The following is a 111,329-nucleotide window of genomic DNA, read 5'->3' as shown; positions in this document are numbered from 1 at the left end:
GTTGGGGTATCGCCAAGCGGTAAGGCACCGGATTCTGATTCCGGCATTCCGAGGTTCGAATCCTCGTACCCCAGCCACATTAAAAAAGCTCGCTTCGGCGAGCTTTTTGCTTTTCTGCGTATATTCAATGTCGAATGCGATGTTGACACGTCTTATTCTTCAAAGTCGGATGCGACGCTGATGCGTCTTATCCGACCTACAGTTGGCATGCATCCGGCAATGTTGTAAGGCTACAACCCTAACGCATATTTCAGCGCCTGCCGTTTCAATACGCCAGCACGCTCCGCCGCCATTAACCCGAGATTACGCACAAAACGCAGCGGTGGTAGATTATTGCTGAATCCAGCATAAAACAGGTCCATACCGCTTTGCATAATGAAGTTATCCGCCATGCGCCGCATCTGGTAACGCTTGAGGACAGGATAACTGGCCCACGCTTCACCGTAGCTGCGGGCATTCACCAGAACGTCAATCAGCGCATCAACATCGCGATAACCGAGGTTAACCCCCTGCCCCGCCAGCGGATGAATGGTGTGCGCGGCATCGCCCACCAGCGCAAGCCCTGGTTGCACATACTGCAACGCATGGCGGCGCGTCAGCGGAAACGCACCAGCAGCAAGCGGCGTTACATAACCCAGACGTGACGGGAAATGCTTCGCGATTTCCGCCTGGAGCTGCGCCATATTCATATTCTGCAACTGGCGAATACGCGCTGGTGAGTCGTACCACACCAGCGATGCCCAGTTATCAAACAGCGGCAGAAACGCGCGCGGCCCGTCCGGAGTAAACTGCTGCCAGGTGCTGTCGCCGGGATCGTTCTCACACTGTACGCTAATCAACATACACGACTGTGCATACTGCCAGGCATGAACGCCAATTCCCGCCATTTGCCGCACCTGCGAATTTGCACCGTCAGCGCCAATCACCAGCTTCGCCTGGATCACTTCGCCCCCCTTCAGTTCCAGCTCCTGAAGATCATTATGGCGATGCAGAGCAATCAGTGAGCCTGGCACACGTAACGTTACTTTCGGATGCGCTTCCAGCGCCTGCCACAGCGCCTGTTGCAGGACAGTGTTTTCCACCATGTAGCCAAGCAACGGTAGCTTAAGTTCAGCGGCGTCAAACACCACATGCGCCGTTTCCCACTCCCACGTTTCCAGTCTGCGGTAAGGATGGCAACGCATAGCCTGTACCGCGTCCCAGACGCCTAAACCTTTAAGCAATGATACCGAAGCCGCACTAATCGCCGAGATCCGCACGTCAGGCTGGCTGTCAGCGACAAACGGCGCAGGTTCTGCGTGCTCGATTACCGTTACCGAAAATCCGTGCTGAGCCAGTCCCAGCGCCAGTGCGCCGCCGACCATTCCTCCGCCGACAATGGCAATTTCCGTTGGTTGATTTGTCATGGTCAATCATCCTGTTAGCAATATGCTTTAAGTTTACAGGATTTTTACCCCCAAGGGCTGATAACGCTCATACTGGTCACAACGGCAGCAAAGCATTACACTATGCGCCCTGCATTCCTGGCTACTATTTCGCAAGAGCAAGTCGATGACCAAAAAACTCCATATTAAAACCTGGGGCTGTCAGATGAACGAGTACGATTCATCGAAGATGGCCGATCTGCTGGATGCCACCCACGGCTATCAACTGACCGACGTGGCGGAAGAAGCGGATGTGCTGCTGCTGAATACCTGCTCAATCCGCGAGAAGGCTCAGGAAAAAGTCTTCCATCAGTTGGGTCGCTGGAAACTGTTAAAAGAGAAGAATCCAGACCTGATTATCGGCGTCGGCGGCTGCGTGGCATCGCAAGAAGGCGAGCACATTCGCCAGCGCGCCCACTATGTTGATATTATTTTTGGGCCGCAAACGCTGCACCGTCTACCAGAGATGATCAACTCCGTACGCGGCGACCGCAGCCCGGTTGTAGATATCAGCTTCCCGGAAATCGAGAAGTTTGACCGTCTGCCGGAACCGCGTGCCGAAGGACCAACCGCGTTTGTCTCCATCATGGAAGGCTGCAATAAATATTGCACCTACTGTGTGGTGCCTTACACCCGTGGTGAAGAGGTAAGCCGTCCTTCCGACGATATTCTGTTTGAGATTGCCCAGCTTGCGGCTCAGGGCGTGCGTGAAGTCAACCTGCTCGGTCAGAACGTGAACGCCTGGCGTGGTGAGAACTACGACGGCACCACCGGATCGTTTGCCGATCTGCTGCGTCTGGTTGCGGCGATCGACGGGATCGATCGTATTCGCTTTACCACCAGCCATCCGATCGAATTCACCGACGATATCATCGAAGTGTATCGCGACACGCCGGAGCTGGTGAGCTTCCTGCATCTGCCGGTTCAGAGCGGTTCCGATCGCATTCTAAACCTGATGGGACGTACCCACACGGCGCTGGAGTACAAAGCGATCATCCGTAAATTGCGTGCGGCGCGTCCTGATATTCAGATCAGTTCTGACTTCATTGTCGGCTTCCCGGGCGAAACCACCGAAGACTTCGAAAAAACGATGAAGCTGATTGCCGACGTCAATTTCGACATGAGCTACAGCTTTATCTTCTCCGCTCGTCCAGGAACGCCTGCCGCCGATATGGTTGATGATGTTCCGGAAGAAGAGAAGAAGCAGCGTCTGTATATTCTGCAAGAGCGCATTAATCAGCAAGCGATGGCATGGAGCCGCCGTATGCTCGGCACCACCCAGCGTATTCTGGTAGAAGGTACATCGCGTAAGAGCATCATGGAGCTTTCCGGTCGTACTGAAAATAACCGCGTGGTCAACTTCGAGGGCACACCGGATATGATCGGTAAATTCGTCGATGTAGAAATTACCGACGTCTACCCGAACTCTCTGCGCGGTAAAGTGGTGCGAACTGAAGATGAAATGGGTCTGCGCGTGGCAGAAACACCGGAATCGGTGATTGCCCGTACCCGCAAAGAAAATGACCTTGGCGTGGGTTATTATCAGCCGTAATTCTCAGGCCCGCCGTTCCGGTGGGCCTTGTTTTTTCTCTCTTTATCCCCATCTTTATCTCAATGCTTGCGCCTTTTTCCTGTGGCGTGAATAATTTCCTTATAGGCCGGTGAATGTTCAGCTTCCGGCGGCATACAGATAAGAGGAACGGTTTGAACATAGACACTCGCGAAATTACTCTGGAGCCAGCAGACAACGCACGTCTGTTGAGCCTGTGCGGCCCGTTTGATGACAACATCAAACAACTCGAACGCCGTCTCGGCATCGAAATCAATCGCCGTGATAACCACTTTAAACTGACCGGCCGTCCGATTTGCGTCACCGCTGCGGCAGACATTCTGCGTAGCCTGTATGTCGATACTGCCCCGATGCGCGGTCAGATTCAGGATATCGAGCCGGAACAGATCCACCTGGCGATTAAAGAAGCACGCGTGCTGGAACAAAGTGCGGAGAGCGTGCCGGAGTATGGCAAAGCGGTCAATATCAAGACCAAACGCGGCGTAATCAAGCCGCGCACGCCAAACCAGGCGCAGTACATCGCCAATATTCTCGACCATGACATTACCTTCGGCGTTGGCCCGGCGGGTACGGGTAAAACCTACCTGGCAGTGGCTGCGGCAGTTGATGCCCTGGAGCGTCAGGAAATTCGCCGTATTCTGCTGACTCGTCCGGCGGTAGAAGCCGGTGAGAAACTGGGCTTCCTGCCTGGCGATTTAAGCCAGAAAGTAGATCCGTATCTGCGCCCGCTGTACGACGCGCTGTTTGAAATGCTGGGCTTTGAGAAAGTCGAGAAACTGATTGAGCGCAACGTTATTGAAGTCGCGCCGCTGGCCTATATGCGTGGCCGTACGCTGAACGACGCGTTTATCATTCTCGATGAAAGCCAGAACACCACCATCGAACAGATGAAGATGTTCCTGACCCGTATCGGTTTTAACTCAAAAGCGGTTATTACCGGCGACGTCACGCAGATCGACTTGCCGCGTAATACTAAATCAGGTTTACGTCACGCTATCGAAGTGTTAGCCGATGTCGAAGAGATCAGCTTTAACTTCTTCCACAGCGAAGACGTGGTTCGTCACCCGGTAGTAGCGCGTATCGTTAACGCTTATGAAGCCTGGGAAGAAGCCGAACAAAAACGAAAAGCGGCGCTGGCAGCAGAACGCAAGCGCGAAGAACAGGAACAAAAATGAGTCAGGTGATCCTCGATTTACAACTGGCATGTGAAGATAATTCCGGGTTACCGGAAGAGAGCCAGTTTCAGACATGGCTGAATGCGGTGATCCCGCAGTTTCAGGAAGAATCGGAAGTGACTATTCGCGTGGTCGATACCGCCGAAAGCCACAGCCTCAATCTGACCTATCGCGGTAAGGATAAGCCGACCAACGTGCTCTCCTTCCCGTTTGAAGTACCGCCTGGCATGGAGATGTCGCTGCTGGGCGATCTGGTTATCTGCCGCCAGGTCGTTGAGAAGGAAGCACAGGAGCAAGGCAAACCACTGGAAGCGCACTGGGCGCATATGGTGGTGCACGGCAGTCTGCATTTGTTAGGTTACGATCACATCAAAGACGACGAAGCAGAAGAAATGGAAGCCCTCGAAACAGAGATTATGCTTGCTCTGGGCTATGAGGATCCGTACATTGCCGAGAAAGAATAATTTGCCAGGCATTTGACTGGCAGACGTCCCCGCCGTTGGTGATTAACGACGGCGTTTTGATTAACTAACATGAGAACCCATACGACGCCATGAGCGACGACAATTCACACAGTAGTGACACGATAAGCAACAAGAAGGGATTTTTCTCCCTGTTACTCAGCCAACTTTTCCACGGTGAACCGAAAAACCGTGACGAACTGCTGGCGCTGATCCGTGATTCCGGGCAGAACGACCTTATCGACGAAGATACGCGCGATATGCTCGAAGGGGTGATGGACATCGCAGACCAACGCGTTCGCGACATCATGATCCCCCGCTCCCAGATGATTACCCTGAAACGCAACCAGACGCTGGACGAATGCCTTGATGTCATCATCGAGTCCGCCCACTCACGTTTCCCGGTGATTAGCGAAGACAAAGATCACATTGAAGGGATTCTGATGGCGAAAGACTTGCTGCCGTTTATGCGCAGCGATGCAGAAGCCTTCAGCATGGACAAAGTGTTACGTCAGGCGGTTGTCGTTCCTGAAAGTAAGCGCGTAGACCGGATGCTGAAAGAGTTTCGCTCTCAGCGTTACCACATGGCGATCGTCATTGACGAATTCGGTGGGGTTTCCGGTCTGGTGACCATTGAAGATATCCTGGAACTGATTGTTGGTGAGATTGAAGACGAGTATGACGAAGAAGATGATATCGACTTCCGTCAGCTGAGTCGTCATACCTGGACCGTGCGCGCACTGGCTTCCATCGAAGATTTCAACGAAGCCTTCGGCACCCACTTTAGCGATGAAGAAGTCGACACCATCGGAGGTCTGGTGATGCAGGCATTTGGGCATCTCCCGGCGCGTGGCGAAACCATCGACATCGACGGTTACCAGTTCAAAGTGGCGATGGCTGACAGTCGGCGTATTATTCAGGTTCATGTCAAAATCCCGGATGACTCACCCCAGCCAAAGCTGGATGAATAAAACCGAAACTGGATAGATAACTACATGGCTTTTGCCTCATTAATTGAACGCCAGCGCATTCGCCTGCTGCTGGCGTTATTATTCGGTGCCTGCGGAACGCTGGCCTTCTCTCCTTACGACGTCTGGCCTGCGGCGATTATTTCGCTGATGGGGCTTCAGGCGTTGACCTTTAACCGTCGTCCACTCCAGTCTGCCGCTATTGGCTTTTGCTGGGGATTTGGTCTCTTTGGCAGCGGCATTAACTGGGTCTATGTCAGCATCGCGACCTTTGGCGGAATGCCTGGCCCGGTTAACATCTTCCTGGTGGTACTGCTGGCGGCGTATTTGTCGCTGTATACCGGACTGTTTGCTGGCGTGCTGTCGCGTCTGTGGCCGAAAACCACCTGGCTGCGCGTGGCGATTGCCGCCCCTGCTCTCTGGCAAGTGACCGAGTTTCTGCGCGGTTGGGTGCTGACTGGCTTCCCGTGGTTGCAGTTCGGCTATAGCCAGATTGACGGTCCGTTAAAAGGACTGGCACCGATAATGGGCGTGGAAGCCATTAACTTCCTGCTGATGATGGTAAGCGGCCTGCTGGCACTGGCGTTGGTCAAACGCAACTGGCGTCCGCTGGTGGTGGCCGTCGTGCTGTTTGCCCTTCCCTTCCCGCTACGTTACATCCAGTGGTTTACCCCGCAACCGGAGAAAACCATTCAGGTTTCGATGGTTCAGGGCGACATTCCGCAATCGCTGAAGTGGGATGAAGGCCAGCTTCTCAATACGCTGAAGATTTACTACAACGCAACGGCACCGCTGATGGGCAAATCATCGCTGATTATCTGGCCGGAGTCGGCGATAACCGACCTGGAAATTAATCAGCAGCCGTTCCTCAAAGCACTGGACGGTGAGTTGCGTGATAAAGGTAGCTCGCTGGTCACCGGGATTGTCGACGCGCGTCTCAATAAGCAGAATCGCTACGATACCTACAACACCATCATCACGCTGGGTAAAGGTGCACCGTATAGCTACGAATCAGCCGATCGCTATAACAAAAACCATCTGGTACCGTTTGGCGAGTTTGTCCCGCTGGAGTCGATTCTGCGTCCGTTAGCACCGTTCTTTGATCTGCCGATGTCGTCATTCAGCCGTGGACCATATATCCAACCACCGCTGTCGGTAAATGGTATTGAGCTTACTGCGGCTATTTGCTACGAGATCATTCTCGGCGAGCAAGTGCGCGATAACTTCCGCCCGGATACCGACTATCTGCTGACTATCTCCAACGATGCGTGGTTTGGTAAGTCTATTGGCCCATGGCAGCACTTTCAGATGGCGCGAATGCGTGCGCTGGAGCTGGCGCGCCCGCTGCTGCGTAGCACCAACAACGGCATTACGGCGGTGATTGGCCCGCAGGGTGAGATTCAGGCGATGATCCCGCAATTCACCCGCGAAGTGTTAACCACTAATGTGACGCCGACCACCGGACTCACACCGTACGCACGTACCGGCAACTGGCCGCTGTGGGTGCTGACGGCACTGTTTGGTTTTGCCGCTGTGTTGATGAGTCTGCGTCAACGACGTAAATAATCCCTTCTTATCGTGCCGGAATACATCCCGTATTTCGGCACGCTCGCCGGATGTGGTATCAGTGCGTTATCCGGATGACAAAATTCCCCTATCCAACTTTGGCACATCTATTGCTTTGTTATACAAGGCAAAGCTTGAACCCGCGTCAGTACAACCCGGTTGCACCACAGCAATCCACCGGTAGCACCAAAAGAGTGCTTTTTAAGAATTTTGCTTCGGAATGGTGCGGCGCATCTCGCAAAAACAAACAATAAAACATCAATATCTTTACATTTAGCCAAACTAAATGTTACCTAACAAACACAACACTGCACAATAAAGTTGCAGATGATAACAACACAAACACTCACAACGGGTATCCATGCGTTCTTAACGCAGAAGATAAAGGAGTTGGATATGCAATTACGTAAACCTGCCACAGCAATCCTGGCCCTGGCGCTTTCCGCAGGCCTGGCACAGGCAGATGACGCCGCCCCGGCAGCGGGCAGTACGCTGGACAAAATCGCCAAAAACGGTGTGATTGTCGTCGGTCACCGTGAATCTTCAGTACCTTTCTCTTATTACGATAATCAGCAAAAAGTGGTGGGTTACTCGCAGGATTACTCCAACGCCATTGTTGAAGCAGTGAAAAAGAAACTCAACAAACCGGACTTGCAGGTGAAACTGATTCCGATCACCTCACAAAACCGTATTCCGCTGCTGCAAAACGGCACTTTCGATTTTGAATGTGGTTCTACCACCAACAATGTCGAACGCCAAAAACAGGCGGCTTTCTCTGACACTATTTTCGTGGTCGGTACGCGCCTGCTGACCAAAAAAGGCGGCGATATCAAAGATTTTGCCGACCTGAAAGACAAAGCCGTAGTCGTTACTTCCGGCACTACCTCTGAAGTTTTGCTCAACAAACTGAATGAAGAGCAAAAAATGAATATGCGCATCATCAGCGCCAAAGATCACGGTGACTCTTTCCGCACCCTGGAAAGCGGTCGTGCCGTTGCCTTTATGATGGATGACGCTCTGTTAGCCGGTGAGCGAGCGAAAGCGAAGAAACCAGACAACTGGGAAATCGTCGGCAAGCCGCAGTCTCAGGAAGCCTACGGTTGCATGTTGCGTAAAGACGATCCGCAGTTCAAAAAGCTGATGGATGACACTATCGCTCAGGTGCAGACCTCCGGTGAAGCGGAAAAATGGTTTGATAAGTGGTTCAAAAATCCAATTCCGCCGAAAAACCTGAACATGAATTTCGAACTGTCGGACGAAATGAAAGCACTGTTCAAAGAACCGAATGACAAGGCACTGAACTAATTACAAGAACCAGGGGCGGAAATTCCAGCCCTCTCGATTGTTACGTAGCACGGACAGACTATACGCCTGATGGTCGTTCCCCATCGGGCCTGAAAACCGCAATACGCTGGGTAACAATCTTCGAGGGTAGCAGTTAACGCTGCTACCCTCTTTTTTCTGGAGTAGATTTATGTCTATAGACTGGAACTGGGGTATTTTTTTACAACAAGCCCCGTTCGGCAACACCACCTATCTTGGTTGGATCTGGAGTGGTTTTCAGGTGACGATCGCTTTGTCGATCTGCGCCTGGATTATCGCTTTCCTCGTCGGTTCATTTTTCGGCATTTTACGTACCGTTCCAAACCGTTTTCTCTCCGGTCTGGGTACGTTGTATGTCGAACTGTTCCGCAACGTGCCGTTGATTGTGCAATTCTTTACCTGGTATCTGGTTATCCCTGAATTGTTGCCGGAAAAAATCGGCATGTGGTTTAAGGCAGAACTAGACCCCAATATTCAGTTTTTCCTCTCCTCCATGCTCTGTCTGGGACTGTTTACTGCAGCTCGTGTTTGCGAACAAGTACGCGCCGCGATTCAGTCGCTGCCGCGTGGGCAAAAAAATGCCGCGCTGGCGATGGGTCTGACGCTACCGCAGGCTTACCGCTACGTACTGTTGCCTAACGCTTATCGCGTTATCGTCCCGCCAATGACCTCTGAGATGATGAACCTGGTGAAAAACTCCGCCATCGCCTCGACCATCGGTCTGGTGGATATGGCGGCGCAGGCCGGTAAATTGCTCGATTACTCGGCCCACGCCTGGGAGTCATTTACCGCCATTACGTTGGCGTATGTGTTGATTAACGCTTTTATCATGCTGGTGATGACGCTGGTTGAACGTAAAGTTCGCCTGCCCGGCAACATGGGGGGCAAATAATGTACGAGTTTGACTGGAGTTCCATTGTTCCTTCCCTGCCATATCTGCTCGACGGGCTGGTGATCACCCTGAAAATCACCATCACGGCGGTGGTCATTGGTATTTTGTGGGGTACGATGCTGGCAGTGATGCGCTTGTCCAGCTTTGCGCCGATTGCCTGGTTTGCCAAAGCCTACGTTAACGTGTTCCGTTCGATCCCGTTAGTCATGGTTTTGCTATGGTTTTACCTGATTGTGCCGGGTTTTCTGCAAAACGTGCTGGGATTATCGCCAAAAAATGATATCCGTTTAATTTCGGCGATGGTGGCGTTTTCGATGTTTGAAGCGGCCTATTATTCAGAGATTATCCGTGCCGGTATTCAAAGTATTTCCCGTGGGCAGTCGAGCGCCGCGCTGGCGTTGGGGATGACTCACTGGCAGTCGATGAAACTGATTATTCTGCCGCAGGCGTTCCGCGCGATGGTGCCGCTGCTGCTCACTCAGGGCATCGTACTTTTCCAGGATACCTCGCTGGTGTATGTGTTATCTCTGGCCGATTTCTTCCGTACCGCCTCAACCATTGGTGAGCGTGATGGTACACAGGTCGAAATGATTCTGTTTGCCGGGTTTGTTTATTTCGTTATTAGCCTTAGCGCATCGTTGTTGGTCAGCTACTTGAAAAGAAGGACAGCATAATGATTACCCTGAAAAATGTTTCAAAATGGTATGGTCACTTTCAGGTGCTGACCGACTGCTCAACCGAAGTGAAAAAAGGTGAAGTAGTGGTGGTTTGTGGGCCGTCAGGCTCCGGCAAATCAACGCTGATTAAAACCGTCAACGGCCTCGAACCGGTGCAGCAAGGTGAAATTACCGTCGATGGTATCGTGGTTAACGATAAGAAAACCGATCTGGCAAAGCTGCGTTCCCGCGTCGGGATGGTGTTCCAGCATTTCGAGCTGTTCCCTCATTTGTCGATTATTGAAAATCTGACCCTGGCGCAGGTGAAAGTGCTTAAACGCGATAAAGCGCCCGCTCGTGAAAAAGCCCTGAAATTACTGGAGCGCGTCGGGCTTTCCGCACATGCCAATAAGTTTCCGGCGCAGCTTTCTGGCGGTCAGCAGCAGCGTGTGGCGATCGCTCGCGCATTGTGCATGGATCCTATCGCGATGCTGTTCGACGAACCGACATCGGCGCTGGATCCGGAGATGATCAACGAAGTACTGGACGTGATGGTGGAACTGGCGAACGAAGGAATGACCATGATGGTGGTGACCCACGAAATGGGCTTTGCCCGTAAAGTGGCGAATCGGGTGATCTTTATGGACGAGGGTAAAATTGTCGAAGACTCGCCGAAAGATGCTTTCTTCGATGATCCGAAATCGGACCGCGCAAAAGACTTCCTCGCGAAAATCCTGCATTAATCACTCTGGCGCGCATACCCAAGTGCGCGCCATCTCACGCTTTATCGTTTCGCTCCTCGTATCTGTTACATCCTGGCGGTACCCTTGTCGCAAAGAAGCACACAACAAGGAGCAACAATGGCACTGCCAATTCTGTTAGATTGCGACCCAGGTCATGACGACGCTATCGCAATAGTTCTTGCCCTCGCCTCACCAGAGCTTGATGTCAAAGCAATTACGTCTTCCGCCGGAAACCAGACACCAGAAAAAACCTTACGCAATGTTCTGCGTATGCTGACCTTGCTTAATCGCACCGATATTCCGGTAGCAGGCGGCGCGGTAAAACCATTAATGCGTGATTTGATTATCGCGGACAATGTGCACGGCGAAAGCGGTCTCGACGGCCCGGCATTACCGGAACCAACGTTCGCACCGCAAAACTGCACGGCGGTGGAGCTGATGGCGAAAACGCTGCGTGAAAGTGATGAACCCGTCACGATTGTTTCTACCGGACCGCAAACTAACGTTGCCTTGCTGCTCAATAGCCATCCGGAATTGCATAGCAAAATCGCCCGAATCGTGATTATGGGCGGCGCAATGGGGCTTGGTAACTGGACGCCAGCGGCAGAATTTAATATTTACGTTGACCCAGAAGCGGCAGAAATTGTCTTCCAGTCAGGGATCTCGGTGGTGATGGCCGGTCTGGATGTTACTCACAAAGCACAAATTCACGTTGAGGACACCGAGCGTTTCCGCACCATTGGTAACCCGGTTTCTACCATTGTTGCCGAACTGCTGGATTTCTTCCTCGAATATCACAAAGACGAAAAATGGGGCTTTGTGGGCGCACCGCTGCATGACCCATGCACCATCGCCTGGCTGTTGAAACCAGAGTTGTTTACCACTGTTGAGCGCTGGGTTGGCGTGGAAACACAGGGGAAATATACTCAGGGCATGACGGTTGTTGATTATTATTATCTGACGGGCAATAAACCGAATGCCACTGTAATGGTCGACGTTGATCGTCAGGGCTTTGTTGATTTACTGGCTGAGCGTCTGAAATTTTACGCTTAACACACGTCATTGATTAAGATCACCACGCGTTACCTGGGTGGTCTTAATCTGTTTATCTCTTTTTCCTTTAAGATATAAATGCAATGGATAATGCAGAACTCGCCATTGGTATCGATCTCGGCACTACCAATAGTTTAATTGCCGTCTGGAAAGACGGTGCCGCGCAATTAATTCCAAATAAGTTCGGTGAATATTTAACACCATCCATCATTAGTATGGATGAAAATAATCATATTTTAGTCGGAAAACCCGCTGTATCACGGCGCACTTCGCATCCGGATAAAACGGCAGCGTTATTTAAACGTGCAATGGGCAGTAATACCAACTGGCGGTTAGGCAGCGACACATTTAACGCGCCAGAACTGTCCTCTTTGGTATTACGCTCATTAAAAGAAGATGCCGAAGAATTTCTGCAACGTCCGATTAAAGATGTGGTGATCTCCGTTCCGGCTTATTTCAGCGATGAACAACGCAAGCATACCCGTTTAGCAGCGGAGTTAGCCGGGTTAAATGCGGTACGCTTAATTAATGAACCCACAGCAGCTGCGATGGCATATGGCCTGCATACGCAACAAAATACCCGCTCTCTGGTGTTTGATCTCGGTGGCGGCACGTTTGACGTCACGGTGCTCGAATACGCCACGCCGGTGATTGAAGTTCACGCCTCCGCTGGCGACAACTTTCTTGGCGGCGAAGATTTTACTCATATGCTGGTGGATGAAGTTTTAAAACGCGCCGCAGTGGCTAAAAACATGCTCAACGAAAGTGAGCTGGCAGCCCTGTACACCAGCGTGGAAGCGGCAAAATGCAGCAATCAATTACCGCTGCAAATTAGCTGGCAGTATCAGGAAGAAACGCGTGAGTGCGAATTTTACGAGAACGAACTGGAAGATTTGTGGTTGCCGCTGCTCAATCGCTTGCGAGTGCCGATTGAACAGGCGTTGCGCGATGCACGTCTGAAGCCAAGTCAAATCGACAGTCTGGTGCTGGTTGGCGGCGCATCACAAATGCCGCTGGTGCAGCGAATCGCCGTGCGTCTGTTTGGCAAATTGCCATATCAAAGTTACGACCCGAGCACCATTGTCGCGCTGGGCGCAGCGATCCAGGCTGCCTGCCGCTTACGCAGCGAAGACATTGAAGAGGTAATCCTCACCGATATTTGCCCTTACTCGTTGGGTGTTGAAGTTAACCGCCAGGGTATTTCCGGCATTTTCTCGCCGATTATTGAACGAAACACCACTGTACCGGTGTCGCGTGTAGAAACTTACTCGACCATGCACCCGGAGCAGGATTCAATTACGGTTAACGTCTATCAGGGAGAAAACCACAAAGTTAAGAATAACATTCTGGTGGAATCCTTTGATGTGCCGCTGAAAAAAACCGGGGGTTATCAGTCTATCGATATTCGCTTTAGTTATGATATCAACGGATTGCTTGAAGTTGACGTACTTCTGGAAGACGGCAGCGTTAAGTCCAGAGTCATTAACCACAGTCCTGTAACATTGAGCGCACAGCAGATTGAAGAGAGTCGGACGCGGTTATCCGCATTGAAAATTTATCCGCGCGATATGCTCATCAACCGCACCTTTAAGGCCAAACTGGAAGAGTTGTGGGCGCGGGCGCTGGGTGACGAGCGAGAAGAGATCGGCCGGGTGATCACCGATTTTGATGCGGCGTTGCAGTCAAACGATATGGCCCGCGTCGATGAAGTTCGGCGACGGGCGAGCGATTATTTGGCTATTGAGATCCCTTAAACACGGCTGCCGGATGCGGCATAAACGCTGCATCCGGCATCGGCGCAAAAAACACATCCTCAGCTAAACAACATCGCGATTTTTCCGAGAGCATAACCTATCACCAGCACCGTTAAGCTGATTTTGATAATGCTGGTAATGCTCTGTGGTTTTTCATCCTCATCATTTTTTTCTTCGTGGTTTTCAGGTGTTGGCTCATCGACATCTTCATCCTCCGGCTCGAGTTTCACTTTCGTCAACAGCATCCGCGTGATAATGGCCTCTAATGGATGAGCATCTCCACCTTCCAGCCTTGTATTAAGACGGGCCAGCATCTCTTGTTTCGGGAACGCTTCCAGCACAACCTGTTCCGCTACCCGATACAAATCCAGTAACGGTGAATCTTGTTCTGTCTCGCTACCGACTCTCGATTTCCACCATGCCCATGCTTTGCGCTTGAAGAATAACGACTCAATAAACGATTGACCTAACGGCGATAATTTTCCGCTATGTAAAATTTCCGCCCATAACAGCCGCGTCCGGGCACTCTCGCCAGGAACATATTTCAACGGTTGACCTTGCGCATCTATCATGCTTCGCGCTTCGATAACCATCACTAATAACGCGAAATAATCCGGGCAATGACGCTTGCTCCACTGCAACAACAAATTATCAGCTTGTGTAGATGGGTAACTCTCCCGGTATGCGCAGAGATCGGCAAGCATGCTTTCACCCTCGCCGCAGTACAACCGTTGCGCACACTGGTAATATCGGGCATCTTCACTTTCTGGTTCTTCCGTTTGCCACTGTTGCGCTACAGAAATGAGTTCCGCCATACCTGTTTGCACCGAGCTATACCAGCGCAACAATTTGCGATGCAACTTCGCATCATCGGGAATGAACCACGGACCTTCCATCGCCAAAAACGCAGTGACATAGTCAGGGTGATAACGGCAGCAGCGTTCCAATGCGAAGTAATACTCAACAGTCTTGTTCTGCAACGCGACGGGATATTCCAGAAGGCTTAGAAAATCGAAACAATCCCCAGCCTGAATGGCCTCAAGAAAAGCCTCCCTTTCTTCCTCATCCATTCCTTCGCTGTCATTAAACGAATGCCAGTTCAAACGCTCTGCCAGCAAAGAAGCACAATTTAATGAAAGATATCGCGCTTCTATAGCGACTGCACACAGCGGCCAGCGTAATTGATCGACATCCTCCATGTTCCAGGTATTTAATTGCTGAATAAATTTCTGCCAGGCGGAGGGCTGAAAACGATCACTTTCAGAATCCAGTAATGCCCTGAATGCACGTAGTATTTCATGTTCAGCGGCGGCATCTTTTTCTTCATCATCTGCTTCCTCGACAGGATTTACCGCCAGTCGCAGCGCCTCTTCATAGGCCTGGCGTAATGCTTTAAACCCCTGCGGATCGGTTTCGGGATGACACAACGGTAAGCGAGCAAGATAAGCCTGGCGGATAATGTCTATTTGCGTCGTGCTTTCAATTTCGAGGATTTGCCAACATGTTTTCATAGGTCGCTCACATCCTTAAGCGTTACCGGGCATTCAGGCTGGACAGTTAATGGCTGCCAGGGAAGCGTGGCATAGAAACGGTCGCTTCCCGCTGCCAGCTCTTCGAACATCCGACTCCCGGCGCTATCGTATTTGTACAGGGTTAGCGCCTCGCGTAGCGAAGCGTTGTCTTCGCACTGAGAAGATTGCCAGTAGAGACGTCCTAACGAATAAGCGGAAAAATAGTGAATCCAGCTGTGATAGTAATGGTGAGCTCGTACATAAACGCGCGATTGCAGCCATAAACTCTCTTCTTCCGTCAGCCAATTGTTGAGCACACCGACCCGTGACAGAAACCCCATTCGAACATAATCCCAGGCTTTGATTCCCCCTTCCCCACAACACATAGCGGTTTGGGCAACGAATTGGGTATAAATCAACCCTCTCTCCGAGCCGCCAGCAATTAATGTTTTCCACTCTTCAGGGGAAGAGCGATGCCATGTCAGATATAAGCCAGCTAAATCATTGGCATGACCATCATCGGTCATCTGATAAATAGTCTGAATTAAATCATCACGATTATTTATTCCCCAGGATGATGAGAGATCGAATTCTTTTATCCCAGTATACATTTTTGGCGAGTCATGCGCTGGCTTGCAACCCTGATTAAGTATTTCCATGGGTGCAGAAAGCGCAAAAAGAAGATATTGTTCTTCCTTATTCATTTGTTAATAATCCCTTAAGTGCATTAACTGACTACTTTTTTATTATCGATGAGTATAAACTTGACGTTTTCAAAATAAAAGAAAATAGAAGTATTCATGCATGAATAAAAAATTAATATATATATTCGCAATATTTATAGTTGCGGCAATTACCTGTATTAGCCAACCCAACAAAACGACCCTGCGCGATAAAGCTATGGCGAATTATGTCTTTGATTATTTAAGCTCACCGGGCAGTCTTCCGTTTACCACGGCAGCAACAGAGCTTTCCGCCATTCATGGTCACTCAACGTCGCAATATAGACTTGGCGAATTTTATCTTCATGGTAGCGATGGTAAGCCTCTGGATTATACAAAGGCGAGATACTGGTATGAGCAATCAGCGGAACAGGAAAATCCACGCTCGCAAAGTCAACTGGGATGGATCTACCTGAAAGGTTTGGGAGTCAATCCCGATACCCGTAAAGCAATTCTCTGGTATAAGGAAGCAGCTGAACAAGGGCATGTTCATGCACAATACACGTTGGGTTTGATCTACAGAAACGGCACGGGCATTAGCACCAACAATTATGAAGCTCGCAAATGGTTAGAACTGGCGGCAGAGCAACATTATAAAAATGCGGAAAGATTACTTGCAGAGCTTCCCGCACATTAACGTCGACTGTCACCCGAACAGATGGAGTATTTTCCCTATCAAACCGGCAAAGATAAAAATATAGAAAATAATTTTAATGATGCCCAGACAGCCCGGCCCACCATCGTCAACGGGCATTGGCTGCGGTTGCGGCTCCGGCTCGACGGTTTGTTGCCCGGCAAAATTCGCCGACTGAATTAATAATCGTCGAATTATTAATGCGTCCAGAGGACAACGATCTTCTGCATCAAGGCGGGCGACGATCGGCATCAATGATTCTTCTGTAGGTTGGCTGGTCTGCACTAATTGTTTAGCAACTAAATATAATGTCCATAAGGGATGCTGTGTATCACGCGTGAGTGAGATTCGCGGCTTACGCCCTTTGTGCAAAACCATCTCAACCAGAGAACGCCCCAGCGCAGAGAGTTTCTCATCGCTGAGTATTTCGTATAATTGAAAGCGCGTACGCGCACTGTCGCCAGGAACATAAAGTAACGGTTTCCCCTGATCGTTAACCAGTTCACGTGCTTCAATCATCATCACGACTAACGGGTAATAATCGACCCGATGCTGACGGCACCATTGCAACATTAATACATCTGCCTGGGTCGAGGGAGACTCGCGCCAGAAGTCACAAAGTTCTGCCAGCAGGCTTTCGCCTTCTCCACAATAGACGCGTTGCGCGTATTCATAATAACGCGCATCTTCATTATCAGGTTCAGCTTCCCGCCACGACCGGGCGTAATCCAGAAGTTCGGGGATATCCAGACGGCTTGTGCTATACCAGCGGAGTAAATTTCTGTGCAAATTTGCATCATCGGGGATAATCACTGCGCGATGTTGCGCTAAATACAATGTCAGCCATTCTGGATGCGATGACCAAATCCGAGCGAACATTTGGTAAAAATCAATGGTGTCATTTTGTACGGCAACGGGCAGATGCAGAATGGTCTGGAAGTTAAAAACATTCCCCTTCGCAATGGCATATAAAAAGGATTCCAGTTCTTCTTCGTCTATTTCCCCGACGTTTTCCTCCTGCAACCACCGCAATCTTTCTGCTAATAACACCACGCACTCGAAGGATAAATGGGCAGTGTTCATGGCTATTGTGCACAGCGACCAGCGTAATTCATCAATATCTTCCATCGAGCAATAATTTAATTGCTGAATGAATCGCTGCCAGGCAGAGGGCAGAAAACGTTCGCTATCAGAGGCGAGTAACGCACGAAAGGCGAGCAGTATTTCATGCTCTGCAACTTCATGTTCTTCTGGTTGCCAAACAGATTTAGCAGGCGACTGCGCAATCCGTAGCGCCTCCTCATACGCCTGACGAAGTTGTTTAAAACCCTGCGGATCGGTTTCTGGATGAAAGGACGGTAACAGCGCCAGATAAGCGCGGCGGATAATATCGACGTCAGTTGTTTCCTCTATGTTGAGGATCTTCCAGCAATTTTTCATAGATCGCTCATATCCTTAAGCGTTTCCGGGCATGCAGAATAGTAAGCCAATGGTTGCCAGGACAAGGTAGGGTAATACGCATCATCACTGGCAAATAATTGATAAAACATATCATTGCCGGAATCGTCGTATTCTTTACGCGCTAAAAATTCACGTAATAACTGAAGATTATCATCTTCGGGAGACTGCCAATATTGCCGACCAAAGGTATAACCGGCAAAGTATTGCTGCCAGTTACTATAATAACGTAGCGCCCGTAGATGAATGCGCGACTGGATCCATAGACTTTCTTCTTCGCTCAACCAGTTATTAAGTACGCCCATTCGGCTTAAAAAACCCATCCGGACATAATCCCAGGCTTTGATTCCCCCTTCGCCACAGCATTCGGCGGTGCTGGCGACAAATTGCGCATAAGCCTGACCTTGCTCATTTAGTTCAGCAAGATAATCACGCCATTCACATGGAGAATAACGAAACCAGCGGTGATAAAACCCTGCCAACCGCGCGGCATGACCGTTATCGGTCATTCGGTGAATTGTACGCAGCAGGTCATCACGGTCATCAATTCCCCATGAGGAAGAAAGGTCAAAAAAGCATGTACCTAAATACATTTTGGGGGATGAATGCGAAGGTAAACAGCATTCATTGCGTATTTCCATCGGAGTGGAAAGTGCAAACAATATTTTTTGCGACTCCATGTCCATATAATTTATCCTTAAACATTCATTTAATGAATGTAAACTACATTGCGAGACTCAGTTATTTATACTTTTCTGACGCAACATAATACGCATAAAATAAGGCTTACGCAAAAATGGAATACATAAAAATATAATATGTTTTATCTACAACCATAAGGAAATGATAATGATTTTTACGTCAAGTTGCTGCGATAATTTATCAATAGATGAGATTATCGAACGTGCTGAAAAAGGCGATTGCGAGGCTCAATATATTGTTGGGTTTTATTATAATCGCGATAGCGCAATTGACTCTCCGGACGACGAAAAGGCCTTTTACTGGCTGAAGCTGGCCGCTGAGCAAGGTCATTGTGAAGCACAATATTCCTTAGGGCAAAAGTATACCGAGGATAAAAGCCGTCATAAAGATAATGGGCAAGCCATCTTTTGGCTGAAAAAAGCTGCCCTACAAGGCCATACTTTCGCTTCCAACTCCCTTGGCTGGATACTGGATCGTGGAGAAGACCCCAACTATAAAGAAGCGGTTGTCTGGTATCAGATAGCCGCGGAGAGCGGAATGTCTTATGCGCAAAATAATCTTGGGTGGATGTACAGAAATGGCAAAGGAGTCGCACAAGACTATGCGCTGGCATTTTTCTGGTACAAACAAGCTGCATTGCAAGGCCATAGTTACGCACAAGACAATCTGGCCGATCTTTATGAAGACGGTAAAGGTGTTGCCCAAAACAAAGCTCTTGCCGCATTCTGGTATTTGAAAAGCGCACAGCAAGGTAATCGGCACGCTCAATTTCAAATTGCGTGGGATTATAACTCTGGCGAAGGGGTTGACCAGGACTATAAGCAAGCAATGTACTGGTATCTGAAGGCTGCCGCTCAGGAAAGCGTCGGCGCTTACGTTAACATCGGCTATATGTATAAACACGGTCAAGGCGTTGAGAAGGATTATCAGGCCGCCTTTGAATGGTTTACGAAAGCCGCTGAATGCGATAATGCCACTGCCTGGTATAACCTTGCCATTATGTATCATTACGGAGAAGGAAGACCTGTCGATCTCCGACAGGCTCTCGATCTGTATCGTAAAGTTCAGTCATCCGGTACCAGGGATGTCAGTCAAAAAATCCGTGAGATTGAAGATTTACTGTAGAGATAAAAACAAGGGCCGGGGAATTTTATTCGGCCCATATTCTCTTTATTGCTGTTTGAAATCGGACCATTAAGGCTCGAACGGGCGTCTCTGGAACTGATCATGACCACATTTCGGGCATAGCGTCAGCACTTCCGGTGTGTAGATTGGGAGATGGAAGTGACATTTCTCGCAGACCAGATTCCCCAGACCTACGACTTCCCCGCTGTGATAAACCCCGTGATGATTGAGATCCTGGAAAACTTCGCGCCACTCAAGTTGCGTTTTATCGGTAATGTCCGCCAGTTCCTGCCAGAGGCTTTCTTTAATCACCCGCATAAAGACGCTGTCAGATTCTTCTTTCAGGCTCTCTTCATAGCTCATGGCGAACTCTTCCAGGTCACGTCTGATAGCTCGCGTCAGCTCATCAACCTCGGTTCGCGTTAACTCCCCTGTTTTTATTACGCGCTCGCGCGCCTGTTCCACCAGTGCGTCGATATCACGTTCGCCATTACGCAGGCGTTCGCTCAGTGACGCGACCAGTTCACGGTAATATTGAGCAACCTTGTTCATCGTTTCATCTCCCGGGTCGTTAACTGACTATAATAATAGACGTTCTTTGTTCCTTGCTTTGCTATTACGCCCACAAACTCTGTAAATTAATGTATGAATAATCCGGGCATCATTTCAACGTCGAGTGCGCGAAAGGCTGTTTTGACGCGGACGTTTGGGCTATGCTATGCGGATCTGAAAAACCACCTCTAACGCTACTTTTGTAGCCGTAATGAAAACAGGACCACTGGCTGCCATGCAAGAGCAATACCGCCCGGAAGAGATAGAATCCAAAGTACAGCTTCATTGGGATGAGAAGCGCACATTTGAAGTAACAGAAGACGAGAGCAAAGAGAAGTATTACTGCCTGTCTATGCTTCCCTATCCTTCTGGTCGACTACACATGGGCCACGTACGTAACTACACCATCGGTGACGTGATCGCCCGTTACCAGCGCATGCTGGGCAAAAACGTTCTGCAGCCGATCGGCTGGGACGCGTTTGGTCTGCCTGCGGAAGGCGCAGCGGTGAAAAATAACACCGCGCCAGCACCGTGGACGTACGACAACATCGCGTACATGAAAAACCAGCTCAAAATGCTGGGCTTTGGTTATGACTGGAGCCGCGAGCTGGCAACCTGTACACCGGAATACTACCGTTGGGAACAGAAATTCTTCACCGAGCTGTATAAAAAAGGCCTGGTATATAAGAAGACTTCTGCGGTCAACTGGTGCCCGAACGACCAGACCGTACTGGCGAACGAACAGGTTATCGACGGCTGCTGCTGGCGCTGCGATACCAAAGTTGAGCGTAAAGAGATCCCGCAGTGGTTTATCAAAATCACCGCTTACGCTGACGAGCTGCTCAACGATCTGGATAAACTGGATCACTGGCCAGACACCGTTAAAACCATGCAGCGTAACTGGATCGGTCGTTCTGAAGGCGTGGAAATCACCTTCAACGTTAACGACTATGACAACACGCTGACTGTTTACACTACCCGCCCGGACACCTTTATGGGTTGTACCTACCTGGCGGTAGCGGCAGGTCATCCGCTGGCACAGAAAGCGGCGGAAAATAATCCTGAACTGGCCGCCTTTATTGACGAATGCCGTAACACCAAAGTTGCCGAAGCTGAAATGGCGACGATGGAGAAAAAAGGCGTCGATACTGGCTTTAAAGCGGTTCACCCATTAACGGGCGAAGAAATTCCGGTTTGGGCAGCAAACTTCGTATTGATGGAATACGGCACCGGCGCAGTCATGGCGGTTCCGGGTCACGACCAGCGCGACTACGAGTTTGCCTCTAAATACGGCCTGAACATCAAACCGGTTATCCTGGCAGCTGACGGCTCTGAGCCAGATCTTTCTCAGCAAGCCCTGACCGAAAAAGGCGTGCTGTTCAACTCTGGCGAGTTCAACGGCCTTGATCATGAAGCAGCCTTCAACGCCATCGCCGATAAACTGACTGCGATGGGTGTTGGCGAGCGTAAAGTGAACTACCGCCTGCGCGACTGGGGTGTTTCCCGTCAACGTTACTGGGGCGCGCCAATTCCGATGGTGACGCTGGAAGACGGTACTGTAATGCCGACCCCGGACGACCAGCTGCCGGTGATCCTGCCGGAAGATGTGGTGATGGACGGCATTACCAGCCCAATCAAAGCTGATCCTGAGTGGGCGAAAACCACCGTTAACGGTATGCCTGCGCTGCGTGAAACGGACACTTTCGACACCTTTATGGAGTCCTCCTGGTACTATGCGCGCTACACTTGCCCTGAGTACAAAGAAGGTATGCTGGATTCCGAAGCGGCCAACTACTGGCTGCCGGTGGATATCTACATTGGTGGTATCGAACACGCCATTATGCACCTGCTCTACTTCCGCTTCTTCCATAAACTGATGCGTGATGCAGGCATGGTGAACTCTGACGAACCAGCAAAACAGTTGCTGTGTCAGGGTATGGTGCTGGCGGATGCCTTCTACTATGTTGGCGAAAACGGCGAGCGTAACTGGGTTTCCCCAGTTGATGCTATCGTTGAACGTGACGAGAAAGGCCGTATCGTGAAAGCGAAAGACGCGGCAGGCCATGAACTGGTTTATACCGGCATGAGCAAAATGTCCAAGTCGAAGAACAACGGTATCGACCCACAGGTGATGGTTGAACGTTACGGCGCGGACACCGTTCGTCTGTTTATGATGTTTGCTTCTCCGGCGGATATGACTCTCGAATGGCAGGAGTCTGGCGTGGAAGGGGCTAACCGCTTCCTGAAACGTGTCTGGAAACTGGTTTACGAGCACACTGCAAAAGGTGATGTTGCAGCACTGAATGTCGACGCGTTGACTGAAGATCAGAAAGCACTGCGTCGCGATGTTCATAAAACTATCGCTAAAGTGACCGATGATATCGGCCGTCGTCAGACCTTCAACACCGCGATTGCGGCAATTATGGAGCTGATGAACAAACTGGCGAAAGCACCGACCGATGGCGAGCAGGATCGCGCCCTGATGCAGGAAGCGCTGCTGGCGGTAGTCCGTATGCTTAACCCGTTCACCCCGCACATCTGCTTCACGCTGTGGCAGGAACTGAAAGGCGAAGGCGATATCGACAACGCGCCGTGGCCGGTTGCTGACGAAAAAGCGATGGTGGAAGACTCCACCCTGGTGGTGGTGCAGGTTAACGGTAAAGTCCGTGCCAAAATCACTGTTCCGGTGGACGCAACGGAAGAACAGGTTCGCGAACGTGCTGGCCAGGAACATCTGGTAGCAAAATATCTCGATGGCGTTACTGTGCGTAAAGTGATTTACGTACCAGGTAAACTCCTCAATCTGGTCGTTGGCTAAGCGCGGGAGGAAGCGTGCGATATCTGGCAACATTGTTGTTATCTCTGGCGGTGTTAATCACCGCCGGGTGTGGCTGGCATCTGCGTGACACCACGCAGGTTCCTTCCACTATGAAGGTCATGATCCTGGACTCAGGAGATCCGAACGGGCCATTAAGCCGTGCGGTGCGTAACCAGTTACGTCTGAACGGTGTCGAGTTGCTTGATAAAGAAACCACGCGTAAGGACGTTCCATCCCTGCGTTTGGGTAAAGTGAGCATCGCGAAAGATACCGCATCGGTATTCCGTAACGGTCAAACAGCAGAGTATCAGATGATCATGACGGTTAATGCGACCGTGTTGATCCCCGGCCGTGACATCTACCCGATTAGCGCCAAAGTCTTCCGTTCGTTCTTCGATAACCCGCAAATGGCGTTAGCGAAAGATAACGAACAAGACATGATCGTAAAAGAGATGTACGACCGTGCTGCCGAACAGCTGATTCGTAAGCTGCCAAGCATCCGTGCTGCGGATATTCGTTCCGACGAAGAACAGACGTCGACCACAACGGATACTCCGGCAACGCCTGCACGCGTCTCTACCACGCTGGGTAACTGATGATTCGGTTGTACCCGGAACAACTTCGCGCGCAGCTCAATGAAGGGCTGCGCGCGGCGTATCTTTTACTTGGTAACGATCCTCTGTTATTGCAGGAAAGCCAGGACGCTATTCGTCAGGTCGCTGCGGCACAAGGATTCGAAGAACACCACACTTTTTCCATTGATCCCAACACTGACTGGAATGCGGTCTTTTCGTTATGCCAGGCCATGAGTCTGTTTGCCAGTCGACAAACGCTATTGCTGTTGTTACCAGAAAACGGACCGAATGCGGCGATCAATGAACAACTTCTCACACTCACTGGACTTCTGCATGACGACCTGCTGTTGATCGTCCGCGGTAATAAATTAAGCAAAGCGCAAGAAAATGCTGCCTGGTTTACTGCTCTTGCGAATCGAAGCGTGCAGGTGACCTGTCAAACACCGGAGCAGGCTCAGCTTCCCCGCTGGGTTGCTGCGCGTGCAAAACAGCTCAACTTAGAACTGGATGACGCTGCAAATCAGGTGCTCTGCTACTGTTATGAAGGTAACCTGCTGGCGCTGGCCCAGGCTCTGGAGCGTTTATCGCTGCTCTGGCCGGACGGCAAACTGACCTTACCGCGCGTTGAACAGGCGGTGAATGATGCCGCGCATTTCACCCCTTTTCATTGGGTTGATGCTTTGTTGATGGGCAAAAGTAAGCGCGCATTGCATATTCTTCAGCAACTGCGTCTGGAAGGCAGCGAGCCGGTTATTTTGTTGCGCACATTACAACGAGAACTGTTGTTACTGGTTAACCTGAAACGCCAGTCTGCCCATACGCCACTGCGTGCGTTGTTTGATAAACATCGCGTTTGGCAGAACCGCCGGGGCATGATGGGCGAGGCGCTAAACCGCTTAAGCCAGCCGCAGTTACGTCAGGCCGTGCAACTCCTGACACGAACGGAACTCACCCTCAAACAAGATTACGGTCAGTCAGTATGGGCAAAGCTGGAAGGATTATCTCTTCTGTTGTGCCATAAACCGCTGGCGGACGTATTTATCGACGGTTGATATGAAATCTTTACAGGCTCTGTTTGGTGGCACCTTTGATCCGGTGCACTATGGTCATCTTAAGCCCGTGGAAACGCTGGCGAACTTGATTGGTCTGACGCGAGTCACCATCATCCCTAATAATGTTCCTCCGCATCGTCCCCAGCCGGAAGCAACCAGCGTGCAGCGTAAACACATGCTTGAACTGGCGATTGCCGACAAGCCACTGTTTACCCTTGATGAACGCGAGCTAAAGCGCAATTCTCCCTCTTACACTGCACAAACACTGAAAGAATGGCGGCAGGAACAAGGGCCAGATGTGCCGCTGGCATTTATTATTGGCCAGGATTCACTGCTGACCTTTCCAACCTGGTACGAATACGAAACGATACTCGACAATGCACATTTGATCGTCTGTCGGCGTCCCGGTTACCCACTAGAAATGGCGCAACCGCAATACCAGCAATGGCTGGAAGATCATTTGACACATAACCCGGAAGATCTCCATCTTCAGCCTGCCGGTAAAATTTATCTGGCTGAAACGCCGTGGTTTAACATCTCGGCGACCATCATCCGCGAACGTTTGCAAAACGGTGAATCGTGTGAGGATTTATTGCCGGAACCGGTACTGACTTACATTAACCAACAAGGCTTGTATCGCTGATACCTGTCGTTACGGAGGGCATGATGCGACTGTGGTTAATTCGTCATGGCGAAACGCAAGCGAATATCGATGGTCTGTACAGCGGTCATGCTCCCACACCCCTGACTGCGCGCGGTATTGAGCAAGCGCAAAATCTGCATACGCTGCTACATGGAGTTTCCTTTGACCTGGTTTTATGCAGTGAACTGGAACGGGCACAGCATACCGCGCGACTGGTTCTCAGTGATCGCCAGCTCCCCGTGCAAATCATCCCTGAACTCAACGAAATGTTTTTTGGCGACTGGGAGATGCGACATCATCGCGACCTCATGCAAGAAGATGCCGAAAACTATAGCGCGTGGTGCAATGACTGGCAGCATGCTATCCCCACGAACGGTGAAGGATTTCAGGCATTTTCACAACGAGTGGAACGGTTTATCGCAAGGCTTAGTGAATTTCAGCACTATCAGAATATTTTAGTCGTCAGCCATCAGGGTGTACTGAGTCTGTTAATCGCTCGTTTAATTGGCATGCCTGCCGAGGCTATGTGGCATTTTCGCGTTGACCAGGGGTGTTGGAGCGCCATTGATATCAACCAAAAATTCGCGACGCTACGCGTCCTCAATAGCCGTGCCATCGGGGTCGAGAATACATGACTTTTCTGTTTTTTTACGGGTAAGCCGCAACGACCATTGACAGCCCCGGGCAGGCTGATATTCTCCGCAGCCAGACTTTTTTCGCCAGACACGACTTTGTAGAAATTGTTTTACAAAAATGGCGATGCAATCTGCGGCGCGGGGTGGGATGATAGCCCACTTTCGAAAGCCGATTCGGCGACAATTGTCCCGAAATCGCCTCTGGTTCAGGTATACTGACAGACCATTTTTATCTATTTGATTCACCCAGGGGGAAAACTTGCAGGGTAAAGCACTCCAGGATTTTGTTATCGACAAAATTGATGACCTCAAAGGTCAGGACATCATCGCCTTAGACGTTCAGGGCAAATCCAGCATCACCGACTGCATGATCATCTGTACGGGTACGTCCAGCCGTCATGTTATGTCCATTGCTGACCACGTTGTGCAGGAGTCTCGCGCAGCGGGCCTGTTGCCGCTCGGCGTAGAAGGTGAAAACAGCGCCGACTGGATTGTCGTGGATTTGGGCGATGTGATTGTCCATGTCATGCAGGAAGAGAGCCGTCGCCTGTATGAACTGGAAAAACTCTGGAGTTAATGCGTGAAGCTGCAACTTGTCGCCGTGGGAACGAAAATGCCGGACTGGGTACAAACCGGTTTTACCGAGTACCTGCGCCGTTTTCCGAAAGATATGCCCTTCGAGCTGATTGAAATTCCGGCCGGAAAACGCGGCAAGAATGCGGACATCAAGCGCATACTCGACAAAGAGGGTGAGCAGATGCTGGCAGCCGCAGGCAAAAACCGCATTGTCACTCTCGATATTCCAGGCAAGCCCTGGGATACGCCGCAGTTAGCCGCTGAGCTGGAACGCTGGAAACTGGATGGTCGCGACGTCAGTCTACTGATTGGCGGGCCTGAAGGGTTGTCGCCTGCCTGTAAAGCGGCGGCGGAGCAGAGCTGGTCGCTGTCGGCGCTTACCCTTCCCCATCCGCTGGTTCGCGTGCTGGTCGCAGAGAGTCTGTACCGGGCGTGGAGCATCACCACCAACCATCCTTATCACCGTGAGTGATAAGGGAGCTTTGAGTAGAAAACGCAGCGGATGAAACTACAGAACTCTTTTCGCGACTATACGGCAGAGTCCGCGCTGTTTGTGCGCCGGGCGCTGGTCGCCTTTTTGGGGATTTTGCTGCTGACCGGCGTGCTTATCGCCAATCTGTATAATCTGCAAATTGTTCGCTTTACCGATTACCAGACCCGATCTAATGAAAACCGCATTAAGCTGGTGCCTATCGCGCCCAGCCGCGGCATTATCTACGACCGTAACGGTATCCCTCTGGCACTTAACCGCACTATCTACCAGATAGAGATGATGCCGGAGAAAGTCGATAACGTGCAGCAAACGCTGGACGCTTTGCGCAGCGTGGTTGATCTGACCGATGACGATATTGCTGCATTCCGAAAAGAGCGCGCACGTTCACACCGTTTCACCTCTATCCCGGTGAAAACTAACCTGACCGAAGTACAAGTGGCGCGCTTTGCCGTTAACCAGTACCGTTTTCCGGGTGTCGAAGTTAAAGGCTATAAGCGTCGTTACTATCCTTACGGTTCGGCGTTGACCCACGTCATCGGCTATGTGTCGAAAATCAACGATAAAGACGTCGAACGCCTGAATAATGACGGCAAACTGGCCAACTATGCGGCAACGCATGATATCGGTAAGCTGGGCATTGAGCGTTACTATGAAGACGTGCTGCACGGTCAGACCGGTTATGAAGAGGTTGAAGTTAACAACCGTGGGCGTGTTATCCGCCAGTTAAAAGAAGTGCCACCGCAAGCCGGACACGATATTTACCTGACGCTGGATCTCAAACTCCAGCAATATATTGAAACGCTGCTGGCGGGTAGCCGCGCAGCGGTGGTAGTCACCGATCCGCGTACAGGTGGGGTGCTGGCGCTGGTTTCCACGCCTAGTTATGACCCAAACCTGTTTGTTGACGGTATCTCCAGCAAAGATTATTCCGCCTTGCTGAACGACCCAAATACACCGCTGGTGAACCGCGCCACACAGGGGGTTTATCCTCCCGCGTCTACAGTTAAACCCTATGTGGCGGTTTCGGCATTGAGCGCCGGAGTGATCACGCGCAATACGACGCTGTTTGACCCAGGCTGGTGGCAACTGCCAGGTTCGGAAAAACGTTATCGTGACTGGAAAAAATGGGGCCACGGGCGTCTGAATGTCACAAGATCGCTGGAAGAATCTGCGGATACCTTCTTCTATCAGGTGGCCTACGATATGGGGATCGATCGCCTCTCCGAATGGATGGGTAAATTCGGTTATGGTCATTACACCGGTATCGACCTGGCGGAAGAACGTTCCGGCAACATGCCTACACGCGAATGGAAACAGAAACGCTTTAAAAAACCGTGGTATCAGGGTGACACCATTCCGGTTGGTATCGGTCAGGGTTACTGGACAGCGACCCCAATCCAGATGAGTAAGGCACTGATGATCCTGATTAATGACGGTATCGTGAAAGTTCCACATTTGCTGATGAGCACCGCTGAAGACGGCAAACAGGTGCCATGGGTACAACCGCATGAACCGCCCGTCGGCGATATTCATTCCGGTTACTGGGAGCTGGCAAAAGACGGTATGTACGGTGTTGCTAACCGCCCTAACGGTACGGCGCATAAATACTTTGCCAGCGCACCGTACAAAATTGCAGCGAAATCCGGTACAGCTCAGGTCTTCGGCCTGAAAGCGAACGAAACCTATAATGCGCACAAAATTGCCGAGCGTTTACGTGACCACAAACTGATGACCGCCTTTGCGCCATACAACAATCCGCAAGTGGCTGTCGCCATGATTCTGGAGAACGGAGGCGCGGGTCCGGCAGTTGGTACGCTGATGCGCCAGATCCTCGACCACATTATGTTGGGTGATAACAACACCGATCTGCCTGCGGAAAATCCAGCGGTTGCCGCAGCGGAGGACCATTAATCATGACGGATAATCCGAATAAAAAAACATTCTGGGATAAAGTCCATCTCGATCCCACAATGCTGCTGATCTTACTGGCATTGCTGGTTTACAGCGCCCTGGTTATCTGGAGCGCCAGCGGTCAGGATATTGGCATGATGGAGCGTAAAATAGGCCAAATCGCGATGGGCCTGGTCATCATGGTGGTGATGGCGCAAATTCCTCCACGCGTTTATGAAGGCTGGGCCCCCTATCTCTATATCATCTGTATTATTTTGCTGGTGGCAGTAGATGCTTTTGGTGCCATCTCTAAAGGCGCTCAACGCTGGCTGGACCTCGGTATCGTTCGTTTTCAGCCGTCGGAAATTGCCAAAATAGCCGTACCACTGATGGTAGCGCGCTTTATCAACCGCGACGTTTGCCCGCCGTCGTTGAAGAACACAGGCATCGCGCTGGTGCTGATATTTATGCCCACGCTGCTGGTGGCTGCGCAGCCTGACCTGGGGACATCAATCCTCGTTGCGCTTTCCGGTCTGTTTGTACTGTTCCTCTCTGGCCTTAGCTGGCGTCTGATTGGCGTCGCAGTAGTGCTGGTGGCGGCGTTCATTCCTATTCTGTGGTTCTTCCTGATGCATGATTACCAGCGCCAGCGCGTAATGATGCTCCTGGACCCGGAATCAGACCCACTCGGCGCGGGCTATCACATTATTCAGTCTAAAATTGCTATTGGCTCCGGCGGATTACGCGGCAAAGGCTGGCTGCACGGTACTCAGTCACAGCTTGAATTTCTCCCCGAACGCCATACTGACTTTATTTTCGCGGTACTGGCGGAAGAGCTGGGATTAGTGGGCATTTTGATTCTGCTCGCCCTCTACATTCTGCTGATCATGCGCGGGCTGTGGATAGCCGCCAGAGCGCAAACCACCTTTGGTCGTGTCATGGCTGGCGGTTTAATGCTGATATTATTCGTTTATGTCTTCGTAAATATTGGTATGGTAAGCGGTATTCTGCCGGTTGTAGGGGTTCCGCTCCCACTGGTCAGTTATGGAGGATCAGCGCTAATTGTGCTGATGGCTGGGTTCGGGATTGTAATGTCAATCCACACCCACAGGAAAATGTTGTCGAAAAGCGTGTAAGAGGTGCGCAATGCGTAAGCAGTGGCTCGGGATCTGCATCGCGGCAGGAATGCTCGCGGCATGTACAAGCGATGATGGTCAGCAACAGACGGTAAGTGTACCGCAGCCTGCGGTATGTAACGGCCCCATAGTTGAAATTAGCGGGGCAGACCCGCGTTTCGAACCACTGAACGCGACGGCAAATCAGGATTACCAGCGCGACGGTAAAAGCTACAAAATCGTGCAGGATCCGTCTCGATTTAGCCAGGCGGGACTGGCGGCAATCTATGATGCCGAACCCGGCAGTAACCTGACGGCCTCTGGCGAAGCATTCGATCCGACACAGCTGACAGCGGCCCATCCAACGCTTCCGATCCCCAGCTACGCCAGAATCACTAACCTGGCTAACGGGCGAATGATCGTGGTGCGCATTAATGATCGCGGTCCTTACGGCAACGACCGCGTTATTTCGCTTTCTCGCGCGGCAGCTGACCGTCTTAACACGTCAAACAACACCAAAGTTCGTATCGATCCGATTATTGTCGCCCAGGATGGTTCGCTTTCTGGTCCTGGTATGGCCTGTACCACAGTTGCCAAACAGACTTACGCCCTGCCTGCACCTCCCGATTTAAGCGGTGGCGCGGGAACAAGTTCAGTGTCTGGCCCGCAGGGTGACATTCTTCCGGTCAGTAATTCGACGCTAAAAAGCGAAGATCCGACCGGCGCGCCGGTAACCAGCAGCGGTTTCCTCGGTGCACCAACGACGTTAGCGCCTGGTGTGCTGGAAGGCAGCGAACCAACACCTGCGCCACAGCCCGTTGTTACAGCCCCCTCGACAACGCCTGAAACCTCGCCTGCAATGGTGACACCGCAAGCCGCCTCACAAAGCGCCAGCGGCAACTTTATGGTGCAAGTCGGGGCCGTAAGCGATCAGGCGCGTGCGCAACAGTACCAACAGCAACTGGGACAGAAGTTCGGCGTCCCCGGTCGCGTAACTCAAAATGGCGCGGTCTGGCGGATCCAGCTTGGCCCATTCGCCAGCAAAGCCGAAGCCAGTACCTTGCAGCAACGTTTGCAAACCGAAGCCCAATTACAGTCATTTATTACCACCGCGCAGTAGCGTAAAGCAGGCATCTGATGTGTCAATTTCTGTAAATGACGTTAACAAAGTCACGCGGAAAGTCAGATGCCTGCCGGTAGTGCATTTGCTATAGTAGGGCACTTTTTTTAATTCCATCACGGATGTCGTAGTTCAGACCATGAATACCATTTTTTCCGCTCGTATCATGAAGCGCCTGGCGCTCACCACGGCTCTTTGCACAGCCTTTATCTCTGCTGCACATGCCGATGACCTGAATATCAAAACTATGATCCCGGGTGTACCGCAGATCGATGCGGAGTCCTACATCCTGATTGACTATAACTCGGGCAAAGTGCTCGCCGAACAGAACGCAGATGTCCGCCGCGATCCTGCCAGTCTGACCAAAATGATGACCAGTTACGTTATCGGCCAGGCAATGAAAGCCGGTAAATTTAAAGAAACTGATTTAGTCACCATCGGCAACGACGCATGGGCCACCGGTAACCCGGTATTTAAAGGTTCTTCGCTGATGTTCCTCAAACCGGGCATGCAGGTTCCGGTTTCTCAGCTGATCCGCGGTATTAACCTGCAATCGGGTAACGATGCTTGCGTCGCCATGGCCGATTTTGCCGCTGGTAGCCAGGACGCTTTTGTTGGCTTGATGAACAGCTACGTTAACGCACTGGGCCTGAAAAACACTCACTTCCAGACCGTGCACGGTCTCGACGCTGACGGTCAGTACAGCTCCGCGCGAGATATGGCGCTGATCGGCCAGGCGTTGATCCGTGACGTACCGAATGAATACTCGATCTATAAAGAAAAAGAATTTACGTTTAACGGTATTCGCCAGCTGAACCGTAACGGCCTGTTATGGGATAACAGCCTGAATGTCGACGGCATCAAAACCGGACACACTGACAAAGCAGGTTACAACCTTGTTGCTTCTGCGACTGAAGGCCAGATGCGCTTGATCTCTGCGGTGATGGGCGGACGTACTTTTAAAGGCCGTGAAGCCGAAAGTAAAAAACTGCTAACCTGGGGCTTCCGTTTCTTCGAAACCGTTAACCCACTGAAAGTAGGTAAAGAGTTCGCCTCTGAACCGGTTTGGTTTGGTGATTCTGATCGCGCTTCGTTAGGTGTTGATAAAGACGTGTACCTGACCATTCCGCGTGGCCGCATGAAAGATCTGAAAGCCAGCTATGTGCTGAACAGCAGTGAATTGCATGCGCCGCTGCAAAAGAATCAGGTCGTCGGTACTATCAACTTCCAGCTTGATGGCAAAACGATCGAACAACGCCCGCTGGTTGTGCTGCAAGAAATCCCGGAAGGCAACTTCTTCGGCAAAATCATTGATTACATTAAGTTAATGTTCCATCACTGGTTTGGTTAAAAATCGAACACTTGAAAGTGTGATTTCCGCCCCCATATACTAAGCATCAGTAAAAAACTCCCGCCTTCTGGCGGGAGTTGCTATTTAATTACGTTACGCCGGAGCTGACATGAAAACCAAACTTAACGAACTGCTTGAATTCCCTACTCCTTTTACTTACAAAGTTATGGGGCAGGCGTTACCTGAGCTGGTTGATCAGGTGGTTGAAGTGGTACAGCGCCATGCGCCAGGTGACTACACCCCAACGGTAAAACCAAGCAGCAAAGGCAACTACCACTCGGTATCTATCACTATCAACGCCACTCATATTGAGCAGGTTGAAACACTGTATGAAGAACTGGGCAAAATCGATATTGTCCGCATGGTTCTGTAACTCGCGTATTCTTTACCCGGCCCCTGGTCGGGTAACTCCCCTCTCCTCGCTGTGATATACTTTTCCCCCACTTTTACTCATTCTCCACGGAGATGCCGTTTTGTATCAGGATAAAATTCTTGTCCGCCAGCTCGGTCTTCAGCCTTACGAGCCAATCTCCCAGGCTATGCATGAATTCACCGATACCCGCGATGAAAGTACTCTTGATGAAATCTGGCTGGTCGAGCACTATCCGGTATTCACCCAAGGGCAGGCAGGAAAAGCGGAGCACATTTTAATGCCGGGCGATATTCCGGTGATCCAAAGCGATCGCGGTGGGCAGGTGACTTATCACGGGCCGGGGCAACAGGTGATGTATGTGTTGCTTAACCTGAAACGCCGTAAACTCGGTGTGCGTGAACTGGTGACCTTGCTCGAGCAAACAGTGGTGAATACCCTGGCTGAACTGGGTATAGAAGCACATCCTCGGGCTGACGCGCCTGGTGTCTATGTCGGGGAAAAGAAAATTTGCTCACTTGGTTTACGTATTCGGCGCGGTTGTTCATTCCACGGTCTGGCATTAAACGTCAATATGGATCTTTCGCCATTTTTACGTATTAATCCTTGTGGGTATGCCGGAATGGAAATGGCTAAAATATCACAATGGAAACCCGAAGCGACAACTAATAATATTGCACCGCGTTTGCTAGAAAATATTTTAGTGCTACTAAACAATCCCGACTTCGAATATATTACCGCTTAATTACATACATCAATGGCCCAATTTACACTGGGTCATTACTCATAATACCTGCTAATGCTTTACTTCTCCTTCGCGTTTGTATATTTTCTTTATCACTTGCAGAAATGCGATGCAATGCTTCGCTCCGTAACTCACCCCATTGATTAACTTATTGAAATAGTTGACTATGGTGAGCAAAAGCGTTCCATTCAAATTAGATATAAGATTATTGTAATTTTTTTAAATATTATTTTTCCATGAATAAAATTGGAGTAAGTGCGTGGATAGTAATAATCAAATTGAACCCTGTTTAAGCAGAAAGTCGTCAGAAGGTAAACCACAAATATTTACAACCTTACGAAATATTGATCTTAACCTTCTGACTATTTTTGAAGCTGTGTATGTGCATAAAGGGATCGTTAATGCAGCGAAAGTGCTTAATCTGACACCCTCGGCAATCAGTCAGTCTATTCAGAAACTGCGCGTTATATTCCCTGACCCATTGTTTATTCGCAAAGGCCAGGGCGTCACTCCTACTGCATTTGCAATGCATTTGCATGAGTATATCAGTCAGGGCCTTGAGTCCATTCTTGGCGCGCTGGATATCGAAGGAAGCTATGATAAGCAACGAACGATAACTATTGCGACCACCCCCTCGGTCGGAGCCCTGGTCCTTCCTGTCATCTATCGGGCGATTAAATCTCACTATCCGCAGCTTTTACTGCGCAACCCCCCCATCAGCGACGCGGAAAACCAACTCAGTCAGTTTCAAACCGATCTCATCATCGATAACATGTTTTGCACCAATCGTACGGTGCAACATCATGTTCTGTTCACCGACAATATGGTGTTAATTTGCCGCGAGGGAAATCCGCTACTCTCTTTAGAAGATGACAGAGAGACTATTGGCAACGCTGCGCATATACTCCTGTTACCGGAAGGGCAAAATTTCAGCGGTCTGCGGCAGAGAGTTCAAAAGATGTTTCCGGACCGGCAAATCAGTTTCACCAGCTACAACATTTTGACAATCGCTGCACTGGTTGCCAACAGTGACATGTTAGCGATTATTCCCAGCCGTTTTTATAACCTGTTTAGCCGTTGCTGGCCGCTGGAAAAACTGCCTTTTCCGTCCTTAAATGAGGAGCAAATAGATTTCTCTATCCACTACAACAAATTCAGCCTGCGTGATCCCATCCTGCACGGGGTAATAGATGTTATCCGTAATGCATTTTGAAAAAGTATTGTTACAGCCAGATCACAGCGTAGAACGAAAAAATGGCACAATCCAACAACAATTTTACATTTTCGCGACCGCTTTGGCTGCTTTCAGGTCCGTTTCAATGATATACTGCCAGTCGTTAATTCAAAAATAGTTGATAATTACAACAATCTATTGAATTGAAACGCTTTCCTTCGTAATTCGCAACTGGAACACGCACGCTATGAGTAAACCCATTGTGATGGAACGCGGTGTTAAATACCGCGATGCCGATAAGATGGCCCTTATCCCGGTTAAAAACGTGGCAACAGAGCGCGAAGCCCTGCTGCGCAAGCCGGAATGGATGAAAATCAAGCTTCCAGCGGACTCTACACGTATCCAGGGCATCAAAGCCGCAATGCGCAAAAATGGCCTGCATTCTGTCTGCGAGGAAGCCTCCTGCCCTAACCTGGCGGAATGCTTCAACCACGGCACAGCAACGTTTATGATCCTCGGCGCTATTTGTACCCGCCGTTGTCCGTTCTGTGACGTTGCCCATGGTCGCCCGGTAGCTCCGGATGCCAATGAACCAGTGAAACTGGCGCAGACCATTGCCGATATGGCGCTGCGTTATGTGGTTATCACCTCCGTTGACCGTGATGACCTGCGCGATGGCGGTGCCCAGCACTTTGCGGATTGCATTACTGCCATTCGGGAAAAAAGCCCGCAAATCAAAATTGAAACTCTGGTGCCGGATTTCCGCGGTCGTATGGATCGTGCTCTGGATATTCTGACCGCCTCACCACCAGATGTGTTCAACCATAACCTGGAAAACGTACCGCGTATTTACCGTCAGGTACGGCCTGGTGCAGATTACAACTGGTCGCTGAAGCTGCTGGAACGCTTTAAAGAAGCGCATCCGGAAATCCCGACCAAGTCTGGTCTGATGGTGGGTCTGGGTGAAACCAATGAAGAAATTATTGAGGTAATGCGCGACCTGCGCCGTCATGGTGTGACGATGCTAACGCTGGGGCAATATTTGCAGCCAAGCCGCCATCACCTGCCGGTTCAACGTTACGTTAGCCCGGATGAGTTCGACGAAATGAAAGCCGAAGCGCTGGCGATGGGCTTTACCCATGCTGCATGCGGTCCGTTTGTCCGCTCGTCTTACCACGCCGATTTGCAGGCGAAAGGGATGGAAGTTAAGTAATCCTGTAATAATTACTTACATCTGTCTGATAAAAAACCCGCTGTTTGAAGCGGGTTTTTTGTATCGAACAAGATATTGAGGGAGCGTCCTGCTCGCCACGTCACTCTTTATGAGAGAGCTTTTCAGCCTGAAGATCAACGTCTGCGCCTTTTTTCGCCGCAGCATCGTCATCATTCATCGCCTTCTTGAACCCTTTAATGGCCGCTCCAAGGTCTCCGCCCAGCGTACGTAACTTCTTAGTCCCAAACAGCAGAACGACCAGCGCCGCAACTACCAGCAGTTTGGTAATACTAATCTCACCCATAGATACCTTCTTGACATATAACCGGCAACAGAACGCGCCTTAAAAACCAGAGAATATTAACGGTCATTCGACGCGCGCACACAATAGCAATCTGTAACAAGGTGAATCAAGCGCCGAGTAAAAAAACATCATAATAATTGCGGCGGCGCAAAGCGACGGTTGTTTAAGACGGGCAGTTGCGCGCGCACCTGACGCACACGTTCGGGCGTCACTTCCGCCATAATGAGTGCAGGCATTTCTGACGCTGCCGCAATGGTGACGCCAAAGGGATCTATAATCCGGCTTTGCCCGATATTTTTGTTCCCGCACTCCCCCGCCGCCACCATATAACAGGTGGTATCCAGCGCACGAGCGGCAAGCAACGTTGACCAGTGATGCTCTTTGAGCGGCCCGCGAACCCAGGCGGCAGGAAGTACCAGGATTTCAGCTCCCTGTAATGCCTGTGCCAGCGCCAGCTCTGGAAAGCGTAAGTCATAACAGGTCATCAGACCGACCTTCATCCCTTCCACCTCCAGTAACGGAGCTATTTCATTACCAGCATCAACATGGCGTGATTCCTGAATGGCAAATGCATCATAGAGATGCAGTTTGGCATAACGGGCGACGATGTTTCCTGCCTGTAGCGCCACCAGCATATTCCATGCGCGCCCCGGCGTTGAAGGAACATGAATCGTCAGAATTGTCGTCATCATGTTACGTTTACTTTCTCGCCGTAAACGTCCGAGGAATTCGCCTTCCAGCAGCTGTGCTGATTTAACCGATAGATCTGCATCATTATCATCACGCGCCAACAATGCTTCCGGCAGGACAAACAGCGAAACGTCGTTTTCCGCCGCCTGCGCCATCAACGAGGCACAAATCTCAGCGTTCTTTTCCCACACAGATGTAACAGCAAACTGTCCTGCGGCAACCAGCATTGCCACCTCCTCCTGTCAGAGTCGTAAAATTCGCCAACGGCGATTATTCGGCGTTACACTTATCACTCATACAAATCAAATAGCAGGATTTTGCAGTGTTACAACTTCTTTTAGCAGTTTTTATTGGCGGTGGTACGGGAAGCGTGGCGAGATGGCTGTTAAGTATGCGATTTAACCCGCTGCATCAGGCGATTCCGATGGGGACGCTGGCTGCAAACCTGATTGGGGCATTCATCATAGGAATGGGATTCGCCTGGTTTAGCAGGATGACGAACATTGATCCAGTGTGGAAAGTATTAATCACCACCGGATTTTGTGGCGGTCTAACAACCTTCTCAACATTTTCGGCAGAAGTGGTGTTTTTGTTACAAGAGGGCCGCTTTGGCTGGGCATTACTGAACGTTTTCGTCAACCTTCTGGGGTCTTTTGCCATGACCGCACTGGCTTTCTGGCTGTTTTCGGCCTCAACCGCACACTAAAGACCAAAAAAAACCCGCTGATTAAGCGGGTTTTGAATTCTTGCTGACGTATCTTACAGAGCGATTACGTTTGCAGCAGAAGGGCCTTTGGCACCGTTAGTGATTTCGAACTCTACGCGCTGACCTTCAGCAAGAGTTTTAAAACCATTAGTCTGGATTGCAGAGAAGTGTACGAACACGTCTTTGCTGCCGTCTTCCGGAGTAATGAAACCGAATCCTTTGGACTCATTAAACCACTTAACGTTACCTTTAATCTTAGACATCAAAATTACCTTTACATGAAAAATAGACACAAATGCTGTGTCGGTTACCAGTACACCAATTGTGGTACGCTTTGTCCAGTGCAACTTTACTAAAAAGTGATAAAAGTCGCGTTATTTTTGATGTTAATTATTTTACTCATTGATTTTAAAGAAGTTACTAAAATTTCATTTGTCTCAAAACTGAAAGCGCATCCAGGCAAAGTACACATTGCCATTGTTATAGGTACCCGGAATGTAGGTCATCTGAAAAGTCACTGGACCATAACCCACAGAGGCCAATGGCAGTAGAACCGGGAGAGGGATGTAATTCCAGTTATCGCGTGCCGTTACGCCAGCGGTGAATCCCAGTCCTAAATGAAAATTTTCATCCGCCAGCGGTCGCCAGGTACTTTCCCATCCGTATCCGGCAATCGGTTCCCATTTGTTCCACGAGTCCTTAAATGCCATGGCATACAGGCCATGCCAGTTTCCTTTTTCATCCCAACGCGACTGACCAAAACCGCCACCCCACGGTCGCTCGTTATAGCGATCGGTTTTTTCTTTGTCGTAAGCGAAACGAGCATGCCAGGTGATGGCAGGAATATATAAATCATAATGTTCAGGCTGTTGCCAGGTTTGTGTAATATTTTCTCCAAACGTTGTCATCCACTCATCTGCGTTAGCTAAAACTTTACCAACGCTGATTAACTGAATAAAAACAAAGGAAAATATAGAGACATATTTACTCACGTTCATTTGTGACCATAAAACATTTATCAAAAATCTACTATTAGCATAGCAAAGCTACAATTAACATAACCTTAATAGCCCCAACATGAAGAATAATCTGAATAGCTGTTCTATTTATTTCCGCTTGTTCAAGATAAATATTTCCGCGCATCGATTTAAGATGATGCGTCGTTTTCTGCGATGGGAATAGTCATAAAAGAAAAACCAAGTCTTTTTTGATGACAAAATACAATCAAGAAAAATTACTTTATTTTTTAATAAGATACAAAAAACTTCTTAACGAAGAATATATTATATATCGTCAACCCATGCTCATGATAGATTATTTTTTGAGCGCACATCCGCGACTAACACCATTGCAATTAACAAATTTGCATCAATCCACCATCAATTTACACACATTATTATGTGATAATTGCCAACCGCTAAATATGCGTTTTGTTATCTATGTATAAAAACAGCAACTTCAATGTCTTAATGGCAGTTTTTCTTGATTTTAATCAGCATTCACCGCCAATTTATTGGGCATATTTTTTCCTTAAGCTTTAGGAATTTTTTATTATTTACTTTGGGGCCTGGAGACAGGAAAAATTATGCTGACATTCATTGAACTCCTTATTGGGGTTGTGGTTATTGTGGGTGTAGCTCGCTACATCATTAAAGGGTATTCCGCCACTGGCGTGTTATTTGTCGGTGGCCTGTTATTGCTGATTATCAGTGCCATTATGGGGCACAAAGTGTTACCGTCCAGCCAGGCTTCAACAGGCTACAGCGCCACGGATATCGTTGAATACGTTAAAATATTGCTAATGAGCCGCGGCGGCGACCTCGGCATGATGATTATGATGCTGTGTGGCTTTGCCGCTTACATGACCCATATCGGCGCGAATGATATGGTGGTCAAGCTGGCGTCAAAACCATTGCAGTATATTAACTCCCCTTACCTGCTGATGATTGCCGCCTATTTTGTCGCCTGTCTGATGTCTCTGGCCGTCTCTTCCGCAACCGGTCTGGGTGTTTTGCTGATGGCAACCCTGTTTCCGGTGATGGTAAACGTTGGTATCAGCCGTGGTGCAGCTGCTGCTATTTGTGCCTCCCCGGCGGCGATTATTCTCGCACCGACTTCAGGGGATGTGGTACTGGCGGCGCAGGCTTCCGAAATGTCGCTGATTGATTTCGCCTTCAAAACGACGCTGCCTATCTCAATTGCTGCAATTATCGGCATGGCGATCGCCCACTTCTTCTGGCAACGTTATCTGGATAAAAAAGAGCACATCTCTCATGAAATGTTAGATGTCAGTGAAATCACCACCACTGCTCCTGCGTTTTATGCCATTTTGCCGTTCACGCCGATCATCGGAGTGCTGATTTTTGACGGCAAATGGGGGCCGCAATTACACATCATCACTATTCTGGTGATTTGTATGCTGATTGCCTCCATTCTGGAGTTCATCCGCAGCTTTAATACCCAGAAAGTGTTCTCGGGCCTGGAAGTGGCTTATCGCGGGATGGCAGATGCGTTTGCTAACGTGGTGATGCTGCTGGTTGCCGCTGGGGTATTCGCTCAGGGGCTTAGCACCATCGGCTTTATTCAAAGTCTGATTTCTATCGCCACTTCGTTTGGTTCGGCGAGTATCATCCTGATGCTGGTATTGGTGATCCTGACAATGCTGGCGGCAGTCACGACCGGTTCAGGCAATGCGCCGTTTTATGCGTTTGTTGAGATGATCCCGAAACTGGCGCACTCTTCCGGCATTAACCCGGCGTATTTGACTATCCCAATGCTGCAGGCGTCAAACCTCGGTCGTACCCTGTCACCCGTTTCTGGCGTAGTCGTTGCGGTTGCCGGGATGGCGAAAATCTCACCATTTGAAGTCGTAAAACGCACCTCGGTGCCGGTGCTTGTTGGGCTGGTGATTGTTATCGTTGCTACAGAGCTGATGGTGCCAGGAACGGCAGCCGCGGTCACAGGCAAGTAAATAGTCATGCCGGAGGCAAGCTTCCTCCGGCTTTATCATGTCACCCACTGTGGTATATGCGTTGCGGTCTGCCAACTTTGCCGTGAACAATTTCAGCAATAATCAGATGGCGGCTGGCGCAATATTCAAGATAACGTCTGGCAGTGGTGCGGCTGATAGTCAGTGCCTGCGCCACCGTTTCTGCCGTATGTTGCACACCAGGCTCTTTAAACAGTTTTCGCACCGCGTTTAGCGTCAAGGGGTCAATGCCGGTCGGCAGTTCGTCTTTGGGTTCACCGCGAGCATAGGCATTAAACATCTCATCGATTTGCTTCTGGCTGGCGCTATCAATACTTTCCAGCATATGTTTACGCTGGCGGAAACGGGTTAGCGTTTGCCCCAGCCGTTCATAGGCAATTGGCTTAATGAGATAATCAAATACACCACAACGTACGGCTTCAGACACCGTTTCCATATCACTGGCTGCAGTGGTAAACACCACGTCGCCGGGATAATGCGCCTGCACCAGTTCATGCAGTAAATTAATCCCTCTACCGTCAGGAAGATAGTTATCGAGCAAGATTAGCCCCGGCTTAAAACGCTCGATCATCATTCGGGCCTGCGCCAGGTTTCCCGCCAGTAATATCTGACTGAATCCGGGAATGTGACGAATATATTCCGCATGCATCTCTGCCAGCGGCGTTTCGTCCTCAACGATCAATAGGGTTAATGGAGCTGTCATTAGGTTTCACTTTCGGAATATAGATTGAAAATAAGGTACCGCAGGGATCATTATCTTCGAGAGTGATAACACCACCGCAGCGCGTTACGTAGCTGGCAATCAAGTACAACCCAATGCCATGTTCGCCGGGCTCGTCAGCACGCGTACTGACACCCTGCTCAAATATTTTGTCTCGTAGAGACTCTGGAACGCCGCAGCCCTGATCGGCGACTTCAATCACCACATCATCGCCTTCATCGCTGAGGAATAATTCAACGATCTTGTTTCCTTCATCGCTACGCAGGCTGGCTTCGAAGGCGTTATCAAGTAAATTGCCAACAATGGCTGCAAACTCGGTGCTGTCCAGTCCTGGCGGCAGTTGCGAAAGCTGACTTCCGGGGACGATGACCATTTTTAGCCCCAGTTCGCGGGCGCGCTGCACTTTACCAAAAAGCAGCCCCGCCACCTGGCGATCGGCAAACGCCTCGCGCAGGCTATCAATAAGCTGTTGCTGGGCCTGAGACTCCCCCTGCACCATCGCCAACACGCGATCATACTCTTTCATCTGCAACAGACCATTGAGCGTCGACATCCAATTGAGATGCTCGTGTCGCAATGTGCGCAGGCTCTCGACGTATTGTTTAATTTGCGTCAGTTGTGCATTGAGGGTGGATATTTCGTCTTTACTACGAAAGCTGATAATGGCCCCCAGCAAATCATCACCAGAACGAATAGCTTCCCGGTTGGCAATAACGCTCAGACCGTTAAAGTTCGCCACCACATCCTGACGTTTTTCATCAATCTGTTCGGTAAAGAAATCGGCGGGCCTGACCACTTCAGCAATGGGTTTACCCAACCATTGCCGTCCGGGGGAACTCAGCCCCAGCATCTTTCTTGCGTTACGATTGATGGCGGTAATGTAACCGTGCGGATCCACCGCAATCAGCCCTTCATAAACCGAACTAAACAGCGCCTCTTGCTGACGGACCACGCGTGCGATTTGCTTTGGCTCCATGCCCATCATTTGCCGACGGATATGCGCGGCCAGGAACCACGACAGCAACATCAGAATCCCTAACAGCACGACAAACACGCCAGCCATCGGTAATAAAAACTCAGCCCGCCAGCTATCGATTTTACTCACCAGGTAGCCAATCGACACCACGCCGATGACTTTTCCATCGTCATCAAAGATTGGCGTTTTGGCACGCATCGCCATGCCAATTGACCCTTTCCCGGTGATAAAGTAGCTCTCCCCTTTCTCCAGCGCGCCCGGTTTGGTGAATTGCATAGGATAACCAATTTTCTCCGGATTAGGATGGTAAAGGCGGATCGAGTGCCGGTCACCAATCACGACATAATCGAAATCAGTATCTCTTTGTAATTTGTTAGCGATGGTCGCCAGTCGCTTGTAGTCACGCGTTTTCACTGCGCTGATGATACTGTCATTAGAAGCAATAATTTTTGCCTGATTCATTGCCATGTCGCGCACATGAAGCGTTAAATAGTCCTCAAAACTGGCCGTAAAATATTGCGCCAGGGCTGCAATGACAAATATTGAGAACACCAGAATCAGCAAAAAGATACGCAGCGGAAATGCCAGTCTTTGGAAAAATGCAAACTGTTTATTCTCGTTAAGCTGCAACATTGTTTTCCTTGCGGGTTGTCCCGAGCCTCTTTGACGGATGTAATTAAAATGTTGAATCAAAATACATAGATATTAAATATAATCGTGGCAAATTTTATTCATTAAATCAATTAAATCACTTAAACCTGCGGGTCATTTCGTAATTACATTAATTAAAAAACTTAAAACCATTAAATAAATAAAAAACCACTAACTCTATGTGAAATAAATCAAAATTTCACGCTGCAATACTCCTTAGGATGTATAGCGAAAGGAGAAAAAGATATACCTCGATCGCCCCCCTTTCTCCCAAGTGAAAATAAAAGGTTATCAGTTTGCAACATCGAACAACATTCGTTGCAAATCGATAACAACATGCACCTTCAGGATACTATTTATTATGTTCGGCAATGATATTTTCACCCGTGTAAAACGTTCAGAAAATAAAAAAATGGCGGAAATCGCCCAATTCCTGCATGAAAATGATTTGAGCGTTGACACCACAGTCGAAGTATTTATTACCGTAACCCGCGATGAAAAGCTTATCGCGTGCGGTGGAATTGCCGGAAATATTATTAAATGCGTTGCTATCAGTGAATCCGTTCGCGGTGAAGGACTGGCGCTGACATTAGCCACTGAATTGATAAACCTCGCCTATGAGCGGCACAGCACGCATCTGTTTATTTATACCAAAACCGAATACGAGGCGCTGTTCCGCCAGTGCGGTTTTTCCACGCTGACCAGTGTACCCGGCGTGATGGTGCTGATGGAAAACAGCGCCACGCGACTGAAACGCTATGCCGAATCGCTGAAAAAATTTCGTCATCCAGGGAACAAGATTGGCTGCATTGTGATGAACGCCAATCCCTTTACGAATGGTCACCGTTATCTGATTCAACAGGCTGCAGCACAGTGCGACTGGTTGCATCTGTTTTTAGTTAAAGAAGATTCTTCACGCTTTCCCTATGAAGACCGGCTGGATCTGGTGTTAAAAGGCACCGCCGATATTCCGCGCCTGACTGTGCATCGCGGCTCCGAATACATCATCTCCCGCGCTACGTTCCCTTGCTACTTCATTAAAGAACAGAGCGTCATTAACCATTGTTACACCGAAATTGATCTGAAGATTTTCCGTCAGTACCTCGCTCCCGCGCTGGGTGTAACTCACCGCTTTGTCGGTACTGAACCCTTTTGTCGCGTTACCGCCCAGTACAACCAGGATATGCGCTACTGGCTGGAAACGCCGACTATCTCCGCACCGCCCATCGAACTGGTTGAAATTGAGCGGCTGCGTTACCAGGAGATGCCGATATCCGCTTCCCGGGTACGTCAACTGCTGGCGAAAAACGATCTCACGGCTATCGCGCCGCTGGTCCCTGCAGTCACGCTGCATTATTTGCAGAACCTGCTTGAGCACTCCCGCCAGGACGCGGCAGCTCGTCAAAAGACCCCCGCATGAGAAACAGGTGAAAAATGAAAATAAACCAGCCCGCCGTTGCAGGCACCCTTGAGTCTGGGGATGTGATGATACGCATCGCCCCACTCGATACGCAGGATATCGACCTGCAAATCAACAGCAGCGTTGAAAAACAGTTTGGTGATGCCATTCGCACCACCATTCTGGACGTTCTCGCCCGCTACAACGTGCGCGGCGTACAGCTGAATGTCGATGACAAAGGCGCACTGGACTGCATTTTACGTGCACGACTGGAAGCCCTGCTGGCACGCGCCAGCGGTATCCCGGCTCTGCCATGGGAGGATTGCCAATGATTTCCGCTTCGCTGCAACAACGTAAAACTCGCACCCGCCGCAGCATGTTGTTTGTGCCTGGTGCCAATGCCGCGATGGTCAGCAACTCATTCATCTACCCGGCTGATGCCCTGATGTTTGACCTCGAAGACTCCGTAGCATTGCGTGAAAAAGACACCGCCCGCCGCATGGTTTACCACGCGCTGCAACATCCGCTGTATCGCGATATTGAAACCATTGTGCGTGTAAACGCGCTGGATTCCGAATGGGGTGTCAACGACCTGGAAGCCGTCGTTCGCGGTGGTGCGGACGTTGTGCGTCTGCCGAAAACCGATACCGCTCAGGATGTTCTGGATATCGAAAAAGAGATCCTGCGTATCGAAAAAGCCTGTGGTCGTGAACCCGGCAGTACCGGCTTGCTGGCGGCGATTGAATCTCCGCTGGGCATTACCCGCGCAGTGGAAATCGCTCACGCTTCCGAGCGTTTGATCGGTATCGCCCTCGGTGCAGAAGACTATGTGCGCAACCTGCGTACAGAACGCTCCCCGGAAGGAACTGAACTGCTGTTCGCTCGCTGCTCCATTTTGCAGGCCGCGCGATCTGCGGGTATTCAGGCGTTCGATACCGTCTATTCTGACGCAAACAACGAAGCCGGATTCCTGCAAGAAGCCGCCCACATCAAACAGCTGGGCTTTGACGGCAAATCGCTGATCAACCCGCGTCAGATTGATCTGCTGCACAACCTCTACGCACCGACCCAGAAAGAAGTGGATCACGCCCGCCGCGTCGTAGAAGCCGCTGAAGCCGCCGCTCGCGAAGGCCTCGGCGTGGTTTCCCTGAACGGCAAGATGGTGGACGGTCCGGTTATCGATCGCGCCCGTCTGGTGCTCTCCCGTGCAGAACTTTCCGGCATCCGCGAAGAATAAGGCAATCAAAATGACGCAGAAAATTGAACAATCTCAACGACAAGAACGGGTAGCGGCCTGGAATCGTCGCGCTGAATGCGATCTTGCCGCTTTCCAGAACTCGCCAAAGCAAACCTACCAGGCTGAAAAAGCGCGCGATCGCAAACTGTGCGCCAACCTGGAAGAAGCGATTCGTCGCTCTGGTTTACAGGACGGCATGACGGTTTCCTTCCATCACGCTTTCCGTGGCGGTGACCTGACCGTCAATATGGTGATGGACGTCATCGCGAAGATGGGCTTTAAAAACCTGACTCTGGCCTCCAGCTCCCTGAGTGATTGCCATGCGCCGCTGGTAGAACACATTCGCCAGGGCGTGGTTACCCGCATTTATACCTCTGGCCTTCGCGGTCCACTGGCGGAAGAAATCTCCCGTGGTCTACTGGCGGAACCGGTGCAAATCCACTCTCACGGCGGACGTGTGCATCTGGTACAGAGCGGCGAACTGAATATCGATGTGGCTTTCCTCGGCGTCCCGTCCTGTGATGAATTCGGTAATGCCAACGGCTACACCGGTAAAGCCTGCTGCGGCTCCCTCGGCTATGCAATGGTTGATGCCGACAACGCAAAACAGGTCGTGATGCTTACCGAAGAACTGCTGCCTTATCCGCATAATCCGGCAAGCATTGAGCAAGATCAGGTTGATCTGATCGTCAAAGTTGATCGCGTTGGCGATGCTGCAAAAATCGGCGCTGGTGCTACCCGTATGACCACTAACCCGCGCGAACTGCTTATTGCCCGTAGCGCTGCGGATGTGATTGTTAACTCTGGCTACTTCAAAGAAGGTTTCTCCATGCAGACCGGCACCGGCGGCGCATCGCTGGCGGTAACCCGTTTCCTGGAAGACAAAATGCGTAGCCGCGATATTCGCGCTGACTTCGCCCTCGGTGGTATTACCGCAACGATGGTTGATCTGCACGAAAAAGGTCTGATCCGCAAACTGCTGGATGTGCAGAGCTTTGACAGCCACGCTGCACAATCGCTGGCCCGTAACCCCAATCACATCGAAATCAGCGCCAACCAGTACGCTAACTGGGGTTCAAAAGGTGCATCGGTTGATCGTCTCGACGTGGTGGTACTGAGCGCGCTGGAAATTGACACCCAGTTCAACGTTAACGTGCTGACCGGCTCTGACGGCGTACTGCGTGGCGCTTCCGGTGGTCACTGCGATACCGCGATTGCCTCTGCACTTTCCATCATCGTCGCACCGCTGGTACGCGGTCGTATTCCGACTCTGGTGGATAACGTGCTGACCTGCATCACCCCGGGCTCCAGTGTCGATATTCTGGTCACAGACCACGGTATCGCAGTTAACCCGGCACGTCCGGAACTGGCAGAACGTCTGCAGGAAGCGGGGATCAAAGTGGTTTCTATTGAGTGGCTGCGTGAACGTGCGCGTCTGCTGACCGGTGAACCACAGCCGATTGAATTCACCGACCGCGTCGTTGCCGTTGTGCGTTACCGCGATGGCTCGGTGATCGATGTTGTGCATCAGGTGAAGGAATAAGCCATGCACCTGCTTCCTGAACTCGCCAGCCACCATGCGGTGTCAATTCCCGAGCTGCTCGTCAGCCGGGATGAAAGGCAAGCACGGCAACACGTCTGGCTCAAGCGCCATCCTGTTCCACTGGTCTCCTTTACCGTGGTTGCGCCTGGGCCGATTAAAGACAGCGAGGTCACACGCCGAATTTTTAATCATGGCGTGACAGCCTTGCGTGCCTTAGCCGCAAAACAGGGCTGGCAAATTCAGGAGCAGGCTGCACTGGTTTCCGCCAGCGGGCCGGAGGGCATGTTGAGCATTGCCGCCCCGGCTCGCGACCTCAAGCTCGCCACCATTGAGCTTGAACATAGTCATCCTCTCGGGCGGTTATGGGATATCGATGTCCTGACACCCGAAGGCGAAATTCTCTCCCGCCGCGACTATTCACTGCCGCCTCGCCGCTGCCTGTTGTGCGAGCAAAGCGCAGCTGTTTGCGCGCGTGGAAAAAACCATCAACTGACCGATTTACTCAACCGCATGGAGGCGCTGCTGAACGATGTCGATGCCTGCAACGTCAACTAAAACCACAAAGCTTGCGACGTCATTAATCGATGAGTACGCCCTGCTGGGCTGGCGCGCCATGCTGACTGAAGTCAATCTGTCACCGAAACCAGGCCTCGTGGATCGGATTAACTGCGGTGCGCACAAAGATATGGCGCTGGAAGATTTTCACCGCAGCGCGCTGGCGATTCAGGGCTGGTTACCCCGTTTCATTGAATTTGGTGCCTGTAGTGCTGAAATGGCACCAGAAGCGGTACTCCACGGATTACGCCCAATTGGTATGGCTTGCGAAGGTGATATGTTCCGCGCCACTGCGGGCGTAAACACCCATAAAGGCAGCATTTTTTCTTTAGGGCTACTGTGTGCGGCAATTGGCCGTTTGCTTCAACTCAACCAGTCGGTAACGCCAATAACCATTTGTGCGACGACGGCAAGTTTCTGCCGTGGCCTGACCGATCGCGAACTGCGTACCAATAATTCACAACTGACGGCAGGTCAACGGTTGTACCAGCAGCTAGGCCTTACCGGCGCACGCGGTGAAGCCGAAGCAGGTTACCCACTGGTGATCAACCACGCCCTGCCGCATTACCTCACTCTGCTGGATCAGGGGTTAGATCCTGAACTGGCATTGCTCGATACCTTACTCCTACTGATGGCGATCAACGGCGATACCAACGTTGCATCGCGCGGTGGCGAGGGGGGCCTGCGCTGGCTACAGCGCAAGGCGCAAACATTATTGCAAAAAGGGGGCATCCGAACCCCCGCCGATCTCGATTATCTCCGGCAGTTCGACAGGGAGTGTATCGAACGAAATCTCAGTCCAGGCGGCAGTGCCGACCTGCTGATCCTTACCTGGTTTTTAGCACAGATTTAATTATTTAAGCACTTGATAAATTTGGAAATATTAATTTTCGGAGAACCCGTATGTCTTTAGCAAAAGATAATATATGGAAACTATTGGCCCCACTGGTGGTGATGGGCGTCATGTTTCTTATCCCTGTCCCTGACGGTATGCCACCGCAGGCATGGCATTACTTCGCTGTGTTTGTGGCAATGATTGTCGGCATGATCCTCGAGCCAATTCCGGCAACAGCGATCAGTTTTATTGCGGTTACTATTTGCGTTATTGGCAGTAATTACCTTCTCTTTGATGCCAAAGAATTAGCTGACCCAGCGTTTAATGCGCAAAAACAGGCGCTGAAATGGGGTCTGGCTGGTTTTTCCAGTACCACGGTATGGCTGGTATTTGGCGCATTTATTTTTGCATTAGGGTATGAAGTTTCCGGGTTAGGTCGTCGCATTGCCCTATTCCTGGTGAAATTCATGGGCAAACGCACGCTGACGTTGGGTTATGCGATAGTCATTATCGACATTCTGCTGGCGCCGTTTACACCGTCTAATACTGCGCGTACCGGGGGTACGGTTTTCCCGGTCATTAAAAACTTGCCGCCGCTGTTTAAATCATTCCCGAACGATCCGTCCGCGCGTCGTATTGGCGGCTATTTGATGTGGATGATGGTCATTAGTACCAGTCTGAGTTCGTCCATGTTTGTCACCGGTGCGGCACCAAACGTGCTGGGTCTGGAGTTCGTCAGCAAAATTGCCGGCATCCAGATTAGCTGGTTGCAGTGGTTCCTCTGCTTCCTGCCGGTTGGCGTTATCTTACTTATCATTGCGCCGTGGCTTTCCTACGTGCTTTACAAACCGGAAATCACACACAGTGAAGAAGTAGCAACCTGGGCGGGTGATGAACTAAAAACCATGGGTGCGCTGACACGCAGAGAGTGGACGCTGATTGGCCTTGTATTGCTCAGCTTAGGTTTGTGGGTATTTGGCAGTGAAGTCATTAATGCTACTGCGGTAGGTCTGCTGGCAGTTTCGCTGATGCTGGCGCTGCACGTTGTGCCGTGGAAAGACATTACTCGCTATAACAGCGCATGGAACACGCTGGTCAACCTGGCAACGCTGGTTGTTATGGCGAATGGCCTGACCCGTTCTGGCTTTATCGACTGGTTCGCCAACACGATGAGTACGCACCTGGAAGGCTTCTCACCAAATGCAACGGTGATTGTACTGGTTCTGGTGTTCTACTTTGCCCACTACCTGTTTGCCAGCCTGTCTGCGCACACCGCAACCATGCTGCCGGTTATTCTGGCCGTCGGTAAAGGTATTCCGGGCGTACCAATGGAACAACTGTGTATCCTGCTGGTGCTGTCTATCGGTATCATGGGCTGTCTGACGCCGTATGCAACCGGTCCTGGGGTGATTATTTACGGCTGCGGCTATGTGAAATCAAAAGATTACTGGCGACTTGGTGCAATCTTCGGGGTGATTTACATCTCTATGTTGCTGTTGGTTGGCTGGCCGATTCTCGCCATGTGGAACTAATACGTTCGCCAAACGCTGAATAAATCATCACGCCCGCCAGGTAAGCCCACCTGGCGGGCTTTTTTATGATTTAATAGATAGTATTCAGTGTATGTATGAGTTCCACACCCATTATGAAAGCATTCTGGCGTAACGCCGCGTTGCTCGCGGTTTCTCTGCTTCCCTTCTCTTTTGCCAACGCCGTGGCGTTGCAGGCAAAACAGTATGGCGATTTTGATCGCTATGTCCTGGCCCTCTCCTGGCAAACCGGATTTTGCCAGAGTCAACACGATCGAAATCGTAACGAACGAGATGAATGTCGCCTGCAAACCGAAACGACCAACAAAGCTGATTTTCTGACCGTACATGGTCTATGGCCAGGATTGCCTAAATCGGTTGCTGCCCGTGGTGTTGATGAACGCCGCTGGATGCGCTTCGGTTGCGCTACTCGCCCAATCCCGAATCTACCAGAGGCGCGCGCCAGCAGGATGTGTTCATCGCCGGAAACTGGGTTATCACTGGAAACGGCAGCTAAACTAAATGAAGTCATGCCGGGAGCTGGCGGACGTTCCTGCCTGGAACGCTACGAATATGCCAAACACGGTGCCTGCTTTGGTTTTGATCCAGACGCATACTTCGGCACGATGGTACGCCTGAATCAAGAAATTAAAGAGAGCGAAGCCGGAAAATTCCTTGCGGATAACTACGGTAAGACAGTGAGCCGCCGTGACTTTGACGCCGCCTTTGCCAAAAGCTGGGGAAAAGAGAACGTGAAAGCCGTTAAGCTAACGTGCCAGGGTAACCCTGCGTATTTGACTGAAATTCAGATGTCAATCAAAGCTGACGCCATCAACGCTCCGCTTTCTGCAAACTCATTCTTGCCGCAACCACACCCAGGCAACTGTGGCAAAACCTTTGTGATTGATAAAGCGGGTTATTAATCATCTGATTTACAAAACACGCTAATTCGTCTTCCATAAACCATGACGATTAAGATTTATACATAATGCGCTGCATTGAGGAATTCCCTGAATGTGATGCAAATCACTTCAAAGAGTGAGCAACAGTCAGTATCATCATGTGAGTTAAACCCTCGCCGCCTGACGGTGAGGGTTTTCTTTTGGGTATGTTTATCTGCGACACTCGCAGTACCGACGACATGGAGTAAAAATGTCCAGACCAACTATCATCATTAACGACCTGGATGCCGAACGCATCGATATTCTGCTGGAGCAACCTGCCTATGCTGGTTTGCCAATCGCCGACGCGTTAAACGCAGAGTTGGATCGCGCCCAAATGTGTTCGCCAGAAGAGATGCCACACGACGTGGTGACAATGAACAGCCGGGTTAAATTCCGCAATCTTAGCGATGGCGAAGTGCGTGTGCGCACGCTGGTCTATCCGGCTAAAATGACTGACAGCAATACTCAGCTTTCTGTTATGGCTCCGGTAGGTGCCGCACTGCTGGGGCTGCGCGTTGGCGATTCCATTCACTGGGAACTTCCGGGCGGCGTTGCAACCCACCTTGAAGTGCTGGAACTCGAATACCAGCCAGAAGCTGCTGGCGACTACCTGCTTTAATCCCATCTGCACAAGCGATAACTCGCTTTGCCCGGAGGATGCACTCGCATCCTCTTTCCGCTCAAATATCAACCAGATTTATCATTTTGCTCTTAAGCACAGCATTCTAATCTGAACTGGTTATTCATCTGCGGAACCCCATATGAGCGAAGCTCTCAGTATCACTGCGTTTTATATATTCATAGCAGCTATTATTGTTGCTGCAGTGCTATACCTTGAACAACGCTGGTAGTACCTGGTTTTATTTATTTTCCAGATCAATCGCAAATTCAGATCGAATCAGCCTCGCAAATCATAGATTCATAATCAATAATGTGCTGTTATGTATACATGCAAAAACAAGGAGAGAATGCTTATGTACAAAACAATCATCATGCCAGTGGATGTTTTCGAAATGGAATTGAGCGACAAAGCTGTTCGCCACGCTGAATTCCTCGCCCAGGATGACGGAGTTATTCATCTACTTCACGTACTACCGGGGTCAGCCAGCCTGAGCCTGCACCGTTTTGCCGCTGATGTACGTCGTTTTGAAGAGCATCTGCAACATGAAGCAGAAGAACGTTTGCAAACGATGGTCAGCCACTTCACCATCGATCCTTCCCGCATTAAACAACATGTCCGTTTTGGTAGCGTGCGGGATGAAGTCAATGAGTTGGCAGAAGAACTGGGGGCTGATGTTGTCGTTATCGGTTCGCGCAACCCATCGATTTCGACCCATCTGTTAGGTTCTAACGCCTCAAGCGTTATCCGCCACGCCAATCTGCCGGTGCTGGTCGTTCGCTAATAGATAAAAGTATTTATGTCGCCCTGCCCGGAGCCATCCCGGCGGGGCTTTTTATTGCAATAAAAAAGCCGCCAGGTTTGACTCCGGCGGCTAAGCAATTGCAGGTGAATCTTACTTCTTCTTATGCAGTTTTGGTGCGAATCAGGTAGTCAAAAGCACTCAGAGAGGCTTTGGCACCTTCGCCAGTGGCGATGATGATCTGCTTGTACGGAACCGTCGTACAGTCACCCGCTGCGAACACGCCTTTGACGTTGGTTTCGCATTTCGCATCAATGATAATCTCGCCCATGCGGTTACGTTCGACTGCGCCTTCGAGCCAGTTGGTGTTCGGCAGCAGACCAATCTGGACGAAAATACCGGCCAGTTCGATGTTGTGAATATCGCCGCTGACACGATCGCGATATTCCAGACCAACAACTTTGCTGCCGTCGCCTTTCACTTCCGTGGTTTGCGCATTCAGAATAATGTCGACGTTTTTCAGGCTGCGCAGTTTGTCCTGCAGAACCTGGTCGGCTTTCATTTCTGGCGCAAATTCCAGCAGAGTTACGTGCTCAACGATACCCGCCAGGTCGATTGCCGCTTCCACGCCGGAGTTACCACCGCCGATAACCGCTACGCGTTTGCCTTTAAACAGCGGGCCGTCGCAGTGCGGGCAGTAGGTCACGCCTTTGGTGCGATACTGATCTTCACCCGGAACGTTCATGTTACGCCATTTTGCACCAGTCGCCACGATAATGCTGCGTGCTTTCAGTACCGCGCCGGAAGCTGTTTCAATCTGATGCAGGCCGCCTTCAACTGCTGCCGGGATCAGTTTGCTGGCGCTCTGGCTGTCGATCACATCAACGTCGTATTCATCAACGTGAACTTTCAGTGCACCTGCCAGTTTTTGGCCTTCGGTCTTCGGTACAGAAATGTAGTTTTCGATATCAACGGTATCGAGGATCTGACCACCAAAACGTTCGCCCATCAGACCGGTACGGATGCCTTTACGTGCGGAATAAATTGCCGCCGCTGCACCCGCCGGGCCGGAACCAACGATTAATACGTCATAAGCGTCACGCTTGTTCAGCTCTTCTGCCGCACGTTTTTCTGCGCCAGTATCAATTTTGGCGACGATTTCGGAAATAGTCATGCGGCCCTGACCAAACTCTTTCCCGTTTACGAACACTGCCGGAACGCCCATCACGTTGCGATCGGTGATTTCGTTCTGGAAGGTGCCGCCGTCAATTGCCGTATGCTTGATGCGCGGGTTCAGTACGCTCATCAGGTTCAGCGCCTGCACCACGTCCGGGCAGTTGTGGCAAGAGAGCGAGTAATAGGTTTCGAATTCAAAATCACCGTCAATATGGCGAATCTGCTCCAGCAGAGACTGCGCTTCTTTCGACGGATGACCACCGGTCCACAACAACGCCAGTACCAGCGAGGTGAACTCGTGGCCCAGCGGGGAACCTGCAAAACGTGGCCCCTGGTTGGAACCTGGGTTAGTGATCAGGAAAGACGGCTTACGCACCGGCAAGCTGTTATCTTCTTTAAAGGTGACTTTGTCTGACAGTTCTGCGATTTCAGCCAACAGTTCCTTGATTTCTGCCGATTTAGCGCTGTCATCCAGCGTGGCAATTAACTCAACAGGCTTGGTCAATTTCTCAAGGTAAGCCTTGAGTTGAGTTTTCATATTTGTGTCGAGCATGTTTATCTCCTGGGCTTTAAACATCATCATGCAAGCGGCCTCTGCGGCTACCTGGATGCAGCTTGCATCATGGTGCGGGGAAGAAAATCGGGTGCCGCAGCACCCGAAGAATTAGGTGAATTTCCGAAGTATTTCGCGCCGGAGTTGGTAGCGCGAAAGACGAAGGAAATTTAGATTTTACCAACCAGGTCCAGAGACGGAGCCAGAGTTGCTTCACCTTCTTTCCATTTAGCCGGGCAAACTTCACCTGGGTGAGAAGCCACGTACTGTGCTGCTTTGATTTTACGCAGCAGGTCAGACGCATCACGGCCAATGCCTTCAGCGGTAACTTCGATTGCCTGGATGATACCCTGCGGGTCAACAACGAAGGTTGCACGGTCAGCCAGACCTTCATCTTCACGCATGTTGTCGAAGTTACGGGTCAGGGCGCCAGTCGGGTCGCCGATCATCGCATATTTGATTTTAGCGATAGTTTCAGAGCTGCTGTGCCATGCTTTGTGGGTGAAGTGAGTATCGGTAGATACTGCGTATACATCTACGCCCAGTTTCTGCAGTTCTTCGTAGTGGTCAGCAACGTCACCCAGTTCGGTCGGGCATACGAAAGTAAAGTCAGCCGGGTAGAAGAAGAAGACGCTCCAGCGGCCTTCGGTATCTTTTTCGGTGATTTCGATGAATTCGCCGTTTTTGAATGCCTGGTTTTTAAAAGGTTTAATTTTGGTGTTAATCAAGGACATCTATACTTCCTCCGTGTTTTCGATGAGATGTAAGGTAACCAATTTTTGCCGATTCGGCTAATGCGTTTCCATTATCAAATCGATAAGTTTTACCTTACAACCGTCGTAAGACAACTTTGTGAACTTTGCACCGCCAGTGGCGATAAAAAGTAAAATGGGCCCCCTTTCCAGGTGACCGTGTAATCTGAACTACCCTTTGGTATCTTCAGCGCCTGCCTGCAGGCTGTGGTGTTGCCCTTACAAATGCAACAACGACATGGATTACAACACCCTCATAAACAAAGGGCAATCACCTGATCTAAGCTCTTACCTATGACAGTGATAGGTTATGCCTTTTACTCCATTTTTGCACTGACTGAAAAGGACAAATTAATGTTAAAAAAGATACTTTTACTGGCTCTGCTTCCTACAATCGCCTTTGCAGAGGAACTTCCTGCTCCGGTAAAAGCGATTGAAAAACAGGGCATTAAGATCATCAAAACGTTCGATGCCCCCGGCGGAATGAAAGGTTATCTCGGCAAGTATCAGGATATGGGCGTCACCATCTACCTGACTCCAGATGGTAAGCACGCTATCTCTGGTTACATGTACAACGAGAAAGGTGAAAACCTGAGTAACATGCTTATCGAAAAAGAAATTTATGCGCCAGCCGGACGCGAAATGTGGCAACGGATGGAACAATCGCACTGGCTCCTCGACGGTAAAAAAGACGCGCCAGTCATAGTCTACGTTTTCGCCGATCCGTTCTGCCCATATTGTAAACAGTTCTGGCAGCAGGCGCGCCCGTGGGTTGATTCTGGCAAAGTACAGTTGAGAACATTGTTGGTTGGGGTTATCAAACCAGAAAGTCCGGCGACAGCCGCGGCAATTCTGGCCTCTAAAGATCCCGCAAAAACCTGGCAAGAATATGAAGCCTCTGGCGGCAAACTTAAGCTAAATGTGCCTACAAACGTAAGTGCAGAGCAAATGAAAGTGTTAAGCGACAACGAGAAACTCATGGACGATCTGGGGGCAAATGTCACACCGGCTATCTATTACATGAGTAAGGAAAATACGCTGCAACAGGCCGTGGGGTTGCCCGATCAGAAAACGCTTAATATCATTATGGAAAATAAATAGAAGATAATTCATGGGTGGTTGAAATACATCCTTGCTTTTCAACCATTCTAAAAACGCATAAATTGCTTCTTCCCCTCCAGACAACTGTGTTACTTTAGAAAAACTTAATCCAGAGTTAAGTAATAAAACATAACAAATATAAATAAAACAGTAGAATCATTGATTACAAGAATGATTTATGGACAAGATAATATAACGGAGTATGTTATGGCTAATCTTTATGATTTAAAAAAATTCGACCTCAATTTACTGGTCATATTTGAGTGCATTTATCAACACCTCAGCATTAGCAAAGCAGCAGAATCATTATATATAACGCCATCTGCCGTGAGTCAGTCGTTACAACGTTTACGCGCGCAATTTAATGACCCGTTATTCATCCGCTCAGGGAAAGGTATCTCGCCGACTACAACAGGGTTAAATCTGCATCACCATCTTGAGAAAAATCTCCGAGGCCTTGAACAAACGATCAATATCGTTAATAAGTCTGAGCTGAAGAAAAATTTTATTATCTACGGTCCTCAGCTTATTTCTTGTAGTAATAACAACATGCTAATCCGCTGTCTAAGACAAGATACTTCAATCGATATAGAATGCCATGACATACTGCTTTCAGCTGAAAACGCTGAAGAATTGTTAGTTCAACGCAAAGCTGACCTGGCAATTACACTGCAACCAGTAATTAGCCGCTCTGTCATCTGCATGCCGGTACATACTATTCGCAATTCTCTTATATGTAGCAACAAACATCCTCGTATTACCGATACCAGTAACTATGAACAAATTATCGCCGAAGAATTCACCTTGTTGATATCTAAATCAGCAGGGATTGACGAAATTCAAATGGACATAGATGAACGTTTTATGAACCGTAAAGTTTCATTTCGCAGTTCTTCTTTGTTGACGATAATTAATAGTATTTCTGTTACTGACTTATTGGGCATTGTGCCCACCGAACTGTACGATTTACATCGTGATTTTTTGAAGTTACAAGAGATAAAACTGGAACGACCACTTCCTACGGTTAAACTTTATATTTCCTATAACAAGGCTTCGTTGAACAACCTTGTCTTCTCACGATTCATAGATCGTTTAAATGATAGCTTCTGATTTATTACCACGGATAAATGTTATATTACGCATCAATTGATTCATTGTGTGAATATAAAATAATGTGCTCTATCTTGCTTCGTTTACCCTATAATTAGCGGATTCATCTCACAAGTCACCCAGTAACGTTCAGAGAGCGTTTTCAGATGTCTATTTATAAAATCCCTCTTCCGCTGAATATTTTAGAAGCTGCACAGGAACGTATTACCTGGACACTTAACACCTTGCCCCGTGTTTGCGTTTCTTTTTCGGGGGGTAAAGATTCCGGATTAATGCTGCATCTTACCGCCGAACTTGCCAGAAAATTGGGAAAAAAAATCTGCGTTTTGTTTATCGACTGGGAAGCACAGTTCTCTTGTACCATCGACTATGTACAGTCGTTACGCGAGTTGTATACCGACGTTATTGAAGAGTTGTACTGGGTAGCACTCCCACTCAAGACGCAAAATTCCCTTTCACAATACCAACCAGAATGGCAGTGCTGGGAATCTGATGTCGAATGGGTGCGTCAGCCCCCGCAAGAAGCGATAACCGATCCTGACTTTTTCTCCTTTTACCAGCCAGGCATGACCTTCGAACAATTTGTACGTGAGTTTGCCGAATGGTTTTCACAAAAACGTCCGGCGGCGATGATGATCGGCATCCGTGCGGATGAGTCCTACAACCGTTTTGTCGCCATCGCCAGTTTAAATAAACAACGTTTTGCCGATGATAAGCCCTGGACCACAGCCGCACCAGGCGGTCACTGCTGGTACATTTACCCCATCTACGACTGGAAAGTAGCTGATATCTGGACCTGGTATGCTAATCATAAATCCCTATGTAACCCATTGTATAATATCATGTATCAGGCAGGCGTTCCCCTGCGTCATATGCGAATTTGCGAACCTTTTGGCCCGGAGCAACGGCAAGGATTATGGCTCTATCACGTTATCGAACCGGATCGCTGGGCTGCTATGTGCGCACGAGTTAGCGGGGTAAAAAGTGGCGGCATTTACGCCGGACATGACAATCATTTTTATGGTCATCGGAAAATCCTCAAACCAGAGCATTTAGACTGGCAAGAGTATGCATTATTGCTGCTTGATAGCATGCCGGAGAAAACGGCTGAGCATTACCGCAACAAAATTGCCATTTACTTGCATTGGTATCAGAAAAAAGGTGTCGAGGTGCCACAGACCCAGCACGGGGACATTGGCGCGAAAGATATCCCCTCCTGGCGGCGAATTTGCAAGGTGTTACTGAATAACGATTACTGGTGTCGGGCATTATCATTTAGCCCAACCAAAGCGAAGAATTATCAGCGTTATAACGAACGGATAAAAGTAAAACGTCAGGAGTGGGGAATACTATGCAACAACAATTAACGCAGGATTTAACCCAATTTCTCGCCAGCTTGCCGGAAGACGATCGCATCAAAGCGATTAACGAAATCCGCCTGGCGATCCATCAGGTTAGCCCCTTTCGTGAAGAGCCAGTAGATTGTGTTCTGTGGGTTAAAAACAGCCAACTTATGCCAAATGATTACAACCCAAACAATGTGGCACCGCCCGAGAAAAAACTGTTACAAAAATCCATTGAGATAGATGGTTTTACCCAACCTATTGTGGTCACGCACACAGATAAAAATGCTCTGGAAATCGTGGATGGCTTTCACCGTCATGAAATTGGTAAAGGCTCTAACACGTTAAAAATGCGATTAAAAGGATATTTACCGGTCACCTGTCTGGAAGGAACACGTAACGAACGCATCGCCGCGACTATTCGTCATAACCGCGCTCGTGGACGCCACCAAATCACAGCCATGTCAGAAATCGTTCGTGAACTCAGCCAGTTAGGATGGGACGACAATAAAATCGGCAAAGAGCTGGGTATGGACAGCGACGAAGTGTTGCGCCTGAAACAAATTAACGGCCTGCAAGAGTTATTTGCTGACCGTCAATATTCCCGCGCCTGGACAGTAAAATAATTACAGCTGGCGCAGGCGTTCAGCTGCCGCCAGCAACGTCGATTCCTTCTTGGCAAAACAGAGACGAATGAGCTTATGGGGGAAGGGATCGGCGCAAAATACCGACAGCGGGATCGCCGCCACGCCATGCTCCCGCGTCAGCCACTGGCAAAACTCAACGTCATCCAGCGAAGAAACCGCGCTGTAATCCACCAGCAAAAAGTAAGTGCCTTCGCAGGGTAGTATCTCCAGCCGACTCTCACTTAAGGCGTTCACCAGAATATCGCGCTTCTGGCGATAAAAGTCCGGTAACGCAAGGTAGTGTTCAGGTTCTGCTCGCAGCATATCGGCAAGGGCCAGCTGCGCCGGGGTATTCACCGAAAAAGTCAGATACTGATGCACTTTGCGGATCTCGGCGCTGATGGGCGCAGGCGCAACACAATAACCCACTTTCCAGCCGGTCATATGATAAGTCTTGCCAAACGATGACACCGCCACCGCCCGCTCACGCAGTTGCGGATGCGCCAGCACACTGGCATGGCCCTGCTGTGAAAAGTTGATATGCTCGTAAACTTCATCGCTAATAACAAAAATCTCGTGCCCGCCGATCGCCTGCCACAAAGCGGAGAAATCAGCCTGCTGCCAGACAGTTGCACTGGGGTTATGCGGGGTGTTAAGGATCACCAGTCGGGTGCGCTCGCTTAACAATGCGGCAAATTCCTGCCAGTCCACGCGAAAATGCGGTGGTTGCAGTGCAATACGTTTCACTATTCCACCCGCAAGCGTGATGGCGGGGGCGTAACTGTCATAGCTGGGATCAAAGCAAATCACTTCATCGCCATTGCGCACCAATGCAGTAATCGCTGCGTACAGCGCTTCCGTCGCCCCTGCTGTTACGGTGATATCGCTGTCGGCATCTGGTTGATAGCCATACAGCCGTTCCGTTTTCTGAACAATCGCCTCGCGCAAGGCCTGCACGCCGGTCATGGGTGCGTATTGGTTTGCTCCGTGGGCAACGTGGTACGCCAGCCGTTCCTGCAAATAGCGCGGACCATCAAAATCAGGAAAGCCTTGCGACAGGTTAATCGCCTGGTGTTGCTGCGCCAGTGCGCTCATCTGGGTGAAAATAGTGGTGCCAAGTTGTGGAAGTTTGCTTTGTGGAATCAGAGGGTTATTTGTCATTTTTATTGTGCCTGACAAAGTTGCGTGTTGAAGCCACTATAACACGATGCTAGTATTTGGCAATCAAGACGTTTAGATGTCTAAATAAAACAATAAGGACAACACAACATGCCTCACAATCCTATCCGCGTCGTCGTTGGCCCTGCTAACTACTTTTCTCATCCCGGCAGTCTCAATCACCTGCATGATTTTTTCACTGATGAACAACTTTCTCGCGCAGTGTGGATCTACGGTGAACGTGCACTTGCCGCGGCGCAAACCAAACTTCCATCGGCGTTTGAACTGCCAGGAGCAAAGCATATTTTGTTTCGCGGTCATTGCAGTGAAAGCAATGTGCAACAACTGGCGGCTGAGTCCGGTGACGACCGCAGCGTGGTGATTGGCGTCGGCGGCGGCGCACTGCTCGACACCGCGAAAGCCCTCGCCCGCCGTCTCGGTCTGCCGTTTGTTGCCGTTCCAACGATTGCCGCTACTTGCGCTGCCTGGACACCGCTCTCCGTCTGGTATAACGATGCCGGACAGGCGCTACATTATGAGATTTTCGACGACGCCAATTTTATGGTGCTGGTGGAACCGGAGATTATCCTCAATGCGCCGCAAGAATATCTGCTGGCGGGAATCGGTGACACGCTGGCGAAATGGTATGAAGCGGTGGTGCTGGCCCCACAACCAGAAACGTTGCCGCTAACCGTACGGCTGGGGATTAATAATGCGCAGGCCATTCGTGACGTCTTGTTAAGCAGTAGCGAGCAGGCGCTTGCCGATCAGCAAAACCAGCAGTTAACGCGATCATTTTGCGATGTGGTGGATGCGATTATCGCCGGAGGCGGAATGGTGGGTGGTCTGGGCGATCGTTTTACTCGCGTTGCAGCAGCCCATGCCGTACATAACGGTCTGACCGTTTTGCCACAAACCGAGAAATTTCTCCACGGCACCAAAGTCGCTTACGGTATTCTGGTACAAAGCGCCTTGCTGGGTCAGGATGATGTGCTGGCGCAATTAACCGGGGCGTATCAGCGTTTTCATCTGCCGACCACGCTGGCGGAGCTGGAAGTGGATATCAATAATCAGGCAGAGATCGACAAAGTGATTGCGCACACCTTGCGTCCGGCGGAATCCATTCATTACCTGCCGGTCACGCTGACACCAGATACGTTGCGTGCAGCGTTCGAAAAAGTGGAATCGTTTAAAGTCTGACGTACAAATTTAGCAGCAGCGCGCGCCGCCTTTTCCACCGTAGCGCGCGTCCTGCCGCTCCCGGAAAAACTCCTCGTAGGTCATCGGCGTCTGGTCGGGATGGTTTACCCGCATATGTTCGACATAGTTGTCGTAATCGGGCATACCAATCATCAGCTTCGCTGCCTGACCTAAATATTTTCCGGCTTTTGCCAGTGAATCAAACATCAATACCTCCGGTAATCAGATTGCTGAGAGAGTGCATTAATAGCTATCAACGCGCTCGGTCAGTCCCCTCGCCCCACCGGGGAGAGGGTTAGGGTGAGAGGGAACCCCAGGCACTACGCCAACATCCCCCTCACTCTGACTTTAGTGCGCGCCTTTCGCCTGCGCCACGATCTCCTCGACATTTTCCGGCATTGGCTCATACGGCGTTTCTTTCGCCGTTGGCTTCGGCTCTTTCAATGCTGCCAGTGCCGTCTTAATCGAGAACAGCGCCAGAACCACCACAACCACCATAAAGAAGATGGTTAATCCGGCATCCAGACGGTTGTTGAACACCAGTTGCGCCAGTTGTGACTCAGTATACTGCGACGGAATATTGCCGCTGTCGATCATTGCCTGGAACTTGTTAGCAATCGCCAGGAAACCGACTTTCGCATCCGGGCTAAACGCTTTCTGCCAGCCTGCGGTCAGGGTACAAATCAGCAGCCAGGCCGTTGGTACCAGCGCCACCCAGGCGTAACGTTGACGTTTCATTTTGAACAGCACCACGGCACAGAGCATCAGCGCCATCCCTGCCAGCATCTGGTTGGCAATACCAAACAGCGGCCACAGAGTGTTAATACCGCCCAGCGGATCGACCACGCCCTGATGCAGAAAGTAACCCCACGCCAGCACGCACAGCGCCGTTGCCAGCAGGTTAGCAGGCAGTGAATCGGTCCGTTTCAGGCCCGGAGAAACCACGCCCAGCAGATCCTGCAACATAAAGCGCGCAGCACGCGTACCCGCATCCACCGCCGTCAGAATAAACAGTGCTTCAAACAGAATGGCGAAGTGATACCAGAACGCCACATCCATCATGCCACCCAGCGCGCCGTGCAGAATGTAGGCCATCCCCACCGCCAGGGTCGGCGCACCGCCCGCACGGGAAATGATCGACTGTTCACCCACTTCGCTGGCAATCTGATTTAACGTATCTGGCGTAATGCTAAAGCCCCAGCTACTCACTACCTGCGCAGCAGATGCCACTACATCCGCCGTCCCCGCCGGAGCCAGCACCGCCATCGGGCTGTTCATCGCGAAGTACACGCCCGGATCGATGATACAGGCAGAAACCAGTGCCATAATCGCCACGAAGGATTCCATCAACATCCCGCCGTAGCCGATAAAGCACGCCTGACCTTCGTTCGCCAGCATCTTCGGTGTGGTGCCGGAAGAGATCAGCGCATGGAAGCCAGACACCGCGCCACAGGCGATAGTAATAAACAGGAACGGGAACAGATTACCGGTCCATACCGGACCAGTGCCATCTACAAATTTGGTCAGCGCAGGCATGGTCAGCGTCGGACGCATAATCAAAATGCCTACCGCCAGACCGACGATAGTCCCGATTTTCAGGAAGGTAGAGAGGTAGTCACGCGGAGCCAGCAGCAACCACACCGGCAGAACCGCCGCCACAAAACCGTAACCCACCAGCATCCAGGTCAGTTGCACGCCGGTAAAGTCAAAGTACGGTGCCCAGGTCGGGCTTTCTGCCACCCAGCCGCCAGAGATAATGGCGAAAATAAGGAATACCAGGCCAATCACCGACACTTCCCCAATGCGGCCCGGACGCAGATAGCGCAGGTAAATCCCCATGAACAGCGCCAGCGGAATGGTGAACGCAACGGTATACGTTCCCCACGGGCTATGAGTCAGGGCTTTCACCACGATCATCGCCAGTACTGCAAGGATAATGACCATGATCATAAAGCAGGCCACCAGCGCAATCACCCCGGCGGTTGGCCCCATCTCTTCTTTAACCAGCTCGCCCAGCGAGCGACCGTCACGGCGCGTGGAAACAAACAGCACCATGAAATCCTGCACCGCACCGGCGAGAACCACCCCGGCAAGTAGCCAGATCATCCCCGGTAGGTAGCCCATTTGCGCTGCCAGTACCGGCCCCACCAACGGGCCTGCTCCGGCAATGGCCGCAAAATGGTGACCGAACAGCACTTTCTTGTCCGTCGGCACATAGTCCAGCCCGTCGTTATGGCGCACCGCTGGCGTCATACGCGTCGGGTCAACCGCCAATACATTTTTGGCGATATAAAGACCATAAAAACGGTAAGCGATCAGATAGATACAGACCGACGCCACCACAATCCACAGCGCGTTGATCTGTTCCCCACGATTTAAAGCAATGTATCCCAGAGCAAATGCTCCCATTACAGAGAGCACTGTCCAGACGAGGTATTTCCCTGATTTGTTCATAGTTGTTATCCGTGTGCGTGTCCATAGAGATGTTACATTTTGTTTCTATAACATCTTTGTGCAATTTAACAACACGGCAACCATGTAAATCGGAGTTGAAACCAATATTTAACTTAGCAATGTTAACTCGATCACTCCGTTAACTGAATTTTCCTGCAATCTCATTTAATTCTGTCGGGTTCATCCCAAAACTGCCGTACCCAGCCGGCAGGTGCAGCAACGCCGCCCCTGTTCATCGAAAACAACGATTTCCCAGCTCTGATTTTGCCGCCCAAGATGCAGCGGCTGGCAGATGCCGCGTACCTTTCCCTCAGACACCGGGCGATGATGTGTGGCGTTAAGCTCCGTGCCCACCACGCACTGTCCGTCGCGAGTCATCATAAATCCGGCCATCGATCCCAGGGTTTCCGCCAGCGCCGCCGACGCGCCGCCATGCAGCAGGCCAAACGGCTGATGAGTACGGGTATCAACCGGCATTTCGGCTTCCAGCACATCATCGCCCAGACGGGTATAAACAATTCCCAGATGCGCCACCATTGTGTTATCGCTGGTGGCGTTCAGTTCGTCGAGCGTTAAATGGCGTTTCCAGATCATGCTTATGCCCCCAGTGTTGAGCCGCCATCTACCACAATATCCTGTAGGGTGATATGGCTGGCGAGGTCAGAGGCGAGGAACAAAATCGTGTTGGCGATCTCTTGTGGACGGGCGATTTTCCCCAGCGGAATGCCGAGTTTAAACTGCTCGCCAAAGCCGCGAATACGCTGCTCTTCGGCGTCATCACTCACCCACAGCGTGCGTTGCATATCGGTGTCGGTGGACCCCGGGGAAACCACATTACAGCGCACACCGCTACCCGCCAGTTCCAGCCCGACGCTCAACGCCAGGCTTTTCAGCGCCGCTTTCGACGCACCGTAAGCACTCATACCAATACGCGGCGTGTGTGCGGCGTCGGACGCCACAGTAACAATCGCCCCGCCCCGCTGACGACGAAACTGGTTCATGGTCTGCTGGAACAGGTTAAACGCACCGCCGACGTTAACCGCAAAAGTCTGCTGCCAGTCCTCTTTACTGAGCTGATCGGTCGCGCCCATGCGCAAAATTCCCGCCGCATTGACCAGCACGTCCAGTCGCTCCGTTTGTGCTAACAGTCGCTGACACACTTGCGCCACCTGCGCAGCGTCGGCTACATCCGTTACTTCGGTCGCAAAGGGATATTGCTCCAGAGTGAACGCTTGATCAAAACCTGTAACTTTCGCTCCGGCCTCAACAAATGCCAGCGCCGTGGCGTAGCCAATACCTTTCCCCGCGCCGGTTACCCAGACATTTTTGCCGCTGAAATCCATCATTTCACCTCGCGGGAGAGTAGCTTCCACCAGGCGTCGATGGTCGGATTTTTCGCCAGCATGACAAAATCGATATCGCCATGCACTTTGCGCCAGCGCGCCGCCAGCGCCATCATGCGCACCGAATCCAGACCGTAGTCGATCAGGTTGTCGTCATCGAACGGCTCATCGGACTCGTCCAGCAACGGCAGGATCACCTCTCGCAGCGCCGCTTTGGTTGAAGGGATCGGTGCAGGCAATAGTTCTTCGGTCATCACCACCCGGCCAGAACGCCCGGCTACATATTTCAGCGACATCAAATGCTCGTCACGGCTGAAATCGGCCAGCGCATCCGCCACCATAAACGGTTTAATATCGCGCATAAATGCGTCGGTTGCGGTGGTCATACAGCCAATGTGGGCGTACACCCCGGTAATAATCAGCTGGTTACGTCCACTCTCTTTGAGCATTTGCTCCAGCGGAGAACGATGAAACGCGCTGTAACGCCACTTCACCAGCACCGTGTCGTCGGCATCTGGCGTCAGGCGATCCACCACCTTTTGCTGTTCCGGTGAGCGGGTCAGGCCCGGTCCCCACATATCATTCAACAGCGCCCGATCTTCATCGCTCTGCTCTTTCGGCTGGGCGGTGTAATAAACCGGAATATTGTGCTGTTTGCAGTAGTCGCGTAGTGCCGCAATATTCGCGATCACCTGCTCCATCATCGGGCAGTTCTCGCCCCAGAAGCTAACAAAATAGTCCTGCATATCATGGATTAACAACGCGGCACGTTGCGGCTCAAAGGCCCAGTTGACTTTATTGTGCGGAATATCGTGAGACTCCGGCAGTGCGTAAGCCTGTAATTTTGGAATAGCCATCGTGTTCTCTCCTTCAGGCTGATGCGCGTGACGCCAGCCACTGACGTAATTGTTTTTTATCGACTTTCCCGACCGCCGTCAGCGGAAGTGAATCTACACACTCCACGCGATCCGGTAATTTAAATTCGGCAATACCCTGTTCACGCAGGAAACGACGCACCTGTACCGCACGCAGTGGTTCTTTTACCACCAGATAAGCACAGCTTTTTTCGCCCATCAGCTCATCTTCCATACTCACCAGTGCGGCGTAGATCACCGCCGGATGGCGCAGCAACAGGTTTTCGATCTCTTCGGCAGCGATCTTCTCGCCGCCACGGTTGATCTGATCTTTCTCGCGCCCCTGCACGGTGATGTACCCCTCTGGATCAATAGAGATCAGATCGCCGGAACAGTAAAAACCGTTGGCATCAAAGGCGCTGGCATTGTGCTGTGGACTTTTGTAATAGCCGCGGAAGGTGTACGGCCCGCGCGTCATCAGGCGTCCAACCTCCCCTTGCGGCAGTGGATTTCCGTCAGCACCGGCAACCCACACTTCATCATCCGGACACATTGGATAGCCCTGGGTATGGATAATTTTCTCCGCGCTATCATCAAGACGGGTGTAGTTCACCAGCCCTTCCGCCATGCCGAATACCTGCTGTAACTGGCAGCCAATCTCTGCGGGAATACGCGCCGCAAGCGTGGCAGAAAGACGTGCGCCACCGACCTGTAACAGTTTCAGCGAGGCAAGCTGCGCCCGGCTTTCACCTTCGGTCAGCGCCTGTAACCACAGACTGACTGCTGGTGGCACCAGCGCAGTGACGTTCACCTGATGTTTTGCAATCAATGGGAAGCAGAGCGTGGCGCTAGGGTCGGCAGCCAGAACGACCGTGCCGCCAGCGAGAAAGACGCCCAGCGATCCTGGCGAACTCATGGCGTAGTTGTGGGCCGCAGGAATCGCGCACAGGTGGCGTGTCTGTTGCGTGAACTGACAAATCTCGACGCTACGACGTACGCTGTAGTAATAGTCATTGTGAGTGCGTGGGATCAGTTTCGGTGTGCCGGTGGTACCGCCGGAAAGCTGAAAATAGGCCACTTCATCGGCAGGTGACGGTGTGGCAATAAAATCCTCTGCCGGATGGTTAATCGCATCCTGCAAGTTATGTTCGCCGCTATCGTTCAGCAGTTGCACCACGCGAATGGAGGAGTGCTCTGCAACAAACGTATTAAGGAAGTCATCCCCGCTAAATAGCGCATGTTGGCGATCGGCAATCAGTAACACCGGTTCAATCTGGCTGGCGTATGCATTCAGCTCACTACGCTGATGGCTGAACAGCGCCAGCACCGGCGCAACGCCCAGTTTTAGCAGCGCGAAAAAGGTAATATACAATTCAGCGACGTTACCCAGTTGTACCAGTGCGGTTTCACCGGGTTTAATGCCCTGACGACGCAAGCTACAGGCGAGATTATCCGCCGCCTGATTCAGTTCCCGGTAACTCAACTGACGCTCGCCGTCGATGACCGCGATGCTGTCGCTTGCGGCATGACGGGTCAGAATGTCGGTCAGCGGCAAATCCTGCCAGTAGCCTTTTTCCCGATAGCGACGGGCAAACTCTTCCGGCCAGCGGGTGAATGGAATGCTCATCCTCGCTCCTTAATGCAATCCAAAAACGTTCAACATGGTAGAAAGTTTGACGCCCGTTTCGCGCCATTCACCCAACGGTGAGGACGCAGGCACAATCCCCGCTCCGGCAAACAGACGCACCTGATTTTCCCGCAGCTTCGCGCAGCGGATGGTCACCACCCACTCGCCGTTACCTTCGCTGTCACACCAACCGACAATGCCGCCAAACAGTTCGCGGTCGAACGGTTCCAGCTCAGCAATCACCTGGGTCGCGGCCTGATGCGGGAAACCGCTCAGCGCGGGGGTCGGGTGCAGCAGACAGGCCAGAGTCAGTGCGTTTTCTTGCGAATTCGCTTTGCCTTCAAAGGGTGTTGCGAGATGCCACAGCGTCGGTGTGGTGATCAATTGTGGGGAGGATGGAACGTGTAACTCACTACTGCGTTCGCGCAGTACCTCTTTCATCGCCTGAGTCACCAGTTCATGTTCATGGCGATCTTTTTCTGACGCCAGCAGACGATTACCCGCTTCGCGATCAAGCACGTCATCCGGCTGACGACGCGCGGAACCGGCTAACGGAATCGAGCTAAAACGCTCGCCGTCTTTACGCAGCAGCAGTTCCGGGCTGGCTCCCAGCAGGACGCCACCATCAGCTAACGGCACATGGAAGTTGTAACTAACCGGGTTTTGCGCAATCAACCGTTCCAGCAATACGCCACTATCAATGGCGGCGTCAGTTGTGATATCAATCAACCGTGACAACACCACTTTGTCGACTTGCGGCGTGGCGGTAAGTGCGGCGGCACGGGCAACCATCTGTTCAAACGTAGCTTGTTCAGGAATTGCCTGACGTTCCACCACGTTCAGCGACTGGCTGCGGGTGAAACGGCGAGCTGAAGTCTGTTTTTCCTGCCGGGAGAACGACTGCCAGGATTCGGGAATATACAGCGACGAAGGCTGACGTGGATCGAAGGGAATCGCCCCCACCATCACCGGATTTTTAATGCCCTGCGCTTTGGCATCGGCAAACAGCGCGGTGAGTTTTTGCTGGAAGGGACTGTCGGGCGAATCCCCGTTCACAGCCGGTTCATCAAAGCGGGCGAAACATCCTGACGTCGTAAAACTGCGGTACGGCGACATAAAGAAAAAGCGATTGGGCGCAAGTGTTGCCATGGTCTGCTGTACTTCCTCAGCCAGTGACGTATCCATATCATCCTCCACAAAATGATAAAGGCTTTAATAATGATTATCATTTATATTTTTCGGTCGCTAACCTAAAAGCAAACGAGCACTATGTCAACTCTTGAGGTAACGCAATCTGCAAGTCGGGGTTGCATCTGCTTGTGGTTACAATGAAAATGAGAAGCATTAACTTCATTAATAACAGGAAGCTGATTTGTGAGACTCGCCCCGCTCTACCGCAACGCCCTTCTTTTAACCGGAATTTTGCTTTCAGGAATATCCGCAGTTCAGGCTGCCGACTGGCCGCGTCAGATTACTGACAGTCGTGGTACTCATACCCTGGAAAGCCAGCCGCAACGTATTGTTTCCACCAGCGTCACCCTGACCGGCTCACTGCTGGCGATTGATGCACCAGTGATCGCCAGCGGCGCGACCACGCCGAATAACCGCGTAGCGGATGACCAGGGTTTTTTACGCCAGTGGAGCAAGGTAGCGAAAGAACGCAAACTGCAACGTCTCTATATCGGCGAACCGAACGCCGAAGCAGTAGCGGCACAAATGCCAGATCTGATTTTAATTAGCGCGACCGGCGGCGATTCAGCGCTAGCGCTATACGATCAGCTTTCCACTATCGCACCAACGTTAATCATCAATTACGACGATAAAAGCTGGCAGTCGCTGTTAACGCAACTTGGCGAAATTACCGGGCATGAGAAACAAGCGGCAGAGCGGATTGCACAGTTTGATAAGCAACTGACGGCGGCGAAAGAGCAAATCAAATTACCGCCGCAGCCGGTCACTGCCATTGTCTATACCGCCGCCGCGCACAGTGCCAATCTCTGGACAGCTGAATCAGCACAAGGGCAGATGCTGGAACAACTCGGCTTTACGCTGGCCAGGTTGCCCGCAGGCTTAAACGCCAGCCAAAGCCAGGGCAAACGCCATGACATCATTCAGCTTGGTGGGGAAAATCTGGCGGCAGGGTTAAATGGCGAGTCGCTATTCCTGTTCGCCGGTGATCAGAAAGACGCCGATGCGATTTATGCCAATCCACTGCTCGCACACCTGCCTGCAGTACAAAACAAGCAGGTTTATGCGCTGGGAACCGAGACGTTCCGACTGGATTACTACAGCGCCATGCAAGTGCTGGATAGGCTTAAGGCGCTGTTCTAAGCATTAACTGTCAGACGCTGTCACCTGTGGCGGCGTCTGGCGAAAACGACGCAACTCCACCAGTACCAGCAACAACAACACGCCGATAATCAACAAACCAAAACCACTCGCGCTTGCGGAGGCCACCGGCGTCATCATCGCTCCCAGACCGCCCAACAGCGCTGCGCCTATAGCATCGCCCGTCACGTTTTGTGCAGTCCACAAACCGTTAATCCGCCCTAACATCGCTTCCGGGGTTTGCGTTTGCAGCATTGTGTATTGCAGCAACGAACTAACCGCGCTCAACCAGCCGAACAGCGCCAGACAAACCACGCCTAAAATCCACATCGGCATCAGGCCAAACAAACCAATGGCGAGGAACGATCCCAGCGTGGAGAGCAGCATCAATAACCCTGGTCGCGCGCTATGTGCCAGCTTCCCGCTGGTTAACGCGCCAATAGCTGCACCGATCGGGATCGCCGCATAGAGAAAACCAATCTGTGCCGCCGACATCTGCCAGTTGTCAGCCAGCGCCGGATACAGTACCCGTACCGCGCTCGCCATCGTCAATAATCCCCCCAGCAGTGCAATCCCTCCCACCAGCGGGCTGGCGAGCAGAAAACGAAATCCTGCCAGTAATGATTTCAACGGATGCTCACGCGGTTGCGGTGGCGGAGGTAGCGCCGGAAGGCTTAACAACGGTAGCAAGGTAATAAACGTGCCCGCCGCCGCCAGCCCGTAGTTCCAGGCTACGCCGCCAGTCGCCAGCAGTAAGCCGCCAATCATGGGCGAAATTACCGATCCCAGCCGCACGGTCAACATGGTGATTGCCCCGGCCTGCATTAAATTTTCACGCCCAACTAATGCCGGAGTGGCCGCCAGCAGCGCCGTAACGCCAAGTGACGCGAAAAAGCCATCCCATAATCCGAGTAAATAGATTGCCAGCAAAGACGGCTCCGGCAGCAACGCGTTCAGGCACAGACCAATGAAGCCAATGCCACAGGTGCCGCGCGCCAGCAAAATTACTTTTTTGCGCTCATAGCGATCCGCCAGCACACCGCCGACCATCAAGCCGACAAACATCGCCCCGCCGGTCAGCGTCACCGAAAGCCCCACCTGCCAGGTAGAATGCGTCATCATCTGGATCTGCACTGGCACCGCGACGCCGAGCAAACCCAGAGAAACAATAGAGATAAAACGAGCGAGGAATACTGCGCGAAACGCCGGGTGCGTTTTCAACAGGCTGAGGTTAAGCAGCCAGGATTGTTTATTCATTACAATGCCTTGCCATCAAATATTTTAAATACCTATTCTTAGGCTGCACATGCTAACATATCCAAATAAGATCGATAACGATAATTAATTTCATTATCATGGAAGTTCGTATGTCTGGTTCTGTTGCCGTGACACGCGCCATTGCCGTGCCCGGATTGCTGTTATTACTGATTATCGCGACGGCATTAAGCCTGCTCATTGGAGCAAAATCACTCCCCGCTTCCGTAGTGCTGGAGGCCCTCTCCGGCACCTGCCAAAGCGCCGACTGCACCATCGTGCTCGACGCGCGACTGCCGCGTACCCTTGCCGGTTTACTGGCAGGCGGCGCGCTTGGCCTTGCCGGGGCGTTAATGCAAACCCTCACCCGAAACCCACTTGCCGACCCCGGCTTGCTTGGCGTGAACGCCGGAGCCAGCTTTGCCATTGTGCTGGGCGCGGCGCTGTTTGGTTACTCATCCGCGCAGGAACAACTGGCGATGGCCTTCGCCGGGGCGCTGGTGGCCTCGTTGATTGTTGCCTTTACCGGCAGCCAGGGCGGCGGGCAGTTAAGTCCGGTGCGTTTAACCCTGGCGGGCGTGGCACTGGCGGCAGTGCTGGAAGGACTGACCAGCGGCATCGCCCTGCTTAATCCCGACGTCTACGATCAACTGCGTTTCTGGCAAGCCGGTTCGCTGGATATCCGTAATTTACACACCTTAAAAGTGGTGCTGATCCCGGTGCTGATCGCCGGAGCAACTGCGCTATTACTGAGCCGCGCGCTGAACAGTTTAAGCCTTGGCAGTGACACCGCGACGGCGCTGGGCAGTCGCGTAGCACGCACACAGTTGATTGGGCTGCTGGCGATTACCGTGCTTTGTGGTAGTGCGACGGCGGTAGTTGGCCCGATTGCCTTTATTGGCCTGATGATGCCGCATATGGCGCGCTGGCTGGTAGGTGCCGATCATCGCTGGTCGCTGCCCGTCACGCTGCTCGCCACACCTACCCTGCTGCTGTTTGCCGATATTATCGGGCGGGTGATTGTTCCCGGCGAACTGCGCGTTTCTGTAGTCAGTGCCTTTATTGGCGCACCAGTGCTGATCTTCCTTGTACGACGTAAAACGCGAGGTGGCGCATGATTTACGTCTCTCGTCGATTAATTATCACCTGTCTGCTGTTGCTAATAGCCTGTGTGATGGCAAGCGTGTGGGGATTACGCAGCGGTGCCGTCACGCTGGAAACCTCGCAGGTATTTGCCGCGCTGATGGGTGACGCACCGCGCAGTATGACAATGGTGGTCACCGAATGGCGTTTACCGCGGGTACTAATGGCGCTGTTGATTGGTGCGGCGTTGGGCGTCAGCGGCGCGATTTTTCAGTCGTTGATGCGTAACCCGCTCGGCAGCCCTGATGTAATGGGCTTTAACACCGGAGCGTGGAGCGGCGTGCTGGTGGCGATGGTGCTGTTTGGTCAGGACCTGACGGCTATCGCGCTGGCAGCAATGGCGGGCGGCATTGTCACTTCACTGCTGGTCTGGCTGCTTGCCTGGCGTAACGGTATCGACACCTTTCGGTTGATTATTATCGGCATCGGTGTTCGCGCCATGCTGGTGGCCTTTAATACCTGGCTGTTGCTGAAAGCGTCATTAGAAACGGCGCTAACAGCGGGTTTGTGGAATGCCGGATCGCTCAATGGCCTGACGTGGGCAAAAACCTCGCCCTCCGCGCCCATCATTATATTGATGCTAATTGCCGCCGCCTTACTGGTAAGGCGGATGCGCTTGCTGGAGATGGGTGATGACACCGCGTGTGCGTTAGGCGTCAGCGTCGAACGTTCACGGCTGTTAATGATGCTGGTCGCCGTAGTACTTACCGCAGCTGCCACTGCCCTGGCGGGGCCGATTTCCTTTATTGCTTTAGTCGCGCCACACATTGCCCGCCGCATCAGCGGCACCGCTCGCTGGGGTCTAACCCAGGCAGCGCTGTGCGGTGCGCTGTTACTGCTGGCAGCCGATCTCTGTGCTCAACAACTGTTTATGCCGTATCAACTTCCGGTTGGCGTCGTTACCGTCAGCCTCGGCGGTATTTATCTTATCGTCTTGTTAATTCAGGAGTCTCGCAAAAAATGACCGAATCAGTAGCCCGTTTGCGCGGCGAACAGTTAACCCTCGGATATGGCAAATATACCGTTGCGGAAAATCTGACTGTAGAAATTCCTGATGGTCACTTCACAGCGATTATCGGGCCAAATGGCTGCGGTAAATCCACGTTACTGCGTACCTTAAGCCGCCTGATGACGCCTGCTCACGGGCATGTCTGGCTGGATGGCGAGCACATTCAACATTACGCCAGTAAAGAGGTCGCACGCCGGATTGGTCTGCTGGCGCAAAACGCTACCACGCCAGGAGATATCACCGTGCAGGAGTTGGTAGCGCGCGGGCGTTACCCGCATCAACCGCTGTTTACCCGCTGGCGTAAAGAAGATGAAGAAGCGGTAACGAAAGCGATGCAGGCCACAGGAATAACTCATCTGGCAAATCAAAGCGTTGATACCCTCTCCGGTGGGCAACGTCAGCGAGCGTGGATCGCGATGGTGCTGGCCCAGGAAACGGCAATTATGCTACTCGACGAACCCACCACCTGGCTGGATATCAGTCATCAGATTGATTTGCTGGAATTGTTAAGCGAACTGAACCGCGAGAAAGGCTATACCCTGGCGGCGGTACTGCACGATCTTAATCAGGCCTGTCGGTACGCTAGCCATTTGATTGCATTACGTGAAGGGAAAATTGTCGCTCAAGGAGCACCAAAAGAGATAGTCACTGCTGAACTGATTGAGCGTATTTATGGTTTGCGTTGCATGATCATTGACGATCCGGTAGCCGGAACTCCGCTTGTGGTGCCGCTCGGACGAACGGCACCTTCAACCGCGAAGATTTAAACTAAGTGGTCTGCCATCATGGCATCCTGTTTTCTGGATGCCATGGCATGGCGCAACAGCACGCTACCACAAGCCACCATACCGCCGATCAACGCAGAAAGGATCACGATAATCGCCTTACCCGGACCATCTTTTTTTACCGGTAATGACGGACGCAACTGATATTTAAACGGCGTAAAATTCACATCGTTGACATTTGTTTTTGTTAATTGCTCGACTAGATACTGACGATTACGTAATTCACCATTCAGCTCCGCAACGTCAGTGACCGCTTTTTCAATTTCCAGTTTACGTTCAATACCGTCTGCGCCGAGAGAAATAGAAAAGTCGGGGTCATCTTTAACTGCCTGACCATTGCTATAAACGGGCTTTTTAATTCCTGCCGCGTTGGCAATGTCGAGTGAATAATTGAGGCGCTGAATGTTTGCATCAAGTTGGTTTTTCGTTTTAATGCGATCCTGAGCCAGTTTTTCTTTTTCAAACTGGGTTTTGATTTCCAGTTTATTACGGACGTTTTCTAGCGACTCTTTCACCACCAACGCAGAGATATAATCGATATACCCGCTCAAAACGGTCTGCGCCTCTTCACTGGTTGGCGCGGTGAAACTTAGCGTCCAGGAGGTATACAGTGACGGTTCATCTTTTTTCTTACTGGCATTGTCATCAACCGCTTTCATTTTTTCGCTCAATGCGACGATAGCGCGATGCAAATCCAGTTCGTCGATTTTCGCCTCTTTTAATTGGTCCATCACATAAGGTGATGAGCGCAGGTACTCTTCCAGTAAGCTAATAGACTGAAACTTCTTGATAAATAGATTAAATGCTCCATTACGATCGAGATTAACATCAAGATCCAGAACGCGCAGTTTAGTAAAGTTTTTCTCGAGGTCCTGCCACTGAATAGCCTCTGCGGGAGTAATGACGGCAGAGCTAGTCCATTTTTGCGGCAGGATGAAAGAGATCAGCAATCCTGTGCAGGCAAACGCAAAAACGACCGCCATGACCGTTTTTTTTGCCCGCCATAAAACGTCGATTAGATTAAGTAAATCAATTTCATTATTACTGGGCGACGCCAGAGGATACTCGGGAAAATGAGCGTCACTTCCCTGTTTAATATTCAGTGATGACATGCGGTATAACCTGAAATGGGTCCAATAAGAGTAAATCTCCACGGCCCCCACTTTACCAGTTGGTGAGATTTATCCGAAGCTGAAGTTTGTAAATTCCTCCCACTGAATGCAACATTCACTCTATTTCAGAGAAATACCCGTTAAATTGATAAATTAAATAAATAATAAACCCATAATCATTTATTGTAATTATGGGTTTATAGATAATATAAATTTACTTATTTAGCGTCGCACGAATAATTGGCCCTATTTTTTCAAACGCCATCGGCGAGATAATATCCACATGCGCGCAATCATGACGATAGATATCCAGCTCCGCAATCCATGGTGCCCAGGCCCGTTCGGGAGTCATCCCCTCCTGAAGCGTGCGTTCGGCAACAAACAGCGTCGCTTTTCCATCAAACGGAACACTATGGGCAGTGGTCAACAAGCGCACTGCATCAGCGTAGTTACCTTCAATGGTTGTAAACAGCTCCGTTGAAGTATTTCCCTGCTGTGCCGCCAGGAAAGCTTCACGTTCGCGGTTAATCTCCGCCAACACTTCCGGGTCCAGACCATTAGCTTCTTTTTCCTGCCAGTTCTGCGTTTCTGGCGGCCAGGTATCCAGCAAGCCAAGAAATGCCACCTGTTCGCCACGCGCACGCAGCCGTGCCGCAATCCCCTGCGCCAGCGTACCGCCCAGCGAATACCCCAGCAGGTAATAAGGGCCGTGCGGTTGTTGTTCAAGTAACGTTGCCAGATGCGCTTCGCAGACTTCATCCAGGTTTGCCGCCGTCTGCATGGGGCCATGAGGGCGCGGAGACTGGATGCCAATAATCGACCATTGAGGATCGAGATAACGCGAGAGCACGCTAAACTGCCAGGCAAAACCAGATGCTGGATGGAAACAAAACAGCGTCGGGCCATTACCTTCACGCAACGGCAGGATGGTTTCAAATCCCATGCGCTGGGTGCTGTCTTCTTCACCATCAATAACCGTTGCCAGTTTGGCAACGGTTGACGCGACCATCACCTGCCCCGGCGTCACCTGACGGGCAAACTGTCGACTGAGTTGTGCTGCCAGTTTCATTGCCAGTAGCGAATGACCGCCAAGCGCGAAGAAATCAGCGTCAGCATCCTGCACGTCACAACCCAGCAATGACGAGAACGCCGCGGCGATCATCGTTTCACTGCCCACTTTCGGCGCACGCCCCGGCACTTGTGCCTTCAGTTCCGGCAACGGTAAGGCTTTGCGATCCAGCTTACCGTTGGCGCTAAGTGGTAACTGTGGCAGTTGCAGTAGAACCACGGGCACCATATGCGGAGGCAATTTTTCGCGCAGCTGCGCCTGCAATGCGCTGGTATCCAGCGGCAGGCCCGATTGCGACACCAGATAGCCCACCAGTTGACGCGCATCCCCCCCGGTGGCTGCCGCCTGATTAATCACACAAGCGTGGGTAACTGCTTGCTCGACATCCGGCAGCGCCTGCATCACACGATCGATTTCGCCCAGTTCAATCCGCTGACCACGAATTTTTAGCTGATCATCACTACGCCCGAGATACTCCACCGCGCCGTTATCCAGCCAGCGGGCAACATCTCCGGTACGGTACATGCGTTCACCTGGCGCGAAAGGATCGGCAATAAAGCGGCTGGCTGTCAGATCGGGTCGTCCAAGATACCCCTGCGCCAGTTGAATACCGGTGAGATAGAGATCGCCTGCCACACCCGGCGGCACCGGATGCATCATCGCATCGAGAATGCGCAGGCCCGTGTTCCACACCGGGTAGCCAATCGGCACACTGCTGCCGCGTACCGCTGCAAGTTCAGCACCAAAGGCTGGATACCAGCTCACATCCACCGCTGCTTCCGTCGGGCCATAAAGATTATGTAACGGCGCGCCGGTTAACTGCTGCCATTCGCGACATAAATCGGCTGGTAAGGCTTCTCCGCTACAGAAAACCTGTTTCAACGTCGCGCAACTCTGGCGAGCGGTTTCCGGCGTCAACGAAGCAACAAACGCCGCCAGCATCGACGGTACAAAATGCGTGGTCGTTACGCCATATTCAGCAAAGAATTGCTGCATAGCGAGCGGATCGCGGTGCGCTTCCGGTTCGGCCATCACCAGTTTCGCCCCAGCAATAAACGGCCAGAAAAACTCCCACACCGAGACATCAAAACTGCACGGCGTTTTTTGGGCAACAACATCTTCGCCTGTGAGCGGGTAGTGGTTTTGCATCCATAATAGGCGGTTAACGATAGCCGTCTGCCCGACCATCACCCCTTTCGGCCTGCCAGTGGAACCGGAGGTAAAGATGATATAAGCCGTGTGGTGCGGTTGTGAAAGTTGCAGCGGCGCACTGCCCTGCGGTGTAAGCGGGGCGTTATAGCAAAGACTGGTTAAATTGGGGATATCGCTAAAGCGCGGCAGTTGATCATCGGTGGTGATTAACAGTGACGGACACGCATCTTCCAGCATCATTTTCAGGCGATCGTCCGGATAGCCCGTATCCAGCGGTAGCCAGGCCGCACCTGCTTCAACTATCGCATGTAGCGCCATAGTCAAAAAGACCGAGCGCGGTAGTGCCACCGCTACGCTGTCGCCAGGTTTAACGCCGCGCTCACGCAGCAGATTCGCCAGCGCCACCACCTGCTCGCGCATTTCCCGATAACTGAACTGGTAACGCACATCTGCCAGTGCCGGAGCATCCGGCGTTTTTGCCGCCTGTTCTGCCACCAGCGCGCTCAGTGTGGTTTCTGGAATCTCAACCTGAGTGGCGTTGATCTGCGCCAGCTGTGCATACTCTTCTGGCAGCATAATATCGACATCGCCGCACAACCGCGCCGGATCCGCGGCAAACTGCGCCGTCAGCATTTTCAGCCGTTCAGCATGCTTGATTAACGTTGGCTCATCGTAACGCTGTTTATTGGCGAGGATCTCAATACTCAAATCACCGTTTTCATCCGGGAAAAGGGCCAGTTCAAGGTCATTAACCGGACCGGTTGCCAGGGTATGGGTTTGCGCCTGTACCCCCGGAATATCTAACTGATAATCAAATACTTTAATATTGAGCACCGGACCGAACAGCGGTTCCTCTCCCGCCGCGCGCCCGCTGTCACGGACAATTTGTTCGGCATCGTAACGTTGATGACGACGCATTTTTTTCAGTTGAGCGGCCAGTCGGGATGCCAGTTGCGGCAATGTTTCTTGTGCCTCAATGTGAATACCCAACGGCAACACGTTGAGCACAGGTCCGGTAGCCGTCAGCGCAGCTGAGCCCAGTCGACGCATAAAGATAAATCCGGCGGCATAGTCCATGTGGTTGCACAATCGCCCCAGCCACAAAGCCGCCAGCGCAAGGGCTATATCGGTACGTTGTACACCTGAAAGTTGCGTAGCCAACTGGCGGAATTCCCCGCCGTTAAATTCCAGTTTCAGACGCAAAATATCTGCCGAGGCGCTGCGCCCAGGTAAAGGGGCTGGAGAAAGTGACGCGGGCGGTGGTAGTTGACGACGTTGCTCCGCCCAGAATGCCGCATCACGCTGCCAGGCTTCGCTTTCGCGATACTGCTGGTACTCTTCCACGACATCAGCGAAAGGCGTAAACGGCGAAGCCGGTGTTGGTTCGCCACGCATCCATGCACAGTAAATGTTGGCGATCTGGCGGGTAATGACCGGGAAACTGAAGCCATCGACCAGCAAATGGTGGTAACGCTGATACCAGTACCAGCGGTTATCTGCCACCTGTATCAGTTGATGAAAAACCAGAGGTTTACCGCTATCGACGCGCAGATCTTGTTGCAAATCCGCCTGCATTAATGCCTGCGCAGTACCGTGCGGATCAATGTTGGTTCGCAGGTCGATAATTTCTGGCAGTTCGAACGTCAGCGCATCATCGACCCATTGCCAGACTTCGCCGTTATCTTCCGTAAAACGCATCCGCAGCGTATCTGCTTGCGCTAATCCGGCAACCACCGCGCGAGCCAGTAATGGCGCATCAACATCTCCGGTTAACTCAACGTAATGCGCCACGCTCCAGGCGGAGGGTAAATCCGACAGTTTTTCTGCCATCCAGATGCCGGGCTGTGCGGCAACTAAAGGTAAATGCTGGCTCATTGCGCCTCCTGCTGCTGGATGAAATTCGCCGGTGTCAGAGTACGCCAGTGGGCGTCCAGCCACTGCTGGCAGGACGCCTGTGACTGCGGCTGACACACAACATCCCAGCCTGCCGGTAAGGCGCACTGTTGCGGCCACAGACTGAATTGCCCCTGCGCATTGCGTAAAATGTAAAACACGCCCTGCGGATCATCGAAGGGATTACTGAATGCCATATTCAACTCCTGTCATGGAAAAGTGGTTGCCAGAGGTCGATTAGCCCCTGCATCAAGCCACCGCGCCAACAAAGCGCATCATGTCCGCCGTCAACCTGACGCCAGAAAATGGATTCTTTTAGGGGGGGTAATTGCGCATACAGCGCCTGATTGGCCCGCATAATCATCGGCTCGCGAAGACCCGCTTCCAGCACAATGCGCAGACCTTCGGCGCTAACTTCACCAGCTTTGAGCTGTTCAAGTAACATGCCCTCTTGCTGACCGCTCCGGTGCGGCCACCAGTACGATCCCGACTGGCTTAATACACAGCCAAAGCGTTCAGGCCAGTGCAGTCCGGCATACAGCGCGGAAAGCCCACCAAAACTCTGCCCGGCGACCACAGTACGATCGGCGCGATCGCTAAAGGGGGCGATAGTTTTCACCTGGGGTAATAACTCTTGCTGTACTGCCAGCCAGAAATCCGCATTACATGGCAGTTCGTGGGCACGTTGCGTGGTGTCGATAGCGTCGATCAACACGTACACGGCGGGAGGAAGTTGCTGACGATGGGTCAACGAAGTCAGCGCAGGCCAGACGGGCATACTCTGCGCCCAAAATTCGCCATCAAGTAAAACTGCCAGCGGACGTTCTTCTGCTGTTGCATCGCCGGTGGTAAAAATCCATACACGGCGTGAATTTTTCAACCGTTCACTTTTCCAGATAATTTCTTTGGCAGGCGTTTCTGGCGCTTGCGGACAATCCCATCCTGGTTGCAGGGGCGCTTGCGGCATTTCGAGTGCAGAAACAGCGTGCCCTCGCCCGCCTTTCCAGCTTTGTGGATTCAGCGGATCGGCTATCGCCAGGGGTAATAGTTTTCGCCAGCCTTCGCGCAATTCGAGGCGATCAGGTGATGGAGCAGAAAAAATGTCATCACGTTCGGTAGGAATAAAACAGTAGCTGCCGCGCCAGTTGGCATTGAGTTGTGTCGTCCACTGCCAGACATCGGTCCCTGCAATTCGCTGCATCGACTGGGGCTGGCTGTTCTGATGGTGATCGGTCACGCCAGTGATATAGACCCATACGCGCTTTATCGTCGAGTGGTCTTCAGAACCTTGTGGATCACGCCACCAGAAAGTGACCTGATACATTTCGTCATTCAGACGCTGACATTCCGGGCCATGTTTCGACTGCCACCAGCTCTCACTTCCTACTTTTAACGCCGTCACACCATAACCCCATGTTTACTGTGCAATTTTTCATTGATTGCAGAAATATATTGATAATATTATTGATAACTATTTGCATTTGCAATAGCGTAATGGCGCGCCGTGGGAAGCGCGGACATTAATTAACCAACTGCACTGCGTGTCTTTCAGGATCAAAGGTTTTCGCGGTAGCGGGATACGTCGTATTGATGACGACTACGCCCGACAGTTGCAATTCGTGGCAAAAATGCAGGAATAAAACAATGAACAAGAAGATTCATTCCCTGGCCTTGTTGGTCAATCTGGGGATTTATGGGGTAGCGCAGGCACAAGAGCCAACCGATACTCCTGTTTCACATGACGATACTATTGTCGTTACCGCCGCCGAGCAGAACTTGCAGGCGCCAGGCGTTTCGACCATCACCGCAGATGAAATCCGCAAAAACCCGGTTGCCCGCGATGTATCGGAGATCATTCGTACCATGCCTGGCGTTAACCTGACAGGTAACTCCACTAGTGGTCAGCGTGGTAATAACCGCCAGATTGATATTCGCGGCATGGGTCCGGAAAACACGCTGATTTTGATTGACGGTAAGCCTGTCAGCAGCCGTAACTCGGTGCGTCAGGGCTGGCGTGGCGAGCGTGATACCCGTGGTGATACCTCCTGGGTGCCGCCTGAAATGATTGAACGTATTGAAGTTCTGCGTGGTCCGGCAGCTGCGCGTTATGGCAACGGCGCGGCGGGCGGCGTGGTTAACATCATTACCAAAAAAGGCAGCGGCGAGTGGCACGGCTCCTGGGATGCTTATTTCAATGCGCCAGAGCATAAAGAGGAAGGTGCCACCAAACGCACCAATTTCAGCTTGACCGGTCCGCTGGGCGACCAATTCAGCTTCCGTTTATATGGCAACCTCGACAAAACTCAGGCTGATGCGTGGGATATTAACCAGGGCCATCAGTCAGCGCGTGCCGGAACGTATGCCACGACGTTACCAGCCGGGCGCGAAGGGGTGATCAACAAAGATATCAATGGCGTGGTGCGTTGGGACTTCGCCCCTATGCAATCACTCGAACTTGAAGCGGGCTACAGCCGCCAGGGTAACCTGTATGCAGGTGATACCCAAAACACCAACTCCGATTCCTATACGCGCTCGAAATATGGCGATGAAACCAACCGCCTGTATCGCCAGAACTACTCGCTGACCTGGAACGGTGGCTGGGATAACGGCGTGACCACCAGCAATTGGGTGCAGTACGAACACACCCGTAACTCGCGTATACCGGAAGGTTTGGCGGGCGGCACCGAAGGGAAATTTAACGAAAAAGCGACACAAGATTTCGTCGATATCGATCTTGATGACGTGATGTTGCACAGCGAAGTTAACCTGCCGATTGATTTCCTCGTTAACCAGACGCTGACGCTGGGGACTGAGTGGAATCAGCAGCGGATGAAGGACTTAAATTCCAACACCCAGGCGCTGACCGGAACGAATACCGGCGGTGCTATTGATGGTGTGAGTGCCACCGACCGTAGCCCATATTCAAAGGCAGAAATTTTCTCGCTATTTGCCGAAAACAACATGGAGCTGACTGACAGCACCATCGTAACGCCGGGGCTGCGTTTCGATCATCACAGCATTGTCGGCAATAACTGGAGTCCGGCGCTGAATATATCGCAAGGTTTAGGCGATGACTTCACGCTGAAAATGGGCATCGCCCGTGCTTATAAAGCGCCGAGCCTGTACCAGACTAACCCGAACTACATTCTCTACAGTAAAGGTCAGGGCTGCTATGCCAGCGCGGGCGGCTGCTATTTGCAGGGTAACGACGACCTGAAAGCGGAAACCAGTATCAACAAAGAGATTGGGCTGGAGTTCAAACGCGACGGCTGGCTGGCTGGCGTCACCTGGTTCCGTAACGATTATCGCAATAAGATTGAAGCGGGCTATGTGGCTGTAGGGCAAAACGCAGTCGGCACCGATCTCTATCAGTGGGATAACGTGCCGAAAGCGGTGGTTGAAGGTCTGGAAGGATCGTTAAACGTACCGGTTAGCGAAACGGTGATGTGGACCAACAACATCACTTATATGCTGAAGAGTGAAAACAAAACTACGGGCGACCGTTTATCGATCATCCCGGAATATACGTTGAACTCAACGCTGAGCTGGCAGGCACGGGAAGATTTGTCGATGCAAACGACCTTCACCTGGTACGGCAAGCAGCAGCCGAAGAAGTACAACTATAAAGGTCAGCCAGCGGTTGGCCCGGAAACCAAAGAAATCAGTCCGTACAGCATTGTGGGTCTGAGCGCGACCTGGGATGTGACGAAGAATGTCAGTCTGACCGGCGGCGTGGACAACCTGTTCGACAAACGTTTGTGGCGTGCGGGTAATGCCCAGACCACGGGCGATCTGGCAGGAGCCAACTATATCGCCGGTGCCGGGGCGTATACCTATAACGAGCCGGGACGTACATGGTATATGAGCATTAATACGCACTTCTGATGCTAACGTCAGATTGTTGACAAAGTGCGCGTCGTTCATGCCGGATGCGGCGTGAACGCCTTATCCGGCCTACAAAAATTTTGCCAATTCAATATATTGCAGGATAGTGTAGGCCTGATAAGCGTAGCGCATCAGGCAGTTTTGCGTTTGTCATCAGTCTCTAATATGGTCGACATGAAAACTACGCATACCTCCCTCCCCTTTGCCGGACATACGCTGCATTTTGTTGAGTTCGATCCGGTGAGTTTTCGCGAGCAGGATTTACTCTGGCTGCCACACTACGCACAACTGCAACACGCTGGACGTAAACGTAAAACAGAGCATTTAGCCGGACGGATCGCTGCTGTTTACGCCTTGCGGGAATATGGCTATAAATGTGTGCCCGCAATCGGCGAGCTACGCCAACCTGTGTGGCCTGCGGAGGTATACGGCAGTATTAGCCACTGCGGGACTACGGCATTAGCCGTGGTATCTCGTCAACCGATTGGCATTGATATCGAAGAGATTTTCTCTGTACAAACCGCAAGAGAATTGACAGACAACATTATTACACCAGCAGAACACGAGCGACTCGCAGAATGCGGTTTAACCTTTTCTCTGGCGCTGACACTGGCATTTTCCGCCAAAGAGAGCGCATTTAAGGCAAGCAAGATACAGGCCGCTCAAGGTTTTCTGGATTATCAGATAATTAGCTGGAATAAACAGCAGATCATCATTCGACTAGAGGATGAGCAGTTTGCTGTGCACTGGCAGATAAAAGAAAAAATAGTCATAACGCTGTGCCAACACGATTAATTGACAACATCTGGTACGATTCGCCCGCAGCCATCACTGACCACGGGCGAAAGTGTAAAGCAGGTGCCTTACCATCCTGACCTGACAACCGGATATGCGGGGATTGCTCCCCGCACAACGGCTACTTCTTCGGTTCGTAAGCGAGAACAGCCCTGAACTCAATATTACGTTCCTTTACGGTGAACTCACACAGCGAGTCGCCGACCAGAAGCGTAAATCCCAGCACTGTCAAACACAGCACTATGACTGCCACAAGGGCATATTTCGTCAGCATGTTTATATTGCCTCCATGCGAAGAAGGGACTACCATCCAAATTGTCTGGTTTGGAGTGGCGGCCCCAGGGTTGATAGAAATATCTCCTGGGGCTTCATCTTTCCAGACCTCAGAGTTAACCGGAAAGCTTCAGGCACCCGCCGTTATCTTACCCTTCCTTAGCAAAATGGCTGTTTATTTATACAGTAAATCCTGTTCCGGACTTTTCATTGGTATTATCGCCCATGCCAGTTAAACGAAATCGCCCGCAGCCATTGCTGACCGCGGGCGAAAATGTAAAGCAGGAGCCTTACCATCCTGACCTGACAACCGGATATGCGGGGATTACTCCCCGCACAACGGCTACTTCTTCGGTTCGTAAGCGAGAACAGCCCTGAACTCAATATTACGTTCCTTTACGGTAAACTCACACAGCGAGTCGCCGACCAGAAGTGTAAATCCCAGCACCGTTAAACACAGCACTATGACTGCCACAAGGGCATATTTCGTCAGCATGTTTATATTGCCTCCATGCGAAGAAGGGACTACCATCCGAGTTGTTGAGGTTCGGAGTGGCAGCCCCAGGGTTGATAGAAATATCTCCTGGGGCTTCATCTTTCCAGACCTCAGAGTAAACCTGAAACAGGAAAGCTTCAGGCACCCGCCGTTATCTTACCCTTCCTTAGCGAAATAGCTGTTTATTTATACAGTGAGTCCTGTTTCGGACTTCTGTTGGCAAAACTGATCATTGCCCTTAAAACGACATCGCCCGCAGCCATCACTGACCGCGGGCGAAAGTGTAAAACAGGTGCCTTACCACCCTGACCTGACAACCGGATATGCGGGAATTACTCCCCGCACAACGGCTACTTCTTCGGTTCGTAAGCGAGAACAGCCTTAAACTCAATATTACGTTCCTTCACCGTAAACTCACACAGCGAGTCTCCGACCAGAAGCGTAAATCCCAGCACCGTCAAACACAGCACTATGACTGCCACAAGGGCATATTTCGTCAGCATGTTTATATTGCCTCCATGCGAAGAAGGGACTACCATCCAAATTGTTCGGGTTTGGAGTGGCAGCCCCAGGGTTGATAGAAATATCTCCTGGGGCTTCATCTTTCCAGACCTCAGAGTAAACCTGAAACCGGAAAGCTTCAGGCACCCGCAGTCATCTTACCCTTCCTTAGCAAAATAGCTGTTTATTTATACAGTTGGTCTTATTTCGGACTTCTCACTACGCATTAGATCAACCGAAACTAAGCCAGTTTTTCCTTCGCCCCTCAATCATCAAAATTCTCCGCCGCCAGCCAGCTCTGCCATAACCTGGCACATTGCAAAGTAGCCAAACTTCTTCAGTCACAATCAGTTCACCATCACCAAAAAAAAACATTCCAGAACTTCCGCATCTCGCCCAGTCGCTCCCACTTCTATACTCAAATGAAAACGCCAACATAAGAGAAACCTATGCCAATACCCGATTTTCAAGTCTCTGAACCTTTTACCCTCGGTATTGAACTGGAAATGCAGGTGGTTAATCCGCTGGGCTATGACTTAAGCCAGGACTCTTCAACGCTGATTGACGCGGTTAAAAATCAGATCACTGCCGGGGAAGTAAAGCACGATATCACCGAAAGCATGCTGGAGCTGGCGACGGATGTTTGCCGTGATATCAACCAGGCTGCCGGGCAATTTTCAGCGATGCAGAAAGTCGTATTGCAGGCAGCCGCAGACCATCATCTGGAAATTTGCGGCGGTGGCACGCACCCGTTTCAGAAATGGCAGCGTCAGGAGGTATGCGATAACGAACGCTATCAACGAACGCTGGAAAACTTTGGTTATCTCATTCAGCAGGCGACCGTTTTTGGTCAGCATGTCCATGTTGGCTGCGCCAGTGGCGATGACGCCATTTATTTGCTGCACGGCCTGTCACGGTTTGTGCCGCACTTTATCGCCCTTTCCGCCGCGTCGCCATATATGCAAGGAACGGATACGCGTTTTGCCTCCTCAAGACCGAATATTTTTTCCGCCTTTCCCGACAATGGCCCAATGCCGTGGGTCAGTAACTGGCAACAATTTGAAGCCCTGTTTCGTTGTCTGAGTTACACCACGATGATCGACAGCATTAAAGATCTGCACTGGGATATTCGCCCCAGTCCTCATTTTGGCACGGTGGAGGTTCGGGTAATGGATACCCCGTTAACCCTTAGCCATGCGGTAAATATGGCAGGATTGATTCAGGCTACCGCCCACTGGTTACTGACGGAACGCCCGTTTAAACATCAGGAAAAAGATTACCTGCTGTATAAATTCAACCGCTTCCAGGCCTGCCGTTATGGGCTGGAAGGTGCCATTACCGATCCGCACACTGGCGATCGTCGGCCACTAACGGAAGACACCTTACGTTTACTGGAAAAAATCGCCCCTTCCGCAGATAAAATTGGCGCATCGAGCGCGATTGAGGCCCTGCATCGCCAGGTCGTCAGCGGTCTGAATGAAGCGCAGCTGATGCGTGATTTCGTCGCCGATGGCGGCTCGCTGATTGGACTGGTGAAAAAGCATTGTGAGATTTGGGCCGGAGAATAAGTCGGGAATTGCCTTACAGAAGAATATCCCTGACAATGGTGTTTTAACTTACATTTAACAATGTTATGAAACACCCTTTAGAAACCTTAACCACCGCAGCAGGCATTTTGCTGATGGCTTTCCTCTCTTGCCTGCTGCTGCCCGCCCCCGCACTGGGGCTGACGCTGGCACAAAAACTGGTGAGCACGTTCCATCTGATGGATCTTAGCCAGCTTTACACTTTATTGTTTTGCCTGTGGTTTTTAGTGCTGGGCGCAATTGAGTATTTTGTTCTGCGCTTTATCTGGCGACGCTGGTTCTCGCTGGCGGATTAAACGTCGATTATCGCCGTACTTCACGGCATACTTTGCTTATTCTCCTTCGCCTAAAGGAACGTTTATGGATAAGCAATCACTGCACGAAACGGCGAAACGCCTGGCCCTTGAGTTACCCTTTGTCGAGCTTTGCTGGCCTTTTGGCCCGGAGTTCGATGTTTTTAAAATTGGCGGCAAGATTTTTATGCTGTCGTCGGAGCTGCGCGGCGTCCCCTTTATCAATTTGAAGTCCGATCCACAAAAATCCCTGTTAAATCAGCAGATATACCCGAGCATTAAGCCAGGATATCACATGAATAAGAAGCACTGGATTTCAGTGTATCCAGGCGATGAGATCTCCGAAGCGTTACTGCGCGATCTTATCGATGATTCATGGAATTTAGTGGTTGATGGCTTATCTAAACGCGATCAAAAAAGATTGCGCCCAGACTAAAAGCGAAAATCTATAGCGCATTTTTCTCGCTTACCATTTCTCGTTGAACCTTGTAATCTGCTGGCACGCAAAATTACTTACACATGGAGTCTTTATGGATATCATTTCTGTCGCCTTAAAGCGTCATTCCACTAAGGCATTTGATGCCAGCAAAAAACTTACCCCGGAACAGGCCGAGCAGATCAAAACGCTGCTGCAATACAGCCCATCCAGCACCAACTCCCAGCCATGGCATTTTATTGTTGCCAGCACGGAAGAAGGCAAAGCGCGTGTTGCCAAATCCGCTGCCGGTAATTACGTGTTCAACGAGCGCAAAATGCTTGATGCCTCGCACGTCGTGGTGTTCTGCGCGAAAACCGCGATGGACGATGCCTGGCTGAAACAGGTTGTTGACCAGGAAGATGCCGATGGCCGCTTTGCCACGCCGGAAGCGAAAGCCGCGAACGATAAAGGCCGCAAATTCTTCGCCGATATGCACCGTAAAGATCTGCATGATGATGCTGAGTGGATGGCAAAACAGGTTTACCTCAATGTCGGTAACTTCCTGCTGGGCGTTGCGGCGCTGGGTCTGGACGCGGTGCCAATCGAAGGTTTTGACGCAGCAATCCTCGATGAAGAATTTGGTCTGAAAGAGAAAGGCTACACCAGCCTGGTGGTTGTTCCGGTAGGTCATCACAGCGTCGAAGATTTCAACGCTACACTGCCGAAATCCCGTCTGCCGCAAGACATCACCATAACTGAAGTGTAATTCTCCTTTGCCGGGCATCCGCCCGGCTATTTCCCCTCAGATTATCCTGATTTGCATAACCCTGTTTCAGCCGTCATCATAGGCTACTGTTGTATAAAGGAGACGTTATGCAGGATTTAATATCCCAGGTTGAAGATTTAGCGGGTATTGAGTTTGATCACACCACCTCGATGGTGATGATTTTCGGTATTATTTTTCTGACTGCCGTTGTAGTGCATATTATTTTGCACTGGGTAGTACTACGGACCTTCGAAAAACGTGCCATCGCCAGTTCACGGCTATGGTTGCAAATCATTACCCAGAATAAACTCTTCCACCGTTTAGCTTTCACCTTGCAGGGGATTATCGTCAATATTCAGGCGGTATTCTGGCTGCAAAAAGGCACCGAAGCGGCTGATATTCTGACCACCTGCGCGCAGTTGTGGATCATGATGTATGCACTGCTTTCAGTCTTCTCGTTGCTGGATGTTATTTTGAATCTGGCGCAGAAATTCCCGGCGGCGTCTCAGTTACCGCTGAAAGGGATATTTCAGGGGATTAAACTGATCGGCGCGATTCTGGTCGGCATTTTGATGATCTCGCTGCTGATTGGTCAATCGCCAGCGATTCTGATCAGCGGTCTTGGTGCAATGGCTGCCGTGCTGATGTTGGTATTTAAAGATCCGATTCTTGGTCTGGTGGCAGGTATTCAGCTTTCCGCGAACGATATGCTGAAACTGGGCGACTGGCTGGAGATGCCGAAATACGGCGCGGATGGCGCGGTGATCGATATTGGGTTAACCACCGTCAAAGTGCGTAACTGGGACAATACCATTACCACTATTCCTACTTGGTCTCTGGTTTCTGACTCCTTTAAAAACTGGAGCGGGATGTCAGCATCCGGCGGGCGACGTATTAAACGCAGTATCAGCATTGATGTCACCAGTATTCATTTTCTTGATGAAGACGAAATGCAACGTCTGAATAAAGCGCATTTGTTAAAACCTTATTTAACCAGCCGCCATCAGGAAATTAATGAGTGGAATCGCCAGCAAGGTTCTACGGAGTCGGTATTAAACCTGCGTCGAATGACCAATATTGGAACCTTTCGCGCCTATCTGAACGAATATCTACGTAACCATCCGCGGATTCGTAAAGATATGACCTTAATGGTACGCCAACTGGCTCCTGGCGATAACGGTTTACCGCTCGAGATCTATGCGTTTACCAACACCGTGGTGTGGCTGGAATATGAAAGTATTCAGGCTGATATTTTCGACCATATATTTGCGATTGTCGAAGAGTTTGGTCTGCGGCTTCATCAGTCGCCAACCGGCAATGATATTCGCTCCCTGGCAGGTGCATTTAAGCAGTAATTAAAAAATCCGCTCTCATCGAATGGATGAGAGCGGATTCAGATGGTTGACTTCGTTTTGTCGGATGCGGCGTGAACGCCTTATTTCCGACGCAGCGTTTTAAACGCCACAAACAGGAATACAATCCACACCGGCAGCAAAATTGCCGACAAGCGCATATCATCCAACGTGCACATCAGCAGCAAAATCATGCCGAGGAAGGCAATGCAGAGATAGTTGCCGAACGGATAGAGCAGCGCTTTAAACTGTGTTTCTCGTCCCTGACGTCGCATCGCCGCGCGAAAACGCAGATGCGCCAGACAGATCATAATCCAGTTCAACAGCAACGTTGCCACCACCAGCGCCATCAGCAGACCAAATGCTTTTTGCGGCAGCAGATAGTTGATCAACACCACCAGCGAAGTGATAGCCCCGGAAAGCATCAGCGAGTTAATCGGCACGCCGCGACGGCTGACGCGAGTCAAAAATTTCGGTGCATTACCCTGCACAGAAAGACCAAACAGCATCCGGCTGTTGGAGTAAACCCCACTGTTGTATACCGATAATGATGCTACCAGAATGACGAAATTCAGCGCAGAAGCCACCACATTGCTGTCGAGATTATGGAAAATCATCACAAACGGGCTACTGTTAGATTTCACTTCCACCCACGGATAGAGCGCCAGTAAAACCACCAGTGAACCGATATAAAACAGCAGGATGCGATAAACCACCTGATTTACCGCTTTTGGAATACTTTTTTCCGGATCGCGCGCTTCAGCGGCAGTAATCCCAATCAGCTCCAGACCGCCGAAGGAAAACATGATCACCGCCAGCGACAAAATCAGCCCATTCCAGCCCGTGGCGAAGAAACCACCGTAGCGCCAGAGGTTGTCGATACTGGCTTTCTCGCCGCCGTGACCAGAAAACAGCAGCCACAGGCCAAAGCCGATCATGCCGATGATCGCCAGCACTTTAATCAGCGCAAACCAGAACTCGGTTTCGCCATATAAGCGCACGTTCACCAGGTTAACGGCGTTGATGATAATAAAGAAGGCGGCAGCCCAAATCCACGTTGGAACATCCGGGAACCAGTACTGCATATAGATGCCCGCAGCGGTCAGCTCAGCCATCCCCACCAGTACGAACATCACCCAGTAGTTCCAGCCTGAGAGAAAGCCCGCAAACGGTCCCCAGTATTTATAGGCAAAGTGGGCAAACGAACCGGATACCGGCTCCTCAACCACCATCTCGCCAAGCTGGCGCATAATCAGGAAAGCAATGATCCCGGCGACGCCGTAGCCCAACAATACAGCCGGACCTGCCATCTGAATCGCCGGGCCAATGCCAAGAAACAGACCAGTACCAATAGCGCCACCCAGCGCAATCAGTTGAATATGACGGTTATGTAATCCGCGATGAAGCGTCGGCTCTTTATTCGACGCAGTATCTTCCGATACGGTTGACGCGTTTTTCACGCCTTTCCCCTGTGTGACTTTTTTGTTGAGGGGCACCTTTTAACATTTAGTGCCCATCGTCGCAAGACACAATCCACGCGGTTAAACCGGGTATCCTGCTTTTATTTCCGTACCCGGTGTCGGTGCAGCCACATCAGCTTATACGCCGCCGGAATAATAAACAGCGACAGCAAAGGTGCGGTGATCATGCCGCCAATCATCGGCGCGGCAATCCGGCTCATCACCTCTGAACCTGCCCCCGTTCCCCACAAAATCGGCAGCAGACCCGCGATAATCACCGCCACCGTCATCGCTTTCGGGCGCACGCGCAGTACCGCGCCGTGATATAACGCTTCATCCAGCTTCTGCTCGCTGAATGTTTGCGGATTATCCAGGGATGGATCTGCCTCTATGGCGTGACGTAAATACATCAACATCACCACGCCAAATTCGGCGGCGACCCCGGCGAGGGCGATAAAGCCAGTGCCCGTCGCCACGGAAAGATGAAAGCCCATCCACCACAGCAACCAGATGCCGCCCACCAGCGCAAACGGTACGCTGCTGATAATCAGCAACGCTTCGCCCACGCGACGGAACGCCAGATACAACAGCACGAAGATGATCATCAACGTCATCGGCACCATGAGTTTCAGCTTATGGTTGGCGCGCTCCAGTAGCTCGAACTGCCCGGAGAATGCCACGCTGGTGCCCGGTTTTAACTGCACTTTCCCGGCAATCGCTTTTTGCAAATCGTGAACCACCGACACCATGTCACGATCGCGGGCATCGATATAAATCCAGCTTGTCGGGCGCGCATTCTCGGTTTTCAGCATCGACGGTCCGGTAGAGACTTTAACGTCGGCCACGTCTGCCAGGGTAATTTGCTGCTTCATTGGCGTCAGGATCGGCAGCTGGCGCAGCGCCTGTGGGCTATCGCGCCAGCTTTGCGGATAACGCAGATTAATTGGATAACGGGCAATCCCTTCCACCGTTTCACCAACCATCGCACCGCCCACCGCAGAAGTCACAAACAACTGCACATCCGCCACCGTCATACCGTAACGGGCGGCTTTTTCACGGTTGATCTCAACGTTGATATAGCGCCCACCTTCCAGACGTTCAGCAAGGGCAGAAGCCACGCCTGGCACCGTTCGCGCCACTTCTTCAATTTGCTCCGCCATCGCGTCGATATCCGCCAGCACAGTGCCGGAAACTTTAATGCCGATGGGGCTTTTAATGCCGGTCGAGAGCATATCGATACGGTTACGGATTGGCGGCACCCACAGATTCGCCAGCCCCGGCAGACGCACGGTGTTGTCCAGTTCCTCAATGATTTTGTCCATCGTCATGCCTGGCCGCCACTGATCCTGTGGCTTAAGCTGGATGGTCGTTTCTACCATCTCCAGCGGTGCGGAGTCGGTGGCGGTTTCCGCTTTCCCGGTTTTGCCAAACACCCGCGCCACTTCCGGCACGCTCATAATCAGCTTGTCGGTTTTTTGCAGCATACTCGCCGCCTCTGCTGCGGAAATCCCCGGCAGCGTCGATGGCATATACAACAAGTCGCCTTCATTGATCTGCGGTAAAAATTCCCCGCCAACTTTATTGAGCGGCCAGAGAACCGTAAGCACCGAAAGCGCTGCCACCAGCAGCGTGGTTTTCGGCCAGTGTAGTACTTTCAGCAACAGCGGATGATAAACACGAATCAAAAAGCGATTGAGCGGGTTACTGCTTTCTGGCGGAATTTTGCCACGGATCCAGTAGCCCATCAGGATGGGGATCACCACGATCGCCAGCAGCGCCGCGCCCGCCATCGCATACGTTTTGGTGAACGCCAGCGGGCCAAACAGACGCCCTTCCTGCCCTTCCAGGGTGAAGATCGGGATAAACGACAGCGTGATAATCAGCAGACTGATAAACAGCGCCGGACCTACTTCAACAGATGCATCGGTGATCACCTGCCAGCGCGTTTTATTATCCAGCGTGGCGTCAGGATGCTGGTGCTGCCACTCTTCCAGCCGTTTATGCGCATTCTCGATCATGACGATAGCGGCATCGACCATCGCCCCGACGGCAATCGCAATACCGCCCAGCGACATAATATTGGCATTCAGTCCCTGGAAGTGCATGACAATAAAAGCAATACACAACCCCAGCGGCAACGAAATAATCGCCACCAGTGCCGAGCGCACATGCCAGAGAAACAGCGCGCAGACCATCGCCACCACAATAAACTCTTCCAGCAACTTGCCGCTGAGGTTGTCGATGGCGCGGTCAATAAGCTGGCTGCGATCGTATGTTGTAACTATCTCCACGCCTTCCGGCAGACTGCTTTTCAGCGTTTCCAGTTTGTCCTTCACGGCGGCGATCACTTCACGGGCGTTTTTGCCGGAACGCAGGATCACCACCCCACCCGCCACTTCTCCTTCGCCATTCAGTTCGGCAATGCCCCGGCGCATTTCCGGGCCAACCTGGACCTTCGCAACATCACGCAGATAAACGGGCACGCCATTTTCACTGGCTTTTAAAACGATGTGATTAAAGTCGTCGAGCGTTTGCAGATAGCCGCTGGCGCGCACCATATATTCCGCTTCCGCCAGTTCGATCGACGAACCGCCCGCTTCCTGGTTTGAAGCATCCAGCGCGCTTTTTACTTCGGCGAGACTGATGCCATATTGCGCCAGGCGCTGGGGATCGATAACCACCTGATACTCTTTCACCACACCACCTACCGACGCCACTTCCGCAACGTCAGGGATAGTTTTTAACTCATATTTGAGAAACCAGTCCTGCAATGAGCGTAAATCGGCCAGATCGTGCTTACCGCTGCGATCCACCAGTGCATATTCATAGATCCAGCCAACACCTGTGGCATCTGGTCCCAGCTCGGCGCTGACTCCCGCAGGCAGCTTACCCTGTACCTGGTTGAGGTACTCCAGCACCCGCGAGCGCGCCCAGTACGGATCGGTGCCATCTTCGAAAATGACATATACATAAGAGTCGCCAAACTGCGAGAAACCGCGCACAGTCTTCGCGCCAGGTACTGACAACATGGTGGTGGTTAGCGGATAAGTCACCTGATTTTCAACGATTTGCGGTGCCTGACCGGGATAGCTGGTTTTAATAATCACCTGCACATCGGAGAGATCCGGCAGCGCATCCACTGGCGTGTTAATGATAGTCCAGGTGCCCCAGATACTCAGAAACAACGCGCCGATCAGCACCAGAAAACGGTTCGCCACCGAGCGACGAATAATCCATTCAATCATTGGTTATTCCCTCAATGCGCATGGGTAGCACTTTCAGAGCGCATCCGCTCCAGTGCGCCAGAAATATTGGCTTCAGAATCAATCAGGAACAGGCCGCTGGAAACCACCTTTTCACCTTCCGCCAGACCAGAACGTAGCGCGGTGACGCCTTGCGACGCCTGGAAAACAGCAACGCGTTTCGGTACAAAGCGCCCGTCGGCATCAACGGTAATCACCCGCTGTTCGTTACCAGTATCAATCAGTGCCTGTGACGGAATGAGCAGCATCGGTTCGCTGGCGGTGTTGAGTTGCAACCAGGCGTTCATTCCCGGTTTTAGCGCCTCGTCGGCGTTGTCGACTTCCAGACGCAGTTGCAGCGTGCGGGTCGCGGCATCCACGCCGGGTAGAAGGGTCCATTTGCGGATGCTGAGCGTTTTATCCGGTCGCGCCGGAACGGTGAGCGTAAACTGCGAGGCATCTTTCACCAGCCAGGCGATGGACTCCGGGATCGCAGCAGTGACCCACACCGGGTCCATACCCTGAATTTTCGCGACCACGTTATCTTTGGCGATATTCATTCCCGCGCGCAGATCAAACGCGGTGATCACGCCATCAATGGGCGCTTTGAGCGTAAAGCGAGTCTGGATTTTTTGCGTGGCGATCAGGCGGCGAATATCGGCCTCCGGCATTCCCGCCAGCCGCAGGCGTTCAAGAATACCGTCGGTCTGGGTCGCCGTCCCGCCGGTTTCACGCAGCAGTAAATACTCACTCTGCGCTTCCACCCAGTCGGGAATGGTCAGGTCGAGAAGCGGTGTGCCCTTTTGCACTTTATCGCCCACGGTGAGCGGATACACCTTGTCGATAAACCCGGCGGCGCGGGCCTGCACAATGGCAAACTGATACTCGTTGTAACTCACATTCGCCGGGAAACTCTGGGCAAAAGTCAGCGGCCCGCGCGTGACGGTCGCCGTTTTCACCCCCAGATTTTGCGTCTGGGTCGGGTCAATGCGCACACCAGACGCAGAACTCTCTTCATCGGCATATTTCGGCACCAGATCCATATCCATAAACGGCGATTTACCTGGTTTATCGAACCGCGTATTGGGATACATTGGATCGTACCAGAATAAGACTTTACGTTCTGCGGTCGACGTTTTTTCTGCGGGCGGTTCAGCCTTTGCAAACCAGGTAAAACCTGCCGCAGAAATAATACCGCCCGCGATCATGCTGCCGATAATAAGCGCGATTTTTTTCATCTCATTAAACCTGGGTTACTGGCTGACTTTAATATCCTGTAATAAAGAAAGGTTGCCCTGCTGGACAAAATTAAACGCTACTTTGTCGCCAGTTTTAATTTCACTCATTTTCGTCTGCGGGGTGATGGTAAAGCGCATGGTCATCTCCGGCCAGTTCACGGCGGCAATCGGATCGTGGTGGATGGTGATTTTTTTGCTTTCCAGATCAATAGTTTTTACCACGCCGGTGGCGTTAATGACCTGTGGTTGTGCCTCGCTCATGGTTTCATGATGATGTTCGTTAGCCTGGGCATTAAAGCCAATAACAGTAAACAGACTGAACATTACGACTTGCAGTGCTTTTTTCATTATTCTCTCCTGGAGTTAAAAATTATTGCTGCCAACCGCCACCCAGGGCGGTATATAAGGAAACTTCGTTAACCTGACGGGCATAATTCAGGTCGAGTAAAGTTTGTCGGGTTGCAAATAAAGAACGTTCGGCATCCAGCACTTCCAGATAACTTACCGCGCCGTGCTGATATAATGCCCGCGCCCGTTGCAGGGTAATTTGCAGCGACGCCAGATAACGCTGCTGGGCGCTGATTTGATCGTTCAGGCTTTGACGTAATGCCAGCGCATCTGCCACTTCTTTAAAGGCGTTCTGAATTTTCTGTTCATAATTCACCACCGACTGCTGCTGGCGAATTTCGGCGATATCCAGATTGGCCTGGTTGCGTCCGGCATTAAAAATGGGAATCTCAATTTTGGGAATAAAATTCCACATCCCGCTGCTGGCGTTAAATAATGATGACAGATCGCTGCTGGCGGTTGATATTCCACTGGTCAGGCTTATAGACGGGAAAAATGCCGCACGCGCAGCACCAATATTGGCATTAGCCGCCATTAACGCGTGTTCAGCTTCCATAATATCCGGGCGCTGCAACAAGATTTGCGACGACAAGCCCGCCGGTAATTTAACGCTTTGCAGGCTGTCGCTGTTTACTGTCTGCGCTTGCGGCAGTTTGCCGTAGCTTCCCAATAACAGTTGCAATGCATTATTCGCCTGCGCCAGTTCCCCCTGACGTTTAGCGATATCACTGCGGGTACTTTCTATCACCCCGCGAGCCTGTTCCAGCGCCAGAACATTGCTGCTACCAGTCAACAGTTGTTTTTCGACAAACGCATATGACTGCTGATAATTACGCAGCGTTTCTTCGGCTATTTGTAATTGCGCATAAGCCAGTTGCTGATTGAAATAGCTTTGCGCGACATTAGAAACCAGCAGAATATGCACCGCGCGCTGAGCTTCCTCAGTGGCTAAATAATTTTGTCGCTCGGCTTCGCTCATGTTCTTTAAGCGACCGAAAAAATCGAGATCAAAGCTGGCGTTAAGGCCAGTCGAGAACTCCCGCGTCGTGGCTGAATCGCCTTTAAGATTGCCGCTCCAGCTGCCGCTACCCTCGCCATTGAGCTGCGGGTAGCGGTCGGCATCGGTCAGACGATATTGCGCCCGTGCCTCCTGCACTTTCAGCGTCGCCATGCGCAAATCCCGATTATTCACCAGCGCCTCGCTAATCAGCGTCTTCACCTGATTATCAACAAAAAAGGTGCGCCAGCCCGCGTTCTGGTAGTTATCTACCGCGTTAACCAGGCCGTTCTGGCTGAGTGAGAACTGCTGCGGCACGGGCATTGCCGGACGCTGATATTCCGGTGCCAGAGAACAACCGGTTAACGCAAGGGCCACACAAAATGGCAGAAGTTTACAAGGAAACATAGGCACAAAATTTCTGGTGATTTTATGCCGCCAACTTTACTCGCCAGGCTCTGATTTTCCGGTGACAGGAAAATGACAAAATTGTCATTTTGCCAATAAGCGATTGCCATCTGATCCCGCTACTCTAGAATTGCCCGGGCAACATGCGGAGGAAATATGAAACTGTTGATTGTCGAAGATGAAAAGAAAACCGGCGAATACTTAACCAAAGGGTTAACCGAGGCCGGTTTTGTGGTTGATTTGGCCGATAACGGGCTGAATGGATACCATCTGGCGATGACAGGTGATTATGACCTGATAATCCTAGATATTATGCTGCCGGACGTGAACGGCTGGGATATCGTGCGTATGTTGCGTTCCGCCAATAAAGGGATGCCGATTCTGTTGCTTACCGCGCTTGGCACCATTGAACATCGCGTCAAGGGGCTGGAGCTGGGAGCGGATGACTATCTGGTGAAGCCGTTCGCTTTTGCTGAACTGCTGGCGCGTGTGCGCACTCTACTGCGTCGCGGGGCGGCGGTGATTATCGAAAGTCAGTTTCAGGTTGCCGATTTAATGGTTGATCTGGTCAGCCGCAAAGTCACCCGCAGCGGCACGCGCATCACTTTGACCAGTAAAGAGTTTACTCTGCTGGAGTTTTTCCTTCGCCATCAGGGCGAAGTGCTGCCCCGCTCGCTTATCGCCTCGCAGGTGTGGGACATGAATTTCGACAGCGACACTAACGCCATTGATGTGGCGGTGAAGCGGCTGCGCGGCAAAATCGACAACGACTTTGAGCCGAAGCTGATTCAAACCGTGCGCGGCGTGGGTTACATGCTTGAGGTGCCGGATGGTCAGTAAGCCGTTTCAGCGCCCGTTTTCGCTGGCAACCCGCCTGACCTTTTTTATTAGCCTGGCCACCATCGCGGCGTTTTTCGCCTTTGCATGGATCATGATCCACTCAGTAAAAGTGCATTTTGCCGAGCAGGATATTAATGATTTAAAAGAGATTAGCGCCACACTTGAACGGGTACTTAATCACCCTGACGAAACGCAAGCCCGACGCTTAATGACGCTGGAAGATATTGTCAGTGGTTATTCCAATGTGTTGATTTCTCTGGCAGATAGCCACGGTAAAACGGTGTATCACTCCCCCGGTGCGCCGGATATCCGCGAGTTTGCACGTGATGCCATACCCGATAAAGACGCTCGGGGCGGCGAGGTGTATCTCCTTTCCGGCCCGACAATGATGATGCCAGGCCACGGTCACGGGCATATGGAACACAGCAACTGGCGGATGATTAACTTGCCGGTTGGCCCGTTGGTGGACGGCAAACCGATTTATACGCTCTACATCGCGCTGTCTATCGATTTTCATCTTCATTACATTAATGATTTGATGAATAAACTTATTATGACAGCATCGATCATCAGCATCCTGATCGTCTTTATCGTGCTGTTGGCGGTACATAAAGGCCACGCGCCAATTCGCAGCGTCAGCCGTCAAATCCAGAACATTACCTCGAAAGATCTCGACGTTCGCCTCGATCCACAGACCGTGCCCATTGAACTGGAACAACTGGTGCTGTCGTTCAACCATATGATCGAGCGTATCGAGGATGTCTTTACCCGCCAGTCCAATTTCTCAGCGGATATCGCCCACGAAATTCGCACGCCGATTACGAATCTCATAACGCAAACGGAAATCGCCCTCAGCCAGTCGCGCAGCCAGAAGGAGCTGGAAGATGTGCTCTACTCTAATCTCGAAGAGCTGACGCGAATGGCGAAAATGGTCAGCGATATGCTGTTTCTCGCTCAGGCCGATAACAACCAGTTAATCCCCGAAAAGAAAATGCTCAACCTGGCGGATGAAGTTGGCAAAGTGTTCGATTTTTTCGAGGCGTTAGCGGAAGATCGCGGCGTAGCACTACGGTTTGTTGGCGACAAATGTCAGGTTGCGGGCGATCCGCTGATGCTGCGCCGGGCGCTAAGCAACCTGCTTTCTAACGCCCTGCGTTATACGCCGCCCGGAGAGGCAATTGTAGTGCGCTGCCAGACGGTCGATCACCAGGTGCAAGTTACCGTCGAAAACCCCGGTACGCCCATTGCGCCCGAGCACTTACCGCGTTTGTTTGACCGTTTCTACCGCGTTGATCCTTCCCGCCAGCGAAAAGGTGAAGGTAGCGGCATTGGGCTGGCGATAGTGAAATCGATTGTTGTCGCGCATAAAGGCACGGTTGCGGTAACGTCAGATGCGCGGGGGACAAGGTTTGTTATCGGGCTACCGGAGAGGGAGTGATTGGTCAGATAATACAGTGGATGTTAATTGAATTGAGAATTAGCTATTTCGTCACGAGAAAAAGCGTAAAATCCGTTTCGTGCAGATGGTGAGTTTTATCAGGGTATGGCGGTAGCGCAACTGCCTTCGGATAATATATATAGTGTGAATGTATACCCCAGATAACTTCACCATCCCAATATATTCTTGAGATTAAAATATCGTATATTAATCGTATGGGTGAAAATCCTGTTAATATTTTAACGAATCATGAGTACTATAAAGTGGAAAAAATCATAGAACAGATAAAACCATTTTGGACAAAATATGATTCTTTGTCAGAAAAAGATATGATGTTGTTAGAGTCCAATTTCACGCATCGTTTTCCAGAAGATATGAAAGAGTTTTTTCTGTGGTCTAACGGTGGAGCAGGTAAATTTCACAATATTTACATTTCCTTGTGGCCATTAGACGAAATCAAGGAATTAAATGATGGTTATTTAATCAATCATTATCTAGGTGAACAGTTCATGGCTTTTGGTTCTGATGGTGGGCCGATATGTTTTTTACTGGATTATCGTAATCCAGAACACACCAGAATATCTTCCGTAAATTTTGGTGACCTGGATATAGCTGAAGTAAAACAAATAGCAATTTCATTCGATGTTTTTTTAGAGATGGCAGGAAATGGAGAAATTATAAGTAATAATTTATAATCAAGTAATTTCCCCTCACGCTGGCGATTGTCGTGGAATGCAGCGAAATTAATTTTATGAATAATAAAGTATTAGGGCAGGATTAAGACATAAGATACGGATAAAATTCTCATATACAAAGGATTACGAATGGCAACTGCAAGGATAAATGTTTTTTGCACGAATGAAGAGCTGTCTGATTGGCTCGCTATTATAGCCTCAAAGTATCAATTACATTCGATTTGGTTTGCGCTACAAGATGAATACTCTCAACAACTAAATATTTTAACAGAAAAAAATCCCTGTTGTAGCATATCGAATTTATCTTATGCCCAGCATTAAATCTAATAATAGAAAAATAAAGTTTAGTAGCATTGATCGTTGTTGTGGTTGGATTGAAATAAAACCGGGGCATTTAGTTGAGCATACCGGGGTAAAGATGTTACAACTTACTGAAATTAACACTACTGATTCTGAGGATAAATTAATATGTTTATGCAAAGCCATTAACTGGCTTAAACGACAGATTAAAACCAATGAATTCTCCGGTGTAACGGGAAGGAATATAATTTATGGTGGGAAAACTATTTACCCTCATATTTTCTATACGCATCAAGCCAAATCTCTTTTTTATGATAAAGTTATATGGAAACAAGACTTCCTATTCAATTCTGTCTATGAACCATTTTCACCTTAATTCTTTCAGCAAACTATATTAACCACGATGAATATGACTAAAAAAGAAGCATTAGCATTCCTTGCTCTAAATCAACCTATGCCTAATGATTATGACATCACTCAGGAACTTATCGATAAATATGACGACGTAAGACTTTATTTTTGTGCAAATCCTGCTGAAGAGGCCATACCGTTATTTTTACAATCCTTTGGGGAAGGTGATGGCTTAGGAGTATATCAGTTGGTCGAAGATTTTTTGTACAAGTGTGATAAAAACATTGTAGCTTCAAATATAGCCAACATACTGGAAAATCCTCTGACAATAAAAAGTGTCCGATATTGGTGTACATTATTAGCAATGGCTTTTCCCGATAACACCTTAATTAAAGGATTAAATATTTCTCTACAATCTGATGATGAAGATACCCGAGACATGGCTATGTTAAGTTTAAAGATGATTACAGAGGAATATAAAACATTTGAATTCCAATAATTCCCCCTTGCATAAAAGATCACCATCATGACAAAAACACAAGCAAAGTTGCTTATTTATAAAGCATTTGTTATTTTAACGTTCATTATTTCCCGGTTGAATATTAAACTTAATTAATCTAAAGAGAAATGAAGTTAGCCTTCCTGTACCCACAGCAACGCCGTCTTTTTGTTCAGCACGGGGAAAATGTTCTCCCCTGCTCACCTCCTCCAGGCACTTCCACAACATGATGACCTGATCGGTTGCCGCCTATCCTCCTCACTATGACCTTCACCTCCGCGCTTTTGCCTACATCCTGCACAATCGGCAACTTTTATAACCAGTGTAAAAATAACGTGCCGCAATAATCCTACCTATTAATGATAAAAAGCTGTCACAATTCATAAAAAACTTTAATATACGCCACCCTAAACATAACCAGCGTTAATGTAAGGTTTTTGTGTGGACTGGCTTCTTGATGTTTTTGCAACCTGGCTATATGGCTTAAAAGTAATCGCGATAACGTTAGCGGTCATCATGTTCATCAGCGGGCTGGACGATTTTTTTATTGATGTCGTCTACTGGGTACGCCGCATTAAACGCAAGTTGAGTGTTTATCGCCGCTACCCGCGAATGAGTTACCGCGAACTGTATAAACCAGATGAAAAACCGTTAGCGATTATGGTTCCGGCGTGGAATGAAACGGGCGTCATCGGCAATATGGCCGAGCTGGCGGCGACCACGCTCGACTATGAAAACTATCATATCTTTGTTGGCACCTACCCCAACGACCCCGATACTCAACGTGATGTTGACGAAGTGTGCGCTCGCTTCCCGAATGTGCATAAGGTAGTCTGCGCGCGTCCTGGCCCCACCAGTAAAGCCGACTGCCTGAACAATGTGCTGGACGCTATCACGCAGTTTGAACGTAGCGCCAATTTCGCTTTTGCTGGTTTTATTCTGCATGACGCCGAAGACGTAATTTCACCGATGGAATTGCGTCTGTTCAACTATCTGGTCGAGCGTAAAGATCTGATTCAGATCCCGGTATACCCATTCGAACGCGAATGGACGCACTTCACCAGCATGACTTACATTGATGAGTTTTCAGAACTGCATGGCAAAGATGTTCCGGTGCGTGAAGCCCTCGCCGGACAGGTGCCCAGCGCAGGCGTCGGTACTTGTTTCAGCCGCCGCGCCGTGACCGCACTGTTAGCTGACGGTGACGGTATTGCTTTCGACGTGCAGAGTCTTACTGAAGATTACGACATTGGTTTCCGCCTGAAAGAAAAAGGTATGACGGAAATTTTTGTCCGTTTTCCGGTGGTGGACGAAGCCAAAGAACGCGAGCAGCGTAAATTTTTACAGCACGCGCGGACGTCAAACATGATCTGCGTGCGCGAATATTTCCCCGATACCTTTTCGACGGCGGTTCGACAAAAATCTCGCTGGATCATCGGCATTGTTTTCCAGGGCTTTAAAACCCATAAATGGACCTCCAGCCTGACGCTGAACTACTTTCTCTGGCGCGACCGCAAAGGGGCAATCAGTAACTTTGTCAGCTTCCTCGCGATGCTGGTGATGATCCAGCTTTTGCTGTTACTGGCGTATGAAAGTTTGTGGCCCGATGCCTGGCATTTCCTTTCTATTTTCAGCGGCAGCGCATGGTTAATGACCCTGCTGTGGCTAAACTTTGGTTTGATGGTTAACCGCATCGTGCAGCGGGTGATTTTTGTCACTGGCTACTACGGTCTGACGCAGGGGCTGCTATCTGTCCTGCGTCTTTTCTGGGGCAACCTGATTAACTTCATGGCCAACTGGCGCGCGTTAAAACAGGTACTTCAACACGGCGATCCACGTCGTGTCGCGTGGGATAAAACAACGCATGACTTCCCCAGCGTGACTGGCGATACCCGCTCGTTGCGTCCGTTAGGTCAAATCCTGCTGGAAAATCAGGTCATCACTGAAGAACAACTCGATACAGCACTGCGTAATCGCGTCGAAGGTCTACGCCTGGGCGGTTCAATGCTGATGCAGGGGCTGATTAGCGCCGAGCAGCTGGCACAGGCGCTGGCAGAGCAAAACGGCGTGGCGTGGGAGTCCATCGATGCCTGGCAGATCCCTTCTTCGCTGATTGCCGCGATGCCGGCCTCCGTGGCGCTGCATTATGCGGTGCTACCGCTGCGTCTGGAAAATGATGAGTTAATTGTCGGCAGTGAAGATGGTATTGACCCGGTTTCGCTGGCAGCCCTGACGCGTAAAGTCGGACGCAAAGTGCGTTACGTCATTGTTCTGCGTGGACAAATTGTCACGGGGTTACGTCACTGGTATGCACGTCGACGCGGTCACGATCCACGGGCAATGTTGTACAATGCGGTTCAGCATCAGTGGCTCACGGAACAACAGGCCGGTGAAATCTGGCGGCAGTATGTGCCGCATCAGTTCCTGTTCGCCGAAATACTGACCACGCTCGGTCATATTAATCGTTCAGCAATTAACGTGTTGTTATTACGCCATGAACGCAGTTCTCTACCACTCGGTAAGTTTTTGGTCACTGAAGGCGTTATCAGCCAGGAAACGTTGGATCGCGTCCTGACAATTCAACGCGAATTACAAGTTTCGATGCAATCACTATTACTCAAAGCAGGTTTAAACACAGAACAGGTTGCGCAACTGGAGTCCGAAAATGAAGGAGAATAACCTTAATCGCGTCATCGGATGGTCTGGTTTACTGCTGACGTCTTTATTGAGTACCAGCGCACTCGCAGACAATATCGGCACCAGCGCAGAAGAGCTGGGGCTGAGCGATTATCGCCATTTTGTTATTTATCCCCGTCTCGATAAGGCGCTGAAGGCACAGAAAAATAACGACGAAGCAACCGCCATCCGCGAATTTGAATATATACACCAGCAGGTGCCGGATAATATTCCGCTGACTTTATACCTTGCGGAAGCCTATCGCCATTTTGGTCATGATGACCGGGCGCGGCTGTTGCTTGAGGATCAACTGAAACGTCACCCAGGAGATGCCCGACTTGAGCGCAGTCTGGCGGCTATTCCAGTTGAAGTGAAAAGCGTTACGACTGTTGAAGAACTGCTTGCCCAGCAAAAAGCGTGCGACGCTGCGCCGACCCTGCGTTGTCGCAGTGAAGTCGGGCAGAATGCCCTGCGGCTGGCACAATTACCTGTCGCCAGAGCGCAACTGAACGATGCGACGTTTGCTGCATCGCCGGAAGGAAAAACGCTGCGAACCGATCTGCTGCAACGCGCAATCTACCTGAAACAATGGTCCCAGGCAGATACGCTATACAATGAAGCACGCCAGCAGAACACATTAAGCGCGGCAGAACGCCGTCAGTGGTTTGACGTGCTTCTTGCCGGGCAGCTGGATGATCGGATCCTGGCGCTGCAATCACAGGGGATCTTCACCGATCCGCAGTCATATATTACTTACGCGACCGCGCTGGCTTATCGTGGCGAGAAAGCACGCCTCCAGCATTATCTCATTGAAAATAAGCCGCTGTTTACCACGGACGCACAAGAGAAAAGTTGGCTCTATCTGTTATCTAAATACAGCGCCAACCCCGTTCAGGCGTTGGCGAATTATACGGTACAGTTTGCCGATAACCGCCAGTATGTTGTTGGCGCGACGCTACCGGTGCTGTTAAAAGAAGGTCAGTACGACGCAGCGCAAAAACTGCTCGCCACCCTCCCCGCCAATGAAATGCTTGAGGAGCGTTATACCGTTAGCGTAGCGACCCATAACAAGGCTGAAGCTCTGCGTCTGGCACGATTGCTGTATCAGCAAGAACCGGCAAATCTTACCCGCCTGGATCAACTGACCTGGCAACTGATGCAGAACGAGCAGTCACGCGAAGCTGCCGATTTATTGCTGCAACGCTATCCTTTCCAGGGCGATGCGCGTGTCAGCCAGACTTTAATGGCGCGACTGGCGTCTCTGCTGGAAAGTCATCCTTACCTGGCAACTCCGGCGAAGGTGGCGATTTTATCGAAACCCTTACCGCTGGCGGAGCAACGTCAGTGGCAAAGTCAGTTGCCGGGTATTGCAGATAATTGCCCGGCAATAGTTCGCTTGCTGGGCGATATGTCGCCTTCCTACGATGCCGCCGCCTGGAACCGTCTGGCAAAGTGTTATCGGGACACGCTACCCGGTGTGGCGTTGTATGCATGGCTTCAGGCCGAACAACGGCAACCGAACGCCTGGCAACATCGTGCGGTAGCCTATCAGGCGTATCAGGTTGAGGATTACGCCACCGCACTGGCGGCCTGGCAGAAAATCAGTCTTCACGACATGAGCAATGAGGATCTGCTTGCTGCTGCCAATACCGCCCAGGCGGCAGGAAATGGTGCGGCTCGCGATCGCTGGCTTCAGCAGGCAGAACAACGTGGGCTGGGAAACAATGCCCTCTACTGGTGGCTGCATGCGCAACGTTACATTCCTGGTCAGCCGGAACTCGCACTGAACGATCTCACGCGCTCAATCAATATTGCGCCTTCTGCCAACGCTTACGTTGCGCGGGCGACAATTTATCGCCAACGTCATAATGTCCCAGCGGCGGTGAGTGATTTGCGCGCCGCTCTGGAACTGGAACCGAATAATAGCAACACCCAGGCAGCGCTCGGTTACGCCTTGTGGGATAGCGGTGATATCGCACAGTCGCGGGAAATGCTCGAACAGGCGCATAAAGGGCTACCGGACGATCCGGCACTTATCCGACAACTGGCCTACGTGAACCAGCGTCTGGATGATATGCCTGCGACGCAGCACTACGCCCGGCTGGTGATTGATGACATTGATAATCAGGCGCTGATAACCCCACTGACCCCAGAGCAAAATCAGCAACGCTTCAATTTCCGCCGTCTGCATGAGGAGGTCGGTCGCCGCTGGACGTTCAGTTTCGATTCTTCTATCGGCTTGCGTTCCGGCGCAATGAGTACCGCTAACAATAATGTCGGCGGCGCAGCGCCAGGGAAAAGCTATCGTAGCTACGGGCAACTGGAAGCTGAGTACCGCATCGGACGCAATATGCTGCTGGAAGGCGACCTGCTCTCGGTTTACAGCCGTGTATTTGCCGATACCGGAGAAAACGGGGTGATGATGCCGGTGAAAAATCCGATGTCCGGCACCGGTCTGCGCTGGAAGCCGCTGCGCGATCAGATCTTTTTCCTCGCCGTCGAACAGCAGTTGCCGCTGAACGGGCAAAATGGCGCATCCGATACCATGCTGCGCGCCAGCGCCTCATTCTTTAATGGCGGCAAATACAGCGACGAATGGCACCCGAACGGTTCAGGCTGGTTTGCCCAAAACCTGTACCTCGATGCGGCGCAATATGTCCGCCAGGATATTCAGGCGTGGACGGCAGATTATCGCTTAAGCTGGCATCAGAAGGTGGCGAACGGACAGACTATTGAGCCTTACGCTCACGTTCAGGACAACGGTTATCGTGATAAAGGCACTCAGGGCGCGCAGCTTGGCGGTGTCGGGGTCCGCTGGAATATCTGGACCGGCGAGACGCACTACGACGCCTGGCCGCACAAAGTCAGTCTCGGCGTCGAATATCAACATACCTTTAAGGCGATTAATCAACGTAACGGAGAGCGCAACAACGCGTTTCTCACCATTGGAGTGCACTGGTAAATGCGTAAGTTCATTTTCGTATTGCTGACAATGCTTTTGGTCAGCCCTTTTTCCTTTGCGATGAAAGGTATTATCTGGCAACCACAAAACCGTGATAGTCAGGTTACCGATACCCAGTGGCAGGGGCTGATGAGTCAGTTACGTTTGCAAGGCTTCGATACCCTGGTTTTGCAATGGACCCGTTACGGCGATGCATTCACCCAGCCAGAACAGCGCGCGTTATTGTTTAAGCGTGCCGCAGCTGCGCAACAGGCTGGCCTGAAGCTGATTGTCGGACTGAACGCCGATCCAGAATTTTTTCTGCATCAGAAACAATCATCCGCGGCGCTGGAAAGCTATCTTAATCGCCTGCTGGCTGCCGATCTCCAGCAAGCCAGAATATGGAGCGCTGCGCCTGGCGTAACGCCGGATGGCTGGTACATCAGCGCAGAAATTGACGACCTGAACTGGCGCAGCGAAGCCGCCCGTCAACCTTTGCTAACATGGTTAAACAACGCGCAGCGGTTGATTAGCGATGTTTCAGCAAAACCGGTTTATATCAGTAGTTTTTTCGCCGGAAATATGTCGCCCGATGGCTATCGCCAACTGCTGGAACACGTTAAAGCAACCGGCGTTAATGTCTGGGTTCAGGATGGCAGCGGCGTGGATAAACTTACTGCTGAACAGCGTGAACGTTATCTACAGGCCAGCGCCGATTGCCAAAGCTCCGCCCCAGCAAGCGGCATTGTTTATGAACTGTTTGTCGCCGGCAAAGGCAAAACCTTTACAGCGAAACCGAAACCGGATGCAGAGATCGCCTCGCTGTTAGCGAAACGTTCCTCTTGCGGTAAAGACACGCTCTATTTCTCTCTGCGCTATTTGCCCGTCGCGCACGGCATTCTCGAGTATTAAATCTCCTCCAGGTAAGTCGGGTACGACCTGGCTTACCTCTTTCGCTCTCGTCAGAATTCCATCAAGATTAATTGCTAAAAAGCGTGCTAAAGAAAGAAGATCGTTATCGGCGAACGGGCCGATCACTCATGCAGGAAGCATAGATCCTTTGAGCGGAGTTTCTGATATCTGAGGAGTGCGAAATGCAATTGAGCAGCAGTGAACCTTGCGTGGTGATCCTGACCGAAAAAGAGGTAGAGGTAAGCGTCAATAACCATGCTACGTTTACCCTTCCGAAAAACTACCTGGCCGCCTTCGCGTGCAACAATAACGTCATTGAACTCTCAACGTTAAATCACGTATTAATCACCCACATCAACCGTAACATCATCAACGATTATCTGTTGTTTTTAAATAAGAACTTAACCTGTGTAAAGCCCTGGTCGCGGCTGGCTACCCCGGTTATCGCTTGTCATAGCCGTACACCGGAAGTGTTCCGGCTAGCCGCCAACCACAGCAAGCAGCAACCCAGCAAACCCTGCGAAGCGGAGTTGACGCGCGCATTGCTTTTTACCGTATTGTCTAACTTTCTTGAGCAATCGCGGTTTATTGCCCTACTGATGTATATCTTACGCAGCAGCGTCCGCGACAGCGTCTGCCGCATTATTCAAAGCGATATTCAGCATTACTGGAATCTGCGAATTGTCGCCAGTTCGCTATGTTTAAGCCCCAGCCTGCTCAAAAAGAAATTAAAAAACGAAAATACCAGCTATAGCCAGATTGTCACAGAGTGTCGTATGCGTTACGCCGTACAGATGTTATTGATGGATAACAAAAATATCACTCAGGTAGCGCAATTATGTGGCTATAGCAGCACGTCGTACTTTATCTCTGTTTTTAAGGCGTTTTACGGCCTGACACCGTTGAATTATCTCGCCAAACAGCGACAAAAAGTGATGTGGTGAAGGGCAAAGCGGAAACAGATAAGACTGGCATAAATGAAGAAGAAATGGCGCGCCCTGCAGGATTCGAACCTGCGGCCCACGACTTAGAAGTTCCTAGAACGACATTTTAAGTCAACAACTTACCGCGCCATCTCTGCGCTCACACGTCCCACTACCTCAAAACATGTAAAGCCTTGCAAGCCATTGTGAGGCCTTATGTGTCTCAGTTTTGTCCCTCTTTTTTGTACTAAAAAACATAGCAATTGAGGATAAACCTCATGCTATTTTCGCTTATATGCCTCTAAAGGCATGGCGCTTAAATAGATAAAAACACCACAAAAGCATAAAAAAACCACACAGTAAAACCGCAATATAAAATAATAACAGATAATTAAACCAAAAACAGATAGACGCATTGTGATAATCATTCAATACTAAACAAAATATAAACAGTGGAGCAATATGTAATTGACTCATTAAGTTAGATATAAAAAATACATATTCAATCATTAAAACGATTGAATGGAGAACTTTTATGCGGGCGAAACTTCTGGGAATAGTCCTGACAACCCCTATTGCGATCAGCTCTTTTGCTTCTACCGAGACTATATCGTTTACTCCTGACAACATAAATGCGGACATTAGTCTTGGAACTCTGAGCGGAAAAACAAAGGAGCGCGTTTATCTAGCTGAAGAAGGAGGCCGAAAAGTCAGTCAACTCGACTGGAAATTCAATAACGCTGCAATTATTAAAGGTGCAATTAATTGGGATTTGATGCCCCAGATATCTATTGGGGCTGCGGGCTGGACTACTCTCGGCAGCCGAGGTGGCAATATGGTCGATCAGGACTGGATGGATTCCAGTAACCCCGGAACCTGGACAGATGAAAGTAGGCACCCTGATACACAACTCAATTATGCCAACGAATTTGATCTGAATATCAAAGGCTGGCTCCTCAACGAACCCAATTACCGCCTGGGACTCATGGCCGGATATCAGGAAAGCCGTTATAGCTTTACAGCCAGAGGTGGTTCCTATATCTACAGTTCTGAGGAGGGATTCAGAGATGATATCGGCTCCTTCCCGAATGGAGAAAGAGCAATCGGCTACAAACAACGTTTTAAAATGCCCTACATTGGCTTGACTGGAAGTTATCGTTATGAAGATTTTGAGCTAGGTGGCACATTTAAATACAGCGGCTGGGTGGAAGCATCTGATAACGATGAGCACTATGACCCAGGAAAAAGAATCACTTATCGCAGTAAAGTCAAAGACCAAAATTACTATTCTGTTGCAGTCAATGCAGGTTATTACGTAACACCTAACGCAAAAGTTTATGTTGAAGGCGCATGGAATCGGGTTACGAATAAAAAAGGTAATACTTCACTTTATGATCACAATGATAACACTTCAGACTACAGCAAAAATGGTGCAGGCATAGAAAACTATAACTTCATCACTACTGCTGGTCTTAAGTACACCTTTTAACGAAGTTAACCAGATTTTCTCCCCGGTGGTATTGTATAACCCCGGGGAATTTGTTTACAGTTACAAGTAGACAATATCCACTAATTTTGTAAGCATTTAACCTATGTCATAACGTGTAATCTCTTACCGCAACACAAGACCTCAATATATTCAAATCTTATCTTTATTCCGATATTCAGAGACACAATGCGAAAAATAATTACTCATTTCAAAGTTGTTTTAACGTTACTTCTACCAGTAACCGTATCTGCCCAGCAGATACAGTGGCAATCCTGTATGGCCAGTCAATTCAACCACTGGTTTGGTGAGGAAAAACCGTCTCCTGACTTACTATGTGGTTATTTGTCTGTTCCATTAAAATATACAGACACAGGCGGAGATGCTTCTTATGAAAAAAAATCACAAGTCAAACTAGCGTTGACAAAATTGCCGGCAAAAAGCAAGCATAAAGGAAGTATCCTGATAATAAGTGGTGGTCCCGGGTTACCAGGCATAAATCCTTATATTAACTTTGACTGGCCAGTCACAAATCTTCGTGAGTCATGGGATATTATTGGATTTGATCCTCGAGGCGTCGGACAGTCCACTCTAGACTGGCCCCCTGAATCTCCAGACAACCAATATCACTTATTTAAGTGATAGTCTTAATACTAGTTTTTAGACTAG

General features: G+C 50.8%; 102 protein-coding genes, 1 tRNA gene and 3 pseudogenes. 71 read left to right on the top strand and 35 right to left on the bottom strand.

What is annotated here, in order from left to right:
• Positions 1-2 precede the first annotated feature (2 nt).
• A tRNA-Gln gene (locus tag BEB54_RS18320) sits at positions 3-77 on the top strand.
• A gap of 153 nt (positions 78-230) precedes the next feature.
• On the opposite strand, the gene ubiF is transcribed toward BEB54_RS18320, so the two are convergent.
• Positions 231-1,406 carry a 3-demethoxyubiquinol 3-hydroxylase gene (gene ubiF / locus BEB54_RS18315; protein ID WP_105277485.1) on the bottom strand — a complete coding sequence of 392 codons (1,176 nt, stop codon included), beginning with the start codon at positions 1,404-1,406 and terminating at the stop codon, positions 231-233.
• A 145-nt stretch (positions 1,407-1,551) separates the two neighbouring features.
• Between ubiF and miaB the strand changes: the two genes are divergently transcribed.
• From miaB to hscC, 11 genes are all read left to right on the top strand, one after another.
• Entirely contained in the window at positions 1,552-2,976 is a 1,425-nt protein-coding gene (gene miaB / locus BEB54_RS18310; RefSeq protein ID WP_000162740.1) for a tRNA (N6-isopentenyl adenosine(37)-C2)-methylthiotransferase MiaB, read from the top strand.
• A 152-nt stretch (positions 2,977-3,128) separates the two neighbouring features.
• Positions 3,129-4,169: a PhoH family protein gene (locus BEB54_RS18305; RefSeq protein WP_001018040.1), complete on the top strand. Its 1,041-nt coding sequence runs from the start codon at positions 3,129-3,131 to the stop codon at positions 4,167-4,169.
• Positions 4,166-4,633: an rRNA maturation RNase YbeY gene (gene ybeY, locus BEB54_RS18300; RefSeq protein ID WP_032250167.1), complete on the top strand. Its 468-nt coding sequence runs from the start codon at positions 4,166-4,168 to the stop codon at positions 4,631-4,633. Before BEB54_RS18305 ends, ybeY begins: the two co-directional genes overlap by 4 nt.
• A gap of 89 nt (positions 4,634-4,722) precedes the next feature.
• Complete coding sequence (gene corC / locus BEB54_RS18295; RefSeq protein ID WP_001278605.1) at positions 4,723-5,601, top strand: CNNM family magnesium/cobalt transport protein CorC; 879 nt, start codon at positions 4,723-4,725, stop codon at positions 5,599-5,601.
• Positions 5,602-5,625: 24 nt separating this feature from the next.
• Positions 5,626-7,164 carry an apolipoprotein N-acyltransferase gene (gene lnt, locus BEB54_RS18290; protein WP_000853024.1) on the top strand — a complete coding sequence of 513 codons (1,539 nt, stop codon included), beginning with the start codon at positions 5,626-5,628 and terminating at the stop codon, positions 7,162-7,164.
• A 396-nt stretch (positions 7,165-7,560) separates the two neighbouring features.
• Complete coding sequence (gene gltI, locus BEB54_RS18285) at positions 7,561-8,469, top strand: glutamate/aspartate ABC transporter substrate-binding protein GltI (RefSeq protein WP_001309342.1); 909 nt, start codon at positions 7,561-7,563, stop codon at positions 8,467-8,469.
• A gap of 169 nt (positions 8,470-8,638) precedes the next feature.
• The gene (gene gltJ / locus BEB54_RS18280; RefSeq protein WP_000020941.1) at positions 8,639-9,379 is read left to right on the top strand and encodes a glutamate/aspartate ABC transporter permease GltJ; all 741 of its coding nucleotides are present in this window, start codon (positions 8,639-8,641) and stop codon (positions 9,377-9,379) included.
• A complete protein-coding gene (gene gltK / locus BEB54_RS18275; RefSeq protein WP_000272807.1) occupies positions 9,379-10,053 on the top strand; it encodes a glutamate/aspartate ABC transporter permease GltK in 675 nt (224 codons plus the stop codon). The genes gltJ and gltK overlap by 1 nt, the downstream gene beginning before the upstream one ends.
• The gene (gene gltL / locus BEB54_RS18270) at positions 10,053-10,778 is read left to right on the top strand and encodes a glutamate/aspartate ABC transporter ATP-binding protein GltL (protein ID WP_000631384.1); all 726 of its coding nucleotides are present in this window, start codon (positions 10,053-10,055) and stop codon (positions 10,776-10,778) included. Before gltK ends, gltL begins: the two co-directional genes overlap by 1 nt.
• A 117-nt stretch (positions 10,779-10,895) precedes the next feature.
• Positions 10,896-11,831, top strand: a complete 936-nt coding sequence (gene rihA / locus BEB54_RS18265) for a pyrimidine-specific ribonucleoside hydrolase RihA (protein ID WP_105277484.1) — start codon at positions 10,896-10,898, stop codon at positions 11,829-11,831.
• An 83-nt stretch (positions 11,832-11,914) separates the two neighbouring features.
• Positions 11,915-13,585 carry a molecular chaperone HscC gene (gene hscC, locus BEB54_RS18260; protein WP_105277483.1) on the top strand — a complete coding sequence of 557 codons (1,671 nt, stop codon included), beginning with the start codon at positions 11,915-11,917 and terminating at the stop codon, positions 13,583-13,585.
• Positions 13,586-13,644: 59 nt separating this feature from the next.
• Here hscC and djlC read toward each other — a convergent pair whose 3' ends face one another.
• Together djlC and BEB54_RS18250 are read right to left on the bottom strand one after the other, a co-directional pair.
• Positions 13,645-15,096 carry a co-chaperone DjlC gene (gene djlC / locus BEB54_RS18255; protein WP_105277482.1) on the bottom strand — a complete coding sequence of 484 codons (1,452 nt, stop codon included), beginning with the start codon at positions 15,094-15,096 and terminating at the stop codon, positions 13,645-13,647.
• Complete coding sequence (locus tag BEB54_RS18250; RefSeq protein ID WP_105277481.1) at positions 15,093-15,800, bottom strand: DUF1266 domain-containing protein; 708 nt, start codon at positions 15,798-15,800, stop codon at positions 15,093-15,095. Before BEB54_RS18250 ends, djlC begins: the two co-directional genes overlap by 4 nt.
• Positions 15,801-15,900: 100 nt before the next feature.
• On the opposite strand from BEB54_RS18250, the gene BEB54_RS18245 reads away from it, so the two are divergent.
• Complete coding sequence (locus BEB54_RS18245; RefSeq protein ID WP_105277480.1) at positions 15,901-16,455, top strand: tetratricopeptide repeat protein; 555 nt, start codon at positions 15,901-15,903, stop codon at positions 16,453-16,455.
• 9 nt (positions 16,456-16,464) lie between these two features.
• On the opposite strand, the gene BEB54_RS18240 is transcribed toward BEB54_RS18245, so the two are convergent.
• Together BEB54_RS18240 and BEB54_RS18235 are read right to left on the bottom strand one after the other, a co-directional pair.
• A complete protein-coding gene (locus tag BEB54_RS18240) occupies positions 16,465-17,892 on the bottom strand; it encodes a J domain-containing protein (protein ID WP_105277479.1) in 1,428 nt (475 codons plus the stop codon).
• On the bottom strand, positions 17,889-18,596 hold the full coding sequence (locus BEB54_RS18235; RefSeq protein ID WP_105277478.1) for a DUF1266 domain-containing protein: 708 nt from the start codon (positions 18,594-18,596) through the stop codon (positions 17,889-17,891). The genes BEB54_RS18240 and BEB54_RS18235 overlap by 4 nt, the downstream gene beginning before the upstream one ends.
• 163 nt (positions 18,597-18,759) lie before the next feature.
• Between BEB54_RS18235 and ybeQ the strand changes: the two genes are divergently transcribed.
• A complete protein-coding gene (gene ybeQ / locus BEB54_RS18230) occupies positions 18,760-19,737 on the top strand; it encodes a Sel1 family TPR-like repeat protein YbeQ (protein WP_039021079.1) in 978 nt (325 codons plus the stop codon).
• A 69-nt stretch (positions 19,738-19,806) separates the two neighbouring features.
• Here ybeQ and BEB54_RS18225 read toward each other — a convergent pair whose 3' ends face one another.
• The gene (locus tag BEB54_RS18225) at positions 19,807-20,289 is read right to left on the bottom strand and encodes a zinc ribbon-containing protein (protein ID WP_001044873.1); all 483 of its coding nucleotides are present in this window, start codon (positions 20,287-20,289) and stop codon (positions 19,807-19,809) included.
• Between the two features lie 235 nt (positions 20,290-20,524).
• Between BEB54_RS18225 and leuS the strand changes: the two genes are divergently transcribed.
• The 15 genes from leuS to lipA all read left to right on the top strand — a co-directional run bounded on the left by leuS (position 20,525) and on the right by lipA (position 36,059).
• Positions 20,525-23,107, top strand: a complete 2,583-nt coding sequence (gene leuS / locus BEB54_RS18220; RefSeq protein ID WP_001157890.1) for a leucine--tRNA ligase — start codon at positions 20,525-20,527, stop codon at positions 23,105-23,107.
• A 14-nt stretch (positions 23,108-23,121) separates the two neighbouring features.
• Positions 23,122-23,703, top strand: a complete 582-nt coding sequence (gene lptE, locus BEB54_RS18215) for an LPS assembly lipoprotein LptE (RefSeq protein ID WP_001269673.1) — start codon at positions 23,122-23,124, stop codon at positions 23,701-23,703.
• A complete protein-coding gene (gene holA, locus BEB54_RS18210; protein WP_105277477.1) occupies positions 23,703-24,734 on the top strand; it encodes a DNA polymerase III subunit delta in 1,032 nt (343 codons plus the stop codon). Before lptE ends, holA begins: the two co-directional genes overlap by 1 nt.
• A 1-nt stretch (position 24,735) precedes the next feature.
• Entirely contained in the window at positions 24,736-25,377 is a 642-nt protein-coding gene (gene nadD / locus BEB54_RS18205) for a nicotinate-nucleotide adenylyltransferase (protein WP_000838896.1), read from the top strand.
• A gap of 23 nt (positions 25,378-25,400) precedes the next feature.
• Positions 25,401-26,012 carry an adenosylcobalamin/alpha-ribazole phosphatase gene (locus tag BEB54_RS18200; protein WP_039021078.1) on the top strand — a complete coding sequence of 204 codons (612 nt, stop codon included), beginning with the start codon at positions 25,401-25,403 and terminating at the stop codon, positions 26,010-26,012.
• Between the two features lie 259 nt (positions 26,013-26,271).
• The gene (rsfS, locus tag BEB54_RS18195) at positions 26,272-26,589 is read left to right on the top strand and encodes a ribosome silencing factor (protein WP_001161664.1); all 318 of its coding nucleotides are present in this window, start codon (positions 26,272-26,274) and stop codon (positions 26,587-26,589) included.
• A gap of 3 nt (positions 26,590-26,592) precedes the next feature.
• Entirely contained in the window at positions 26,593-27,060 is a 468-nt protein-coding gene (rlmH, locus tag BEB54_RS18190; RefSeq protein ID WP_000776104.1) for a 23S rRNA (pseudouridine(1915)-N(3))-methyltransferase RlmH, read from the top strand.
• A gap of 30 nt (positions 27,061-27,090) precedes the next feature.
• Entirely contained in the window at positions 27,091-28,992 is a 1,902-nt protein-coding gene (gene mrdA / locus BEB54_RS18185; protein WP_000776191.1) for a peptidoglycan DD-transpeptidase MrdA, read from the top strand.
• A 2-nt stretch (positions 28,993-28,994) separates the two neighbouring features.
• A complete protein-coding gene (gene mrdB, locus BEB54_RS18180; protein ID WP_000131719.1) occupies positions 28,995-30,107 on the top strand; it encodes a peptidoglycan glycosyltransferase MrdB in 1,113 nt (370 codons plus the stop codon).
• A 10-nt stretch (positions 30,108-30,117) separates the two neighbouring features.
• Positions 30,118-31,206 (top strand): endolytic peptidoglycan transglycosylase RlpA, encoded by a 1,089-nt coding sequence (gene rlpA, locus BEB54_RS18175; protein WP_105277476.1) that lies wholly within the window; start codon positions 30,118-30,120, stop codon positions 31,204-31,206.
• A gap of 139 nt (positions 31,207-31,345) precedes the next feature.
• On the top strand, positions 31,346-32,557 hold the full coding sequence (gene dacA, locus BEB54_RS18170) for a D-alanyl-D-alanine carboxypeptidase DacA (protein WP_001092082.1): 1,212 nt from the start codon (positions 31,346-31,348) through the stop codon (positions 32,555-32,557).
• A gap of 109 nt (positions 32,558-32,666) precedes the next feature.
• Positions 32,667-32,930 carry a DUF493 family protein YbeD gene (ybeD, locus tag BEB54_RS18165; RefSeq protein ID WP_000850550.1) on the top strand — a complete coding sequence of 88 codons (264 nt, stop codon included), beginning with the start codon at positions 32,667-32,669 and terminating at the stop codon, positions 32,928-32,930.
• A gap of 100 nt (positions 32,931-33,030) precedes the next feature.
• Positions 33,031-33,672, top strand: a complete 642-nt coding sequence (gene lipB, locus BEB54_RS18160) for a lipoyl(octanoyl) transferase LipB (RefSeq protein ID WP_000284041.1) — start codon at positions 33,031-33,033, stop codon at positions 33,670-33,672.
• A gap of 259 nt (positions 33,673-33,931) precedes the next feature.
• Entirely contained in the window at positions 33,932-34,885 is a 954-nt protein-coding gene (locus tag BEB54_RS18150; RefSeq protein ID WP_105277475.1) for a YbeF family transcriptional regulator, read from the top strand.
• 208 nt (positions 34,886-35,093) lie between these two features.
• Complete coding sequence (gene lipA, locus BEB54_RS18140; protein WP_105277474.1) at positions 35,094-36,059, top strand: lipoyl synthase; 966 nt, start codon at positions 35,094-35,096, stop codon at positions 36,057-36,059.
• A 100-nt stretch (positions 36,060-36,159) separates the two neighbouring features.
• Here lipA and tatE read toward each other — a convergent pair whose 3' ends face one another.
• Positions 36,160-36,363 (bottom strand): twin-arginine translocase subunit TatE, encoded by a 204-nt coding sequence (gene tatE, locus BEB54_RS18135; RefSeq protein WP_000503931.1) that lies wholly within the window; start codon positions 36,361-36,363, stop codon positions 36,160-36,162.
• Positions 36,364-36,491: 128 nt separating this feature from the next.
• Complete coding sequence (locus BEB54_RS18130; RefSeq protein WP_105277473.1) at positions 36,492-37,280, bottom strand: deaminated glutathione amidase; 789 nt, start codon at positions 37,278-37,280, stop codon at positions 36,492-36,494.
• 95 nt (positions 37,281-37,375) lie between these two features.
• On the opposite strand from BEB54_RS18130, the gene crcB reads away from it, so the two are divergent.
• A complete protein-coding gene (crcB, locus tag BEB54_RS18125) occupies positions 37,376-37,759 on the top strand; it encodes a fluoride efflux transporter CrcB (protein ID WP_032183608.1) in 384 nt (127 codons plus the stop codon).
• 53 nt (positions 37,760-37,812) lie between these two features.
• Here crcB and cspE read toward each other — a convergent pair whose 3' ends face one another.
• Both cspE and pagP read right to left on the bottom strand, forming a co-directional pair.
• Positions 37,813-38,022 carry a transcription antiterminator/RNA stability regulator CspE gene (gene cspE / locus BEB54_RS18120; protein ID WP_000034825.1) on the bottom strand — a complete coding sequence of 70 codons (210 nt, stop codon included), beginning with the start codon at positions 38,020-38,022 and terminating at the stop codon, positions 37,813-37,815.
• Between the two features lie 174 nt (positions 38,023-38,196).
• A complete protein-coding gene (pagP, locus tag BEB54_RS18115; protein WP_001354845.1) occupies positions 38,197-38,757 on the bottom strand; it encodes a lipid IV(A) palmitoyltransferase PagP in 561 nt (186 codons plus the stop codon).
• Between the two features lie 587 nt (positions 38,758-39,344).
• Here pagP and dcuC point away from each other — a divergent pair.
• Positions 39,345-40,730, top strand: coding sequence for an anaerobic C4-dicarboxylate transporter DcuC (gene dcuC / locus BEB54_RS18100; RefSeq protein ID WP_000955057.1), 1,386 nt, complete (start codon positions 39,345-39,347; stop codon positions 40,728-40,730).
• Positions 40,731-40,770: 40 nt separating this feature from the next.
• On the opposite strand, the gene dpiA is transcribed toward dcuC, so the two are convergent.
• Positions 40,771-41,451: a two-component response regulator DpiA gene (gene dpiA / locus BEB54_RS18095; RefSeq protein WP_000126500.1), complete on the bottom strand. Its 681-nt coding sequence runs from the start codon at positions 41,449-41,451 to the stop codon at positions 40,771-40,773.
• Positions 41,420-43,078: a sensor histidine kinase DpiB gene (gene dpiB / locus BEB54_RS18090; RefSeq protein ID WP_001353363.1), complete on the bottom strand. Its 1,659-nt coding sequence runs from the start codon at positions 43,076-43,078 to the stop codon at positions 41,420-41,422. The genes dpiA and dpiB overlap by 32 nt, the downstream gene beginning before the upstream one ends.
• Positions 43,079-43,457: 379 nt before the next feature.
• On the opposite strand from dpiB, the gene citC reads away from it, so the two are divergent.
• The 11 genes from citC to uspG all read left to right on the top strand — a co-directional run bounded on the left by citC (position 43,458) and on the right by uspG (position 52,541).
• Entirely contained in the window at positions 43,458-44,516 is a 1,059-nt protein-coding gene (gene citC, locus BEB54_RS18085; protein WP_000467705.1) for a [citrate (pro-3S)-lyase] ligase, read from the top strand.
• Between the two features lie 14 nt (positions 44,517-44,530).
• A complete protein-coding gene (gene citD, locus BEB54_RS18080; protein ID WP_000700703.1) occupies positions 44,531-44,827 on the top strand; it encodes a citrate lyase acyl carrier protein in 297 nt (98 codons plus the stop codon).
• The gene (gene citE, locus BEB54_RS18075) at positions 44,824-45,732 is read left to right on the top strand and encodes a citrate (pro-3S)-lyase subunit beta (RefSeq protein WP_000622357.1); all 909 of its coding nucleotides are present in this window, start codon (positions 44,824-44,826) and stop codon (positions 45,730-45,732) included. The genes citD and citE overlap by 4 nt, the downstream gene beginning before the upstream one ends.
• 10 nt (positions 45,733-45,742) lie before the next feature.
• Entirely contained in the window at positions 45,743-47,275 is a 1,533-nt protein-coding gene (gene citF, locus BEB54_RS18070) for a citrate lyase subunit alpha (protein ID WP_000192245.1), read from the top strand.
• A gap of 3 nt (positions 47,276-47,278) precedes the next feature.
• Positions 47,279-47,830: a citrate lyase holo-[acyl-carrier protein] synthase gene (citX, locus tag BEB54_RS18065; protein WP_000550421.1), complete on the top strand. Its 552-nt coding sequence runs from the start codon at positions 47,279-47,281 to the stop codon at positions 47,828-47,830.
• Complete coding sequence (gene citG, locus BEB54_RS18060) at positions 47,805-48,683, top strand: triphosphoribosyl-dephospho-CoA synthase CitG (protein WP_105277471.1); 879 nt, start codon at positions 47,805-47,807, stop codon at positions 48,681-48,683. The genes citX and citG overlap by 26 nt, the downstream gene beginning before the upstream one ends.
• Before the next feature lie 50 nt (positions 48,684-48,733).
• Positions 48,734-50,197 (top strand): citrate/succinate antiporter CitT, encoded by a 1,464-nt coding sequence (citT, locus tag BEB54_RS18055; protein ID WP_000050328.1) that lies wholly within the window; start codon positions 48,734-48,736, stop codon positions 50,195-50,197.
• A 113-nt stretch (positions 50,198-50,310) separates the two neighbouring features.
• Complete coding sequence (gene rna / locus BEB54_RS18050; protein ID WP_105277470.1) at positions 50,311-51,117, top strand: ribonuclease I; 807 nt, start codon at positions 50,311-50,313, stop codon at positions 51,115-51,117.
• 229 nt (positions 51,118-51,346) lie between these two features.
• Entirely contained in the window at positions 51,347-51,757 is a 411-nt protein-coding gene (rnk, locus tag BEB54_RS18040; RefSeq protein ID WP_000089731.1) for a nucleoside diphosphate kinase regulator, read from the top strand.
• A gap of 142 nt (positions 51,758-51,899) precedes the next feature.
• Positions 51,900-51,989 (top strand): small membrane protein YldA, encoded by a 90-nt coding sequence (gene yldA / locus BEB54_RS29970; protein WP_349813939.1) that lies wholly within the window; start codon positions 51,900-51,902, stop codon positions 51,987-51,989.
• Between the two features lie 123 nt (positions 51,990-52,112).
• Entirely contained in the window at positions 52,113-52,541 is a 429-nt protein-coding gene (gene uspG, locus BEB54_RS18035) for a universal stress protein UspG (protein WP_000278505.1), read from the top strand.
• A 121-nt stretch (positions 52,542-52,662) separates the two neighbouring features.
• Here the strand turns inward: uspG and ahpF are convergent, their stop codons facing one another.
• Both ahpF and ahpC read right to left on the bottom strand, forming a co-directional pair.
• Positions 52,663-54,228, bottom strand: coding sequence for an alkyl hydroperoxide reductase subunit F (gene ahpF, locus BEB54_RS18030; RefSeq protein WP_032183601.1), 1,566 nt, complete (start codon positions 54,226-54,228; stop codon positions 52,663-52,665).
• 170 nt (positions 54,229-54,398) lie between these two features.
• Positions 54,399-54,962, bottom strand: a complete 564-nt coding sequence (ahpC, locus tag BEB54_RS18025; RefSeq protein WP_000052796.1) for an alkyl hydroperoxide reductase subunit C — start codon at positions 54,960-54,962, stop codon at positions 54,399-54,401.
• Positions 54,963-55,334: 372 nt separating this feature from the next.
• Here ahpC and dsbG point away from each other — a divergent pair, with 372 nt between their 5' ends.
• The 4 genes from dsbG (at position 55,335) to BEB54_RS18005 (ending at position 59,160) form a co-directional block, all read left to right on the top strand.
• Positions 55,335-56,081, top strand: coding sequence for a thiol:disulfide interchange protein DsbG (gene dsbG / locus BEB54_RS18020; RefSeq protein ID WP_024212086.1), 747 nt, complete (start codon positions 55,335-55,337; stop codon positions 56,079-56,081).
• A 207-nt stretch (positions 56,082-56,288) separates the two neighbouring features.
• Entirely contained in the window at positions 56,289-57,191 is a 903-nt protein-coding gene (gene citR / locus BEB54_RS18015) for a DNA-binding transcriptional repressor CitR (RefSeq protein ID WP_105282244.1), read from the top strand.
• 146 nt (positions 57,192-57,337) lie between these two features.
• Entirely contained in the window at positions 57,338-58,558 is a 1,221-nt protein-coding gene (locus tag BEB54_RS18010) for a phosphoadenosine phosphosulfate reductase (protein WP_105277469.1), read from the top strand.
• Positions 58,531-59,160 carry an IbrB-like domain-containing protein gene (locus BEB54_RS18005; RefSeq protein WP_000528558.1) on the top strand — a complete coding sequence of 210 codons (630 nt, stop codon included), beginning with the start codon at positions 58,531-58,533 and terminating at the stop codon, positions 59,158-59,160. Before BEB54_RS18010 ends, BEB54_RS18005 begins: the two co-directional genes overlap by 28 nt.
• On the opposite strand, the gene ybdL is transcribed toward BEB54_RS18005, so the two are convergent.
• Complete coding sequence (gene ybdL, locus BEB54_RS18000; protein WP_105277468.1) at positions 59,161-60,321, bottom strand: methionine-oxo-acid transaminase; 1,161 nt, start codon at positions 60,319-60,321, stop codon at positions 59,161-59,163.
• A 108-nt stretch (positions 60,322-60,429) separates the two neighbouring features.
• Here ybdL and hcxA point away from each other — a divergent pair, with 108 nt between their 5' ends.
• Positions 60,430-61,518 (top strand): hydroxycarboxylate dehydrogenase HcxA, encoded by a 1,089-nt coding sequence (hcxA, locus tag BEB54_RS17995; RefSeq protein ID WP_105277467.1) that lies wholly within the window; start codon positions 60,430-60,432, stop codon positions 61,516-61,518.
• A 9-nt stretch (positions 61,519-61,527) separates the two neighbouring features.
• Here hcxA and BEB54_RS17990 read toward each other — a convergent pair whose 3' ends face one another.
• The 7 genes from BEB54_RS17990 to entC form a co-directional block, all read right to left on the bottom strand.
• On the bottom strand, positions 61,528-61,725 hold the full coding sequence (locus BEB54_RS17990; RefSeq protein WP_000460431.1) for a YbdD/YjiX family protein: 198 nt from the start codon (positions 61,723-61,725) through the stop codon (positions 61,528-61,530).
• Positions 61,726-61,866: 141 nt separating this feature from the next.
• A complete protein-coding gene (cstA, locus tag BEB54_RS17985; RefSeq protein ID WP_001043157.1) occupies positions 61,867-63,972 on the bottom strand; it encodes a pyruvate/proton symporter CstA in 2,106 nt (701 codons plus the stop codon).
• 180 nt (positions 63,973-64,152) lie between these two features.
• On the bottom strand, positions 64,153-64,566 hold the full coding sequence (gene entH / locus BEB54_RS17980; RefSeq protein WP_000637946.1) for a proofreading thioesterase EntH: 414 nt from the start codon (positions 64,564-64,566) through the stop codon (positions 64,153-64,155).
• 2 nt (positions 64,567-64,568) lie between these two features.
• A complete protein-coding gene (gene entA, locus BEB54_RS17975; RefSeq protein ID WP_046076552.1) occupies positions 64,569-65,315 on the bottom strand; it encodes a 2,3-dihydro-2,3-dihydroxybenzoate dehydrogenase EntA in 747 nt (248 codons plus the stop codon).
• Complete coding sequence (entB, locus tag BEB54_RS17970; RefSeq protein WP_001007114.1) at positions 65,315-66,172, bottom strand: enterobactin biosynthesis bifunctional isochorismatase/aryl carrier protein EntB; 858 nt, start codon at positions 66,170-66,172, stop codon at positions 65,315-65,317. The genes entA and entB overlap by 1 nt, the downstream gene beginning before the upstream one ends.
• 13 nt (positions 66,173-66,185) lie before the next feature.
• Complete coding sequence (gene entE / locus BEB54_RS17965; RefSeq protein ID WP_105277466.1) at positions 66,186-67,796, bottom strand: (2,3-dihydroxybenzoyl)adenylate synthase EntE; 1,611 nt, start codon at positions 67,794-67,796, stop codon at positions 66,186-66,188.
• Positions 67,797-67,805: 9 nt separating this feature from the next.
• Positions 67,806-68,981, bottom strand: coding sequence for an isochorismate synthase EntC (gene entC, locus BEB54_RS17960; protein WP_039021064.1), 1,176 nt, complete (start codon positions 68,979-68,981; stop codon positions 67,806-67,808).
• Positions 68,982-69,170: 189 nt separating this feature from the next.
• Between entC and fepB the strand changes: the two genes are divergently transcribed.
• Entirely contained in the window at positions 69,171-70,127 is a 957-nt protein-coding gene (fepB, locus tag BEB54_RS17955) for a Fe2+-enterobactin ABC transporter substrate-binding protein (protein WP_001234298.1), read from the top strand.
• A 3-nt stretch (positions 70,128-70,130) separates the two neighbouring features.
• Here fepB and entS read toward each other — a convergent pair whose 3' ends face one another.
• The gene (gene entS / locus BEB54_RS17950) at positions 70,131-71,381 is read right to left on the bottom strand and encodes an enterobactin transporter EntS (RefSeq protein ID WP_105277465.1); all 1,251 of its coding nucleotides are present in this window, start codon (positions 71,379-71,381) and stop codon (positions 70,131-70,133) included.
• Between the two features lie 110 nt (positions 71,382-71,491).
• Between entS and fepD the strand changes: the two genes are divergently transcribed.
• From fepD to fepC, 3 genes are read left to right on the top strand one after another with little or no spacing between them, the layout of a single operon-like run.
• Entirely contained in the window at positions 71,492-72,496 is a 1,005-nt protein-coding gene (gene fepD, locus BEB54_RS17945) for a Fe(3+)-siderophore ABC transporter permease (RefSeq protein ID WP_105277464.1), read from the top strand.
• A complete protein-coding gene (gene fepG, locus BEB54_RS17940) occupies positions 72,493-73,485 on the top strand; it encodes an iron-enterobactin ABC transporter permease (RefSeq protein WP_105271874.1) in 993 nt (330 codons plus the stop codon). The genes fepD and fepG overlap by 4 nt, the downstream gene beginning before the upstream one ends.
• On the top strand, positions 73,482-74,297 hold the full coding sequence (gene fepC, locus BEB54_RS17935; RefSeq protein ID WP_039021062.1) for an iron-enterobactin ABC transporter ATP-binding protein: 816 nt from the start codon (positions 73,482-73,484) through the stop codon (positions 74,295-74,297). Before fepG ends, fepC begins: the two co-directional genes overlap by 4 nt.
• Here fepC and wzz(fepE) read toward each other — a convergent pair.
• The 4 genes from wzz(fepE) to fes all read right to left on the bottom strand — a co-directional run bounded on the left by wzz(fepE) (position 74,294) and on the right by fes (position 80,943).
• A complete protein-coding gene (gene wzz(fepE) / locus BEB54_RS17930) occupies positions 74,294-75,427 on the bottom strand; it encodes an LPS O-antigen length regulator Wzz(fepE) (RefSeq protein ID WP_105277463.1) in 1,134 nt (377 codons plus the stop codon). The two genes, fepC and wzz(fepE), sit on opposite strands and share 4 nt — an antisense overlap.
• A gap of 214 nt (positions 75,428-75,641) precedes the next feature.
• Positions 75,642-79,523 (bottom strand): enterobactin non-ribosomal peptide synthetase EntF, encoded by a 3,882-nt coding sequence (gene entF / locus BEB54_RS17925; protein ID WP_105277462.1) that lies wholly within the window; start codon positions 79,521-79,523, stop codon positions 75,642-75,644.
• Positions 79,520-79,738, bottom strand: a complete 219-nt coding sequence (locus tag BEB54_RS17920; RefSeq protein WP_000885808.1) for an MbtH family protein — start codon at positions 79,736-79,738, stop codon at positions 79,520-79,522. The genes entF and BEB54_RS17920 overlap by 4 nt, the downstream gene beginning before the upstream one ends.
• Before the next feature lie 2 nt (positions 79,739-79,740).
• Positions 79,741-80,943 (bottom strand): enterochelin esterase, encoded by a 1,203-nt coding sequence (gene fes, locus BEB54_RS17915; protein ID WP_105268416.1) that lies wholly within the window; start codon positions 80,941-80,943, stop codon positions 79,741-79,743.
• Positions 80,944-81,185: 242 nt separating this feature from the next.
• Here fes and fepA point away from each other — a divergent pair, with 242 nt between their 5' ends.
• Both fepA and entD read left to right on the top strand, forming a co-directional pair.
• Positions 81,186-83,426 carry a siderophore enterobactin receptor FepA gene (gene fepA / locus BEB54_RS17910; RefSeq protein ID WP_105277461.1) on the top strand — a complete coding sequence of 747 codons (2,241 nt, stop codon included), beginning with the start codon at positions 81,186-81,188 and terminating at the stop codon, positions 83,424-83,426.
• 174 nt (positions 83,427-83,600) lie between these two features.
• Positions 83,601-84,221, top strand: a complete 621-nt coding sequence (gene entD, locus BEB54_RS17905; RefSeq protein WP_077756944.1) for an enterobactin synthase subunit EntD — start codon at positions 83,601-83,603, stop codon at positions 84,219-84,221.
• Positions 84,222-84,342: 121 nt separating this feature from the next.
• On the opposite strand, the gene hokE (BEB54_RS17900) is transcribed toward entD, so the two are convergent.
• The gene (gene hokE / locus BEB54_RS17900) at positions 84,343-84,495 is read right to left on the bottom strand and encodes a type I toxin-antitoxin system toxin HokE (protein WP_000956467.1); all 153 of its coding nucleotides are present in this window, start codon (positions 84,493-84,495) and stop codon (positions 84,343-84,345) included.
• On the opposite strand from hokE (BEB54_RS17900), the pseudogene BEB54_RS29805 reads away from it, so the two are divergent.
• A pseudogene (locus BEB54_RS29805) lies at positions 84,464-84,730 on the top strand (hypothetical protein). The gene hokE (BEB54_RS17900) and the pseudogene BEB54_RS29805 overlap by 32 nt on opposite strands.
• Before the next feature lie 107 nt (positions 84,731-84,837).
• On the opposite strand, the gene hokE (BEB54_RS17890) reads toward BEB54_RS29805, so the two are convergent.
• Both hokE (BEB54_RS17890) and hokE (BEB54_RS17885) read right to left on the bottom strand, forming a co-directional pair.
• Positions 84,838-84,990, bottom strand: coding sequence for a type I toxin-antitoxin system toxin HokE (hokE, locus tag BEB54_RS17890; RefSeq protein ID WP_000956467.1), 153 nt, complete (start codon positions 84,988-84,990; stop codon positions 84,838-84,840).
• Between the two features lie 350 nt (positions 84,991-85,340).
• Complete coding sequence (gene hokE / locus BEB54_RS17885) at positions 85,341-85,493, bottom strand: type I toxin-antitoxin system toxin HokE (protein ID WP_000956465.1); 153 nt, start codon at positions 85,491-85,493, stop codon at positions 85,341-85,343.
• On the opposite strand from hokE (BEB54_RS17885), the pseudogene BEB54_RS29800 reads away from it, so the two are divergent.
• From BEB54_RS29800 to ybdG, 6 genes and pseudogenes are all read left to right on the top strand, one after another.
• A pseudogene (locus BEB54_RS29800) lies at positions 85,462-85,721 on the top strand (hypothetical protein). The gene hokE (BEB54_RS17885) and the pseudogene BEB54_RS29800 overlap by 32 nt on opposite strands.
• Positions 85,722-85,940: 219 nt before the next feature.
• Positions 85,941-87,059, top strand: a complete 1,119-nt coding sequence (locus BEB54_RS17870; protein ID WP_105277247.1) for a YbdK family carboxylate-amine ligase — start codon at positions 85,941-85,943, stop codon at positions 87,057-87,059.
• Positions 87,060-87,124: 65 nt separating this feature from the next.
• A complete protein-coding gene (locus BEB54_RS17865; protein ID WP_000682514.1) occupies positions 87,125-87,373 on the top strand; it encodes a DUF1158 domain-containing protein in 249 nt (82 codons plus the stop codon).
• A 64-nt stretch (positions 87,374-87,437) separates the two neighbouring features.
• A complete protein-coding gene (locus BEB54_RS17860) occupies positions 87,438-87,806 on the top strand; it encodes an MmcQ/YjbR family DNA-binding protein (RefSeq protein ID WP_105277246.1) in 369 nt (122 codons plus the stop codon).
• Positions 87,807-87,900: 94 nt separating this feature from the next.
• Positions 87,901-88,554, top strand: a complete 654-nt coding sequence (gene nfsB, locus BEB54_RS17855) for an oxygen-insensitive NAD(P)H nitroreductase (protein ID WP_105277245.1) — start codon at positions 87,901-87,903, stop codon at positions 88,552-88,554.
• Positions 88,555-88,661: 107 nt separating this feature from the next.
• Positions 88,662-89,909 carry a mechanosensitive ion channel YbdG gene (gene ybdG, locus BEB54_RS17850; protein ID WP_001153126.1) on the top strand — a complete coding sequence of 416 codons (1,248 nt, stop codon included), beginning with the start codon at positions 88,662-88,664 and terminating at the stop codon, positions 89,907-89,909.
• Between the two features lie 80 nt (positions 89,910-89,989).
• Here ybdG and pheP read toward each other — a convergent pair whose 3' ends face one another.
• The 5 genes from pheP to cusC all read right to left on the bottom strand — a co-directional run bounded on the left by pheP (position 89,990) and on the right by cusC (position 97,599).
• A complete protein-coding gene (gene pheP, locus BEB54_RS17845) occupies positions 89,990-91,366 on the bottom strand; it encodes a phenylalanine transporter (RefSeq protein ID WP_000786299.1) in 1,377 nt (458 codons plus the stop codon).
• A 101-nt stretch (positions 91,367-91,467) separates the two neighbouring features.
• Complete coding sequence (gene cusA, locus BEB54_RS17840; protein ID WP_105277244.1) at positions 91,468-94,611, bottom strand: Cu(+)/Ag(+) efflux RND transporter permease subunit CusA; 3,144 nt, start codon at positions 94,609-94,611, stop codon at positions 91,468-91,470.
• Between the two features lie 11 nt (positions 94,612-94,622).
• Entirely contained in the window at positions 94,623-95,846 is a 1,224-nt protein-coding gene (cusB, locus tag BEB54_RS17835) for a Cu(+)/Ag(+) efflux RND transporter periplasmic adaptor subunit CusB (RefSeq protein WP_105277243.1), read from the bottom strand.
• A gap of 15 nt (positions 95,847-95,861) precedes the next feature.
• Positions 95,862-96,194, bottom strand: coding sequence for a Cu(+)/Ag(+) efflux RND transporter periplasmic metallochaperone CusF (gene cusF, locus BEB54_RS17830; protein WP_105277242.1), 333 nt, complete (start codon positions 96,192-96,194; stop codon positions 95,862-95,864).
• A 22-nt stretch (positions 96,195-96,216) separates the two neighbouring features.
• On the bottom strand, positions 96,217-97,599 hold the full coding sequence (cusC, locus tag BEB54_RS17825; RefSeq protein ID WP_105277241.1) for a Cu(+)/Ag(+) efflux RND transporter outer membrane channel CusC: 1,383 nt from the start codon (positions 97,597-97,599) through the stop codon (positions 96,217-96,219).
• Between the two features lie 156 nt (positions 97,600-97,755).
• Between cusC and cusR the strand changes: the two genes are divergently transcribed.
• The 11 genes and pseudogenes from cusR to BEB54_RS17745 all read left to right on the top strand — a co-directional run.
• On the top strand, positions 97,756-98,439 hold the full coding sequence (gene cusR / locus BEB54_RS17815; RefSeq protein ID WP_000770953.1) for a copper response regulator transcription factor CusR: 684 nt from the start codon (positions 97,756-97,758) through the stop codon (positions 98,437-98,439).
• A complete protein-coding gene (gene cusS, locus BEB54_RS17810; protein ID WP_105277239.1) occupies positions 98,429-99,877 on the top strand; it encodes a Cu(+)/Ag(+) sensor histidine kinase CusS in 1,449 nt (482 codons plus the stop codon). Before cusR ends, cusS begins: the two co-directional genes overlap by 11 nt.
• 263 nt (positions 99,878-100,140) lie before the next feature.
• Positions 100,141-100,572, top strand: coding sequence for an SMI1/KNR4 family protein (locus BEB54_RS17805; protein WP_236474929.1), 432 nt, complete (start codon positions 100,141-100,143; stop codon positions 100,570-100,572).
• Positions 100,573-100,879: 307 nt separating this feature from the next.
• Positions 100,880-101,248, top strand: a complete 369-nt coding sequence (locus BEB54_RS17795; RefSeq protein ID WP_236474927.1) for a hypothetical protein — start codon at positions 100,880-100,882, stop codon at positions 101,246-101,248.
• 33 nt (positions 101,249-101,281) lie between these two features.
• Positions 101,282-101,722 carry a hypothetical protein gene (locus BEB54_RS17790; RefSeq protein WP_236474925.1) on the top strand — a complete coding sequence of 147 codons (441 nt, stop codon included), beginning with the start codon at positions 101,282-101,284 and terminating at the stop codon, positions 101,720-101,722.
• 441 nt (positions 101,723-102,163) lie between these two features.
• Positions 102,164-104,401, top strand: a complete 2,238-nt coding sequence (nfrB, locus tag BEB54_RS17785; protein ID WP_105277237.1) for a cyclic di-3',5'-guanylate-activated glycosyltransferase NfrB — start codon at positions 102,164-102,166, stop codon at positions 104,399-104,401.
• On the top strand, positions 104,388-107,360 hold the full coding sequence (gene nfrA / locus BEB54_RS17780; protein WP_105277236.1) for a bacteriophage adsorption protein NfrA: 2,973 nt from the start codon (positions 104,388-104,390) through the stop codon (positions 107,358-107,360). Before nfrB ends, nfrA begins: the two co-directional genes overlap by 14 nt.
• A complete protein-coding gene (locus BEB54_RS17775; RefSeq protein WP_105277235.1) occupies positions 107,361-108,251 on the top strand; it encodes a DUF4434 family protein in 891 nt (296 codons plus the stop codon).
• A gap of 182 nt (positions 108,252-108,433) precedes the next feature.
• Positions 108,434-109,195: a DNA-binding transcriptional regulator EnvY gene (gene envY / locus BEB54_RS17765; protein WP_001177464.1), complete on the top strand. Its 762-nt coding sequence runs from the start codon at positions 108,434-108,436 to the stop codon at positions 109,193-109,195.
• A 514-nt stretch (positions 109,196-109,709) separates the two neighbouring features.
• Entirely contained in the window at positions 109,710-110,663 is a 954-nt protein-coding gene (gene ompT, locus BEB54_RS17750) for an omptin family outer membrane protease OmpT (RefSeq protein WP_001201825.1), read from the top strand.
• Between the two features lie 186 nt (positions 110,664-110,849).
• Positions 110,850-111,251, top strand: a pseudogene (locus tag BEB54_RS17745) (alpha/beta hydrolase); the annotation flags it as partial.
• Positions 111,252-111,329 lie beyond the last annotated feature (78 nt).

Origin of the sequence: Escherichia sp. MOD1-EC6021, assembly GCF_002965245.1 — a bacterium.
GTDB lineage: Bacteria > Pseudomonadota > Gammaproteobacteria > Enterobacterales > Enterobacteriaceae > Escherichia > Escherichia coli_F.
Note: the sequence above shows the minus strand (reverse complement) of the source record. Positions and strands in the feature narration are given on the sequence as shown.

Excerpts from the sequence above, each read along its gene's own strand:
- ybeQ (WP_039021079.1), top strand. The coding sequence starts at position 18,760 with ATGATTTTTACGTCAAGTTGCTGCGATAATTTATCAATAGATGAGATT.
- citT (WP_000050328.1), top strand. The coding sequence starts at position 48,734 with ATGTCTTTAGCAAAAGATAATATATGGAAACTATTGGCCCCACTGGTG.
- hscC (WP_105277483.1), top strand. The coding sequence starts at position 11,915 with ATGGATAATGCAGAACTCGCCATTGGTATCGATCTCGGCACTACCAAT.
- BEB54_RS17795 (WP_236474927.1), top strand. The coding sequence starts at position 100,880 with ATGCCCAGCATTAAATCTAATAATAGAAAAATAAAGTTTAGTAGCATT.
- pagP (WP_001354845.1), bottom strand. The coding sequence starts at position 38,757 with ATGAACGTGAGTAAATATGTCTCTATATTTTCCTTTGTTTTTATTCAG.
- yldA (WP_349813939.1), top strand. The coding sequence starts at position 51,900 with ATGAGCGAAGCTCTCAGTATCACTGCGTTTTATATATTCATAGCAGCT.
- dacA (WP_001092082.1), top strand. The coding sequence starts at position 31,346 with ATGAATACCATTTTTTCCGCTCGTATCATGAAGCGCCTGGCGCTCACC.
- dcuC (WP_000955057.1), top strand. The coding sequence starts at position 39,345 with ATGCTGACATTCATTGAACTCCTTATTGGGGTTGTGGTTATTGTGGGT.
- nfrA (WP_105277236.1), top strand. The coding sequence starts at position 104,388 with ATGAAGGAGAATAACCTTAATCGCGTCATCGGATGGTCTGGTTTACTG.
- BEB54_RS18200 (WP_039021078.1), top strand. The coding sequence starts at position 25,401 with ATGCGACTGTGGTTAATTCGTCATGGCGAAACGCAAGCGAATATCGAT.
- entS (WP_105277465.1), bottom strand. The coding sequence starts at position 71,381 with ATGAATAAACAATCCTGGCTGCTTAACCTCAGCCTGTTGAAAACGCAC.
- mrdA (WP_000776191.1), top strand. The coding sequence starts at position 27,091 with ATGAAACTACAGAACTCTTTTCGCGACTATACGGCAGAGTCCGCGCTG.
- uspG (WP_000278505.1), top strand. The coding sequence starts at position 52,113 with ATGTACAAAACAATCATCATGCCAGTGGATGTTTTCGAAATGGAATTG.
- gltK (WP_000272807.1), top strand. The coding sequence starts at position 9,379 with ATGTACGAGTTTGACTGGAGTTCCATTGTTCCTTCCCTGCCATATCTG.
- fepD (WP_105277464.1), top strand. The coding sequence starts at position 71,492 with ATGTCTGGTTCTGTTGCCGTGACACGCGCCATTGCCGTGCCCGGATTG.
- ybdG (WP_001153126.1), top strand. The coding sequence starts at position 88,662 with ATGCAGGATTTAATATCCCAGGTTGAAGATTTAGCGGGTATTGAGTTT.
- rna (WP_105277470.1), top strand. The coding sequence starts at position 50,311 with ATGAAAGCATTCTGGCGTAACGCCGCGTTGCTCGCGGTTTCTCTGCTT.
- cstA (WP_001043157.1), bottom strand. The coding sequence starts at position 63,972 with ATGAACAAATCAGGGAAATACCTCGTCTGGACAGTGCTCTCTGTAATG.
- rlpA (WP_105277476.1), top strand. The coding sequence starts at position 30,118 with ATGCGTAAGCAGTGGCTCGGGATCTGCATCGCGGCAGGAATGCTCGCG.
- ybeY (WP_032250167.1), top strand. The coding sequence starts at position 4,166 with ATGAGTCAGGTGATCCTCGATTTACAACTGGCATGTGAAGATAATTCC.
- corC (WP_001278605.1), top strand. The coding sequence starts at position 4,723 with ATGAGCGACGACAATTCACACAGTAGTGACACGATAAGCAACAAGAAG.
- fepA (WP_105277461.1), top strand. The coding sequence starts at position 81,186 with ATGAACAAGAAGATTCATTCCCTGGCCTTGTTGGTCAATCTGGGGATT.
- cusR (WP_000770953.1), top strand. The coding sequence starts at position 97,756 with ATGAAACTGTTGATTGTCGAAGATGAAAAGAAAACCGGCGAATACTTA.
- cusS (WP_105277239.1), top strand. The coding sequence starts at position 98,429 with ATGGTCAGTAAGCCGTTTCAGCGCCCGTTTTCGCTGGCAACCCGCCTG.
- entF (WP_105277462.1), bottom strand. The coding sequence starts at position 79,523 with ATGAGCCAGCATTTACCTTTAGTTGCCGCACAGCCCGGCATCTGGATG.
- BEB54_RS17775 (WP_105277235.1), top strand. The coding sequence starts at position 107,361 with ATGCGTAAGTTCATTTTCGTATTGCTGACAATGCTTTTGGTCAGCCCT.
- tatE (WP_000503931.1), bottom strand. The coding sequence starts at position 36,363 with ATGGGTGAGATTAGTATTACCAAACTGCTGGTAGTTGCGGCGCTGGTC.
- ybeD (WP_000850550.1), top strand. The coding sequence starts at position 32,667 with ATGAAAACCAAACTTAACGAACTGCTTGAATTCCCTACTCCTTTTACT.
- fepC (WP_039021062.1), top strand. The coding sequence starts at position 73,482 with ATGACCGAATCAGTAGCCCGTTTGCGCGGCGAACAGTTAACCCTCGGA.
- ompT (WP_001201825.1), top strand. The coding sequence starts at position 109,710 with ATGCGGGCGAAACTTCTGGGAATAGTCCTGACAACCCCTATTGCGATC.
- cusB (WP_105277243.1), bottom strand. The coding sequence starts at position 95,846 with ATGAAAAAAATCGCGCTTATTATCGGCAGCATGATCGCGGGCGGTATT.
- hcxA (WP_105277467.1), top strand. The coding sequence starts at position 60,430 with ATGCCTCACAATCCTATCCGCGTCGTCGTTGGCCCTGCTAACTACTTT.
- BEB54_RS17865 (WP_000682514.1), top strand. The coding sequence starts at position 87,125 with ATGAAACACCCTTTAGAAACCTTAACCACCGCAGCAGGCATTTTGCTG.
- envY (WP_001177464.1), top strand. The coding sequence starts at position 108,434 with ATGCAATTGAGCAGCAGTGAACCTTGCGTGGTGATCCTGACCGAAAAA.
- ahpC (WP_000052796.1), bottom strand. The coding sequence starts at position 54,962 with ATGTCCTTGATTAACACCAAAATTAAACCTTTTAAAAACCAGGCATTC.
- nfsB (WP_105277245.1), top strand. The coding sequence starts at position 87,901 with ATGGATATCATTTCTGTCGCCTTAAAGCGTCATTCCACTAAGGCATTT.
- rnk (WP_000089731.1), top strand. The coding sequence starts at position 51,347 with ATGTCCAGACCAACTATCATCATTAACGACCTGGATGCCGAACGCATC.
- entE (WP_105277466.1), bottom strand. The coding sequence starts at position 67,796 with ATGAGCATTCCATTCACCCGCTGGCCGGAAGAGTTTGCCCGTCGCTAT.
- gltJ (WP_000020941.1), top strand. The coding sequence starts at position 8,639 with ATGTCTATAGACTGGAACTGGGGTATTTTTTTACAACAAGCCCCGTTC.
- BEB54_RS18240 (WP_105277479.1), bottom strand. The coding sequence starts at position 17,892 with ATGAAAAATTGCTGGAAGATCCTCAACATAGAGGAAACAACTGACGTC.
- entD (WP_077756944.1), top strand. The coding sequence starts at position 83,601 with ATGAAAACTACGCATACCTCCCTCCCCTTTGCCGGACATACGCTGCAT.
- entH (WP_000637946.1), bottom strand. The coding sequence starts at position 64,566 with ATGATCTGGAAACGCCATTTAACGCTCGACGAACTGAACGCCACCAGC.
- citE (WP_000622357.1), top strand. The coding sequence starts at position 44,824 with ATGATTTCCGCTTCGCTGCAACAACGTAAAACTCGCACCCGCCGCAGC.
- BEB54_RS18235 (WP_105277478.1), bottom strand. The coding sequence starts at position 18,596 with ATGGACATGGAGTCGCAAAAAATATTGTTTGCACTTTCCACTCCGATG.
- dsbG (WP_024212086.1), top strand. The coding sequence starts at position 55,335 with ATGTTAAAAAAGATACTTTTACTGGCTCTGCTTCCTACAATCGCCTTT.
- BEB54_RS18130 (WP_105277473.1), bottom strand. The coding sequence starts at position 37,280 with ATGCTGGTTGCCGCAGGACAGTTTGCTGTTACATCTGTGTGGGAAAAG.
- entC (WP_039021064.1), bottom strand. The coding sequence starts at position 68,981 with ATGGATACGTCACTGGCTGAGGAAGTACAGCAGACCATGGCAACACTT.
- hokE (WP_000956465.1), bottom strand. The coding sequence starts at position 85,493 with ATGCTGACGAAATATGCCCTTGTGGCAGTCATAGTGCTGTGTTTGACG.
- citD (WP_000700703.1), top strand. The coding sequence starts at position 44,531 with ATGAAAATAAACCAGCCCGCCGTTGCAGGCACCCTTGAGTCTGGGGAT.
- gltI (WP_001309342.1), top strand. The coding sequence starts at position 7,561 with ATGCAATTACGTAAACCTGCCACAGCAATCCTGGCCCTGGCGCTTTCC.
- lipA (WP_105277474.1), top strand. The coding sequence starts at position 35,094 with ATGAGTAAACCCATTGTGATGGAACGCGGTGTTAAATACCGCGATGCC.
- BEB54_RS17790 (WP_236474925.1), top strand. The coding sequence starts at position 101,282 with ATGACTAAAAAAGAAGCATTAGCATTCCTTGCTCTAAATCAACCTATG.
- holA (WP_105277477.1), top strand. The coding sequence starts at position 23,703 with ATGATTCGGTTGTACCCGGAACAACTTCGCGCGCAGCTCAATGAAGGG.
- BEB54_RS18010 (WP_105277469.1), top strand. The coding sequence starts at position 57,338 with ATGTCTATTTATAAAATCCCTCTTCCGCTGAATATTTTAGAAGCTGCA.
- BEB54_RS17860 (WP_105277246.1), top strand. The coding sequence starts at position 87,438 with ATGGATAAGCAATCACTGCACGAAACGGCGAAACGCCTGGCCCTTGAG.
- cusF (WP_105277242.1), bottom strand. The coding sequence starts at position 96,194 with ATGAAAAAAGCACTGCAAGTCGTAATGTTCAGTCTGTTTACTGTTATT.
- BEB54_RS18245 (WP_105277480.1), top strand. The coding sequence starts at position 15,901 with ATGAATAAAAAATTAATATATATATTCGCAATATTTATAGTTGCGGCA.
- BEB54_RS17870 (WP_105277247.1), top strand. The coding sequence starts at position 85,941 with ATGCCAATACCCGATTTTCAAGTCTCTGAACCTTTTACCCTCGGTATT.
- BEB54_RS17920 (WP_000885808.1), bottom strand. The coding sequence starts at position 79,738 with ATGGCATTCAGTAATCCCTTCGATGATCCGCAGGGCGTGTTTTACATT.
- gltL (WP_000631384.1), top strand. The coding sequence starts at position 10,053 with ATGATTACCCTGAAAAATGTTTCAAAATGGTATGGTCACTTTCAGGTG.
- cspE (WP_000034825.1), bottom strand. The coding sequence starts at position 38,022 with ATGTCTAAGATTAAAGGTAACGTTAAGTGGTTTAATGAGTCCAAAGGA.
- entB (WP_001007114.1), bottom strand. The coding sequence starts at position 66,172 with ATGGCTATTCCAAAATTACAGGCTTACGCACTGCCGGAGTCTCACGAT.
- leuS (WP_001157890.1), top strand. The coding sequence starts at position 20,525 with ATGCAAGAGCAATACCGCCCGGAAGAGATAGAATCCAAAGTACAGCTT.
- citX (WP_000550421.1), top strand. The coding sequence starts at position 47,279 with ATGCACCTGCTTCCTGAACTCGCCAGCCACCATGCGGTGTCAATTCCC.
- citF (WP_000192245.1), top strand. The coding sequence starts at position 45,743 with ATGACGCAGAAAATTGAACAATCTCAACGACAAGAACGGGTAGCGGCC.
- hokE (WP_000956467.1), bottom strand. The coding sequence starts at position 84,495 with ATGCTGACGAAATATGCCCTTGTGGCAGTCATAGTGCTGTGTTTGACA.
- djlC (WP_105277482.1), bottom strand. The coding sequence starts at position 15,096 with ATGAAAACATGTTGGCAAATCCTCGAAATTGAAAGCACGACGCAAATA.
- cusC (WP_105277241.1), bottom strand. The coding sequence starts at position 97,599 with ATGTTTCCTTGTAAACTTCTGCCATTTTGTGTGGCCCTTGCGTTAACC.
- citG (WP_105277471.1), top strand. The coding sequence starts at position 47,805 with ATGTCGATGCCTGCAACGTCAACTAAAACCACAAAGCTTGCGACGTCA.
- citR (WP_105282244.1), top strand. The coding sequence starts at position 56,289 with ATGGCTAATCTTTATGATTTAAAAAAATTCGACCTCAATTTACTGGTC.
- fepG (WP_105271874.1), top strand. The coding sequence starts at position 72,493 with ATGATTTACGTCTCTCGTCGATTAATTATCACCTGTCTGCTGTTGCTA.
- BEB54_RS18250 (WP_105277481.1), bottom strand. The coding sequence starts at position 15,800 with ATGAATAAGGAAGAACAATATCTTCTTTTTGCGCTTTCTGCACCCATG.
- cusA (WP_105277244.1), bottom strand. The coding sequence starts at position 94,611 with ATGATTGAATGGATTATTCGTCGCTCGGTGGCGAACCGTTTTCTGGTG.
- rihA (WP_105277484.1), top strand. The coding sequence starts at position 10,896 with ATGGCACTGCCAATTCTGTTAGATTGCGACCCAGGTCATGACGACGCT.
- citC (WP_000467705.1), top strand. The coding sequence starts at position 43,458 with ATGTTCGGCAATGATATTTTCACCCGTGTAAAACGTTCAGAAAATAAA.
- mrdB (WP_000131719.1), top strand. The coding sequence starts at position 28,995 with ATGACGGATAATCCGAATAAAAAAACATTCTGGGATAAAGTCCATCTC.
- miaB (WP_000162740.1), top strand. The coding sequence starts at position 1,552 with ATGACCAAAAAACTCCATATTAAAACCTGGGGCTGTCAGATGAACGAG.
- lnt (WP_000853024.1), top strand. The coding sequence starts at position 5,626 with ATGGCTTTTGCCTCATTAATTGAACGCCAGCGCATTCGCCTGCTGCTG.
- BEB54_RS17990 (WP_000460431.1), bottom strand. The coding sequence starts at position 61,725 with ATGTTTGATTCACTGGCAAAAGCCGGAAAATATTTAGGTCAGGCAGCG.
- dpiA (WP_000126500.1), bottom strand. The coding sequence starts at position 41,451 with ATGACAGCTCCATTAACCCTATTGATCGTTGAGGACGAAACGCCGCTG.
- dpiB (WP_001353363.1), bottom strand. The coding sequence starts at position 43,078 with ATGTTGCAGCTTAACGAGAATAAACAGTTTGCATTTTTCCAAAGACTG.
- ybdL (WP_105277468.1), bottom strand. The coding sequence starts at position 60,321 with ATGACAAATAACCCTCTGATTCCACAAAGCAAACTTCCACAACTTGGC.
- BEB54_RS18225 (WP_001044873.1), bottom strand. The coding sequence starts at position 20,289 with ATGAACAAGGTTGCTCAATATTACCGTGAACTGGTCGCGTCACTGAGC.
- ubiF (WP_105277485.1), bottom strand. The coding sequence starts at position 1,406 with ATGACAAATCAACCAACGGAAATTGCCATTGTCGGCGGAGGAATGGTC.
- ahpF (WP_032183601.1), bottom strand. The coding sequence starts at position 54,228 with ATGCTCGACACAAATATGAAAACTCAACTCAAGGCTTACCTTGAGAAA.
- nadD (WP_000838896.1), top strand. The coding sequence starts at position 24,736 with ATGAAATCTTTACAGGCTCTGTTTGGTGGCACCTTTGATCCGGTGCAC.
- entA (WP_046076552.1), bottom strand. The coding sequence starts at position 65,315 with ATGGATTTCAGCGGCAAAAATGTCTGGGTAACCGGCGCGGGGAAAGGT.
- hokE (WP_000956467.1), bottom strand. The coding sequence starts at position 84,990 with ATGCTGACGAAATATGCCCTTGTGGCAGTCATAGTGCTGTGTTTAACG.